This window comes from Ensifer sp. ENS08 (genome assembly GCF_014852195.1).
GTDB lineage: Bacteria > Pseudomonadota > Alphaproteobacteria > Rhizobiales > Rhizobiaceae > Ensifer > Ensifer adhaerens.
Map to the genome: position 1 here is coordinate 1020264 of NZ_JACVBF010000001.1, position 111859 is coordinate 1132122.

The 111859-nt window shown below is 63.3% G+C and carries 111 protein-coding genes, 1 tRNA gene, 1 other RNA gene and 1 pseudogene (1 of these 114 running past the window's edge); 56 read left to right on the top strand and 58 right to left on the bottom strand.

Annotation, left to right across the window (positions count from 1 at the left end; translation table 11 throughout):
* The first annotated feature begins 39 nt into the window (after nt 1-39).
* Entirely contained in the window at nt 40-1674 is a 1635-nt protein-coding gene (locus tag IB272_RS04885; RefSeq protein ID WP_060580568.1) for an MFS transporter, read from the top strand.
* Nucleotides 1675-1783: 109 nt separating this feature from the next.
* Here IB272_RS04885 and IB272_RS04890 read toward each other — a convergent pair whose 3' ends face one another.
* The 5 genes from IB272_RS04890 to ffs form a co-directional block, all read right to left on the bottom strand.
* Complete coding sequence (locus IB272_RS04890; protein WP_029742359.1) at nt 1784-3022, bottom strand: lytic murein transglycosylase; 1239 nt, start codon at nt 3020-3022, stop codon at nt 1784-1786.
* Nucleotides 3023-3064: 42 nt separating this feature from the next.
* Nucleotides 3065-3670, bottom strand: coding sequence for a recombination mediator RecR (gene recR / locus IB272_RS04895; RefSeq protein ID WP_029742358.1), 606 nt, complete (start codon nt 3668-3670; stop codon nt 3065-3067).
* A 162-nt stretch (nt 3671-3832) separates the two neighbouring features.
* Nucleotides 3833-4156 carry a YbaB/EbfC family nucleoid-associated protein gene (locus IB272_RS04900; protein WP_029742357.1) on the bottom strand — a complete coding sequence of 108 codons (324 nt, stop codon included), beginning with the start codon at nt 4154-4156 and terminating at the stop codon, nt 3833-3835.
* A 39-nt stretch (nt 4157-4195) separates the two neighbouring features.
* Nucleotides 4196-6064: a DNA polymerase III subunit gamma/tau gene (locus tag IB272_RS04905; RefSeq protein ID WP_060580567.1), complete on the bottom strand. Its 1869-nt coding sequence runs from the start codon at nt 6062-6064 to the stop codon at nt 4196-4198.
* Between the two features lie 45 nt (nt 6065-6109).
* Nucleotides 6110-6207, bottom strand: an RNA gene (gene ffs / locus IB272_RS04910) — signal recognition particle sRNA small type.
* Nucleotides 6208-6271: 64 nt separating this feature from the next.
* On the opposite strand from ffs, the gene IB272_RS04915 reads away from it, so the two are divergent.
* From IB272_RS04915 to IB272_RS04930, 4 genes are all read left to right on the top strand, one after another.
* Nucleotides 6272-6724, top strand: a complete 453-nt coding sequence (locus IB272_RS04915) for an HIT family protein (protein WP_060580566.1) — start codon at nt 6272-6274, stop codon at nt 6722-6724.
* A 2-nt stretch (nt 6725-6726) separates the two neighbouring features.
* The gene (gene nudC / locus IB272_RS04920; protein ID WP_060580565.1) at nt 6727-7707 is read left to right on the top strand and encodes an NAD(+) diphosphatase; all 981 of its coding nucleotides are present in this window, start codon (nt 6727-6729) and stop codon (nt 7705-7707) included.
* 25 nt (nt 7708-7732) lie between these two features.
* Nucleotides 7733-8440, top strand: a complete 708-nt coding sequence (locus IB272_RS04925; RefSeq protein ID WP_060519507.1) for a YafY family protein — start codon at nt 7733-7735, stop codon at nt 8438-8440.
* Nucleotides 8441-8520: 80 nt separating this feature from the next.
* Nucleotides 8521-8889, top strand: a complete 369-nt coding sequence (locus IB272_RS04930; RefSeq protein ID WP_060580564.1) for a VOC family protein — start codon at nt 8521-8523, stop codon at nt 8887-8889.
* Between the two features lie 64 nt (nt 8890-8953).
* Here the strand turns inward: IB272_RS04930 and IB272_RS04935 are convergent, their stop codons facing one another.
* The 3 genes from IB272_RS04935 to IB272_RS04945 all read right to left on the bottom strand — a co-directional run bounded on the left by IB272_RS04935 (nt 8954) and on the right by IB272_RS04945 (nt 11151).
* Nucleotides 8954-9091: a DUF1127 domain-containing protein gene (locus tag IB272_RS04935; RefSeq protein WP_064817013.1), complete on the bottom strand. Its 138-nt coding sequence runs from the start codon at nt 9089-9091 to the stop codon at nt 8954-8956.
* 423 nt (nt 9092-9514) lie between these two features.
* Nucleotides 9515-10369 carry a prephenate dehydratase gene (locus tag IB272_RS04940; RefSeq protein ID WP_029742350.1) on the bottom strand — a complete coding sequence of 285 codons (855 nt, stop codon included), beginning with the start codon at nt 10367-10369 and terminating at the stop codon, nt 9515-9517.
* A gap of 26 nt (nt 10370-10395) precedes the next feature.
* Complete coding sequence (locus IB272_RS04945) at nt 10396-11151, bottom strand: 3-deoxy-manno-octulosonate cytidylyltransferase (protein WP_060580563.1); 756 nt, start codon at nt 11149-11151, stop codon at nt 10396-10398.
* A gap of 156 nt (nt 11152-11307) precedes the next feature.
* On the opposite strand from IB272_RS04945, the gene IB272_RS04950 reads away from it, so the two are divergent.
* Nucleotides 11308-11970 (top strand): cytochrome c family protein, encoded by a 663-nt coding sequence (locus IB272_RS04950; RefSeq protein ID WP_060580562.1) that lies wholly within the window; start codon nt 11308-11310, stop codon nt 11968-11970.
* A 146-nt stretch (nt 11971-12116) separates the two neighbouring features.
* On the opposite strand, the gene IB272_RS04955 is transcribed toward IB272_RS04950, so the two are convergent.
* A complete protein-coding gene (locus IB272_RS04955; protein WP_060580678.1) occupies nt 12117-13061 on the bottom strand; it encodes an AEC family transporter in 945 nt (314 codons plus the stop codon).
* Between the two features lie 241 nt (nt 13062-13302).
* On the opposite strand from IB272_RS04955, the gene IB272_RS04960 reads away from it, so the two are divergent.
* The 4 genes and pseudogenes from IB272_RS04960 (at nt 13303) to IB272_RS04975 (ending at nt 16899) form a co-directional block, all read left to right on the top strand.
* Entirely contained in the window at nt 13303-13584 is a 282-nt protein-coding gene (locus tag IB272_RS04960; RefSeq protein WP_060580561.1) for a BON domain-containing protein, read from the top strand.
* Nucleotides 13585-13826: 242 nt separating this feature from the next.
* Nucleotides 13827-15023, top strand: coding sequence for a CmlA/FloR family chloramphenicol efflux MFS transporter (gene cml, locus IB272_RS04965; RefSeq protein ID WP_060580560.1), 1197 nt, complete (start codon nt 13827-13829; stop codon nt 15021-15023).
* A gap of 104 nt (nt 15024-15127) precedes the next feature.
* Nucleotides 15128-15934, top strand: a complete 807-nt coding sequence (locus IB272_RS04970; RefSeq protein WP_060580559.1) for a MerR family transcriptional regulator — start codon at nt 15128-15130, stop codon at nt 15932-15934.
* 39 nt (nt 15935-15973) lie between these two features.
* Nucleotides 15974-16899: pseudogene (locus IB272_RS04975) on the top strand (hypothetical protein).
* A 59-nt stretch (nt 16900-16958) separates the two neighbouring features.
* On the opposite strand, the gene IB272_RS04980 reads toward IB272_RS04975, so the two are convergent.
* The 3 genes from IB272_RS04980 to IB272_RS04990 are packed head-to-tail and all read right to left on the bottom strand — an operon-like array spanning nt 16959 to nt 18403.
* On the bottom strand, nt 16959-17579 hold the full coding sequence (locus IB272_RS04980) for a dihydrofolate reductase family protein (RefSeq protein WP_060580558.1): 621 nt from the start codon (nt 17577-17579) through the stop codon (nt 16959-16961).
* Nucleotides 17580-17591: 12 nt separating this feature from the next.
* Nucleotides 17592-18068, bottom strand: a complete 477-nt coding sequence (locus IB272_RS04985) for an SRPBCC family protein (protein ID WP_060519493.1) — start codon at nt 18066-18068, stop codon at nt 17592-17594.
* A gap of 2 nt (nt 18069-18070) precedes the next feature.
* Entirely contained in the window at nt 18071-18403 is a 333-nt protein-coding gene (locus tag IB272_RS04990; RefSeq protein WP_060580557.1) for a metalloregulator ArsR/SmtB family transcription factor, read from the bottom strand.
* 351 nt (nt 18404-18754) lie between these two features.
* Here IB272_RS04990 and IB272_RS04995 point away from each other — a divergent pair, with 351 nt between their 5' ends.
* A complete protein-coding gene (locus tag IB272_RS04995; protein WP_060580555.1) occupies nt 18755-19153 on the top strand; it encodes a DoxX family protein in 399 nt (132 codons plus the stop codon).
* Between the two features lie 102 nt (nt 19154-19255).
* Here the strand turns inward: IB272_RS04995 and IB272_RS05000 are convergent, their stop codons facing one another.
* From IB272_RS05000 to IB272_RS05010, 3 genes are all read right to left on the bottom strand, one after another.
* Nucleotides 19256-19894 (bottom strand): class I SAM-dependent methyltransferase, encoded by a 639-nt coding sequence (locus IB272_RS05000; protein ID WP_060580554.1) that lies wholly within the window; start codon nt 19892-19894, stop codon nt 19256-19258.
* 182 nt (nt 19895-20076) lie between these two features.
* Nucleotides 20077-20949: a sigma-70 family RNA polymerase sigma factor gene (locus IB272_RS05005; protein ID WP_060580553.1), complete on the bottom strand. Its 873-nt coding sequence runs from the start codon at nt 20947-20949 to the stop codon at nt 20077-20079.
* 103 nt (nt 20950-21052) lie between these two features.
* Complete coding sequence (locus IB272_RS05010) at nt 21053-21358, bottom strand: antibiotic biosynthesis monooxygenase (protein WP_060580552.1); 306 nt, start codon at nt 21356-21358, stop codon at nt 21053-21055.
* A 255-nt stretch (nt 21359-21613) separates the two neighbouring features.
* Between IB272_RS05010 and IB272_RS05015 the strand changes: the two genes are divergently transcribed.
* Nucleotides 21614-22264, top strand: a complete 651-nt coding sequence (locus tag IB272_RS05015) for a hypothetical protein (RefSeq protein WP_060580551.1) — start codon at nt 21614-21616, stop codon at nt 22262-22264.
* 202 nt (nt 22265-22466) lie between these two features.
* On the opposite strand, the gene IB272_RS05020 is transcribed toward IB272_RS05015, so the two are convergent.
* From IB272_RS05020 to IB272_RS05035, 4 genes are all read right to left on the bottom strand, one after another.
* Nucleotides 22467-23099: an ATP-dependent Clp protease proteolytic subunit gene (locus tag IB272_RS05020; RefSeq protein ID WP_060580550.1), complete on the bottom strand. Its 633-nt coding sequence runs from the start codon at nt 23097-23099 to the stop codon at nt 22467-22469.
* 44 nt (nt 23100-23143) lie between these two features.
* Nucleotides 23144-23500: an SRPBCC domain-containing protein gene (locus tag IB272_RS05025; RefSeq protein WP_060580549.1), complete on the bottom strand. Its 357-nt coding sequence runs from the start codon at nt 23498-23500 to the stop codon at nt 23144-23146.
* Entirely contained in the window at nt 23497-23811 is a 315-nt protein-coding gene (locus IB272_RS05030) for a metalloregulator ArsR/SmtB family transcription factor (protein WP_034804822.1), read from the bottom strand. Before IB272_RS05030 ends, IB272_RS05025 begins: the two co-directional genes overlap by 4 nt.
* A 185-nt stretch (nt 23812-23996) precedes the next feature.
* Nucleotides 23997-24086 (bottom strand) — tRNA-Ser (locus tag IB272_RS05035).
* 382 nt (nt 24087-24468) lie between these two features.
* On the opposite strand from IB272_RS05035, the gene IB272_RS05040 reads away from it, so the two are divergent.
* The 3 genes from IB272_RS05040 to IB272_RS05050 all read left to right on the top strand — a co-directional run bounded on the left by IB272_RS05040 (nt 24469) and on the right by IB272_RS05050 (nt 26777).
* Nucleotides 24469-24786 carry a membrane protein gene (locus tag IB272_RS05040; RefSeq protein ID WP_034804825.1) on the top strand — a complete coding sequence of 106 codons (318 nt, stop codon included), beginning with the start codon at nt 24469-24471 and terminating at the stop codon, nt 24784-24786.
* A 39-nt stretch (nt 24787-24825) separates the two neighbouring features.
* Nucleotides 24826-25479 carry a peptide-methionine (S)-S-oxide reductase MsrA gene (msrA, locus tag IB272_RS05045; RefSeq protein ID WP_060580677.1) on the top strand — a complete coding sequence of 218 codons (654 nt, stop codon included), beginning with the start codon at nt 24826-24828 and terminating at the stop codon, nt 25477-25479.
* Nucleotides 25480-25784: 305 nt separating this feature from the next.
* On the top strand, nt 25785-26777 hold the full coding sequence (locus IB272_RS05050) for a BMP family ABC transporter substrate-binding protein (RefSeq protein ID WP_034804831.1): 993 nt from the start codon (nt 25785-25787) through the stop codon (nt 26775-26777).
* Between the two features lie 83 nt (nt 26778-26860).
* Here IB272_RS05050 and IB272_RS05055 read toward each other — a convergent pair whose 3' ends face one another.
* Complete coding sequence (locus tag IB272_RS05055; protein ID WP_034804834.1) at nt 26861-27070, bottom strand: SlyX family protein; 210 nt, start codon at nt 27068-27070, stop codon at nt 26861-26863.
* Between the two features lie 75 nt (nt 27071-27145).
* Nucleotides 27146-27877, bottom strand: coding sequence for a sulfate transporter family protein (locus IB272_RS05060; protein WP_060580676.1), 732 nt, complete (start codon nt 27875-27877; stop codon nt 27146-27148).
* Between the two features lie 194 nt (nt 27878-28071).
* On the opposite strand from IB272_RS05060, the gene IB272_RS05065 reads away from it, so the two are divergent.
* The 3 genes from IB272_RS05065 to IB272_RS05075 are packed head-to-tail and all read left to right on the top strand — an operon-like array spanning nt 28072 to nt 31072.
* Complete coding sequence (locus IB272_RS05065; RefSeq protein WP_192444224.1) at nt 28072-29433, top strand: amidase; 1362 nt, start codon at nt 28072-28074, stop codon at nt 29431-29433.
* Entirely contained in the window at nt 29430-30341 is a 912-nt protein-coding gene (locus IB272_RS05070; RefSeq protein ID WP_060580548.1) for an ROK family protein, read from the top strand. The genes IB272_RS05065 and IB272_RS05070 overlap by 4 nt, the downstream gene beginning before the upstream one ends.
* Nucleotides 30338-31072: a copper homeostasis protein CutC gene (locus IB272_RS05075; protein WP_060580547.1), complete on the top strand. Its 735-nt coding sequence runs from the start codon at nt 30338-30340 to the stop codon at nt 31070-31072. Before IB272_RS05070 ends, IB272_RS05075 begins: the two co-directional genes overlap by 4 nt.
* Nucleotides 31073-31158: 86 nt before the next feature.
* On the opposite strand, the gene nagA is transcribed toward IB272_RS05075, so the two are convergent.
* Genes nagA through IB272_RS05095 form a run of 4 tightly spaced genes read right to left on the bottom strand, consistent with a single transcriptional unit; the run spans nt 31159 to nt 35017 of the window.
* Entirely contained in the window at nt 31159-32319 is a 1161-nt protein-coding gene (gene nagA, locus IB272_RS05080) for an N-acetylglucosamine-6-phosphate deacetylase (protein WP_060519466.1), read from the bottom strand.
* On the bottom strand, nt 32316-33338 hold the full coding sequence (locus tag IB272_RS05085) for an SIS domain-containing protein (protein ID WP_043626593.1): 1023 nt from the start codon (nt 33336-33338) through the stop codon (nt 32316-32318). Before IB272_RS05085 ends, nagA begins: the two co-directional genes overlap by 4 nt.
* A 33-nt stretch (nt 33339-33371) precedes the next feature.
* Complete coding sequence (locus IB272_RS05090) at nt 33372-34136, bottom strand: GntR family transcriptional regulator (RefSeq protein ID WP_034804855.1); 765 nt, start codon at nt 34134-34136, stop codon at nt 33372-33374.
* A complete protein-coding gene (locus IB272_RS05095; protein WP_060580546.1) occupies nt 34133-35017 on the bottom strand; it encodes an N-acetylglucosamine kinase in 885 nt (294 codons plus the stop codon). Before IB272_RS05095 ends, IB272_RS05090 begins: the two co-directional genes overlap by 4 nt.
* Nucleotides 35018-35215: 198 nt before the next feature.
* Between IB272_RS05095 and IB272_RS05100 the strand changes: the two genes are divergently transcribed.
* The 9 genes from IB272_RS05100 to IB272_RS05140 all read left to right on the top strand — a co-directional run bounded on the left by IB272_RS05100 (nt 35216) and on the right by IB272_RS05140 (nt 46974).
* Complete coding sequence (locus IB272_RS05100; protein ID WP_060580545.1) at nt 35216-36112, top strand: N-acetylmuramic acid 6-phosphate etherase; 897 nt, start codon at nt 35216-35218, stop codon at nt 36110-36112.
* 57 nt (nt 36113-36169) lie between these two features.
* Nucleotides 36170-37429, top strand: coding sequence for an ABC transporter substrate-binding protein (locus IB272_RS05105; protein WP_060580544.1), 1260 nt, complete (start codon nt 36170-36172; stop codon nt 37427-37429).
* Between the two features lie 341 nt (nt 37430-37770).
* The gene (locus IB272_RS05110) at nt 37771-38721 is read left to right on the top strand and encodes a sugar ABC transporter permease (RefSeq protein ID WP_034804869.1); all 951 of its coding nucleotides are present in this window, start codon (nt 37771-37773) and stop codon (nt 38719-38721) included.
* Nucleotides 38722-38732: 11 nt separating this feature from the next.
* Complete coding sequence (locus IB272_RS05115; RefSeq protein ID WP_060580543.1) at nt 38733-39572, top strand: carbohydrate ABC transporter permease; 840 nt, start codon at nt 38733-38735, stop codon at nt 39570-39572.
* Nucleotides 39569-40633, top strand: a complete 1065-nt coding sequence (locus tag IB272_RS05120) for a Gfo/Idh/MocA family oxidoreductase (protein ID WP_060519458.1) — start codon at nt 39569-39571, stop codon at nt 40631-40633. Before IB272_RS05115 ends, IB272_RS05120 begins: the two co-directional genes overlap by 4 nt.
* A 13-nt stretch (nt 40634-40646) precedes the next feature.
* Nucleotides 40647-41648, top strand: a complete 1002-nt coding sequence (locus IB272_RS05125; protein WP_034804877.1) for an ATP-binding cassette domain-containing protein — start codon at nt 40647-40649, stop codon at nt 41646-41648.
* A gap of 256 nt (nt 41649-41904) precedes the next feature.
* Nucleotides 41905-43128 carry an efflux RND transporter periplasmic adaptor subunit gene (locus tag IB272_RS05130; RefSeq protein WP_034804880.1) on the top strand — a complete coding sequence of 408 codons (1224 nt, stop codon included), beginning with the start codon at nt 41905-41907 and terminating at the stop codon, nt 43126-43128.
* A gap of 9 nt (nt 43129-43137) precedes the next feature.
* Nucleotides 43138-46278 carry an efflux RND transporter permease subunit gene (locus tag IB272_RS05135; protein ID WP_034804897.1) on the top strand — a complete coding sequence of 1047 codons (3141 nt, stop codon included), beginning with the start codon at nt 43138-43140 and terminating at the stop codon, nt 46276-46278.
* 51 nt (nt 46279-46329) lie between these two features.
* Nucleotides 46330-46974, top strand: a complete 645-nt coding sequence (locus IB272_RS05140; RefSeq protein WP_192444225.1) for a TetR family transcriptional regulator — start codon at nt 46330-46332, stop codon at nt 46972-46974.
* A 57-nt stretch (nt 46975-47031) separates the two neighbouring features.
* Here IB272_RS05140 and purU read toward each other — a convergent pair whose 3' ends face one another.
* Nucleotides 47032-47886, bottom strand: a complete 855-nt coding sequence (gene purU, locus IB272_RS05145; RefSeq protein WP_051659688.1) for a formyltetrahydrofolate deformylase — start codon at nt 47884-47886, stop codon at nt 47032-47034.
* A 236-nt stretch (nt 47887-48122) separates the two neighbouring features.
* On the bottom strand, nt 48123-51131 hold the full coding sequence (polA, locus tag IB272_RS05150) for a DNA polymerase I (protein WP_060580675.1): 3009 nt from the start codon (nt 51129-51131) through the stop codon (nt 48123-48125).
* Nucleotides 51132-51642: 511 nt separating this feature from the next.
* Between polA and IB272_RS05155 the strand changes: the two genes are divergently transcribed.
* From IB272_RS05155 to IB272_RS05165, 3 genes are all read left to right on the top strand, one after another.
* Nucleotides 51643-52086, top strand: a complete 444-nt coding sequence (locus IB272_RS05155; RefSeq protein WP_060580542.1) for a MarR family transcriptional regulator — start codon at nt 51643-51645, stop codon at nt 52084-52086.
* Between the two features lie 230 nt (nt 52087-52316).
* Entirely contained in the window at nt 52317-53708 is a 1392-nt protein-coding gene (locus tag IB272_RS05160) for a M20/M25/M40 family metallo-hydrolase (protein ID WP_089043078.1), read from the top strand.
* Between the two features lie 475 nt (nt 53709-54183).
* Complete coding sequence (locus tag IB272_RS05165; protein WP_060580541.1) at nt 54184-55143, top strand: YbhN family protein; 960 nt, start codon at nt 54184-54186, stop codon at nt 55141-55143.
* Nucleotides 55144-55168: 25 nt separating this feature from the next.
* On the opposite strand, the gene IB272_RS05170 is transcribed toward IB272_RS05165, so the two are convergent.
* On the bottom strand, nt 55169-55657 hold the full coding sequence (locus IB272_RS05170; protein ID WP_060580540.1) for a hypothetical protein: 489 nt from the start codon (nt 55655-55657) through the stop codon (nt 55169-55171).
* A gap of 569 nt (nt 55658-56226) precedes the next feature.
* On the opposite strand from IB272_RS05170, the gene IB272_RS05175 reads away from it, so the two are divergent.
* The 4 genes from IB272_RS05175 to dnaJ all read left to right on the top strand — a co-directional run bounded on the left by IB272_RS05175 (nt 56227) and on the right by dnaJ (nt 62650).
* Nucleotides 56227-56577 carry a hypothetical protein gene (locus IB272_RS05175; protein WP_060519451.1) on the top strand — a complete coding sequence of 117 codons (351 nt, stop codon included), beginning with the start codon at nt 56227-56229 and terminating at the stop codon, nt 56575-56577.
* Between the two features lie 236 nt (nt 56578-56813).
* Nucleotides 56814-59084, top strand: a complete 2271-nt coding sequence (locus IB272_RS05180; protein WP_192444226.1) for a transglycosylase domain-containing protein — start codon at nt 56814-56816, stop codon at nt 59082-59084.
* Between the two features lie 261 nt (nt 59085-59345).
* A complete protein-coding gene (gene dnaK, locus IB272_RS05185) occupies nt 59346-61268 on the top strand; it encodes a molecular chaperone DnaK (protein ID WP_034804922.1) in 1923 nt (640 codons plus the stop codon).
* Between the two features lie 251 nt (nt 61269-61519).
* On the top strand, nt 61520-62650 hold the full coding sequence (dnaJ, locus tag IB272_RS05190; protein ID WP_034804924.1) for a molecular chaperone DnaJ: 1131 nt from the start codon (nt 61520-61522) through the stop codon (nt 62648-62650).
* Nucleotides 62651-62713: 63 nt separating this feature from the next.
* Here dnaJ and IB272_RS05195 read toward each other — a convergent pair whose 3' ends face one another.
* From IB272_RS05195 to IB272_RS05205, 3 genes are all read right to left on the bottom strand, one after another.
* On the bottom strand, nt 62714-63607 hold the full coding sequence (locus IB272_RS05195; RefSeq protein WP_113135378.1) for a DUF2182 domain-containing protein: 894 nt from the start codon (nt 63605-63607) through the stop codon (nt 62714-62716).
* 5 nt (nt 63608-63612) lie between these two features.
* The gene (locus IB272_RS05200; RefSeq protein ID WP_034804927.1) at nt 63613-64248 is read right to left on the bottom strand and encodes a DUF1326 domain-containing protein; all 636 of its coding nucleotides are present in this window, start codon (nt 64246-64248) and stop codon (nt 63613-63615) included.
* A 204-nt stretch (nt 64249-64452) separates the two neighbouring features.
* On the bottom strand, nt 64453-65202 hold the full coding sequence (locus tag IB272_RS05205) for an SDR family oxidoreductase (RefSeq protein WP_060580673.1): 750 nt from the start codon (nt 65200-65202) through the stop codon (nt 64453-64455).
* A 133-nt stretch (nt 65203-65335) separates the two neighbouring features.
* Here IB272_RS05205 and IB272_RS05210 point away from each other — a divergent pair, with 133 nt between their 5' ends.
* Nucleotides 65336-66235, top strand: coding sequence for a LysR family transcriptional regulator (locus IB272_RS05210; RefSeq protein WP_060580538.1), 900 nt, complete (start codon nt 65336-65338; stop codon nt 66233-66235).
* A 140-nt stretch (nt 66236-66375) separates the two neighbouring features.
* Nucleotides 66376-67764, top strand: coding sequence for a serine hydrolase (locus tag IB272_RS05215; RefSeq protein WP_060580537.1), 1389 nt, complete (start codon nt 66376-66378; stop codon nt 67762-67764).
* A gap of 49 nt (nt 67765-67813) precedes the next feature.
* Here IB272_RS05215 and IB272_RS05220 read toward each other — a convergent pair whose 3' ends face one another.
* Together IB272_RS05220 and IB272_RS05225 are read right to left on the bottom strand one after the other, a co-directional pair.
* Nucleotides 67814-68818, bottom strand: coding sequence for an inorganic phosphate transporter (locus IB272_RS05220; protein WP_034804933.1), 1005 nt, complete (start codon nt 68816-68818; stop codon nt 67814-67816).
* Nucleotides 68818-69462, bottom strand: a complete 645-nt coding sequence (locus IB272_RS05225; RefSeq protein WP_060580672.1) for a DUF47 domain-containing protein — start codon at nt 69460-69462, stop codon at nt 68818-68820. Before IB272_RS05225 ends, IB272_RS05220 begins: the two co-directional genes overlap by 1 nt.
* Before the next feature lie 203 nt (nt 69463-69665).
* Between IB272_RS05225 and recF the strand changes: the two genes are divergently transcribed.
* From recF to IB272_RS05240, 3 genes are read left to right on the top strand one after another with little or no spacing between them, the layout of a single operon-like run.
* On the top strand, nt 69666-70790 hold the full coding sequence (gene recF / locus IB272_RS05230; RefSeq protein WP_060580671.1) for a DNA replication/repair protein RecF: 1125 nt from the start codon (nt 69666-69668) through the stop codon (nt 70788-70790).
* A 27-nt stretch (nt 70791-70817) separates the two neighbouring features.
* Entirely contained in the window at nt 70818-71579 is a 762-nt protein-coding gene (locus IB272_RS05235; protein ID WP_034804936.1) for a molybdopterin-synthase adenylyltransferase MoeB, read from the top strand.
* A 10-nt stretch (nt 71580-71589) separates the two neighbouring features.
* Nucleotides 71590-72057, top strand: coding sequence for a GNAT family N-acetyltransferase (locus IB272_RS05240; protein ID WP_060580536.1), 468 nt, complete (start codon nt 71590-71592; stop codon nt 72055-72057).
* Between the two features lie 47 nt (nt 72058-72104).
* Here the strand turns inward: IB272_RS05240 and IB272_RS05245 are convergent, their stop codons facing one another.
* Nucleotides 72105-73109 (bottom strand): D-glycerate dehydrogenase, encoded by a 1005-nt coding sequence (locus IB272_RS05245; protein WP_060580535.1) that lies wholly within the window; start codon nt 73107-73109, stop codon nt 72105-72107.
* Between the two features lie 182 nt (nt 73110-73291).
* Here IB272_RS05245 and IB272_RS05250 point away from each other — a divergent pair, with 182 nt between their 5' ends.
* Entirely contained in the window at nt 73292-73843 is a 552-nt protein-coding gene (locus tag IB272_RS05250) for an SH3 domain-containing protein (RefSeq protein ID WP_034804952.1), read from the top strand.
* Between the two features lie 39 nt (nt 73844-73882).
* Here the strand turns inward: IB272_RS05250 and IB272_RS05255 are convergent, their stop codons facing one another.
* The gene (locus IB272_RS05255) at nt 73883-74875 is read right to left on the bottom strand and encodes an adenosine kinase (RefSeq protein ID WP_060580534.1); all 993 of its coding nucleotides are present in this window, start codon (nt 74873-74875) and stop codon (nt 73883-73885) included.
* Nucleotides 74876-74962: 87 nt separating this feature from the next.
* Entirely contained in the window at nt 74963-75391 is a 429-nt protein-coding gene (locus IB272_RS05260) for a VOC family protein (RefSeq protein ID WP_034804958.1), read from the bottom strand.
* A 68-nt stretch (nt 75392-75459) separates the two neighbouring features.
* Between IB272_RS05260 and IB272_RS05265 the strand changes: the two genes are divergently transcribed.
* Nucleotides 75460-76053: a TetR/AcrR family transcriptional regulator gene (locus IB272_RS05265; RefSeq protein ID WP_060580533.1), complete on the top strand. Its 594-nt coding sequence runs from the start codon at nt 75460-75462 to the stop codon at nt 76051-76053.
* 22 nt (nt 76054-76075) lie between these two features.
* Here the strand turns inward: IB272_RS05265 and nth are convergent, their stop codons facing one another.
* A complete protein-coding gene (nth, locus tag IB272_RS05270) occupies nt 76076-76846 on the bottom strand; it encodes an endonuclease III (protein WP_060580670.1) in 771 nt (256 codons plus the stop codon).
* Nucleotides 76847-76868: 22 nt separating this feature from the next.
* Here nth and IB272_RS05275 point away from each other — a divergent pair, with 22 nt between their 5' ends.
* Both IB272_RS05275 and IB272_RS05280 read left to right on the top strand, forming a co-directional pair.
* Entirely contained in the window at nt 76869-77366 is a 498-nt protein-coding gene (locus IB272_RS05275) for a DUF2244 domain-containing protein (RefSeq protein ID WP_060580532.1), read from the top strand.
* A gap of 105 nt (nt 77367-77471) precedes the next feature.
* Nucleotides 77472-78359, top strand: a complete 888-nt coding sequence (locus IB272_RS05280; protein ID WP_034804968.1) for a bifunctional helix-turn-helix domain-containing protein/methylated-DNA--[protein]-cysteine S-methyltransferase — start codon at nt 77472-77474, stop codon at nt 78357-78359.
* 78 nt (nt 78360-78437) lie between these two features.
* Here IB272_RS05280 and IB272_RS05285 read toward each other — a convergent pair whose 3' ends face one another.
* The 6 genes from IB272_RS05285 to mepA all read right to left on the bottom strand — a co-directional run bounded on the left by IB272_RS05285 (nt 78438) and on the right by mepA (nt 84567).
* The gene (locus tag IB272_RS05285; RefSeq protein WP_060580531.1) at nt 78438-79073 is read right to left on the bottom strand and encodes a 2,3-bisphosphoglycerate-dependent phosphoglycerate mutase; all 636 of its coding nucleotides are present in this window, start codon (nt 79071-79073) and stop codon (nt 78438-78440) included.
* A 34-nt stretch (nt 79074-79107) separates the two neighbouring features.
* Nucleotides 79108-79926: a 4-hydroxy-tetrahydrodipicolinate reductase gene (gene dapB / locus IB272_RS05290; protein ID WP_060580530.1), complete on the bottom strand. Its 819-nt coding sequence runs from the start codon at nt 79924-79926 to the stop codon at nt 79108-79110.
* A gap of 21 nt (nt 79927-79947) precedes the next feature.
* Nucleotides 79948-81783, bottom strand: coding sequence for an ABC transporter ATP-binding protein (locus tag IB272_RS05295; RefSeq protein ID WP_060580529.1), 1836 nt, complete (start codon nt 81781-81783; stop codon nt 79948-79950).
* A gap of 112 nt (nt 81784-81895) precedes the next feature.
* Nucleotides 81896-82915 carry a glucokinase gene (locus IB272_RS05300; protein WP_034804985.1) on the bottom strand — a complete coding sequence of 340 codons (1020 nt, stop codon included), beginning with the start codon at nt 82913-82915 and terminating at the stop codon, nt 81896-81898.
* Nucleotides 82916-83028: 113 nt separating this feature from the next.
* Complete coding sequence (locus IB272_RS05305; RefSeq protein ID WP_034805003.1) at nt 83029-83409, bottom strand: methylglyoxal synthase; 381 nt, start codon at nt 83407-83409, stop codon at nt 83029-83031.
* 105 nt (nt 83410-83514) lie between these two features.
* Nucleotides 83515-84567, bottom strand: a complete 1053-nt coding sequence (mepA, locus tag IB272_RS05310; RefSeq protein ID WP_034805006.1) for a penicillin-insensitive murein endopeptidase — start codon at nt 84565-84567, stop codon at nt 83515-83517.
* A gap of 231 nt (nt 84568-84798) precedes the next feature.
* On the opposite strand from mepA, the gene IB272_RS05315 reads away from it, so the two are divergent.
* The 5 genes from IB272_RS05315 (at nt 84799) to IB272_RS05335 (ending at nt 91659) form a co-directional block, all read left to right on the top strand.
* Nucleotides 84799-86658 (top strand): extracellular solute-binding protein, encoded by a 1860-nt coding sequence (locus tag IB272_RS05315; protein WP_060580528.1) that lies wholly within the window; start codon nt 84799-84801, stop codon nt 86656-86658.
* Between the two features lie 177 nt (nt 86659-86835).
* A complete protein-coding gene (locus IB272_RS05320) occupies nt 86836-87918 on the top strand; it encodes a microcin C ABC transporter permease YejB (RefSeq protein ID WP_034805012.1) in 1083 nt (360 codons plus the stop codon).
* On the top strand, nt 87918-89054 hold the full coding sequence (locus IB272_RS05325) for an ABC transporter permease (protein ID WP_060580527.1): 1137 nt from the start codon (nt 87918-87920) through the stop codon (nt 89052-89054). Before IB272_RS05320 ends, IB272_RS05325 begins: the two co-directional genes overlap by 1 nt.
* Nucleotides 89055-89062: 8 nt before the next feature.
* Nucleotides 89063-90691, top strand: coding sequence for an ABC transporter ATP-binding protein (locus tag IB272_RS05330; protein WP_034805312.1), 1629 nt, complete (start codon nt 89063-89065; stop codon nt 90689-90691).
* An 8-nt stretch (nt 90692-90699) separates the two neighbouring features.
* Nucleotides 90700-91659, top strand: a complete 960-nt coding sequence (locus tag IB272_RS05335) for a glyoxylate/hydroxypyruvate reductase A (RefSeq protein ID WP_060580526.1) — start codon at nt 90700-90702, stop codon at nt 91657-91659.
* A gap of 145 nt (nt 91660-91804) precedes the next feature.
* Here the strand turns inward: IB272_RS05335 and IB272_RS05340 are convergent, their stop codons facing one another.
* From IB272_RS05340 to IB272_RS05350, 3 genes are all read right to left on the bottom strand, one after another.
* Entirely contained in the window at nt 91805-92659 is an 855-nt protein-coding gene (locus IB272_RS05340) for an NlpC/P60 family protein (protein ID WP_034805036.1), read from the bottom strand.
* Nucleotides 92660-92665: 6 nt separating this feature from the next.
* Nucleotides 92666-93016, bottom strand: a complete 351-nt coding sequence (locus IB272_RS05345) for a MarR family winged helix-turn-helix transcriptional regulator (protein WP_034805040.1) — start codon at nt 93014-93016, stop codon at nt 92666-92668.
* A gap of 87 nt (nt 93017-93103) precedes the next feature.
* Nucleotides 93104-94495 (bottom strand): M17 family metallopeptidase, encoded by a 1392-nt coding sequence (locus IB272_RS05350; protein WP_060580525.1) that lies wholly within the window; start codon nt 94493-94495, stop codon nt 93104-93106.
* A 131-nt stretch (nt 94496-94626) separates the two neighbouring features.
* Here IB272_RS05350 and IB272_RS05355 point away from each other — a divergent pair, with 131 nt between their 5' ends.
* Complete coding sequence (locus IB272_RS05355) at nt 94627-95451, top strand: tetratricopeptide repeat protein (RefSeq protein ID WP_060580524.1); 825 nt, start codon at nt 94627-94629, stop codon at nt 95449-95451.
* Between the two features lie 168 nt (nt 95452-95619).
* Here the strand turns inward: IB272_RS05355 and IB272_RS05360 are convergent, their stop codons facing one another.
* From IB272_RS05360 to IB272_RS05405, 10 genes are all read right to left on the bottom strand, one after another.
* Nucleotides 95620-96606, bottom strand: coding sequence for a type II secretion system F family protein (locus IB272_RS05360; RefSeq protein ID WP_034805049.1), 987 nt, complete (start codon nt 96604-96606; stop codon nt 95620-95622).
* Between the two features lie 9 nt (nt 96607-96615).
* A complete protein-coding gene (locus IB272_RS05365) occupies nt 96616-97626 on the bottom strand; it encodes a type II secretion system F family protein (RefSeq protein ID WP_060580523.1) in 1011 nt (336 codons plus the stop codon).
* Between the two features lie 8 nt (nt 97627-97634).
* Nucleotides 97635-99101, bottom strand: a complete 1467-nt coding sequence (locus IB272_RS05370; RefSeq protein WP_060580522.1) for a CpaF family protein — start codon at nt 99099-99101, stop codon at nt 97635-97637.
* A gap of 17 nt (nt 99102-99118) precedes the next feature.
* A complete protein-coding gene (locus tag IB272_RS05375; RefSeq protein WP_060580521.1) occupies nt 99119-100405 on the bottom strand; it encodes a CpaE family protein in 1287 nt (428 codons plus the stop codon).
* 18 nt (nt 100406-100423) lie between these two features.
* The gene (locus IB272_RS05380; protein WP_113135473.1) at nt 100424-101119 is read right to left on the bottom strand and encodes a CpaD family pilus assembly protein; all 696 of its coding nucleotides are present in this window, start codon (nt 101117-101119) and stop codon (nt 100424-100426) included.
* A 56-nt stretch (nt 101120-101175) separates the two neighbouring features.
* A complete protein-coding gene (locus IB272_RS05385) occupies nt 101176-102753 on the bottom strand; it encodes a type II and III secretion system protein family protein (RefSeq protein ID WP_060580520.1) in 1578 nt (525 codons plus the stop codon).
* Entirely contained in the window at nt 102750-103559 is an 810-nt protein-coding gene (cpaB, locus tag IB272_RS05390) for a Flp pilus assembly protein CpaB (RefSeq protein WP_034805067.1), read from the bottom strand. The genes IB272_RS05385 and cpaB overlap by 4 nt, the downstream gene beginning before the upstream one ends.
* Nucleotides 103560-103680: 121 nt before the next feature.
* On the bottom strand, nt 103681-104193 hold the full coding sequence (locus IB272_RS05395; RefSeq protein ID WP_060580519.1) for a prepilin peptidase: 513 nt from the start codon (nt 104191-104193) through the stop codon (nt 103681-103683).
* A 123-nt stretch (nt 104194-104316) separates the two neighbouring features.
* Nucleotides 104317-104502: a Flp family type IVb pilin gene (locus tag IB272_RS05400; RefSeq protein ID WP_060580518.1), complete on the bottom strand. Its 186-nt coding sequence runs from the start codon at nt 104500-104502 to the stop codon at nt 104317-104319.
* Between the two features lie 33 nt (nt 104503-104535).
* On the bottom strand, nt 104536-104721 hold the full coding sequence (locus tag IB272_RS05405) for a Flp family type IVb pilin (RefSeq protein ID WP_060580517.1): 186 nt from the start codon (nt 104719-104721) through the stop codon (nt 104536-104538).
* Nucleotides 104722-104978: 257 nt separating this feature from the next.
* Here IB272_RS05405 and IB272_RS05410 point away from each other — a divergent pair, with 257 nt between their 5' ends.
* The 7 genes from IB272_RS05410 to IB272_RS05440 all read left to right on the top strand — a co-directional run bounded on the left by IB272_RS05410 (nt 104979) and on the right by IB272_RS05440 (nt 110461).
* Nucleotides 104979-105392, top strand: coding sequence for a pilus assembly protein N-terminal domain-containing protein (locus IB272_RS05410; protein WP_034805079.1), 414 nt, complete (start codon nt 104979-104981; stop codon nt 105390-105392).
* Between the two features lie 116 nt (nt 105393-105508).
* Nucleotides 105509-106132: a TadE/TadG family type IV pilus assembly protein gene (locus tag IB272_RS05415; RefSeq protein WP_060580516.1), complete on the top strand. Its 624-nt coding sequence runs from the start codon at nt 105509-105511 to the stop codon at nt 106130-106132.
* 11 nt (nt 106133-106143) lie between these two features.
* Nucleotides 106144-106731 (top strand): TadE/TadG family type IV pilus assembly protein, encoded by a 588-nt coding sequence (locus tag IB272_RS05420; RefSeq protein WP_060580515.1) that lies wholly within the window; start codon nt 106144-106146, stop codon nt 106729-106731.
* A gap of 141 nt (nt 106732-106872) precedes the next feature.
* On the top strand, nt 106873-108093 hold the full coding sequence (locus tag IB272_RS05425) for a phosphopentomutase (RefSeq protein WP_060580514.1): 1221 nt from the start codon (nt 106873-106875) through the stop codon (nt 108091-108093).
* The gene (locus IB272_RS05430) at nt 108090-109058 is read left to right on the top strand and encodes an adenosine deaminase (RefSeq protein WP_060580513.1); all 969 of its coding nucleotides are present in this window, start codon (nt 108090-108092) and stop codon (nt 109056-109058) included. Before IB272_RS05425 ends, IB272_RS05430 begins: the two co-directional genes overlap by 4 nt.
* Nucleotides 109059-109175: 117 nt before the next feature.
* The gene (upp, locus tag IB272_RS05435; protein WP_034805105.1) at nt 109176-109805 is read left to right on the top strand and encodes a uracil phosphoribosyltransferase; all 630 of its coding nucleotides are present in this window, start codon (nt 109176-109178) and stop codon (nt 109803-109805) included.
* A 128-nt stretch (nt 109806-109933) separates the two neighbouring features.
* Nucleotides 109934-110461 (top strand): TIGR02281 family clan AA aspartic protease, encoded by a 528-nt coding sequence (locus IB272_RS05440; RefSeq protein ID WP_089043333.1) that lies wholly within the window; start codon nt 109934-109936, stop codon nt 110459-110461.
* On the opposite strand, the gene deoA is transcribed toward IB272_RS05440, so the two are convergent.
* A complete protein-coding gene (gene deoA, locus IB272_RS05445; RefSeq protein ID WP_060580512.1) occupies nt 110454-111764 on the bottom strand; it encodes a thymidine phosphorylase in 1311 nt (436 codons plus the stop codon). The genes IB272_RS05440 and deoA overlap by 8 nt on opposite strands.
* 2 nt (nt 111765-111766) lie before the next feature.
* Nucleotides 111767-111859, bottom strand: partial view of a purine-nucleoside phosphorylase gene (locus IB272_RS05450; RefSeq protein ID WP_060580511.1) — the final stretch only. It continues 714 nt past the right edge of the window; the window shows 93 of its 807 coding nt (coding positions 715-807); the start codon falls outside the window, past its right edge; it ends in the stop codon at nt 111767-111769.

Here is a 111859-nt window from a genome sequence, read left to right on the forward strand (position 1 = left end):
CTTCGAGACGACAATCAAGAAACGAAGAGAGAAGACGAGGTGCCAACCCGTATTTCGCCGCTTGCCCCCTTCAAGCACGATATCTTCCGCACGATATGGATCGCGAGCCTCGCCTCCAATTTCGGCGGCCTCATTCAATCGGTCGGGGCCGCCTGGCTGATGACCTCCATTTCCTCGTCGGCGAACATGGTGGCGCTGGTGCAGGCTTCGACCTCGCTGCCGATCATGCTTTTCTCGCTTGTCTCTGGCGCGCTTGCCGACAATTTCGACCGGCGGCGGATCATGCTGGTGGCGCAGTGTTTCATGCTCTTCGTCTCGGCGCTCTTGACGATCTGTGCCTATGTCGGGCTGATCACGCCCTGGCTGCTCCTGCTCTTCACCTTCCTCATCGGCTGCGGCACGGCGCTCAACAACCCGTCCTGGCAGGCGTCGGTCGGCGACATGGTTCCGCGCGAAGACCTGCCGGCAGCGGTCGCGCTCAACAGCATGGGCTTCAACATCACCCGAAGCGTCGGCCCGGCGATCGGCGGCGCCATCGTCGCGGCGCTCGGTGCGGCGGCTGCCTTCTTCGCCAATACGCTCAGCTATTTCGCCATCCTTTTTGCGCTGGTGCGCTGGCGTCGCGAGGTGCCGACGAGCACGTTGCCGCGCGAGACGCTGGGGCGCGCCATTTCGGCTGGCCTGCGCTACGTCGCGATGTCGCCGAACATCGGCAAGGTTCTCTTGCGCGGCTTCCTCTTCGGCCTTTCGGCAAGCGCCATCCTTGCTCTTCTGCCGCTCGTCGCCCGCGACCTCGTTCAGGGCGGGCCGCTCACCTACGGTCTGATGCTCGGCGCCTTCGGCCTTGGCGCGATCGGCGGGGCGCTGCTCTCCGCCCGCCTGCGCGAGAAGCTTTCGAGCGAGGCGATCGTGCGCATCGCCTTCACCGGCTTTGCCGCCAGCGCCGCGATCACGGCCTGGAGCACCTATGCCTGGCTGAGCTGTCTCGTGCTGCTCATCTCCGGCGCCTGTTGGGTGCTGGCGCTGTCGCTGTTCAACACCACGGTGCAGCTTTCGACGCCGCGCTGGGTGGTTGGCCGGGCCCTTTCGCTCTACCAGACCATGACCTTCGGCGGCATTGCCGGCGGCAGCTGGCTCTGGGGTACGGCCGCCGAGCAATATGGCGCGGCCAACGCGTTGATGGGCTCCTGTCTGCTGATGTTCGCCGGCGTCGTGGTCGGCTTTCGCCTGCCCTTGCCGGAATTCACCTCGCTCAACCTCGATCCGCTGAACCGCTTCAACGAGCCGCCGCTCGAACTGGACCTGAAACCGCGCAGCGGCCCGATCGTCATCAGGATCGACTACGAAATCGCCGACGACGACATCCCGGAGTTCCTGACAACCATGGCGGAACGGCGGCGTATCCGCATCCGTGACGGCGCCGGACACTGGGCCCTGATGCGCGACCTTGAAAACCCGACCACCTGGACGGAGACCTACCACGTGCCGACCTGGGTCGAATATGTGCGTCACAACCAGCGGCGCACCCAGGCGGACGCGGCCGTCGGCGACAGGCTGACGGCGCTGCATAGCGGCAAAGCACCACCGCGCGTGCACCGGATGATCGAGCGCCAGACGATCGTGCCGACCCATTACGAGCGCTACAAGCGCCAGGTGAATGTGGACATGCACTAGCTTGTGCCGGCCCTCGCGCCGATCTCGACCATGCAACGAAAAAGGCCCCGGTGACGGGGCCTTTTCTTTTCGGCAGTCGGCGCACCAGCGCCTCCGGCTGCGATTGGCTCTATCGCAGCTTCGCCTTCAGCGAAGCATCGGGGAAGCAGGTGGCGGCAAGGCCGCTCTTTGCCTGCCAGTCGCCGAGCGAACGGCGCGTCTTGTAGCCGGGGAGACCATCGACCTTGCCGACGTCGTAGCCCTTGGCAACCAGCGCCTTCTGCATCTTCAGAACGTCCGAGCGCAGCATGTTGCCGACGTCGCCCCACGTGCCGCGGAACGCGCCGCCGCCCGTCGCAATGCGGTCGGCGAGGTTGCCGATGAAGAGCGCGTAGAGGTCGGAGTTGTTGTATTCCTTGAGCACGTAGAAATTCGGCGTGACGATAAACTCCGGCCCATGGCGACCAGCGGGCACCAGCATCATCGAAGATGCGGACAATTCGTGCGACGGAAAGGCCTTGCCGGAAATCCTGACGATCCCCTTGTTCGCCCAACTCGACAGGGGCTGGGCGAGGTCCGGCCCTTCCTGCGCACAGGAGACGGCTTCGGGAATCGATACTTCGAAGCCCCAGTCACGCTCGCGCTGCCAGCCCTTCTTGACCAGATAGTTGGCGATCGACGCCAGGCTGTCTGGCACCGAATTCCAGATGTCGCGGCGGCCGTCGCCATCGAAATCGACGGCATATTGCAGGAAGCTCGACGGCATGAACTGCGGCTGACCCATCGCGCCGGCCCAAGAGCCGCGCATCGCCGCCTCGTCGACATCGCCGCTGTCGAGGATGTGCAGTGCCGCGATCAGCTCGCGGCGAAACAGGTCTGGCCGCGTCGACATAAACGCCTTGGTCGCGAGCACATCGACCACCGGATAAGGGATCTTGGCGCGGCCGAAGCCGGATTCGCGGCCCCAGATGGCAACGATCACCGAGCCCGGCACGCCATAGGTGCGCTCGATCTTCTTCAAGGTCGACGCATGGGTGGAAGCCAGGCTGCGGCCGGTGGCGGCGAGCCCCTGCAGACGCTTTTCCGAGAAGTAGTTTCCGGGCGAGGAAAACTCCGCCTGGCTCTGCTTCTGTTCCTTCGGCTTCGGGAAGCCGGGCGGCGCCAGATCCGGCAGGTCCCAGTTGAGCTTCACGTCGGAAAAGGCCGCCTTGAAGGATCCGGCGGAAATGCCGGCCTTCTTCGCCTCCGGCCACAGATCATTCTGCAGCCAGGTACGAAACTGCGCCTCGACGTCGGCTTTGGTCGCGGCTTGCGCGAGCCCCAGCCAGCCACAGAGCAGCAAGGTCGTCAGTGAAAGAAGTCTCAGCATAAGGCTTCCCCATCGGTTGGATTGCAGCGTCCGAAATGACGCTCAGATCGACGTGCGGGCGCGAAGGGCAGCCGCCAAGGTGCCTTCGTCGAGATAGTCGAGCTCGCCGCCGACCGGCACGCCGTGGGCAAGCCGGGTGATCTTCACCTCCATGCCTTCGAGCTGGTCGGTGATGTAGTGCGCCGTCGTCTGGCCCTCGACGGTGGCATTGACGGCGATGATCAGCTCGCGGACGCCGCCATTGGCGACGCGCTGGACGAGACCCTTGATGTTGAGATCGTCGGGGCCGACGCCGTCGAGCGGCGAGAGCGTGCCGCCGAGCACATGATAGGCGGCGTTCATAGCGCCGGCGCGTTCCAGTGCCCAGAGATCGGACACGTCCTCGACAACGATGAGCACGGAGTGGTCGCGACGCTCGTCCGAACAAACGGTGCAGGGATCGATCGTATCGACATTGCCGCAGCAGGAACAGATGCGGACCTTGCGGTGCGCTTCGCCCATCGCGTCGGCGAGCGGACCCAGCAACTGGTCCTTCTTCTTGACGAGATGCAGGGCGGCGCGGCGCGCCGAACGCGGTCCGAGCCCCGGCACTTTCGCCAGGAGCTGGATGAGTTTTTCGATTTCGGGGCCGGTGACTCGTTTTGCCATGCGGCGCTTTTAGCCCATATCGCGCCGAAACGGAATCGTCTTCGAAACGCCGGCACGCGAAGCGGCGGGTATCGACGCGGTACCCGGCGGCTACCACCACCGGCGCGCAAATGCTGCGGGCGGCAGACCGCCCTGCTTCCCGAACCTACTGCCTGGAGACGATCAGAAGGGCAGTTTCATGCCGGGCGGAATCGGCAGGCCGGCGGTCAGTTCGCGGGTCTTTTCCGCCTGCACGGCTTCGGCCTTGTCCTTGGCGTCCTTGTGGGCGGCGACGATCAGGTCTTCGAGGATCTCGACGTCGTCTTCCTTGAACAGCGAGGGATCGATCTTCAGGCTCTTGAGGGTGCCCTTGCCGTCGAGGCGAACGGTGACGAGGCCACCGCCGGAGGTGCCGTCGACTTCGAGCGCGGCGATTTCCGCCTGCATCTTTTCCATCTTGGCCTGCATTTCCTTGACCTTGCCCATCATCCCCATGATGTCGCGCATCGTCGTCTCCTGTCTTTCTGTTTCTGCTCGCAGACGGGACTATTCGATGTCGTCGCCAGGGACGATATCGCCGTCGGCGGATTCGGCTGTGGCCGGAGCCTGGCTCTCGACCTCTTCTTCAACGGCGCGAATGCGCACGTCGGTGATCTTGGCGCCCGGGAACCGGGCGAGAATGGCGGCGACATCGGGGTCCTGGCGCGCGTCGTTGACGCGCTGCTCCTGCGCCCGCTGTTCCGCCTCGATCAGCGTCGGCTCACCGGCCTCGCGGCTGTAGCTGACGATCCAGTGGATGCCGGTCCATTCCTTTAGCTTGACGGCCACTTCGCCAAGCAGCGTCTTCGGCGCGTCGTCCGAGACGTTGACGTCGAGACGTCCGGGCTCGATCCGCACGAGCCGCAGAAAGCCGCGCACCAGCGTCTTCAGCTTGATGTCGCGGTTCTTGGCGCAGAGATCGGCGATGTCGGCGATCGAATTGACCGGCACCGACGGCTGCGGCTTGGCCGCAGGCGCCGCCACCGGGCGTTCTTCGATGCGGCCAACGGCAACCGCCTGGGGCGCCACGTCCGGGACGGCGCGCAGCATGGTCGCACCATTGCTCGTCGGGCGCTGCACCGGCATCGGCTGCGATGCCTGCGCCGACACGGACACGGAAGCCTGGGCCTGTGCGCCGCCGCCGTTACCACCTGAAGGGCCAGGGCGAGCGCCGCCGCCTTCATTGCCGGAAAGTTCCAGCAAGCGCCGCGCGGCCTCTTCAGGCGCCGGCAGATGTGCCGCATGCGCCAGGCGGATCAGCACCATTTCGGCGGCACCCGCCGGGCGCGACGAGCTTTCGGCTTCCGGAATGCCCTTCAAGAGCATCTGCCAGATGCGCGAGAGCGCCGTAACCGCCACGCTCTCGGCAAAGACGGCGCCGCGGGTGCGCTCGATCTCGCTCAAGGACTGGTCGTTGACCGCCTCCGGCACGTATTTCATCCGGGTGACGAGATGGGTGAAATCGGCAAGGTCGGTCAATACGACCGTCGGATTGGCGCCGGCCTCGTATTGTGCGGTGAATTCCTTGAGGGCCGCGGCGACATCGCCTTTGACGACGTGCTCGAAGAGGTCGACGATGCGGGCGCGGTCGGCAAGGCCGAGCATCGAACGCACGGTTTCGACTTCCACAGCGCCGCCGCCATGGGCAATCGCCTGGTCGAGCAGCGACAGACCGTCGCGCGCCGAGCCTTCGGCAGCGCGGGCCACCATCGCAAGCGCTTCCGGATCGAAGGATACGCCTTCCTTGCCGAGGATCGTCGAAAACAGGCCGACGAGATCGGACGCGCTGATGCGGCGCAGGTCGAAGCGCTGGCAGCGCGACAGAACCGTGATCGGCACTTTGCGGATTTCGGTGGTCGCGAAGATGAATTTCACATGCTCTGGCGGCTCTTCGAGCGTCTTCAGCAGGCCGTTGAAGGCCTGGGTCGAGAGCATGTGCACTTCGTCGATGATGTAGACTTTGTAGCGGGCCGAAACCGGGCGGTAGCGCACCTGCTCGATGATCTCGCGGATATCGTCGATGCCGGTGTGTGACGCCGCGTCCATTTCGATGACGTCGACGTGACGCCCATCCATGATCGCCTGGCAATGTTCGCCGGGAACGCGCAGGTCGATGGTCGGCCGATCGATATCCGGTGTCTTATAGTTCAGCGCGCGGGCGAGAATGCGGGCGGTGGTGGTCTTGCCGACCCCGCGCACCCCGGTCAGCATGTAGGCTTGGGCGATGCGGCCGGTTTCGAACGCGTTGGTGAGCGTGCGCACCATCGGTTCCTGGCCGACCATCAGGTCGGAGAAATCCTTGGGGCGATACTTGCGCGCCAGAACACGGTAGGCGGCTGGTTTCTCAACGGATGAAATGGACGTATCGTCGCTCATCGACCCTGCCGCTGTTCGAACTCTTGTCCCGACAGGACGGAGAAGGTGGGAGGCTGGCACGATGACCCGTGCCGGAGCTCGTTGGGGCTGCTTCCTTCCGGACCTGACCCGGTTGGCGAGTGGCTCGTCCACCACCAACCTCCCGGCTTCCATATCGGCAATATCGAAAGCAAATGCAAGCCAAGCCGTCAAAAAACTGATATCGATATGCAAAACAAGGCGAATCCGCCATTCTCAATAGCCGAGGAGACCCAGTTGACGACCTTCACCCTCGACGAGCGGCTCGAGCGCGACGGCATTCCGATCGCCTCGATCGGGCTTTGCCAGATGCGGCTGATGAACGACCGCCGCTGGCCCTGGCTCGTGCTCATTCCTCAGCGTGAAGGCATTTCTGAGATCTTCGACCTCACCCCGCTCGACCAGACGATGCTGACCTTCGAGACGACCATGGCAGCGACGGCGCTGAAGAAGGTCACGGGCGCCCAGAAGATCAATATCGGCGCATTGGGTAACATCGTCCGGCAGCTTCACGTGCATATCATCGCCCGCAGCGACGGCGACCCGAACTGGCCGGGGCCGGTCTGGGGCTTCGGCAAGGCGGAGCCGTGGGACGAAAAAGAACATCAGGCCTTAGCAGCCCGCATTCTGGAAAACCTCTGAACATGACGAAATCGATCTTTGACCTTCGCAGCCCGCATCCAGAGCCAAGCACCCTCGTCGCCTTCTCGGAGAATCATCTGGATCGCCAGTCGGAGCACCGGGCCGACGATTGCGTCCAGGTGGCACTGAAGCACCCGGGTGCGCATTTCCTGGCCTTCTCCGGACCGAAGCTGATCGTCAAGCATGACGAGAAGATCATCGACCCACTGTTTGCGCCTTATGAGCTCGAAGGTCTCGAACCCGTTCTCGACGAGACGATCCTGCTCGGCTACCTCGCCAACGGCGAGCCCCGGCTGGCCGTGCCGACGGGCCTGACGGACGAGACGATCACCGAGCCCTTCAAGATCGCCGACGGCCGCACCCTCTATCGCCAGCAGATGCTGCCGGAGGAACTGCTCGGCCAGTTCGCGCAAGGCTCGAGCTTGATTACCTGGAATGCCAACAACCGCTTCTGCGGTCGCTGCGCCGGCCCGATGGAAGGCAAGGCCGGCGGCTATCGCCGGGTCTGCACCGCCTGCGGCCATATGGTCTTCCCGCGCACCGACCCTGTCGTCATCATGATGACGATCGACCTTGAGCGCGATCTTTGCCTGCTCGGCCGCAGCCCGCATTTCGCGCCGGGCATGTATTCCTGCCTTGCCGGCTTCGTCGAGCCGGGCGAGACGATCGAAAACGCCGTTCGGCGGGAAACGCTCGAGGAGTCCGGCATCCATATCGGCCGGGTGCGCTACCATGCCTCGCAGCCCTGGCCGATGCCGCACACGCTGATGATCGGCTGCTATGCGGAGGCGAAATCAACCGTCATCAAGCGCGACGAGCACGAGCTGGAAGACGTGCGCTGGTTCACGCGCGATGAAACGATCGCGATGCTCGAAAGGTCGACCGGGGTCGCCAACACCGGCGACGCGCATATTCCGCCGCCGAAGGGCGCGATCGCGCACCAGCTGATGCGTGACTGGCTCGCCTGGGGCGAGCGGACATAAGGCGACGGATACAGGGAGATCGACCGTGTCCCGCTCCGAACGGCTGCTCGACCTTCTGCAGGTGCTCCGGCGCTACCGCCAGCCGGTGAGCGGCCAGCGACTGGCGGAAGAAACCGGCGTCAGCCTCAGAACGCTCTACCGCGATATCGCCAGCCTCCAGGCGCAGGGCGCTGATATCGAGGGCGAACCGGGGCTCGGCTATGTGCTCAAGCCCGGCTTCATGCTGCCACCGATGATGTTTTCCGCCGAGGAGATCGAAGCCTTGGTGCTCGGCTCGCGCTGGGTCTCCAAGCGCACCGACGACGATCTCGCCGGCGCTGCCGCCAATGCGCTCGCCAAGATTGCCGCGGTGCTGCCGGCCGAACTTCGCGAGGAGCTCGACAGTTCGACCCTGCTCGTCGGGCCGAGCCCGCCGGCCACCAACGGCATCGACATCGCCGCGCTTAGGCGCGCAATCCGCAACGAGCGCAAGGTGGAACTCGACTACGTCGACAATGACGGCAGCGCGACGCAGCGCACCGTCTGGCCCTTTGCCCTCGGCTTCTTTGAGAACGTGCGCATGGTCATGGCCTGGTGCGAGCTGCGCCTGGACTTCCGGCACTTTCGCGCCGACCGCATGCAGAAGATGACGGTGACCGAGGCGCGCTATCCCCGCCGCCGGCAGGTGCTGATGAAGGATTGGCGCGCGAGCCAGAACATGGCGGCGTCGAAGCGAGAGACGGTCGGCTCCTGACGGGTGTTGGTGCGCCGATGCTGACAGAAACTGGCAGCGGCCAGCCCTAGCCTGCACCTCCCGCAACAAGGAGGAAGAGCATGGCCAAGGCAAATCTCATCGTTCTCTACGTCAAGGACCCGCTCGCAAGCGTGACCTTCTACCGCGCGCTTCTCGCGCAGGAACCAAGCGTCACCTACCAGACCTTCTCGTCCTTCGAGCTGCCGGGTGGCTTCACGCTCGGGCTCTGGGCCGAACATACGGTCGCGCCGGAGCCGGCGGCATCGGGCAGCCGGTCGGAACTGGCGTTCATGGTGGAGGACGAGGGCGCGGTGCGCGCACATTACGAGGATTGGAAGGGGAAAGGCCTGTCGATTGCGCAGGAATTGACCGAAATGGACTTCGGTCCGACTTTCGTCGCGCTCGATCCGGATGGTCACCGGCTGCGCGTCTGCCTCTACGATACGTGAGCCAGAGGGTATGCAGCGCGCATCCCACCAGCCTGAAGCGGCGGGATGCGCGAATGGTACGGAATTAGCGGCCGTAAACGGCGGCCTGGATCTGCGAACGGGACAGACCGATGTCGCTCAGTGCGTGATCGTCGAGAGCATTCAGCTCGCGGATCGCACGGCGGGTCTTCGCATATTCCATGATCTTCTGACGGATCTTCATCTTTAACACTCCTTACTTGACGAGCGTCAAATAGGCATTTGCCTAAAATTTGTGTAGCGCCACGATTGCAAACTAGGCATGCGCCAGACGCGTAGCCGGTTAACGAATTTTTGCCACTTTCACCCCCGTAGGGCGTGGCGAAACCAATGATTCTCTCGGAAAATCACCGCGAACGGTACGCTCAGGACTTAAACGTGATGCTCTGAAAACCTTAGCCAGATGGCAGGATCAGATATGTGCGGCGCGAGAAGACCACAACCGCAGGCTTCATTTTGGTCAGAAATCAGGCGCATTCGCGGCCTTCAGGCGGAGCTGAGGGGCCAAGCAGCGTGCTAGCGATAGCGACCGCCTCACCGCTTTGGGAGGCGGTCGAGGCCTGCCTACGCAGGCCTTTCTCAACAACTTGGCGCCGGAGCGGCCTGTTCAGAGAACGCCGCGCATCGGGTGCGCGTTATAGGTTCCGAGGATGCGGACCTTTTCGGAGAAGAAGCGAAGCTCGTCCATGGCATGGCGCACGCCGACGTCATCCGGGTGGCCTTCGATATCCGCATAGAACTGCGTCGCCACGAACCGGCCACCAAGCTGGTAGCTCTCGAGCTTGGTCATGTTGATGCCGTTGGTGGCGAAACCGCCCATGGCCTTGTAGAGCGCTGCCGGGATGTTGCGGACATTGAAGACGAAGGTGGTGATGATCAGCTCTTCGTCGCTGGTGCGGGCGATGCGCTGCTCTTCCCTGGACAGCACGACGAAGCGGGTGACGTTGCTCTCGGTATCCTCGACGTTCTCGGCGATGATTTCGAGGCCATAGAGATCGGCGGCAAGCCGCGGCGCGAGCGCTGCCATCGAGCGATCGCCCTTTTCGGAGACGAGCTTTGCCGCGCCCGCCGTGTCGCCGGCGACGACCGGCTTCCAGCCGTTGGAGCGCACGATCTTGCGGCACTGGCCGAGCGCATGGATGTGGCTGTGCACGGTGCGGATCTCGTCACGCGTGACACCCGGAAGCACCATCAGCTGAAAACGGATCGGCATGAAATATTCGCCGACGATGTGCAGCCGCGATTCCGGCAGGAGGTGATGGATGTCGGCGACCCGGCCGGCGATCGTGTTCTCGATCGGGATCATCGCCAGATCGGCGTCGCCGTTCTCGACCGCGACGAAGGCATCCTCGAAGGTCTGGCAGGGCAGCGGCTCCATCGACGGGAACATGTCGCGGCAGGCCATGTCGGAATTGGCGCCATAGTCGCCCTGGAAGGAAATCCTGTTGGTCTTGGCGGTCACGGTAGCGTCCTTCTCAGGTTCTGATATCAGTGGGTACGGGCAGACAGGATGCGGCGGGCCTTTTCCAGCTCCACCGGCGTGTCCACACCAAGCGGGACCGAATCGACGATCTCGACATCAATGCGCATGCCGGCTTCGAGCGCACGCAGCTGCTCCAGCGATTCGCGGCGTTCGAGCACGGAGGGCTGAAGCGAGACGAAGCGTTCCAGCGCCTGCCGTCGATAGGCATAGAGCCCGATGTGATGATAGAGCGGGCCTTCGCCATGAGGCGCGGTCGCGCGGGTAAAATAGAGCGCACGCAGGCGCGTGTCGGAAAGCGGCGAACCGACGACCTTGACGATGTTCGGGTTGGTCTTCTCGCTCTCCTCGGTGATCGCCACCGTCAGCGTGGCGATATCGGTGGCAGCATTTTCGAGCGGGTTCAGCGCCGCGCGGATCGATGCCGGCTCGACCGTCGGAAGGTCACCCTGGACGTTGATGACGATCTCGGCTTCGCCGTTCGGATCGGCCTTCCGCAGCGCTTCGTAGATCCGGTCCGAGCCGGACTGGTGGTCGATGCGGGTCATTATCGCTTCGAAGCCGGCCTCGCGCACGACGTCGAAGACCTGCTGGTCGTCAACGGCAACGACGACGCGGCCGACGTCCGCTTCCTGCGCTCGGGTCGCGACCTGGACGATCATCGGCAGGCCGCAAATATCGGCGAGCGGCTTTCCGGGTAGGCGTGTCGAGGCCATGCGCGCCGGAATGAGCACGATGACTTTACCTGAATTTTCGCGATTCATGATCTGGCCTTCAAAAACCCCGCCGAAAGTGTCAATAAGTCTCAGTTAGGGGCCGATAATCACTGTTGCAACGCAGAGCCAAAAGACATAGGTTCCGCGCGATTTCAAGATAGGCCGGGTTTTTGTTTGCGCCGGTGGCAAAGGGAGCGTTTGCAGATGAATTCATATGTGAACATGGGCGTGGGCGCCTTTCTGGGAACGGTCTTCGTTCTGATGTCCGTGTCCATTGCATCGGAAGGCATTTTCCATTCCGAAGCTCCCGAGAAGGAAGGCTTTACGATCGTTGCGGAAGAAGGCACGTCTGAAGCAGGTGCCGGTGGTGCCGCGGAAGTCGAAGTCGACATCAAGCCGCTGCTGCTCAAGGCCGACGCTTCTGCCGGTGAAGCCGTGTTCAAGAAATGCGCAAGCTGTCACACCGCCGACAAGGGCGGCGCAAACAAAGTCGGTCCGAACCTCTGGGGCCTCGTCAACCGTCCGATCGCTTCGCATGAGGGCTTCAGCTACTCGGCCGGCATGAAGACGTTTGCCGAAGGCGGCAAGGTCGTCTGGGACTACGACCACCTCAGCTACTTCATCGAAGCACCGAAGAAGCACGTTCCGGGCACCGCCATGGGCTTTGCCGGCGTCAAGAAGCCCGACGAGCGCGCCAACCTGATCGCCTGGCTGCGCGAGCAGTCCGACGCTCCGGCAGCACTGCCGGACGCATCTGCCGGTTCTGCCGAAGCCGCACCGGCTGCTGGCGCCGAAGGTGCAAAGCCGGCCGAAGCGCCGGCAACCGAAGCCAAGCCTGCCGAAGGCCAGCCGGCACCGGCTCAATAAGTTCAGCGGTCGGAAACGATCCCATGCAAAAGGCCCGGCTCGCGCCGGGCCTTTTCGTATTCGGGGATAGGCAGAGATGTTGCGCACGGAACGTTCAGGCGGATCCAAGCCTCTGCGGCGAAACAGTTTGCCGGAGAGAGCGGTAATCACATCAGCAGATAGGCCCAGACCGAAACGCTGATGACGCCGAGCGCGGTCGTCAGCGTGATCGTCGAGGACGCCAGCCCATGGCCGACATTGAAATGGTTGGCGATCAGCCAGGCATTAACACCCGTCGGCACGGCCGACGTCAGCACCAGCGCCGTCGTCCAGTTGTCGTTGAGGCCGAGCAGGTGGCAGCTCGCATAGACGACCGCCGGCATGACGGCGAGCTTCAAGACGCTCGTCACCGAAGCGAGCCCGAGATTGCCGGCAAGACCGTATTTATCCAGCGCCATGCCGATCGAGATCAGCGCCGCGGGTGCTGCCATCGACCCCAGTTGATCGACGACGGTCTTGACCGGACCGCCAAGCGGCTGGCCGATAAGGTGGAAGGCGGCGCCGCAGGCAAGGCCGATCACCAGCGGGTTGCGCACCAGATTGCGGGCGACACCGGCCAAGAGCTGCAGCGGGCTTTGCCCCGGCTTGCCGCCGGCGCGCCGCTCTGCACGCTCCATCAAGAGCGTGCCCGCTATCATCATGACGGGCAGATGCACCGAAAGCAGGATCGAGATCGCAACGATGCCCTCCTCGCCGACGATTCGCGACACCAGCGGCAGGCCGATGAAGACCGTGTTGGCGAAGGCGGAGGAGACGCCAGCGAGAACGCCCATGCGCGCATCCCGCCCGAAGACGAGCGTCGCCGCCACGTGTCCCAACGTCCAGGTCACCGCGACGCCCGAGAAATAGGCGACCCAGAGCGGCCAGGGCGAACCGTCCTTGAAATCCGCTTCCGCAATCGTGCGAAACAGCAGGATGGGCACGGCGACGCGAAAGACAAAATCGCCCAAGGCTTCGCCGACGGCCGGTTTCAGGTAACCCAGGCGCACCAGCAACCAGCCGGCAAGGATCAGGATGAAGATGGGCAGGACGTTCTGGAAGATGTCGGACATGCGCGGGCCCTGGATCACGATGACCTTGGAGCGGATCGATCCAAGATCTTCGGGGTCTGTTCTCATGAGGTAGAGCGGGAGACGGACGGAAGACCGCAGATGCTTTCCTCTTTCCGCTCCTGGAATGGTCCTGCCAGCAATAACGTTGTTCGCACCCGCGCCGCAAGCGCGCGAGCAGCGGGCACAGGGAGGGGAACATTCCCCGGCCGCAGGCGTTCCGAAACAGCATGAGGAACGAGCCATGCCGACAGAGAAGCCCATTTACGCGCACAAAGACGACGATCCGCATCTCATCGACGATGCGCTCGCCGACAAGGTGCTACGCTACATCCAGTATGCGGCGATGATCGATACGCGCGAGATCTCGGTGATGGCGCTCGGTGGGATCGTGGTGCTTTCCGGTCATGTGGCGCAGGCATCCGACATCGCCTGCGCCGGCGATGCCGCAGCATCGGTGATCGGCGTCACCAGCGTCGAGAACCGGCTGGCGGTGATGCCGGGCGCGGCCGAGGCTGATAGCTGAGCCAGGAGTTGCCGTCCGGAAATCCCGATGATAGGACATGCCGGCATGAGATTTCGGCTGGCTTGGCGTTATCGCTGGAGAGCCGCCATAGGAGCCGCAGATGAGGACCGACCCGTCAGCAACCAGGTAAGCCGCAACAACGGTTGAATAAGTTGTTGCGGCGTCTGTCGGCTCACATTCAGAAGATTTGATGAAGTGGCAGATCGCCGCCGAATGTTTTTCATTTGCGCGGATGTTTCATCATGCCCGATCGTAATTCCCTCACCTGGTCCTATTCGCTGCCGGCAGCCCTTTTGCTGATGGCGCCCTTCGATATCCTGGCGTCGCTCGCCATGGACATTTATCTGCCCGTCGTGCCCGACATGCCGGCGATCCTCGGCACGTCGCCCGCAGTCGTCCAGCTCACGCTCAGCCTCTACATGCTGCTTTTGGGGCTGGGTCAGCTGCTGTTCGGCCCGCTGTCCGACCGCTTCGGCCGCCGTCCCGTTCTTCTCGGTGGCGCGACGCTGTTTGCGCTGGCCTCGCTGGGACTGGCCGCAACCAACTCGGCACCGGTCTTCGTCGCCTTGCGGCTTGTCCAGGCGGCCGGCGCATCGGCCGCACTGGTCGCGACCTTCGCGACCGTGCGCGACGTTTATGGCGCACGTCCGGAGGGTGTGACCATCTATGGCCTCTTCAGCGCCATGCTCTCCTTCGTGCCGGCGCTCGGGCCGATCGCCGGCGCGCTGATATCAGGCGCTTTCGGATGGCGGGCGATCTTCCTGACGCTTGCCATGCTTGGCCTTGCAGCACTCGGCCAGGCCTTGCCGCGGTGGTCGGAAACCCGGCCTGACGCCGCGGCACCGATGAGGCCGAGCTTCAGGCCCATGCTCGCAAGTGGCGCCTTCTGGACCTATACGCTTGGCTTCAGCACGGCGATGGGCGCGTTTTTCGTGTTCTTCTCCACGGCGCCACGCCTGCTTATCGATCGCGCCGGCTATTCGCAGCTGGGCTTTAGCCTGGCATTCGCCACCGCCGCCGTCGTGATGATCATCGCCACGCGCTTCGCCAGGGGCTTCGTCACCCGCTACGGGACCTCCGGTTGCCTGACCCGCGGCATGGCCTTGATCATCCTCGGCGGGCTGCTGCTTGGCGCGGGCGAAGCCTCGGCTGTGCCGTCGTTCCAGAGCTTCGTGCTGCCAATGTGGGTGATCGCCTTCGGCATCGTCATGAGCGCCTCGGTCACCGCCAACGGAGCGCTCAAGGCCTTCGATGCCATCGCCGGGACGGCGGTCGCGCTCTACTTCTCGATCCAGAGCCTGATCGTCAGCCTCATTGGCACCGGCGCCGTTCTCCTGCTTGGCGGTGATACGGCCTGGCCGCTCGTCGGCTATTGCCTCGGCATGGCGACGATCACGCTGCTGGCGCTGGCGTCTCTCAACCGGCTCGAAAATCGATAGCCTTGCCCCTCCCGGAGCGGTCGCCTGCTCCGGGAGGTCTTCAACAGGAAAGCCGGCAACATGCCCCTTGACCTCGCCCCTGGGGCTGGCCCCAGACTACCTTCATGACCGATTCCTACTTCCTCGCAGGCCGCTTCGGCGCCGCCACACGATTGTCGCCGAAAGCACTCAGGCTCTATGCCGAGCAGGGCCTGCTGGTGCCTGCCCATGTCGATCCCGCGACCGGTTACCGCTATTACGCCGCCACGCAGGCAAGCCGCGCCAGGCTGATTGCCCGGCTACGGCAGCTAGGCCTGCCGATCGCCCGGATCGCACGGCTGATCGATCTTCAGCCCGACGTTCGCCTCACGGAGCTGCGCGCCTGGCTGGAGGTGCAGAGCAATCGACTCGAGGATCAGCGCGAGCTGGTGGAGGCAATCATCCGGCAATCGAGCGGCGGCGACGATCCGCTGGTCAGGGCCGTTGCCGTGCGCGACGTCGCGCCTTCGAAAATCGTCTATCGCCAGCACCATGTGACGGTGGATGCGCTCGAGGCCTTCACCGAAAGCGCCGAAGCGGAGATCCGCGGCTATCTTGCGCAATCGGGCAAGAGCGACGACGGACCGATGACGCTGCATTTCCACGAGCCGGTCAATCACGACGGCAAGGGTCTCGTCGAGGTGGCGATTGGCTATGACGGCAGCCTCGAACCCACTGGTGATCTGCGCATCCGCCTTCAGCCGGCGGGACGCGAAGCGTTCCTGGCCGTGGCCGAACCGTTCGAAACCTTTCCGGCCGTGCTCCGCGTCTATGACGCGATCGAAGCCTGGTTCGAGCAAAGCGACGATCTCAGCTGCTTCGGCAGCCCTTACGAAATCTATCCCGGCAGCGGCGGTACCCGCTTCGATGTCGCCTACCCCATCGTGCGTTAACCCAATCCCCGCACGCTCCAATCACTCAAGGACCAACCGATGCAGCACTTTTCCTATGTGGGCTCCGGCCCCTATTGCTACGCCAACTCATTTGCAATGATGTTCGGCGAAGCCGCGCCCTCGACCTCGACCATTGAGCTTGCCACCGGTAGCCCCTTCGGCATGCAGATCGTCGGCGGTACCCTGCCGTTCTTCGACCCCTACGGCTGGGATCCGGAGGCCGGGTTCGACGGCGCGCTGAAGGCGCTCGGCTGGACGTCGCAGGTCAGCAGCGGCGGCGAGCCCGAGGACGCGCTTTCCCGCCTGCGCTCGGCGCTGAAGGATGGTCCCGTCTGGGTCGGCCCGGTGGAGATGGGGCATCTGAGGCACCAGCCCGGCATGACGGGACCGATCGAGGCCGATCACTACGTCGTGGTCCTCGCGATCGACGAGACGCGCGTGCTGATGCACGACCCGCAAGGATATCCCTACGCCTCCCTGCCGCTCCACGATTTCATGACGGCCTGGGGCGCCGAGACGCTGAGCTACGGCGACCCCTACACCATGCGATGGGGATTCTCTCGTGTCGCCGACGTGAGCGAGGTCGAGGCAATCCGCGCCTCGGTGCCGGCCGCGATCCACTGGCTCTCGATGACCACGGACCGGCTGGTGCCGACGGGCAGCCTTGTGCCGACGCAGCCGAAGCGCTCGCCGCTCTGATCGAAGACCATTGCGACAAGAACCTGCGGGCTCACCTCGTGCACTTCGCCGTTCGTGTCGGTGCCCGCCGCGCCGGCGATGCGGCGTCCTGCCTGGCGCGGGCAGGCCTTGCCAAATCCGCCGCCATCGCCGGCGAACAGGCACGGCTGATCGGCGCGCTGCAGTATCCGCTGGTCCTGCGCAGGGATGCCGAGGCGGCCGCAAGCCTACGCCTTCTGGCGCCGACCTACGACCGGCTGTTCACCACCCTGCAAGCCGGGGAGTGATCCCAAAAGCCGCGCAATTCCGGACGGAAAACCGCTTCGCACTTTTCCTGGAATTGCTCTTAGGCAATGAGCTCCGAGAAGCTTTTCGGTCGCGCCGACTTTGCGTCGCGTACCGTCGCGTAGTGGAGCCCAACGACGCCGTTGTCGTAGTGCTCGCTGCCGATCAGCTGCAGCTCGTTCTTGTCGCGAAGCCGGGCGAACCATGGTTCGCCCGGCGATACGACCGGGTAGACGAAGAAGTGGTAGCGATCGACGAGGCCGAGGCCGATCACCGTCTGCGCCAGGCTCGCGCCGCCGGACAGATGGATATCCCGGCCGGGCTCAGCCTTCAGGTCGGTCAGGTAGCGCGAGAGCGCATCATCAGGAACCACCGCCCGCTCGGCATTGTGCCAGCGGCTGATCGCCTGCTCTTCGGTGCGGGAGAACACGATCTTGCGATAGTCGTGCATACGCCCTGCCATCACCCGATTGGTCTCGCCGCCCGCCTCGTCCTTCAGCGCGCCCGGCCAGTAGCCGACCATCTCCTCATAGGTGGTGCGGCCGACCAGAACCGTGTCGTAGCCGGCGTAGAGACGGTCGATCGCCCGGTATTGTTCGTCGACCACCGTCCCCATCCAGGCAAGCGGATCGTCGAGGCGGCCATTCAGTGTCGTCATCATCTGCAGCACGATATTGCGCATGGGATCGTCTCCTCAGTGAGTTTGCTCGACGAACCGGGCCAGTTGCCCGGCAACCGTTCCCCAGCCGTCGTGAAAACCCATCTCCTCGTGCATCTTCCGGTCCGCGCCGCTCCGATGCATTACATGGGCAGCGTATTCGGTGCCGGCTGGATGATCGCTGAGGGTGATGATCGCCGTCATGAAGGCGTTTTCCGCCGGCCGCCAACCGGCAACGAGCGTGTCGGTGAAGACGATGCGCGAGAGTTCGTCGACCGCGAGAAAACAGGCGTCGATATGCGGCACGAATGCGCCGCCGCCTTCGCTGATCCGCGTCACGAAACTGCCGCCGGGCCTGAGATCCATGTCGATCACCTTGCATCTTGCCGGCTCAGGAACCCACCATTGCTCAAGCCGAGTGGGATCGCTCCAGGCGCGCCAGACCGTCGCGCGCGGCGCCTTGATGATGCGCGCCATCGTCAGGTCGAGTTCAGGATCGGGAGAGCGGATCATGGTCATTCCTCCTCGTGTTCAGTGACGAATTTTTCCAGCCGGTCGGCGCGGCCTTCCCAGAGCGCGCGCTGCGCCGAAAGCCAGCTCTCTACCGCGGCGAACTGCGCCTTCTCGATGGCGCAGGTGCGCACCCTGCCCTCCTTGTGCGTGCGGATGAGCCCGCTGCCTTCAAGGTAGTGGATGTGCTTTATGAAGGACGGCAGGGCCATGTCGAAGGGTCTGGCGAGATCGCTGATGCTCGCCGGACCGCCGCCGAGCCGCGCAAGCACCGCACGGCGGGTGGGATCGGCGAGCGCCTGAAAGATCACGTCCAATCGGTCTGAATACTGTTCCATAAGGCTAAGTATCACGCGTCAATACTTAGCGCAATAGCTAACTATTAGTCGACCGACCGCCGCCAGCGCCAGCCAATTTGTCACATGGCCGTTTTCTTGACCTCAAGCCTGGTTGAGCTTCTACAAACCCCGTCGGTTCAATCGGAAATGGGGGCCGACGTGGCATTGGAAAGCCAGATAAGGACTGACAATCCCGGGACTGGAACGGCATCTGCGGGCATCGCCGAGCCCGGCGGCGCCGGAGCATCGAGCGCCGCCTGCTGGCTCGCTGGCCTGGTCGCCATCGCACAGACACCGGCGATCGCGAGCGCGCGCAGGGTCGCCTTTCTCACAGCAAGGCGGGGATGATCCATGTCAGGCCCTATCGCAAGCATTCTCGATTCGCGCGTCTTCGGCATTCTCGCCCGCGTGCTGCTAACGCTCGTCTTCTGGTCGAGCGGCCCTGTCAAGCTCTTCGACTTCAACGCCAACGTCGCGATCATGGAAGGCTTCGGCCTGACGCCGGGATGGCTGTTCAATTCGATGACGTTGATCCTGCAGATCGGCGCCTCTCTGCTGATCATCCTCAACCGTTGGGTCTGGCTTGCCGCCGGGGCGCTCGCCGTCTTCACGGTGCTGACGATCCCGATCGCCCATCCTTTCTGGCTGAAGGAAGGCGAAGAGGCCTTCCGCGACATGACCGTGGCGCTGGAGCACGTCTCGGTGATCGGCGGCCTGGCGCTGGTATCGATCCTGTCGCGCAGGCGTTGAACGTCGACAACCGGCGGCTCGGCAGGACCACTCAGCCCTCGCGGCAGCGCGTGTCTGGAACGCGTCGAGACCAGGGCAGCGCGGCTGCTCTGGTCTAACACCTCAGCGCTTCCGGGCGACGATGTAGGGGCGGTTGTCGTTGCTCGCCGATGCGTGATTTTCCGCCGACAGAAGCTCGAAGCCGGCGGCGACGATGTGCCGGCTGAGTTCTGCTGCGCTGAAAGTTCCCGCATAGGGCGCCAGTCCGACGGCCCGCATCGCCGGCAACAGCAGGAGCCGGACGAGCGGGTTCATGTCGCCGACGCAGGGCGTCTTGGAGATGAACACTCCCCTGGAGGCAAGCAGGGTATGGATGTTGTCGAGCGTGGCGGGCAGATCGCGCACGAGATGCAGGTAGTTGAAGCCCAGCACCGCATCGAACTGCCCACGTTCGGCCGCAAGCGTTTCGGCCGTCGCGCTGCGAAAGGCGAGGTTCGGAACCAGGTCGACGGCGTACCTCTCCCGGGCAATGGCGATCATCTCGGTCGAAAAATCGGTTGCAAGGTAATCGCGCACATCGCCCGCCAGCCGAAACGCCGTCGTTCCCGTGCCGCAACCGAGTTCGAGCACGCGGTCATCGGGCAGAAGCAAGGCGCGGGTGCGGTCGAGCGTGTGTTCATAGGCGGCCGGGTCCGCGATCGTTCCCTTGGCGTATCGCCGCGACGTCCGGTCCCAGAAGCGCGCGTCGCTCGCCAAACTCATGCTGCCTCTCCCCAGAACGCAACCGGTCCCCCGCGATGCTCGGAGCCGGTGCCACACCGGCCAAGGAAACCTGCCGAAACCCAACGGCTGCCGATACCAGCGAAAGTCCAAGAATAGCGCGGAACCGTCAACATTTGACGGAGAACGGACCCTCAATTGGCAAAGAGCCGCTCTCTCGCAGTTCAAGCCAGGCGAACCCAATCAACGGTTTCAAGCACATAGGGGGCGAAGAGAAAATCGCGGATCGCGGCGATCTCGTCTCCACGCCAATCGAGAACGACGAAATGCGCCGGTTTTTTCATGGGGCCGGCACTGTCGAAAACCAGCATGGCCGGCCGCCCTTCGATTGCGCCGAGCGCGAAACGCCACTTTGTCTCCTGCGCATAGCGGGTGAAATAGCGGCTGATGCCCTCGCGACCCTCCAGCTTCAGCCTGTTGACCAGCTCAAGTTTTACATCGTCGGCCAGCATGGCGCGGATGGCATCGAAGTCGCCGCCCTGAAAGAAGCGCACGAAACTTGCCAGTTTGTGCCGGTTCGCGTCGGACATCAGCGGCAGCCGCATATCCTCCGGGCGTTCGGTCAGGTGCCTGAGCGCCACCCTGGCGCGCTGCAGCGCCGATTTGGCCGCCGCCGGCGTACACTCGGCGATAGCGGCGATTTCCTCGATCGAATGACCAAGCACATCCTTCAGGATCACCGCACAGCGCTGAAGTTCCGGCAGTTGCAGGAAGGTTTGAAAGCCGATCGCGACGATGTCCGCCTCGGGCAGCGGGGCGTCTTCCATGTCATCGAGCAGCGGGACGATCTTGTGCCTGGACCGCCGGCGCACAAAATCCAGACTGGTGTTGTGGGCGATGCGCAGCAGCCAGCCTTCGAGATTGTTCACCACCACGCCATCCGCCCGCGCCTGCACGGCCTTGATCAGCGTGTCCTGCAGCACGTCCTCACCATCCACGGCCGAGCCGGTCATGCGCGCGCAATAGCGGTGCAGCCGCGGCCGGAGATCCCTCAAGCGATCCTCGAAGTCTTCCGTATTCATGATATCGAGTTCCATCGGGATATCTCCAGGGGCCGGTTCGGACGATAGCGTGGACTGAAGAAAATGTCCGCTGCCTGACCGATCGAAACCGGCTCCGGCAACGCACAGCCGTTCGACATCAGCTGTGATCGCTGAGGACCACCTCACCGATGACCGATTCGAGGCTCGCCAATTCGAGGATCTGTGGGAAATAGGCCTTCATCCTGACATCGGCGCGCATCGCCTCGACGGCCGCGGGCGTCTCCCATTCCGAATAGATGATGACGCTGGTGCCATCCCTGGCAGCAATCAGCCGGCTCGTCCGCCAGCCGCCGAGCGTGCGGATGACGGTGTCGATATTGCGCTTCAACAGCGCGATCAACTGCTCCTGCTTGCCGGGTTCGACCTTCAGAACGTTGACGAGAGTGACGGGTGCAGTGGTCATGGTGCTTCTCCTTCGTTGCGGATGCACGAAAGACGAAGCGGAGAGGCGAAACGGATCGCGCGGGCGACGATTTATTTCGCCCGGCTACGCCGCAACCATCTTGGCGAAGGCAATGTCTGCGGACTCAACTCAGTTGCGGGATCCGGTGCAAGAAGACGCCCGATGCATCAAATTTCCCCATACCACTTTTAGGCGAATTCCGACCAAAGTCGCATTGCGCTAGGGTCAACTTTTGAGCGAACGGGAGGCTGATGCATGTTCCTGAGCGAGAATACCTTCCGGGAAGATGCGCTTGAGATCATCCAAATCGAGGGCGAAGGGGAATACCTATACAACCGTGATCTGTTGATTACCCAGGATGACGGCTACGTCGTTATCCTGATCGAGAAGCTGCGCGGCGTCGTGTATACACGCGACAATCCCGGAAATCTGGCGGGAGACCAGCTTAAAGACAGGGTGGAGCTTTATATTCTCCAGCCAGGTTCCGCGATCGATAGCTTCAAACTGTCGATCAAGTCTCACGCCGGAGCAGCATTTCGAGCCACGGTCGGCTTCTTCAAGAGAACAATGCAGAAGGCCTATGAAGAGCTCCCCTGCAAACTTTGCAAAGCCTTGTGCAAGCTGGTAGTTTCGGCACTCCTGGCCCAGCTGGGCATTCCATACTTTGATCCGGCGAGCGCCACTGCCGCTATCGATATCACCCAGCATCACGACGTGATCGCAACGGTCCTGGCAGACCCCAGCCAAGCACGCCATGAGCTCCTGGCGGAAGTACTAGGGCGGATCGACTGGTCGCTTTTGAACGCCGTGCGGGTGGCACTCGACGGAGCCAATTGGTTGCTTGACGCGACGGATAGGCTCTATGGGCGCGCCTGCGCCATGGTTGGATGCTGCCCGACGGAATAGCAGACGCTATCTGGAGCAGATCCCGCTCTCGGCTGAGAGATGCTCGTCCGTGTTTTGAATGAGCGATGCTATTCGTATCTCCGAGCCGACAAGGCACGCTCCTCGGCGCAGACATCGCTCCCGTAGCAGAGTGAACGCCTTCGGTAGATGGTGCAGCGGAACGTGCTCATTGGCGGATAGCCGTCTATCGGGAACCTCGCTGTCAGAGAGCAAAGCCACCGGCAGCCGCCGGCTCGCCGTCGTCGCGAACCTTCAGGATGGTGTCGATCAGGCCCCATTCCAATGCTTCTTCTGCGGTCATGAAACGGTCCCGGTCCATGGCGCGTTCGAACTCCTCGTAGGTCCGTCCGCAATGTTCCGCATAGAGGCGCGTCATGCGCTGCTTGGTGCGAAGGATCTCCTCGGCATGGATCTGCATGTCGGACGCCTGGCCCTGAAAACCGCCCGATGGCTGGTGCACGAGGATGCTGGCATTGGGCAAGGCGGCCCGTTGGCCCGGCGTGCCGGCCATCAGCAGAAACGAACCCATCGACCGTGCGGTCCCCATGCACAGTGTATGCACCGGTGCCCGGATGTAGCGCATAGTGTCGTACATGGCGAAACCGCTGGTCACCACGCCGCCCGGCGAATTGATATAGAGATGGATGGGCTTCTTCGGGTTTTCCGCTTCGAGAAGAAGCATCTGGGCGCAGACCAGCGCAGAGACCGTGTCGTTCACCTCACCGTTGAGAAAGATGATTCGCTCGCGCAGCAGGCGGGAATAGATGTCGAACGACCGCTCTCCACCGTTCGACTGCTCGACGACCATAGGGACGAGTTGCATCGCTTCGCGCATCGGCGAACTCCATTTATCCAGAGATTGAGGGGAAGCTCGCCGGTCTAGGCGGCGAGCATGAGAGAATCGTTGCTGTTCGCGGCCGTCCTGGTCACGCGACCGCCGCGAACATTCGGCAGTTCGTGGACGATCCGCAGCCGGGTGCCGCCCGAACCAATCGGGGCGATCCGGAATGTGACCGTACTTTCGAGAAACGGAGCTTCGGTTTCGCGCAGCCTGTAGCGGACCTCTTCTCCAGGCACGACGACGGCGCCATCGGGGTCGGCCAATGCCTCTTTCGGTAGCCAGTTTTCGCGAAACGCCGGGATGCTGATTGCGCGCCAGACCTTCTGCGGCGCCTCGTCGAGTTCGTATTCCAGCTCAAGGCTGTTATCGTCCGGGGCGCTGATTTCGCGGTTCATTGGTCCATATCCTTCAGCAAGATCTTCAGAGCTTCGATGCGTGCCGGCCAGTAGGCACGGTATTTCGCGAGCCACTGCGCAATTTGCGCCAGCCCGTCCGGGTCGACTTCGTAGTTTACGAACCGACCTTGCCGCTGCTCCTTCACCAACCCGGCACTCCGCAACACGGAAATGTGCTGGGACATGGCCGGCTGGCTTATGTCCATACCTTCCCGCAAAGCGCTGGCATTCATGCTTCCGTCAGCAAGCTTCTCGAAGATGGCGCGGCGCGTGGGGTCAGCCAGGGCTCGGAATATCTCGTTCTCGATCATGCCAAACACATAAGCACGGACTTATCTCAATAACAAGTGCGCTGTTCAGCAGGAGGAGAAAAGAAAGGACGCGACTTTGCGCACCAAACGACGTTGTCACGGCGCCTCAGATCAATACCCGCCAGTAGATGGGACAAGGGTAGCGCTTAATGCGCATTGGCAATGGAAGCAGAACAAGGGGGAAATGGCGGACAGAGAGGGATTCGAACCCTCGATACGCTTTCACGTATACACGCGTTCCAGGCGTGCGCCTTCAACCACTCGGCCACCTGTCCATCCGTCAGCAGCCGATGGTCAATCCGGCTGGATGGGAAGGGCGGGGCCCTTCGGCGTCAGCCGGCTGAGAACCGGCGGACGCGCGTCTATATACCGATGATTTGCCCGGGATCAACTGCTTTCTGACAGATTATTGACATCTTGTGACGCTGGCGGGTTCCCGGTTCCCATTGTGCACTCCGGGCAAGGGGCTTATCTCTTGCGTCAGGGCGTGTCCGATGCGTCCGGCCCGTCTCGGCCACATCCTCCGGCATGCCAGATTGCCGCATATTTTCATTGTCGGGCCTTGTCCGAGGCACGGGCGATCGGAGAAGATGCGGCAGGGCGACGCGCCGAGCCGATGACCGGCGCCAGCCAGCGAATTGAAGGGAATGCAGTCCGATGCGATTTCTATTGAGGCTGGCGAGCGCCGTCGTGTTGTTTGCCGCCGTGCTTGCCGGTGCCGTCGACGCGATCCAGTCGGTCGCAGCATCGGAACTGGTCATGACATCGCTCGGCGACGACCTGGAGGCGCTTGGCGCCGACACGGCAAGCTGGGTCCAGTTTGCGCAACGTTCCGATACCGCACCGACGATCTGGCACGGGATGCTGCATTGGCTGCTGCAACAGCCGGCCTTTGCGGTGCTGGCGCTGATCGCCCTCGTGCTATGGATGGTCGGATACAAGAAGCGGCCGGCGGCCGGACGATTCGCCGCCTGACGCATTGCAGGCGGCCTTCGCATCGAAAGGAGTGTGCTGATGTTCCTGATCGACATGTTCAACAAGAAAACGATCATGCCGGACGCGCAGACGGCGCTGCCGGGCCGTGACGCCGCGATCCCGACGGCCGAGACACATTTCGTTTCCGGCCGGCCGTTGAAAGGCCCCTACCCCGACGGCACCAAGAGCATCCTTCTGGGCATGGGCTGCTTCTGGGGCGCCGAACGATTGCTGTGGAACATCCCCGGCGTCTACGTGACGGCGGTCGGCTATGCCGGCGGGCTGACGCCGAACCCAACCTACCAGGAAACGACGACAGGGCTTACCGGCCATGCCGAAGTGGTCCTGGTCGTCTATGATACGGAAAAGGTGAAGCTCGCGAGCCTGCTCAGGACCTTCTTCGAGGGACACGACCCGACGCAGGGCATGCGCCAGGGCAACGATATCGGCACCACCTACCGCTCGGCGATCTATGCCTATGACGACGAGCAGTTGGCGCACGCCAAGGCCGCGCGCACCACTTTCCAGACGGCGCTGAAGCACGCCAATCACGGCGGCAGGGTGACGACCGAGATCGGCATGGCGGGACCGTTCTATTTCGCCGAGGACTACCACCAGCAATATCTGGCGAAGAACCCCAGCGGCTATTGCGGCCTGCGCGGCACCGGCGTCAGCTGCCCGATCGGCCACTAGACGCATACCCCGCGGATGGCATCCCGCGCGCGGTCGCGATACCCACAACCCTGAGGCCGCGCCGGACCGACCGGGACACCTTGTCATGATCTCAAAAAATGCAACAGAACCGGTGCCTTACGGGTGTCGATATTCGTGGCTTCAATTTTTACCATCTGAAAAATTTTGAGTGTTTTTTTGCCGTGACCGTGCAAGGATGCGCCACCCTAGCCCCAAGGAGAAGGGGGTGGGTTCCGCAGACAGGCTTCCGTCAGGGAGCCGGCGGGAGGACCCAATAAGATCAATAGCGACAACAGGGCTGCACGATGAAAAAAACAATTCTCGGTCTTTTTGCCTTTTCGATGATGTCCGCCACGGCACTGGCCGCCGACATCAAGCCGGCGATCATCTACGATCTCGGCGGCAAGTTCGACAAATCCTTCAACGAGGCTGCCTTTAACGGCGCCGAGAAGTTCAAGACGGAATCGGGCGTCGAATACCGCGAGTTCGAAATCGCCAACGATGCCCAGCGCGAACAGGCGCTGCGCCGCTTCGCCAGCGACGGCAACAGCCCGATCGTCATGGCCGGCTTCAACTGGGCGGCTTCGCTCGAGAAGATCGCGCCGGAATATCCGGATATCAAGTTCGCGATCATCGACATGGTCGTCGAGAAGCCGAACGTCAAGTCGGTCGTCTTCAAGGAACAGGAAGGCTCCTACCTCGTCGGCGTTCTCGCCGGTCTCGCTTCCAAGTCGAAGACCGTCAGCTTCGTCGGCGGCATGGACGTTCCGCTGATCCACAAGTTCGCCTGTGGCTACGTTGGCGGCGCCAAGTCGACCGGCGCTGACGTCAAGGTTCTGGAAGCCTACACCGGCACGACGCCGGACGCCTGGAACGACCCGGTCAAGGGCGGCGAAATCGCCAAGTCCCAGATCGACCAGGGCTCGGATGTCGTCTACCACGCAGCCGGTGGCACCGGTGTCGGCGTTCTGCAGGCAGCCGCAGATGCGGGCAAGCTCGGCATCGGCGTCGATAGCAACCAGAACGCCCTGCAGCCGGGCAAGGTCCTGACCTCGATGCTGAAGCGCGTCGACGTCGCCGTCTACGAAGCCTTCACGGCAGCCAAGAACGACAAGTTCGAATTCGGCATTTCCAACCTCGGCCTCAAGGAAGACGGCGTCGGCTACGCGCTCGACGACAACAACAAGGCGCTGATCACGCCCGAGATGCTCGACGCGGTGGAAAAGGTGAAAGCCGAAATCATTGCCGGCAAGGTCCAGGTCCACGACTACATGAGCGACGAGTCCTGCCCTTACTAAGAGCAGCGCTTGCGTCATGAAAAAGGCCGCCGGTTCATTGGACCGGCGGCCATTTTTTGCTTGTCCTGACGTGAGCGCGGCGATCAGTAATGCGGCGGCTTCGTGATTGCCGGCGCGTCGAGAGACTGCTCTTCGAGCGTCAGGAACCTTTCTGTCAGCCGGTCGAGCTTGGCGCGCGCCTGCTCGACCACCTTCCATTGCTCGGCAAGCTGATCGGAAAGCTCCTCGATGGTCTTGGCCTGATGGGCCACGGTCTCCTCGAGGCGGGTGATCCGTTCGTCGGTGTTGCTCATTCTTGCAAACTCCATGGGCGCGCGGCGCCGTTTGCCGGCAGATTGGCCACAGCCGGCCTTATGTCAAGCAAGGCCTTATGCCTTCGCCGCCACACGCAGCGAGAACCCGGGATCCCTAGCCGAAAGACGCTTGTGCAGGTGCACCATCAGGCCGGCGGCAAAGAGCGGCGTCAAAAGGTTGACGAAGGGCACAGCCAGGAAGCCCGAGAGCAGCAGACCGGCGAGAAAGACGGTCGAGCGGTGCTTTTCCCGGAAGAGCCGCGCTTCCGCCGGCGCGCGATAGCGCATCGCCGCAAACTCGAAGAATTCGCGGCCGAGCAGATAACCGTTGACCAGGAAGAAGGCGACGAGATTGACGCCCGGAACGAGCAGCAGCACCAGCGCCAGGAGGTTGCCGAGGATCACGACGCCCAGGAACTTCAGCGAGCCGGCAACCGCCTCGCCGAGCGGTAGCGGCCGTCCCGGGGGCTCGTTCGGATAGTCACGCTTCTCGATGACGTCGGCGACGTCGTCGAGGAAGAAGCCGGCGATCAGTGCGGTGACGGGCGCAAGAAGCAGGGCGAGCGCCAGGGCCAAGCCAAGGCTTGCGAAGATGCCGAGCACGAAGGTCAGCCAGCCGGCCCAGACGGGCGTGCCCGGCATCAGCGTGTCGAACCAGGGCAAGGCGAGCCAGATGAACACCTCGCGCACCGCAAACCACAGGGCGACAAGCGCAAGAATCGTCAGCCCCAGCACCTTCCAGAAGACCGATCGGGTCTCGGGTGCAAACAGATTGGCAAGCGACAGTCGCGCCGCGTCCAGGATCATCATCGCTCTCCAGCATGGGCCAAGGTTCGATGGTGCATGTAGGCAGAGGCGCTACCGGCGACAAGATAGTCCCGGCAGGCACCCGTCTTTATGCAAGATTCATGCGCCTCGTCTAAGGGAAGCATGGAAAACGCCGGGAGCGGCGATATTGTAGACATACGGGATGCCGGCAGCAGCGCTCCGCGGAGGATGACATGACAGAACAAAAGACACTCGCCAGCCTTTCGGTGCTGGTGCAGAGCGGCAAGCTGGATCCGGTGGAGCTCGCCAAGGAAACCTATGCGGCGATCGACGCACACGGCGATTACGCCATCTTTGTCGAGCTGACGCCGGAGCGCGCGACGCGGGATGCGGAGGCTGCCTCGAAGCGTCTCAGGGCCGGTCGGTCGCTCGGTCTGCTCGACGGCCTGCCGGTCGCCTGGAAGGACCTGTTCGACACCGCCGGCAACGTTACGACCGCCGGCTCGGCCGTGCTTCGGACGAACGCGCCGGCAACGAGCGACGCGCCTGTGGTCGCCGCCGTTTCCGCCGCCGGCATGGTCAGTGTCGGTCGCACCAACCTTAGTGAATTCGCCTTCTCCGGACTTGGCCTCAACCCGCACTACGGCACGCCGCGCAACCCCGCGGCCACCGACGTCGAGCGCATTCCCGGCGGCTCGTCGTCGGGCTCGGCGGTCGCGGTTGCGGCCGGACTGGTGCCGGCGGCCATCGGTACCGACACCGGTGGATCTGTCCGCATTCCCGCAGCCTTCACCGGCATCGTCGGCTACAAGGCGACGCGCGGCCGCTATGCGATGAAGGGCATCTTTCCGCTGGCTGAAAGCCTCGATTCGCTCGGGCCACTCTGCCACACGGTACAGGATGCCGTCTGGGTGGACGCCGCCATGCACGGGCTGACGGCGCCGACCGTGCGCCGCGCCGACCTCTCGAGCATCGCGCTGGTGATCCCGGAAACAGTGGTGTTCGACGATGCGGAGCCGGAAGTCGTCGAGGCCTTCGAGGACGCGATCAAGCGGCTCGAGAAGGCGGGCGTTGCCGTCAGCCGCCGCGCTTTTCCATCCTTCTCGGCCGTGTTCGGGCTGATGGCCCGCCACGGCGCCCTGGTGACGGCGGAGGCCTATGCGCTGCACCGCGAGCGTCTGGCCGGGCCGGAGGCCAACGCGATGGATCCACGCGTCGTCGCCCGCACGCGGCTCGGCGAGAAGATCTCCATGCCCGACTACATCGCTCTCCTCGACGCGCGCGACCAGCTGATCCACGAGACGGTCGAAAGTCTGAAGCCGAACGAACTCATCGCCCACCCGACGCTGCCCCATGTCGCCCCGCCGATCGCGCCGCTTCTCGAAGACGACGAACTGTTCTTCAAGATCAACGGCAAGACGCTGCGCAACACCTCGATCGGCAACTTCCTGGATTTCTGCGGCATCTCCATTCCTTGCGGGCTCGGGGCGGCGGAAATGCCGGTCGGCTTCCAGCTTGCGGCCCCGCATCACCAGGACGACCGGCTGCTTTCGGTGGCGCTTTCGGTCGAGGCGATCATCCGGGGTGAGGCATGATCGTCTGTTTCGATATCGGCGGCTCTGCAATCAAAGGCGCGATCGTGCATTCGCGCGACCGGATCTTTCCGCTGCCGCGCCGAACCACGCCGCTTACCAATTTCCGCCAGTTCGTGCAGGCGCTCGAATCGGTTCTGGACGAAGCGGGCGGACACCCGGACTGCGTGGCGATCTCGATCACCGGCGTGATCGATCCCGAGACGCGGCGCATCAAATGCGCCAACATTCCCTGCATCGACGGGCTCGAACTGGTTGCTGAACTCGAGGCGGCGTTGCATCTGCCGGTGAAGATCGCCAATGACGCCGACTGTTTTGCGCTGGCCGAGGCCGGAGCGGGTGCAGGGCGCGGTCATCGCATCGTCTTTGGTGCCATCCTCGGCACCGGGGTCGGCGGCGGCCTTGTCATCGACGGCCGGCTGATCAATGCCGATGGCGGATTCGCCGGCGAATGGGGCCATGGCCCGGCAATCGCGTCGGAGGCCGGGGATCCACCAATGGCGATTCCCGCCTACGCCTGCGGCTGCGGCCAGAAGCGCTGCGTCGATACCGTCGGCGGCGCCCGCGGGCTGGAACGGCTGCACCAGACCGCTCACGGCAAGACGCTTTCGAGCCAAGAGATCATCGAGGCCTGGAAGGTTGGCGACACCGAGGCGAAACGCACGGTCGACCTGCTCGTCGATCTCGTCAGCTCGCCGCTAGCGCTCGTCATCAATATCACGGGTGCGACGATCGTGCCCGTCGGCGGCGGCCTTTCCAATGCCGAGGAACTGCTCGCCGAGATCGACAAGGCGGTGCGTAGCCGGATTCTGCGGCGGTTCGACCGGCCGTTGGTTGTGCGCGGCGAATGCCGGATCGAGCCCGGCCTCATCGGCGCGGCGCTGCTCGGGCTTTCAGGAGACAAGGCATGAGCGACATCAAACTCGAAGTCTGCGTCGACGATGCCGACGGGCTTTACGCGGCCATCGAAGGCGGCGCCGACCGGATCGAGCTTTGCGCCGCCCTTTCCGTCGGTGGCCTCACGCCCAATCCCGGCCTTATGGCGCTGGCTGGCCCGCCACGAGTGCCCGTCTACGCGATGATCCGACCGCGGCCCGGCGACTTCATTTTCTCAACCGCTGACCTCGACGCGATGCGCCGCGATATCGACGCGGTGCGGGATGCCGGTCTGGCCGGCGTCGTGCTCGGCGCATCGCTTGCCGATGGCCGGCTCGACACGTCGATGCTCACCAAGCTCAGCGGCCATGCGGCCGGACTCGGCATGACGCTGCACCGGGCCTTCGACCTCGTCCCGGATTTCGCCGAGGCGATGGAAATCGCAGTCGACCTTGGCTTCGAGCGCATTCTCACCTCAGGCGGGGCCAGGAGCGCGCCGCAGGCGATCGACCGCCTTAGCGAAATCATCGGCCTTGCCAAGGCCAGGCTGTCGATCATGCCGGGATCCGGCGTCACGCTGAAGACGGTCGACGCTCTGCTCGATCACCTCACGGTCAACGAGGTGCACTCCTCCTGCTCGATTAGTGAGCCGGCTCAGGATCCACGCTTGGTCGATATGGGGTTCGTTTCTTCCGATCGGCGCCGCACCGATCCGGAGACGGTGCGGGCGATGAAGGTGAAGCTTGCGGCCCGCAGCCCGCGCTGATCGGCGCCTTTCCTTCCCTCATAGGAAAGACCCGGAGAGCGGAGCGCTTTCCGGGTCTTCTTGTCAAATCTTCTCGTAAGCGGCAATCAGGCTGCGTAGACCTGGTCGCCGCCAATCCAGGTGGAGCCCATGCCGAGTTCAGGCGTGAGCAACACGAAATCGGCGTCCGCTCCGGGCTTCAGCCGTCCCTTGTGAGTGGCAAGCCCCATGGCATCGGCCGGATAGGCGGACGCCATGCGAAGGGCTTCCTCGACCGGGAGGCCAAGCTTCTCGTGCACGAAGCGCACCGAAGACAGCATGTCGATGTCGGCGCCGGCAAGCGTGCCGTCGGCAAGCGTCAAGCGGCCACCTTCGCGCAGGATTTCGCGGCCATTGAGCTGGAAGCTCTTCATGTCGGTGCCGATCGGCGACATCGCGTCCGTGACGAGAAAGATCTGGCCCGGCCCCACCTTGGCGCGCAGCGCCACGCCCATCGACGCCGGCTCGACGTGATAGCCGTCGGCAATCAGGCCCGCATGCAGCGTGCCGGTGGCAAGCGCAGCACCGACCACGCCCGGCTCGCGATGGCCGAGACCGCTCATGGCATTGAAGAGGTGAGTGACGGTACGTGCACCCGCCTTGGCGTAGGCGACCGCAGTTTCATAGCCGACATCCGTGTGGCCGAGGCTGACGACGGCACCGGCATCGGCGAGCGCCTTTACCTGCTCCCTGGTGGCGTTTTCCGGCGCCACAGTCACCATCAGGACACCGAGCGCCTTGGCGCAATCGAGCATTTCGGCGAGATCGGCATCGTCCATCGACCGGATCAGTTTCGGATCATGAGCACCCTTGCGCGCGACCGAAAGATGCGGGCCTTCGAGATGCAGCCCGAGGAAACCGGGCACACCGGCCGCCTTTGCCTCAAGGCCGGCCTTGATGGTGGCGCTTCGGATTTCGCGCGTATCGGTGATCAGCGTCGGCAGAAGCGCCGTGGTGCCGAACTTGGCATGGGCCGAGCAGATCTGCCGGATGCCTTCGACGGTCGGCTCCTCGTTCAGAAGCGCACCACCGCCGCCGTTGACCTGCAGGTCGATGAAACCCGGCACCAGCAGCATGCCGTGGGCATCGATCCGTTCGGCGCCGGCGGGAATGTCGGCCGACGCCACGATCGCCTTGACGCGACCAGCTTCGATGACGAGGGCGCAGCCGTCGTGCCATTCGACGCCGTCGAACAGGCGGGCGCCGGTGATTGCCTTCCTCTCGCTCATCTCGTCTCCGTTACCTTCTTGAGGCTTGCCGGCGCATCGGGATTGAGACCGCGCGAACGCGACCAGGCCTCGACGAAACCGTAGAACGGCAGGATCAGCGTCAGCGCGTCGGTGATCGGGTGACCGGTCTCGACGAACGGCAGGCGCTTGGCCTTGGCGGCGAGGTTCGAGGTAGCATGAACCACCGCGCCCTTTTCCGCCATACCGTCGGCAATGCCGGCAACCGACGTCTCGGCCGCATCACGGGCTGCAAGCGTCAGCACCGGGAACTTGGCGCCGACGAGCGCCACCGGTCCGTGCAGCACTTCGGCCGCCGAATAGGCTTCCGCATGCATGCCGGAGGTTTCCTTGAACTTCAGCGCCGCTTCGCTGGCGATGGCGAGCGCCGGGCCGCGGCCAAGCACATAGAGCGATTCGGCTTCGCCGAGATCGTCGGCAAAGGCCTGCCAGTCGAGCTTCACGGCCTTGGCAAACTGGTTCGGCAGGTCGGCGACCGCGCGCTGAAGTGCAGCGTCGCCGGTCCATTCGCCGAGCACGGCAAGGCCGGCGACGATCGAATTGACGTATGACTTCGTGGCGGCAACGGCGATTTCCGGACCGGCCAAGATGTCGAGCGGGTTGGTGCAGGCCTCTGAAATCGGCGACGGCAGCGTGTTGGTGAGCGCGATCGAGACCGCGCCGGCATCGGTCGCAGCCTTTGCCATGGCGACGATATCCGGGCTCTTGCCCGACTGCGAAATCGCGATCGCCGCGGCACCGCCGAGCTTCAGCTTGGCACCGTAGATCGAGGCGAGCGACGGGCCGAGCGAAGCGACGGGCACGCCGGCTTGCAGCTCGATCGCATATTTGAGGAACAGCGCCGCATGGTCGGAGGAGCCGCGGGCGATAGTGACGAGGAAGGCCGGATCCTTGGCGCGCAGTGCGGCGCCGGCAGCCTTCAGCTGGTCGGCGGAGCGTTCCAGCAGACGCTGGGCGGCTTCGGGGATCTCGTCGATTTCTCGGCGCATATTGGTCTGCATGGTCAATTCCCTTTCTTGGCGGAGCCGTCGCTTTTAGGATTCCGACAGCGTCAGTTCCGCGACAAAGTCATAGGCATCGCCCCGGTAGAGCGAGCGGGTGAATTCGACGACGCGTCCCGATGCGAGATAGGAGACACGTTCGATGGAAAGGCCGGCCGAACCGACGGCGACGCCGAGCATCGAGGCATCCGGATCCTTGATGTTGCAGGCGGAGATGCGCTGCACGGCGCGAACCGGTCGCGAGCGGGTCTTGTCGAGCGCAGTATAGAGAGACGAGGTGACGGCCTGCGGGTCCGGCAGGAACTCCGCCGAAATGCTGGCGCGCTCGATGGCAAGCGGCATGTCGTCGGCGATGCGCAGGCGCCCGAGCCGGGCAACCAGCGCGTCGGCCGGAAGGCCGAGCGCCATCATCTCATCCGGAGAGGGGTGAAACAGGCCGCGCTCAAGCCAGCGGGCATGGGTGTTCAGGCCGCGGCGCGCCATGTCTTCCGTGAACGAGGTCAGCCGCGAGAGCGACTGCTGCACCTTGGAGACCGGCTTGACGACGAAGGTGCCGGAGCCGTGGCGGCGAACCAGCAGGCCGTCGCGCACGAGATCGTCCACCGCCTTGCGCACGGTGACGCGGCTGATGTTGGCGTAGTCGGCAAGATCACGCTCGGGCGGCAGAGCGTCGCCGTGGTTCAACTTGCCCGACTGGATCGCGTCTTCGAGCGATTGCCGAAGCTTGAGATAGAGCGGCCCCGACCCTCCGGACTGCAGACCCTCGAGCGGCAGAATGGAAGCGAGCTGGTGCGTCATGCGCCTGCCCTCGCCTGGGTGCCGAAACGCTGGGCGGCAACGGCGACCGATCCGGTCAGCGCGTCGGCTTCCGCCTCGACGAGCAGGGCCTGATGCCGATCGGCAAGCCAGGGGCGATAGAGCGGCGCCAATCCGCCGAGAAGGCACAATCTTTCGCAGCCTCTTACGACGACGACGTCAAGCGCCTCGTCCACTGTGAGGGCAGCGGCTTTCAGGATGCGCTCGGCAACCGGGTCGCCGGATGCGGCGCCTTCGAAAACACGCGGCGCATAGCGGCCGAATTCCCCGGGCTTGGCGAGGCGGGCGAAATCGACGACGTCGCGCGCCTCGTTGTTGAATTCGGCAAGGACGCTGTCGGTGACCGCCGAGGCTTCATGAATATTGTCGAAGGCAAGCAGGCTTTCCTGCAGAAGCGCATGGCCGATGCGTGCACCGCTGCCATGGTCGCCGATGGTGAAGCCCCAGCCGCCGACATAGCTGACGGTTTCGCCCTGGCGAAGGATATAGATGCTACCGGTACCGAGAATGGCGACCGCACCGTCACGATTGCCGAGCGCGCCCTGAAGGGCAATCAAGCCATCGGATTCGATATCGGCTGCGGCGAACGGCAGGCGGCGCTTAACATAATGCACGGCGTCGCCGACATTGTGCCCGGCGACACCGACGATCGCCTTGGCAGCGGTTATGCCCTGGGGATCAAGGCCCGCTTCTATAAAGGCGGCGCGTGCGGCCTCACCGATATTGGCAAGCGCGGTTTCCGGGTCTGTCAGGATATTGGCCGCACCCGCCTTGCCGCGCCCGAGAATGCGCCCGTCCGCCGATGCCACGGCAGCCCGGCAGCTCGTTCCGCCGCCATCGATTCCGATCAGGTAATTTGTCATGAGTACCTCCGCCCACTGAGGATACCAAAAAAATACCAATAACCAAGCCTGAATCCGTCTGCAGTTTCGTTTTCGTTGCAATACGTTGAAATTCAAGGGCTAATTTAGCTGTTTAGTTTTTTAAGACGTCAAAACTTAAATTCTGCTGGACAATTGGTATTTTTTTGGCATTAATTTGACCAAGAGGAGATACAACCCATGCCGTCAGCCAAGACCGAAGAGCGCCACGACAACGCCAAGGGCCTGGATCTTATGCATCCGGCGCTGGCGCTCCGGCTGCTCGCGTCCGGCCAGCAGGCGGCCGCCAAGGCCGTCGACGCGGCGATCGAGTCGATTGCGGCTGCCGCATCGCTCGCGGCCGAATCCCTCGCATCCGGCCGGCGTCTCGCCTATGCGGGCGCTGGCAGTTCCGGCCTGATGGCCATGGCCGATGCGCTCGAACTGCCCGGCACCTACGGCATTCCCCAGGACCAGATCGTCGTTCTGCTTGCCGGCGGTACCGCCAGCCTGAGCGACCTTGCGGGCGGCTATGAAGACGACATGGACCTTGCCCGCAATGACGTCCGCAAAGCCGGTATCGGCGCGGGCGACTGCCTTGTTTCCGTTTCCGCCAGCGGCTCCACCCCTTACGCGCTCGCCGCGGCCGACGAGGCCCGCAAGCTCGGCGCCAAGGTGATCGCTGTCGCCAACAATCCTGGTGCGGCGCTGTTCAAGGACGCCGACGTTTCGATCGTTCTGCAGACGCCGCCGGAAGTGGTTTCCGGTTCGACGCGCATGGGCGCCGGTACCGCGCAGAAGATCGCCTTCAACATGTTCTCGACGCTGGTCGGCATTCAACTCGGGCACGTCCTCGACGGCCACATGGTCAACCTGCGCGCCGACAATATCAAGCTGCACGGCCGCGCAATCCGCATCGTTACCGACATTACCGGCATCGGCGCTGGCGAGGCCGGCCGGCTGATCAACATGGCCTCCGGCTCGGTCAAGGTCGCAATCCTTCTCGCCTCTGGCGCGAAGGACGTTGCGGTCGCGGAGGCGGCACTGAAAGAGGCCAGACAGAACCTGCGCCGGGCGATCGATATCGTCACGGCCTGACATAAGCCTGGAATTCAAACCGCGCCAAAACGGCGCAACATAAGAGGGAGAAGCTGAATGACCCGTACGACTATCAAGGGCCTGCTGCTTGCGTCGAGCATTCTCGGCACGGCCGGGCTGGTGCACGCCGAGGACGTGACGCTGACCATCGAAAGCTGGCGCAACGACGACCTGGCGATCTGGCAGGAAAAGCTGATCCCGGCCTTCGAAGCCAAGAACCCGGGCATCAAGGTCAAGTTCGCCCCGATGGCGCCGACCGAATACAATGCCGCGCTCAACGCCAAGCTCGACGCCGGCTCCGCAGGCGACCTCGTCACCTGCCGTCCGTTCGACGTCTCGCTCGAACTTTACAACAAGAAGCACCTCGCCGACCTGACGAGCCTGCCGGGCATGGAAAACTTCTCGCCGGTCGCCAAGTCCGCCTGGACCACCGACGACGGCAAGGCCACCTTCTGCGTGCCTATGGCATCGGTCATCCACGGCTTCATCTACAACAAGGACGCCTTCGACCAGCTCGGCATCCAGATCCCGACGACGGAAGCGGAATTCTTCGCTGCCCTCGACAAGATCAAGGCCGACGGCAACTACATCCCGATGGCGATGGGCACCAAGGATCTCTGGGAAGCCGCAACCATGGGTTACCAGAACATCGGCCCGAACTACTGGAAGGGTGAGGAAGGCCGCGCCGCGCTGATCAAGGGCGAGCAGAAGCTGACCGATGAGCCGTGGGTCGAGCCCTACCGCGTTCTTGCCAAGTGGAAGGATTATCTCGGCGACGGCTTCGAAGCCCAGACCTACCCGGACAGCCAGAACCTCTTCACGCTCGGCCGCGCCGCGATCTATCCGGCCGGCTCGTGGGAGATCGGCCTGTTCAACACCCAGGCTCAGTTCAAGATGGGCGCCTTCCCGCCGCCGGTCAAAAACGCTGGCGACACCTGCTACATTTCGGACCACAACGACATCGGTATCGGCCTCAATGCCAAGAGCGCACATGCCGAGCAGGCCAAGACCTTCCTGACCTGGGTTGCTTCGCCTGAGTTCGCCGACATCTACGCCAACGCACTGCCGGGCTTCTTCAGCCTCAACTCGACCCCGGTGAAGATGACCGATCCGCTCGCCCAGGAATTCGTCTCCTGGCGCGAAAAGTGCAAGCCGACGATCCGCTCGACCTACCAGATCCTGGCACGCGGCACCCCGAGCCTGGAAAATGAGACCTGGGTCGAATCGGCCAACGTGATCAACGGCACGGATACGCCTGAGGTTGCCGCCGAGAAGCTGCAGAAGGGCCTCGACGCCTGGTACAAGCCGGCGAAGTAAGACGTAAGCGCAACAGGTTCCCTCCCCTTTTTGGGGAGGGTCGGCCCTACAGCGCCGCACGTTCTGGACGTGCATAGGCACCTTTAGCCGGATGGATTTAAGGATGCCGTAGGGACCGGGCGGGGCGACATGCCGAATGACGGCACTCCCCCAGCCGAAGCGTCACCGGCCTCCCACAGTGGGAGGCCACCGACGCAGTCGTTTGCAAAAGAACGCGATAGACTTAACCTTCGTCATGAGCCCTCGATAAAGGGGCAGACGGCATGCGGCGCGACCGGCCGCGTGGCGCGGGTGCGCATCATGATTGTCTGGGGACCGGTCTTCTAGAAACGGATGGATCCATGAGTGACGCTCTTTCAGTGCAAGAGGGACAGCCGACCGCAAGGCGGCCGAAACGCTGGCACATCCTCGTCTTCCTGCTGCCGGCCTTCCTGGTCTATTCGGCGGTGATGATCCTGCCGTTGATCGAGACGCTCAGGCTTTCGCTGTTCAACACGGTCGACGGCCAGTCGACCTTTGTCGGCCTTGCGAATTTCCAGACGCTGTTTGGCGAAGAGCGCTGGGCGCACGACTTCTGGAATGCGCTGAAGAACAACGTCATCTTCTTCATCATCCACATGTGCGTGCAGAACCCGATCGGCGTTGCGCTCGCCGCCATGTTGTCGATCCCGAAGCTGCGCTTCGTCACCTTTTACCGCACGGCGATCTTCCTGCCGACGCTGCTCTCCTTCGTGATCGTCGGCTTCATCTGGAAGCTGATCCTGTCGCCGATCTGGGGCGTGGCACCCGGCATGCTCGACCTCGTCGGCCTGAAGTCGCTGTTTGCCCCCTGGCTCGGCAAGCCGGGCTCGGCGCTCATCACCGTGTCGCTGATCTCGGTCTGGCAATATGTCGGCATCCCGATGATGCTGATCTATGCCGCCCTGCTCAACATTCCGGATGAGGTGATCGAGGCTGCCGAATGCGACGGCGTCACCGGCTGGAGCCAGTTCTGGAAGATCAAGCTGCCGCTGATCCTGCCGGCCATCGGCATCATCTCGATCCTGACCTTCGTCGGCAACTTCAACGCCTTCGACCTGGTCTACACGGTGCAGGGCGCGCTTGCCGGTCCCGACGGCTCGACCGACATTCTCGGTACGCTGCTCTACCGCACCTTCTTCGGTTTCCAGCTGCAGCTCGGCGACCGCTCGATGGGCGCGACGATCGCCACGGTGATGTTCCTCATCATCCTCGCCGGCGTCTCGCTCTACCTCTTCGTCATTCAGCGCCGCATGCGCCGCTACCAGTTCTGAGGAGACCGGAGATGTCGAAAGCACGCGATTCATTTCTCCGCACCGGCTTCGTGCATGCAGCGCTCATCGCCTACGCGCTCATCTCGCTATTTCCGGTGTTCCTGACGATCATCAACTCATTCAAGGATCGCAACGCGATCTTTCGGGCGCCGCTGACGATCCCGACGCCGCAGACCTTCAGCCTGATCGGCTATCAGACCGTCCTCGGCCAGGGCGACTTCGCCACCTATTTCCAGAACAGCTTCATCGTCACAATCGTCTCGATCGCGCTGGTTCTGCTCTTCGGGGCGATGGCCGCCTTCGCGCTGTCAGAATACCGCTTCCGTGGCAACACGCTGATGGGCCTTTATCTCGCGATCGGCATCATGATCCCGATCCGTCTCGGCACCGTCGCTATTCTGCAGGGCATGGTCGCTGCCAACCTCGTCAACACGCTGACGGCACTGATCCTCGTCTATACGGCCCAAGGCCTGCCGCTCGCGATCTTCATTCTCTCGGAGTTCATGCGCACGGTCTCCGATGACTTGAAGAACGCCGGGCGCATCGACGGGCTGTCGGAGTATTCAATCTTCTTCCGCCTGGTTCTGCCGCTCGTCCGTCCAGCCATGGCAACCGTCGCGGTCTTCACGATGATCCCGATCTGGAACGATCTCTGGTTCCCGCTGATCCTCGCGCCGGCCGAAGCCACCAAGACCGTGACGCTCGGCTCGCAGATCTTCATCGGCCAGTTCGTCACCAACTGGAACGCGGTTCTGGCGGCACTGTCGCTCGCCATCCTTCCGGTTCTCGTCCTCTACGTCATCTTCTCGCGGCAACTGATCCGCGGCATCACGGCAGGAGCAGTCAAGTGAGTGCAAGCAGCAAACCGGTCCGGGTCCTCGTCGCGGGGCTCGGCAACATGGGGCGCAGCCATGCGCTCGCCTATCACAACAATCCCGGCTTCGAGATCGTCGGCCTCGTCAACCGCTCGAAGGTGCCGCTGCCGGAGGAACTGAGCGGCTACACGATCCATCCGGACTTCAAGACGGCCCTGGCCGAATTGAAGCCCGAGCTCTGCTCGATCTGCACCTATTCGGACAGCCATGCGGACTTTGCGGTCATGGCGTTCGAGGCCGGCGCCGACGTCTTCGTCGAAAAGCCGCTCGCAACCACCGTCGCCGACGCCGAGCGCGTCGTCGCGGCTGCGAAGAAGCACGGCCGCAAGCTGGTGATCGGCTACATCCTGCGCCATCACCCCTCGTGGATCCGGCTGATCGCCGAAGCGCGCAAGCTCGGCGGTCCCTATGTCTTCCGCATGAACCTGAACCAGCAGTCCAGCGGCCCGACCTGGGAGACGCACAAGTCGCTGATGAAGACGACGTCGCCGATCGTCGATTGCGGCGTGCACTATGTCGACGTCATGTGCCAGATCACCGACGCCAAGCCGGTGGAAGTGCGCGGCATGGGGCTCCGTCTCTCCGACGAGATCGCGCCCGACATGTACAATTACGGCCACCTGCAGGTGATCTTCGAGGATGGTTCGGCCGGCTGGTACGAAGCCGGCTGGGGGCCGATGATCTCGGAAACCGCCTTCTTCGTGAAGGACGTGATGTCGCCGAAGGGATCGGTGTCGATCGTCATGGACCAGAATGCCAAGTCCGACGACATCGACATGCACACCAAAACCGCGGTGATCCGGCTGCACAATGCCGAAACCGGTCCCGATGGCCGTTTCCTGAAAGCCGACGAGGACCTGAAGATGGACGGCGAGCCCGGCCACCAGGAACTCTGCGACCGCGAGCAGGCCTATGTGCTGAAGGCCATTCGCGAAAACATCGACCTCGACCGTCACATGAACGACGCCGTGCAGTCGCTACGCATCTGCCTCGCCGCAGACGAAAGCGTGCGCACCGGCAGACCAGTCAAACTTTAAAGGGGGCAACCAGGTGGGATCGCTTCAACTCAAATCCATCCGCAAGGCCTACGGTAGCCATGAGGTGCTGAAGGGCATCGACCTCGAGGTGAAGGACGGCGAGTTCGTCATCTTCGTCGGCCCGTCGGGCTGCGGCAAGTCGACCTTGCTGCGCACCATCGCCGGTCTCGAGGACGCGACCTCCGGCAGCGTGCAGATCGACGGCACGGAAGTCGGCCACGTGGCGCCCGCCAAGCGCGGCATCGCCATGGTGTTCCAGTCCTACGCGCTCTATCCGCACCTGTCGGTGAAGGACAATATGGGCCTTGGCCTGAAACAGGCCGGCGCTCCGAAGGCGGAGATCGAGGACAAGGTCGGCAAGGCTGCGAACATGCTGTCGCTCGATCCCTACCTGGCCCGTCGCCCGGCCGAGCTTTCGGGCGGCCAGCGTCAGCGCGTGGCGATCGGCCGCGCGATCGTGCGCGAACCGAAGCTCTTCCTGTTCGACGAGCCGCTTTCGAACCTCGACGCGGCGCTGCGCGTCAACACCCGGCTTGAGATTGCCCGGCTGCATCGAAGCCTGAAGGCAACGATGATCTACGTGACCCACGACCAGGTGGAGGCGATGACGCTCGCCGACAAGATCGTCGTCCTCAACGCCGGCCAGATCGAGCAGATCGGCTCGCCGATGGATCTCTACAACCGCCCGGCCAACGTCTTCGTCGCTGGCTTCATCGGCTCGCCACAGATGAACTTCATCGAGGGCGCCCGGCTCGGCGATGTCAAAGCCAAGACGATCGGCATCCGCCCGGAGCACATGGCGCTTTCACGCGAGAGCGGCGACTGGAAGGGCAAGGTGGTGCATGTCGAGCACCTCGGCGCCGACACGATCGTCTATATCGATTCCGAGCAGGTCGGCACCATCACCGTCCGCCTCTTCGGCGAACATCGCTACGCGCCTGACGACATCGTCTATGCGACGCCGACGGTCGGTGCCATGCACCGTTTCGGCGACGACGACCGCGTCCTCGCCTGATGCGTTTTGAGGCTAAGGCCTCATCACAGCTGCGTGAAAACCAGCCGCCACGGGACTAACCCCTTGTGGCGGCTTATTTATTTTTTGAATAGCCGTGCTGAATGACTCTGTTGCGCTGCAAAGCGATTTAACATACATTTGTGTTTGTATATTAGCTTTCCGGTATTTTCCCCAAGCAATACCGGTTCCGCTCCCCTTCACTTCCGGACCGCACGGGCACCTTGCGAGATGCACCTGTCGCCTGCGGTCACCGAATATGGACATCGCTATGCGCATGAACCGACCGACACTGGCCGCCGCCTTGGCAACTGTGATTCTTCTTTCCGGCTGCCAGAAAGAGGAAGCACAACAGGGCGCCGCCGCATTCCCACCGTCCGCCGTCGCGGTCTTCACGACCAAGACCGAAACCCTGCCGATCACCAACGAGCTTCCGGGCCGCATCGCCGCGACCCGTGTCGCCGAGGTCCGTCCGCGCGTTTCCGGCATTGTCGTCGAACGCGTCTTCCAGCAGGGCTCCAAGGTCAATGCCGGTGACGTGCTCTACCGCATCGATCCCGCGCCCTTCCGCGTCCAGGTCGAAAAGGCAGAGGCAACGCTTCGGCGCGCCCAATCCATTCGCCAGCAGGCCCAGCAGAAGGCCGATCGCCAGGAGCAGCTGAAGAAGGCGAACGTCGTCGCCGCGCAGCAGCTGGAAGATGCGGCTGCGCTGCTTGCGACCGCCGACGCCGATGTCGCGATCGCCGAAGCCGGCCTCGCTGCGGCCAAGCTCGACCTGCAATATGCCGACGTGACGGCACCGATCAGCGGCCGCATCGGCCGTGCGCTGATCACCGAAGGCGCGCTCGTCAGCACCAACAGCTCGGAAAATCTCGCGACGATCCAGCAGCTCGACCCGCTCTACGCCGACTTCACCCAGTCGGCGACCGACCTCATCCGCCTGCGCAAGGCGCTCGAGGACGGCCAGATGATGAACGGCGACGGCGAGGAAGCCGAAGTCCAGCTCGTGCTCGACGACGGCACCACCTATGAGCACAAGGGCAAGCTCCTGTTCTCGGAAGCCGCCGTCGACGCGACGACCGGCCAGGTGACCCTGCGCGGCGAATTCCCGAACCCCGACAACGACCTGCTTCCCGGCATGTATGTTCGCGTGCTTGTGCAGCAGGGCGTCGAGAAGGACGCGATCACCGTTCCGCAGCAGGCCGTCCAGCGCAACAACGCCGGCCAGTCGCAGGTTTATGTCGTCGGCGCCGACAACAAGGTCGAGTTCCGCAACGTGACCCTCGGCCGCACGATCGGCACCCGCTGGCAAGTGACCTCCGGCATCAAGGCCGGCGAAAAGGTCATCGTCGAAGGCTTCCAGAAGATCGGCCCCGGTGCCCCCGTCGAGCCGACGGACTGGAACCCGGACGCCAAGCCGACTGCCGAAGCAGCGCAGACGACGGCGGCTGCCGACGAAAAGCCTGCCGAAGCTACAAAGTGAGTTTGATTGATGCCTAGTTTTTTCATCGACAGGCCTATTTTTGCCTGGGTGGTGGCGATCTTCATCATGGTCGCCGGCGTCATTGCGATTCCGCTTCTGCCGGTATCACAGTATCCTGACGTCGCGCCGCCGCAGATCTCCATCAACACGAGCTACCCCGGCGCCTCGTCGCAAGACACCTATCAGAGCGTCACGCGACTGATCGAAGACGAACTGAACGGCGTCGAAGGCCTGCTCTATTTCGAGTCGACCTCCAGCGCCTCCGGCTCGGTCGAAATCAGCGCCACCTTTGCACCGGGCACCGATCCAGGACAGGCGGCCGTCGACATCCAGAACCGCGTTCGCCGCGTCGAACCGCGCCTGCCCGATTCGGTCAAGCGCCAGGGCGTCCAGGTCGATGAAGCCGGCTCCGGCTTCCTGATGATCGTGGCCCTCACCTCGACCGACGGCTCGATGGACGCCATCGGTCTCGGCGACTATCTAAGCCGCAACGTGCTTAGCGAAATCCAGCGCGTGCCCGGCGTCGGCCGTGCGCAGCTGTTTGCCACGGAACGCTCGATGCGCGTCTGGCTCGATCCGGACAAGATGCTGGGTCTGAACCTGACGGCTGCGGACGTGACCAATGCGATCACGGCGCAGAACGCCCAGATCGCTTCGGGCTCGATCGGCGCACAGCCGAACCCGATCACCCAGCAGATCAGCGCGCCCGTCGTCGTCAAGGGCCAGCTCGAAAGCGCCGAAGAGTTCGGTGCGATCGTGCTTCGCGCCAATCCGGACGGCTCCTCCGTCCGCCTGCGCGACGTTGCCCGCATCGAGATCGGCGGCGAAAGCTACGCCTTCTCGACGCGCCTGAACGGCAAGCCGTCGGCGGCTATCGCCGTCCAGCTTTCGCCGAGCGGCAACGCCATGTCGACCTCGGCCGCGATCAAGGAACGCATGGACGAACTGGCGAAGTTCTTCCCGCAGGGCCTCGAATATTCGGTTCCCTACGACACCTCGCCCTTCGTCGCCGTTTCCATCGAGAAGGTGCTTTCGACGCTGGTCGAAGCGGTCGCGCTCGTGTTCATCGTGATGTTCCTGTTCCTGCAGAACATCCGCTACACCATCATCCCGACGCTCGTCGTGCCGGTGGCGCTCCTCGGCACCTGCGCGGTCATGCTGGCGATGGGCTTCTCGATCAACGTTCTGACCATGTTCGGCATGGTGCTGGCGATCGGCATTCTCGTCGACGATGCGATCATCGTCGTCGAAAACGTCGAACGCATCATGTCCGAGGAAGGGGCAACGCCGAAAGAAGCCACCCGCAAGGCGATGAAGCAGATCACCGGCGCCGTCATCGGCATCACGCTGGTTCTCGCCTCGGTGTTCATTCCGATGGCCTTCTTCCCGGGCGCGGTCGGTGTGATCTATCGCCAGTTCTCGCTGACGATGGTCGTCTCGATCCTGTTCTCCGCACTTCTCGCTTTGTCGCTGACACCGGCGCTCTGCGCGAGCTTCCTGAAGCAGGTTCCGAAGGGTCATCATCACGCCAAGCGTGGCTTCTTCGGTTGGTTCAACCGCTCGTTCGACAAGACGTCGCACGGCTATAGCGGCATCGTGAAGCGCCTGGTCCACCGGACCGGCCGCTACATGATCGTCTATGTCGCGGTGCTCGCCGGTCTCGGCTGGCTGTTCATGAAGCTGCCGTCGTCGTTCCTTCCGGACGAAGACCAGGGCTTCGTGATCGTCATGATGCAGTTGCCGTCGGAAGCAACGGGCAACCGCACGACCGAGGTGGTGGAGCAGGCCGAGAAGATCTTCGGCCAGGAAACGGCAGTCGAACGCATCATCGCGATCAACGGCTTCTCCTTCTTCGGTACCGGCCAGAACGCAGCGCTCGCCTTCGTGACGCTGAAGGACTGGAAGGAACGTGACGCCGACAACGCCGCACAGTCGATCGCCATGCGGGCGACGATGGCGATGAGCCAGATCAAGGATGCGATCAGCTTCGCGCTGTCGCCGCCGGCGATCCAGGGCCTCGGCACCACCGGTGGCTTCTCGTTCCGCCTGCAGGACCGTGGCGGTCTCGGCCAGGCGGCGCTGTCGCAGGCCCGCGACCAGCTGCTCGGCATGGCCGCCGAGAGCAAGGTGCTGTCCGGCGTCCGCTTCGAGGGCATGCCCGATGCGGCTCAGGTCAGCGTCACGATCGATCGCGAGAAGGCCAACACCTTCGGTGTGACCTTCGCCGATATCAACTCGACGATTTCGACCAACCTCGGCTCGTCCTACGTCAACGACTTCCCCAATGCCGGACGCATGCAGCGCGTGACGGTGCAGGCGGACGAAGGTCAGCGCATGCAGACCGCCGACCTCCTGAACCTCAACGTCCGCAACGCCAATGGCGGCATGGTGCCCCTGTCGGCCTTCGCGACGGTGGAGTGGGTCAAGGCGTCGACCCAGACGATCGGCTACAACGGCTACCCGTCGGTCCGTATCAGCGGCGAAGCCGCCCACGGCTACTCCTCGGGTGACGCGATCGCCGAGATGCAACGGCTGGCGGGCCAGTTGCCTGCAGGCTTCGGTTACGAATGGACCGGCCAGTCGCTGCAGGAAATCCAGTCCGGCACCCAGGCGCCTCTCCTGATCGCGCTGTCGTGCCTTCTGGTGTTCCTGTGCCTTGCAGCCCTCTATGAGAGCTGGTCGATCCCGGTGGCGGTGATCATGGTCGTTCCGCTCGGCGTCATCGGTTCGGTGCTCGCCGTGATGATGCGCGACATGCCGAACGACGTCTACTTCAAGGTTGGCCTGATCGCGATCATCGGTCTCTCGGCGAAAAACGCGATCCTGATCATCGAGTTCGCCAAGGAACTGCGTGAGCAGGGCAAGTCGCTGATCGACGCGACGCTGGAGGCGGCGCATCTTCGCTTCCGGCCGATCCTGATGACGTCGCTGGCCTTCACGCTCGGCGTTCTGCCGCTGGCAATCGCCACGGGTGCCAGCTCCGGCAGCCAGCGCGCCATCGGCACGGGCGTCATGGGCGGGATGATCTCGGCAACGGTGCTCGCCATCTTCTTCGTTCCTGTCTTCTTCGTGTTCGTCACGAAGCTCTTCAGCCGAAAGAAGGTGGAGAACACACCGACAGCCGCAGAAAACCCGACACCCGCCGAATAAAACAAGACTGGACGGCCCGCCTCTGGCGGGCCGTCGCATGAGGAGGAATGAATGCGCCGAACAAAGGCCGATGCAGAAGCAACAAGACAGAAGATCCTGAGCGCCGCCGAGCGCGTCTTCTACGAAAAGGGCGTCTCGAACACGACGCTCGAAGAAATAGCCAAGGCCGCCGGCGTGACCCGTGGCGCCATCTACTGGCACTTTGCCAACAAGACCGACCTGTTCCTCGCGCTGCACGACGCTGTGCCCTTGCCGCAGGAAGACATGGTCGCCCGCGAGATCGAAGCGGAAGCTGCCGATACACTCTCCATCCTCGAAGGTGCCATGGGCGACTGGCTGGATGTTCTCGCCGCCGACGAGCAGCGCCAGCGCATTCTGACGATCATGCTGCGCACCAATTACGACGGCGACCTGGGCGAGGTCCTCGCCCGCCAGAAGGAACTCGACGAGCACCACAATGTCGTGCTCGAACTCGCTTTTTCCCGCGCGCTTGCCAAGGGGCAGATGCACGAGACCTGGACCCCCGCCTCCGCGACACGGACCCTGCATTGGATGATGCTCGGGCTCTGTACGGAATGGCTGCTGTTCGGCCGCACCTTCGATCTGACGGCCGAGGGACGCGAGGGTCTGAGCCGGCTCTTTGCCAGCTTCCGCGCGCCGGCCGTTACCGCGACCGCCGTCGTATCCCGCCTGTAACAGCTGTAGCCGGCACCCCTGTGAGTACCGGCTACATGAAGCGCCTTCCGGAACCCTCTAGCTGAACACGACCGTCTTGTGACCGTTGAGCATGACGCGCCGCTCCAGGTGCAGCTTGACGGCGCGCGCCAGCACCCGGCTTTCGATATCGCGGCCGGTGGCGACGAAATCTTCCGCCGTCAAGGCATGGCTGACGCGTTCGGTTTCCTGTTCGATGATCGGGCCTTCGTCGAGGTCCGGCGTGACGTAGTGCGCCGTCGCCCCGATCAGCTTCACGCCACGCTCATGCGCCTGATGATAGGGCTTGGCGCCCTTGAAGCTCGGCAGGAACGAATGGTGGATGTTGATCGCCTTGCCGTAGAGGCGCTTCGACAGATTGTCGGAAAACACCTGCATGTAGCGGGCAAGGATGACGAGATCCGCGCCGGTCTCCTGGACCAGTCGCAGAAGCCTTTCCTCCTGCTCGGCCTTGTTGTCCTTCGATACCGACCAACAGTGATAGGCGAGCCCTTCGGCTTCAGCCGTACGCCGGCTGTCTTCGTGGTTGGAGACGATGGCGACGACCTCCGCGTTCAACCAGCCGACACGGATCTGGTAAAGCAGGTGCAGGAGCGCATGGTCGAACTTGGAGACGAGGACCAGGATCTTCGGCTTGACCGCAGCATCCGTGAGCGTGGTCCGCATCTGGAAACGCTCGACGGCCGGGCGAAGCGCCCGCTCGACATCACCAGCCTGGACGCTCGCTGCAACCTGGAAGGCGATGCGCATGAAGAAGCTGTTGGTCTTGGTATCCCAGAACTGGTTGCTCTCGGCGATGTTTGCGCCAAGGGCGGCAAGCTCCGTGGTGACGGCGGCGACAATGCCGGGTTTGTCGTCGCAGGACAGGACAAGAATGAAGGTCTTCGGCGCCATGATCTTCTCCGATTGCAGCCGTTTCGGATGAGGCTCGAGCCCCTTCCCAAAGGCTGCCTATGAGGAGTTGAACGCGCCGGCAATCGTTCCGGCTGCGACGGCTGGCGCTTTCTATCATCCTGATGGAAAGGCGCCCGGGAGCATGGAATGCCCCCGGGCGCTGCAAGATTCGTCGCATCCGGCTTTTGAGGTTTTCTGAGAGGTTTCCATCAAAAACCCGGTGTGCACCGACTAGATCAGTGCGCCTCGTCCCAGTTGGTCGCCGCGCGCGCATCGACCTTCAGCGGCACCTTCATGTCGAGCGCCGGCATGGCGGCGTTCTCCATCACCGAGACGACGACCGGAATGGTGTTTTCGACCTCGGCGTCCTCGACCTCGAAGATCAGTTCGTCGTGCACCTGCAGCAGCATGCGGGCCGAAAGCTTCGCCTCGGCCAGCGCCGGCTCCATCTTCACCATGGCGCGGCGGATGATGTCGGCGGCCGAGCCCTGGATCGGCGCGTTGATCGCGGCGCGCTCGTTGAAAGCACGGTGCGACGGGATCGATGAGCGGATGTCCGGGTAGTGGGCGCGGCGGCCGAAGATCGTCTCGACGTAGCCGTGCTCGCGGGCAAACACCTTGGTGCCTTCCATGTAGTCGCGGATGCCGGGGAAACGCTCGAAATAGCGCTTGATGTAGTCGCTGGCTTCGGAGCGCTCGATCGACAGCTGGTTGGCAAGGCCGAAGGCGGAGATGCCGTAGATGATACCGAAGTTAATCGCCTTGGCGCGCCGGCGGATTTCGCTCGGCATGCCCTCGACCGGAACGCCGAACATTTCCGATGCGGTCATCGCATGAATGTCGACGCCATCGGCAAAGGCCTGGCGAAGCTGCGGAATGTCCGCAACATGGGCAAGCACGCGCAGTTCGATCTGGCTGTAGTCGGCCGAGACGAGCTTGTGGCCGGGCGTTGCGATGAAGGCGGTGCGGATCTTGCGGCCTTCGGCGGTGCGCACCGGAATGTTCTGCAGGTTCGGATCGGACGACGACAGGCGGCCGGTGGTCGTGGCTGCGAGCGCGTAGGACGTATGCACGCGCTTCGTCTCCGGATGGACGAAGCCCGGAAGCGCATCGGTATAGGTGGACTTGAGCTTGGTCAGCTGTCGCCAGTCGACGATCTTGCGCGGCAGTTCGTGGCCTTCGGCTGCCAGGTCTTCCAGAACCTGTGCCGAGGTCGACCATTGCCCGGTCTTGGTCTTCGAGCCGCCGGCAAAGCCCATCTTGCCGAAGAGGATATCGCCGAGCTGCTTCGGCGAACCGATGGTGAAGGTTTCGCCAGCGAGCTTATAGATCTCGTCCTCGAGCCCGGCTGCGCCCTGGGCGAGCTCGCCCGAAAGCCGCGAGAGGATCTGGCGGTCGACGGTGATGCCGCGGTCTTCCATGCGTGCCAGAACGGCAACCAGGGGCCGCTCCAGCCGCTCATAGACGCGCATCAGCCCCTTGGCGGCCAATCGGGCCTTCAGGATATGCCAGAGCCTGAGCGTGACGTCCGCATCCTCAGCCGCGTAGGCGGTTGCCCGGTCGATATCGACGAAGTCGAAGGTCACCGAGGATTTGCCGGTTCCGGTGATGTCCTTGTAGGCGATCGGCTTGTGGTTCAGCCAGCGCTCAGACAGCGAGTCCATGCCATGGGTGCCGTTGCCGGCATCGACGACGTAGGACATCAGCATCGTGTCGTCGAAGCTTTCGACGGTGATGCCGTGCCGCTTCATCACGAGGTAATCGTATTTCAGGTTCTGGGCGACCTTGAGGACCGAAGGGTCCTCCAGCAGGCGCTTCAGCCGGCTCAAGGCTTCTGCGACCGGGATCTGGTTTTCGGCGAGCCCGCCGCCGAGCAAGTCGCCGACGCCGGTCTTGTGGATCAGCGGCACATAGGCCGCCCGGATCGAGGCGCCGGTCGGGTCGGCCTTGTGGTCGGCGATCGCCAGCGAGAAGCCGACGAGGTCGGCCTGCATTGCATCGAGCGAGGTCGTTTCCGTGTCGAAGCCGACGACACCGGCTTCGCGCGCGTCCGATATCCACCGGTCGAGAGTGGCGATGTCGCGGATCGTCACATAGGCGCTCTGATCCATCGGCGCCTTGGCGAAGATTTCAGCGCGTGCCGCAGCGAGCGCCTCGGGCGTCGCGTCCGCGCCATTCGCTTCGCCGGCACGCGACAGGACGGCGGCGGCTTGCGCGGCCTCGCCACGGGCGGCAGCCGCGGTGGAGGAGCCCTCGCTGACCTTTTCCGCCCCATCTCCCTTGTCGAGATCAGGGCCGCGCGCCTCGGCGCCCCATTCTACCGGCACCAAGGCTGCTTCAACGGCATCGGCGTCCGTACCGGTCGCGGCGGCGACGCGACGCGTCAGCGTTGTGAATTCCATCGCCTTCAGGAAGGCGATCAGCTTCGGACCGTTCTGCGGCTCGAGGCTCAGCTCTTCGAGCGGAACGTCGAGCGGCGTGTCGGTCTTGAGTTCGACGAGCTGGCGCGACAGACGAGCGAGATCGGCATTGGCGATGATGTTCTCGCGGCGCTTGGCCTGCTTGATCTCGCCGGCGCGGGCCAGCAGCGTTTCGAGATCGCCGTACTCATCGAGCAGCTGTGCCGCCGTCTTCGGGCCAATGCCGGGAATGCCCGGGACATTGTCGGTGGAGTCACCGGTCATCGCCTGCAGGTCGATCATCTTTTCCGGCGGCACGCCCCATTTCTCGATCACTTCCGGGATCGAGATCTGCTTGTCCTTCATGCTGTCGTACATCGACACGTTCGAGGTCACGAGCTGCATCAGGTCCTTGTCGGACGAGACGATGGTGACGCCGGCGCCGGCGGCTTCTGCAAGCCGGGCGTAGGTGGCGATCAGGTCGTCGGCCTCATAGCCTTCCTTCTCGATGCAGGGCAGGTTGAAGGCGCGGGTCGCGTGACGGATCAGCCCGAACTGCGGGATCAGATCTTCCGGCGGCGCCGTGCGGTTCGCCTTGTACTGATCGTAGAGCGCGTTGCGGAAGGTCTTCGACGAATAGTCGAAGATGACCGCGAAATGGGTCGGCGTGACGCCGACCGAGGTGTCGCGCGCATCGGTGAGCAGCTTCCACAACATGTTGCAGAAACCCGATACCGCGTTGACCGGAAGGCCATCGGATTTGCGGTTGAGCGGCGGGATGGCGTGGAACGCCCGGAAGATGAATCCGGAGCCGTCGACGAGGAAGAGATGATCACCGTTTTTCATGGGCAAATGGATAGCGCGGGGCAAGCCAAAGGTCCATTGCGGTTTTCCCGCCAGACACTACATTCTCCACCGGTCGCGGTGGCCGCGATCGCCACCGCGGATTGCGAAAACGGGGGCTGATTTCGCCTTGAGATCGAGCGCCAAAAGGCTTCGCAAGCGCCCGTTCGGCTTCACGCAAACGTTACATATTTGTAATGTCCGATTCAGCCCCGGTATCCTTGAAAAGCCACATTTGAATCCTCAAATCTTACTCAACGGCACCGAGTGATGCCGTCTTCTGGTGATTGGCCTGTCCCCCGCCCGCACCAGATGAGGACAAAGGCCTTATCCCCCTCTCCGGGCCTTTGTCCCGTTTTCAAAAGACCGTCACGGCGCCGCCTCCGCACCGTGACGGTTTTTTGTTTCTGCCGTCCGATCACCTCCGCTCAAATCCCGGTGAGACCCGACGGTCTCAAGGTCCATCGCCTGCATTGTAACTTGTCTTCATGGCGGTTCGGGCGTACCGATAGGCATGGCCTTCAATCGTATGGAATCTGCGACCTACCTGGCCAGCCTGCTGGCTAAGAGCTTTTCGCGCGCGCTTCACGAGCGCGGCCAGAAGCTTGGTTTCGCGCCCGGTCAGTTTCCCATCCTGCTCGAGCTTTGGGCCGAGGAAGGCCTGACGCAGAAACAACTGCTCGATCGCCTCGACATCGAACAGGCGACGATGGCAAACACGCTCTCGCGCATGGAGCGCGACGGGCTCATCCTCCGCCGCAAGCATCCGCAGGACAAGCGCTCGCAGCAGATCTACCTCACCGAAAAGGCAAAGGAGATGGAGGCGGCCGCCAAGGAGGCAGCGCTTGCCGCCGACCAGTCGCTGCTTGCCGGCCTCAGGCATTTCGAACGCGAACTGATGCTCGAATATATGCGCATGGCGCTCGCGAGCGTGGCACGCAGCGACAGTCGCGCCTGACGCACCACCCCCTTATGATCATTCCATCAAAAAATTTGGCTTAAAGCGGGCGTTCGCCCGTTCTAAAGCAGGGGCAGACGCGTCGATCCGGGCGCCCCGGCGCTCACCTTGCCGACGCGCCAGGCTCTCCGTTCACCGTCACCTGAGACCTCTGCCCAAAATCGCTCAAATCGATTTCGCTTTGGCGGCGCATGCAGTAGGTTCCGGCGAAACTTGAAGCAAGGATATGCATGATGGCTGACATCACCCCCGTTCTCGAACGCGCAGACGCCAACCTGCCAAGGAGCCTCGACCGGCTGTTCGACCTCGTTCGGATCAAGTCGATCTCGACCGACCCGGCCTTCAAGGCGGAGTGCCGCAAGGCGGCCGAATGGCTGGTGGCCGAACTCAACAGCCTCGGCTTCACCGCATCGGTGCGCGACACCCCCGGCCATCCGATGGTCGTCGCCCACCATGACGGCGCCAAGCCCGATGCGCCGCATGTGCTGTTCTATGGCCACTATGACGTTCAGCCGGTCGATCCGCTGAACCTCTGGGACACGGATCCGTTCGAGCCCGGCATCAAGGAAATCGAACCCGGCCGCAAGGTGATCACCGGCCGTGGCACGGCTGACGACAAGGGCCAGCTCCTGACCTTCGTCGAGGCGGTGCGCGCCTACAAGGACGTGCATGGCGCCCTGCCCTGCCGCGTCACCATCCTGTTCGAAGGCGAAGAGGAATCCGGCTCGCCGTCGCTGAAGCCCTTCCTCGAAGCCAATGCCGCCGAACTCAAGGCCGACTATGCGCTGGTCTGCGACACCAGCATGTGGGACCGCGATACGCCGGCGATCTCCGCTGGCCTGCGCGGCCTCGTCGGCGAAGAAGTCATCGTCCGGGCTGCCGACCGCGACCTGCATTCCGGTTATTTCGGTGGTGCTGCCGCCAACCCGATCCGCATCCTCACCACCATTCTCGCCGGCCTTCATGACGAAAACAGCCGCGTGACGCTGCCAGGCTTCTACGACGGTGTCGAAGAGACCCCGGCCCAGATCAAGGCGGCCTGGGAAACGCTCGGCCAGACGGCAGAGAAGTTCCTCGGCGAAATCGGCCTTTCGATCCCGTCGGGTGAAAAGAACCGCTCGGTGCTGGAACTGACCTGGGCGCGGCCGACCGCGGAAGTCAACGGCATCACCGGCGGCTATACCGGCGAAGGCTTCAAGACGGTGATCGCGGCCGAGGCTTCGGCAAAGGTTTCCTTCCGCCTGGTCGGCAACCAGAACCCGGAAAAGATCCGCGAAGCCTTCCGCGCTTATGTGCGCTCCAAGGTTCCGGCCGACTGCTCGGTCGAGTTCCATGCCCATGGCGGTTCGCCAGCGATCCATCTTCCATACGAATCGCCGCTGCTCAACACGGCGAAGGTCGCCCTGTCCGACGAGTGGCCGAAGCCGGCCGTCATCATCGGCATGGGCGGCTCGATCCCGATCGTCGGCGACTTCCAGAAGATGCTCGGCATGGAATCGCTGCTCGTCGGCTTCGGTCTTTCCGATGACCGCATCCATTCGCCGAACGAGAAGTACGAGCTGCAGTCCTATCACAAGGGCATCCGCTCCTGGATCCGTATCCTCGACGCGCTCGCCGCCTGATGATCGGTGCGGGACGGGGCGCGATTTTCTGCGCGCATCCCGCCCGAGCCACTTGACCCCGGAAGCCGTGGCGGAGCTCTCCGCCACGGCTTCTCCGCTTTGATTGCGTGGCTGGAGATGATGCAACCCTCGCACGCAAGCGCTCCATCGACGCGCATGCATCGCTGCCCGATCGGCGGGATGTCCACGCTTTACCGTTTCCCCTTCACTGTTTCCCGGCGGTTTCTCCGTTGTCGGCGGGCCGACAATCCTTGACCTCCGGGGTCTCAGGTGCTTCCTTTTTGTGAAACAAATCACGAAGGGAAATCGGATCGTTGGCAAGGGTAAGGACCGAAGCGTCGCGCTGCGGGCGTGACGTTATGACAAAGCGGCTCAGAAAACTGAACGTCTCCGCTCGGAGAAACCCTCCGGCCGCTGCAACGGAAGTGTCCTTGAAACAACCCCGCCACGCCCTCGCATCCATCGCGGCACCGGCATGAAGCGGCTGCAGACCTATTTCTGGCCCGTTGTCGGCCTTCTCGCGATCCTGTTTTCGGTGAACGCGCTCTATCATGAGCTGCGCGGCCTGTCGTTCGACGAGTTTCTCGCAAGCTTCAATGCGATTTCGCTGAGGAGTTGGCTTCTGGCGATCGGCTCGACGCTCCTCGCCTATGCGGCTCTGGCGGCCTACGACCGACTTGCGCTCGACCACCTCGGCCACCGCATTTCGCTCTGGTTCATCACGCTCTGCTCGTTCACGACCTACGCGCTGTCGCACAATCTCGGCGCCTCGGTGTTCTCCGGCGCGGTCGTGCGCTACCGCGCCTACCGCTCCAAGGGGCTTTCCCCGGGCGAAGTCGGCGTTCTCGTCGCCTTCTGCTCCTTCACCTTCACGCTCGGGACCTTGGTTCTATCGGCCGTCGTGCTTCTGGTACGGCCCGACATCATCGAGCGTTTTGCCGAGTTCCTGCCGGTCGAAATGTCGCTCACGACCGGCGTGCTCATCCTCGTCGTCATCGGGCTCTATGTCATCGGCAGTCTCGTCGGGCTGCCGTCGTTCCGCACGCGCTGGTTCCAGCTGCACTACCCGAAGCCGAAGATCGTTTTCCGGCAGCTGGTGATCGCTCCGGTGGAGCTGATCGGCGCCGCCGGGATCATCTATTTCGCCCTGCCGGAAGCGGGAAATCCGGGCTATATCGTCATTCTCGGGATCTTCCTTGCGTCCTTTTCGGCAGCCCTTCTGTCGCATGCGCCCGGCGGGCTTGGCGTACTCGAGCTGATTTTCATCGCCGCCTTGCCGGAAATGGACCCGGCTGCCGTGCTTGCGGCGCTTGCGATCTTCCGGTTGCTTTACCTCGTCATCCCGTTCGTGCTTGCGCTGATCGTGATCCTGGTGTTCGAGCGGGCGCGTTTCGTGGCGGAGCGCCAGCCGCCGAAGGGAAGCGACCTCCCCTAGGCGAAGGGCACGTCCATCACGGATATCAGGGCGCGTTGCAGACAGTGGGCAGCGCCTGTTCGAGCGGCCCCTTCACCTCGTGCAGGCGCGCCGCTTCGATCTGGTAGGGTGTAAACGGCGGCACCTGCAGCGACGGATTGATGATGCGGGCGACATAGCAGCCGGCGAAGAACCGCACCCGCCCCCGCTTCTCGATCGATTTCACCGCGACGGGAACGGCGGAATAGATGCTGCCCGCCCCGGCCTCCGTCTTCACCTTGCCTACCTTGATCTCGACAGACACCGTGCGCTCATAGCCGCGGGTGAACGCCTTGAAGCCGACGACGGGTTTCGATTCGCCGAAATAACCATAGGCGCGGGCATATTCCTTGCGGTTGACGGCGTTGTAGAGCGAGCGGACGAGCGCGGCCCCATCGGACCGGTCATCGACATAGGCGACGCTGTCCTGCGCCAGAGCTTCGCCATTCAGGGCTGCAAATGCGCCGAGGGCAAAGACGGTGGATCGAAGCTTCATGGCAGTCCTCCTTTGTCGCGCGGGCAGCCGAACACAACAATGAGGCGAAGCCATAGCAGGATTCGCGAGCGGATCGATAACGACATAGGCCAGCCACCGTCCGGCGCGGCACCGGCGATCCGTTTGACTCAGTAAATTTGGGAGGCGGTGGGCGGCGTCACGCCGATGAGCAGAAAGCCGCGGGCGTAAGCGCAAAATGAAAAGAGCCCCGTGTGGGAGGAGGTACACGGGGCTCTCGAACTTGATCGGCAGCTGGGAGGAGGAGTGCCGCCGATCCGCATCGGGCGCCGCGGGAGGAGGTGCAGCGCTTCGATAAGTCGTATAATAGTTATGCGCCGCAACAATTTCAAGGCATCATTTTGCACTGCACAAAATCGTGAAGGAAAGGCAGGGCCAAAGGCATCGTCCCTGACGTCGGATCGCGGATGGTGCATCCGGAGGACCGCCGCGACCGATAACCTCATAGAAACCACAACTACTGATGGCAGGTTCCTTTTGTTCAGCTTTTTCTACATACATCTACGTGTAAGCCAAGAATGAATTTTCACTCAGTAATTGCAGGCGCTCAAATGAAATTGCTGCTCCAGATTCCGACCGCCCTCATCGTTGTCCTGATCCTTGCGACCTGGCTTGCCAGCCTCCGTCTCGTGGTGCTGCCGCCCGGCTCCCTCAAACTCAAAGCGATGACGGCCCTCGTTTATCAGGGACATGGCTTCCGTCTGATCGACAGCCCGCTCGGCATGTGCGGCCGTCGGGCCTACCCGGCCGCCGACTGCGAGGAGGTGGCCATGAACCATCTGGGCAAGCGGGTGCTGCTGCGGATGCCTTTCAGCCAATGGCTCTACGATTTCACCGATCCCTATCCGGCAAGCCCCACGGCATCGGTCGAAGAGACTCCGCTTCGAAACGCCATCCAGTGAGAACCGGCGAGCACGGGCTCGGACCTGGAGGCGCCTGCGCGCCTCAGCGTCAAGGTTTTGAACCATCAGGCTTTTTCACAACGACTTTCTTAACCACCCCTTAAATTGCCGCATTTAAAGTTCACCCGGTCGCCGTGGCGGATGGGCGTGGGACGCCGTTACCGCCGTCGAAATCGATTGGCCGCAACGATAGCGCCAAGGGCCACCGCTGGGCGGTGAGGGATAGATCAAACGGCATGGCAGCAAGCGGCAGGTCAGGACAGCGGATCGAGCCCTCGTTCGGCGGAAACGAGGACGATGACGACGACGATTTTCGCGTCGAGGCCAGCGACCGCGTGACCACGAGCCGCAAGGCGCCACGCGGCAAATCTTCCGGCCAGACCAACAGGAGCAGCGGCAAGAAGAAGCCAGCCGGCAAGCGCGGCGGCGGCCGTCGCGGCTCCGGTGGCGGTGGCTTGGTCGGCCTTGTCCGCACCCTGTTCTACTGGTGCATCGTACTCGGCATCTGGGGCGCGATGGGCGTCGGCGGCCTGGTGCTCTACTACGGCGCGCGCATGCCGAGCGCCGAAAGCTGGTCGATCCCCGATCGCCCGCCGAACGTGAAGATCCTTGCCGTCAGCGGCGACATCATCGCCAACCGCGGCACCACGGGCGGCGAAGCGCTTTCGCTCGAAAACATGTCGCCCTATATCCCGCAGGCAGTCATCGCCATCGAGGACCGGCGCTTCTATTCCCATTTCGGCATCGACCCCTTAGGTCTGGCCCGCGCCATGCTGACGAACGTCACTACGGGCCGCATGGTCCAGGGCGGCTCGACGCTGACGCAGCAGCTCGCCAAGAACCTGTTCCTGTCGCCGGAGCGCACGCTGGAGCGCAAGGTGCAGGAAGTCTTGCTCGCCTTCTGGCTCGAGCAGAAATATTCCAAGGACCAGATCCTAGCGATGTATCTCAACCGGGTGTTCTTCGGCTCCAACGCCTATGGCGTCGAAGCGGCCTCGCGGCGCTACTTCAACAAGTCGGCACGCGACGTGAACCTCGGCGAGGCGGCCCTGCTCGCGGGCTTGCTCAAGGCCCCTTCGCGGCTCTCGCCGGCGCGTGATCCGAAGGCGGCGGAAGAGCGCGCCCAGATCGTGCTGGGCGCGATGCGCGAGGAAGGCTTCGTCACCGACAGCGAGATCAAGACGGCGATGTCGCAGACGCCAACCAAGGCCAAGAGCTACTGGTCGGGCGCCGAGCATTATGTCGCCGACATGGTAATGGACCAGCTTCCGGGCATGATCGGCGAGATCAAGGAAGACCTGGTCATCGACACGACGATCGACCTCAATCTCGAGAAGAAGGCCGAGGAAATGATTGCCGCGACGCTGGACGCCGACGGCAAGAAGCTCGACGCCTCGCAGGCCGCCCTCGTCTCGGTCGACGGCACCGGCGCCATCCGGGCGCTCGTCGGCGGCAAGGACTATGCCGAGAGCCAGTTCGACCGCGCCTCCAAGGCCAAGCGCCAGCCGGGCTCGGCCTTCAAGCCCTTCGTTTATGCCGCGGCCATGGAGATCGGCCGCACGCCGATGTCGATCCGCAATGACGGTCCGGTCCGGATCGGCAACTGGACGCCGGAGAATTACGACCAGAAATATCGCGGCGAGGTGACGCTTGCCGATGCGCTCGCCAACTCGCTGAACACGATCGCAGCCCAGCTGGTCATGGAGGTCGGTCCTTCCAACGTCGTCAAGGTCGCGCACCGCCTCGGTATCGATTCCGAGATGCAGGCAAACGCCTCGATCGCGCTCGGGACGTCGGAAGTGAGCCTCGTCGAACTGACGTCGGCCTATGCCCCCTTCATGAATGGCGGCTTCAAGGCGACGCCGCACGTGATCCGCCGCATTTCCAAGGCGGACGGAACGGTGCTCTACGAAAACACCTACGACAACCCGCCGCGCGTGCTCGATCCGGCGATCGTCAGCGAGATGAACCAGATGCTGCTGCGGGTGCTGACCAAGGGCACCGGCAAGAAGGCGCAGCTGAAAGGCTGGGAAGCGGCCGGCAAGACCGGCACGACGCAGTCCTTCCGCGACGCGCTGTTCGTCGGCTACACCTCCAACCTCACGACCGGCGTCTGGTTCGGCAACGACGACGGCAAGTCGATGAAGAAGGTCACCGGCGGCGGCCTGCCGGCCAAGGCCTGGCACGATTTCATGATGGCGGCCCACGAAGGGCTTTCGCCCTCGCCGCTGTTCGGGACGACCGGCGTGCAGCCGGTCTTCGACGACGGCACCGCGCCGCCCCCCGGCGACCTGATGTCAGGCGACCCGGAAGCCTTCCCGGAAGCACCCGTCGGCGTCGATGGCGGCGTCGCGGTGGGGCAGCGTCCGGTTGACCAGGGCGGCGCCCCGTGGGGCGGCCAGACGGCGGACCAGGGCAACGGCGGCATGGTACCGCCGGCCGATGTCGGCCAGACGACCGGGGCCACGCGCCGCACCACGCTTTTCGATATTCTGACCGGCGGCTGAGCCGCCCGTGAACCTCGATTTGACAGGGGATCCGGCCTGTAGGCAGGCTGCGGCCGATGGCCCATTTCGGGCTAGACAAATCCCGGGCTTGCTTTTGCCCCCAAACGCCCCGCAGAATGCCTTGCAGTCCGAAACGCCGGTCCTTATATACGCCGCATCGGCGCAGTCTAAGCTGCGAAGAAATCCAAAGACCATCCCGTTAGGGGCTGTCTCACGAATGCCTGACCGGGTTCCGACAGTCCGCTGCAAGGAGAGAACGACATGGCTAAAGTTATTGGTATTGACCTGGGAACGACCAACTCCTGCGTCGCCGTCATGGACGGTAAAGACGCGAAGGTGATCGAAAATGCCGAGGGTGCGCGCACGACCCCCTCGATGGTGGCATTCAGCGAAGACGGCGAGCGTCTCGTTGGCCAGCCGGCCAAGCGCCAGGCTGTCACCAATCCGGAAAACACGCTTTTTGCGATCAAGCGCCTGATCGGCCGGACCTTCCAGGACCCGACCACGCAAAAAGACAAGGACATGGTTCCTTACAAGATTACCAAGGCCGACAATGGCGACGCCTGGGTCGAAGCGCACGGCACGGATTACTCCCCGTCGCAGATCTCCGCCATGATCCTTCAGAAGATGAAGGAAACGGCCGAATCCTACCTCGGTGAAAAGGTCGAGAAGGCCGTCATCACCGTACCGGCCTACTTCAACGACGCCCAGCGCCAGGCAACCAAGGATGCCGGCAAGATCGCCGGTCTCGAAGTTCTGCGCATCATCAACGAGCCGACCGCGGCAGCGCTCGCCTACGGCCTCGACAAGAAGGACGGCAAGACGATCGCCGTTTACGACTTGGGTGGTGGTACCTTCGATATCTCGGTTCTCGAAATCGGCGACGGCGTCTTCGAAGTGAAGTCGACCAACGGCGACACCTTCCTCGGCGGTGAAGACTTCGACATGCGTCTCGTCCAGTACCTCGCCGGCGAGTTCAAGAAGGAACAGGGCATCGACCTGAAGAACGACAAGCTCGCTCTTCAGCGCCTGAAGGAAGCCGCTGAAAAGGCCAAGATCGAGCTGTCTTCGTCGCAGCAGACCGAAATCAACCTGCCGTTCATCACGGCTGACGCTTCCGGTCCGAAGCACCTGACGATGAAGCTGACCCGCGCCAAGTTCGAAGCGCTTGTCGACGACCTGATCCAGCGCACCGTCGCGCCGTGCAAGGCAGCCCTCAAGGATGCCGGCGTCTCGGCTGCCGAGATCGACGAAGTCGTTCTCGTCGGTGGCATGAGCCGCATGCCGAAGGTGCAGGAAACCGTCAAGCAGCTGTTCGGCAAGGAGCCGCACAAGGGCGTGAACCCGGATGAAGTGGTCGCCATGGGCGCCGCCATCCAGGCCGGCGTTCTGCAGGGCGACGTCAAGGACGTTCTCCTGCTCGACGTCACCCCGCTGTCGCTCGGCATCGAAACGCTCGGTGGCGTCTTCACCCGCCTGATCGAACGCAACACGACGATCCCGACCAAGAAGTCGCAGACCTTCTCGACCGCCGACGACAACCAGTCGGCTGTGACGATCCGCGTCTCCCAGGGCGAGCGTGAAATGGCTGCAGACAACAAGCTGCTCGGCCAGTTCGACCTCGTCGGCATTCCGCCGGCACCGCGCGGCATGCCGCAGATCGAAGTGACCTTCGACATCGATGCCAACGGCATCGTGCAGGTTTCGGCCAAGGACAAAGGCACCGGCAAGGAACACCAGATCCGCATCCAGGCATCTGGCGGCCTCTCCGACGCCGACATCGAAAAGATGGTCAAGGACGCCGAAGCCAACGCTGAAGTCGACAAGAAGCGTCGCGAAGGCGTGGAAGCCAAGAACCAGGCCGAAAGCCTGATCCACTCCAGCGAGAAGTCGCTGAAGGATTACGGCGACAAGGTTTCGGAAACGGACCGCAAGGCGATCTCCGACGCGATTGCCGCGCTGAAGACCGCCGTCGAAGCCTCCGAGCCGGACGCCGAAGACATCAAGGCCAAGACCAACACGCTCATGGAAGTTTCCATGAAACTCGGCCAGGCGATCTACGAAGCGCAGCAGACGGAAGCCGCTCATGCGGATGCCGCCGCCGACGCTGCCCGTGACGGCGATGTCGTCGATGCCGACTACGAAGAAGTCAACGACGAAGACGATCGCAAGCGTTCGGCCTAAGTCGCCCTTCAAACAGACGGAAAAGCCCGGGTTCGCCCGGGCTTTTTTGTTGCCGGTCTCGCCCGTCAGGGCCTGCAATATCGGCGATCGGCACTGTGACTTGCCGCAAACGTACCTTTTCCGACAAAAAACCGTATCTACCGCCGTTCGGGCTATGGTATCGCGCTTCAAGGTTTACTAAATCGGTGGCAAGGTAAACGGGCAGCCGCCGAGCCATCGCGCTGGCTTGCCAACAGGATAATCTTCTACGAATGAAACGTGATCTCTACGAAACGCTTGGTGTTGCCAAGAACGCCGACGAAAAGGAGCTGAAGAGCGCCTTCCGCAAGCTCGCGATGAAGTATCATCCGGACAAGAACCCCGGCGACGCGGCAGCGGAGAAGACCTTCAAGGAAATCAACGAAGCCTACGAGATGCTCAAGGACCCGCAGAAGCGGGCGGCCTATGACCGCTACGGTCATGCGGCTTTCGAGCAGGGCGGCATGGGCAACGGCTTCGGCGGCGGTGGTGCCGGCGGTTTCTCCGACATCTTCGAAGACATCTTCGGCGAGATGATGGGCGGCGGGCGCCAGCGGCGCTCATCGGGCGGCCGCGAGCGCGGCGCCGATCTTCGCTACAACATGGAGATCTCGCTCGAGGAAGCCTTCGGCGGCAAAACGGCGCAGATCCGCGTTCCGACCTCGATCACCTGCGACGTCTGCACCGGCTCCGGCGCCAAGCCGGGCACCAGCCCCAAGACCTGCGGCACCTGCCACGGCTCCGGCCGCGTGCGCGCCGCTCAAGGCTTCTTCTCGATCGAACGCACCTGCCCCACCTGCGGCGGGCGCGGTCAGACGATCACCGACCCCTGCGGCAAGTGCCACGGCCAGGGCCGGGTCACCGAAGAGCGCACCCTCTCGGTCAACATTCCGGCCGGCATCGAGGACGGTACGCGCATCCGCCTTTCGGGCGAAGGCGAAGCCGGCCTTCGCGGCGGACCGTCGGGCGACCTCTACATCTTCCTTTCGGTCAGGCCGCATGAGTTCTACCAGCGCGACGGCGCCGATCTCTATTGCAGCGTGCCGATCTCGATGACGACGGCTGCCCTTGGCGGCAAGTTCGACGTGACGACACTCGACGGCACCAAGTCGCGCGTCACGGTTCCCGAGGGCACCCAGGCCGGCAAGCAGTTCCGCTTGAAGGGCAAGGGCATGCCGGTGCTGCGCTCGGCGCAATCGGGCGACCTCTACATCCAGATCCAGATCGAAACGCCGCAGAAGCTGACCAAGCGCCAGCGCGAACTGCTGCAGGAATTCGAGGAGATCTCCTCCAAGGACAACAATCCGGAATCGACCGGCTTCTTTGCCCGGATGAAGGATTTCTTCGATACGCTGAGCGACTAAGGCTTCAAGCCCGACGACTTCTACAGCGCCGCGCGCCGGAAACGGTTGCGCGGCGCTTCTACTTCAGAGCAGGGCCATGAGCTGCCACAGCCCGGCCAAAACGAGCGCTACCCCGGCGATGCGGGACAGGATCCTGCCGCCGGGCACGACCTTCTCCGCCAGAACGAAGATAGCGATCGCGGCGATCCACAGCACGTTCATCACCCCGCCGACGAACAGCAGCGCCATCAGCGCCCAGCAGCAGCCGACGCAATAGAGCCCGTGCCGTACACCGAGGCCGAAGGCGCCGCCCGCTTCCCGACGAAAGCCGCCGTGGGACTGGATGAAAAGCAGCGGCGCCTGGCATTGGCTGAGACAGCGATCCTTGAGCGGCGTGAACTGGAACAGGCCGACAGCAGTCAGCACGATGCCGCTGAGGACCGCACTGGCGCTTGCAAGCGCCGGCGTGAGCAACAGGACGCGATCGAGCAGCCATTGCCCGAGAACGGCGACGAGCGCGAACAGGATCCACGCCGACAGATAGCCGGCGGCAAAGAAACCGGTGGCGGCAAAGGGCTTGCCCTGTTGGGCGGCCTTGCGGCCGACACGGGCATAGAGCAGGATCATCGGCGTCGCCGACGGCACCATCATGCCGACCATCATTACGGCCCACATGACGAGGGCATAGGCGAAGGTCGTGGCGGACCAGGGAGCGGCAACCGCGCCCGCCATCGATGCCATGGCGCCCTGCTGTGCCCCCATGGTCATGGGCTTGTCCGCCGGCATGTCCATGGGCATATCCATGTCCATGCCGGAGCCCATATCCATGCTGGCTGAAGGAGCCGGGGGACCAGCCATGTCCATGGCCGACGCCAGCCACAGGATGTAGAGCCAGCTGATCGCCGTCAGGGTGACCAGCGCCGCCACGACGATGACGCGGTCACGTCTAAGCAGGGTTTCGAGCGCCGTGTCTCCCATCGGCGTCAGTGGATCACGCCGCTTTCGGTCAAATGCATCCGGGCGAAATGGGCATGCGAATCCGCAAGCGCCAAAGTCAGCGGCCCTTTCGTATCGGCCCATCCGCGCCCGACTTCGCAAATGTCGTATTCGAAGCCATGGGGGAGATTGATGCGCGCCTGATGGGCGGCGCCGGTCACGGGATTGAGGATCGGCTCGCCGCGTGCGGCGATCCAGCCCGGTACGTTCAGCCGCGCCGTTCGGGCGCCAACATCAACCTCGAAATCGATCTCGGCAAAGACCGGATCGTGCATGGTTTCGAAGGTGGTTGCGAAGACCTGGAAGAAGGTCGCGCCGGGTTCCGTATCCTCGCCACTCATAATGCGCAGCAGCGCGCCGCGCTGTTCGTCCGATGCGCGGCTGTCGACGATCGGCACCACCTGCCCCCTGCCCTCATGGATCGCGCCCGGCCAGGCGGCGATCAGGCCGCCGCGAAGCCCATCGAGCCGCGTGTCGCCGTGATAGCCTTCCTCGATCTCGAAGGCGCCGACAGCGCTGCAATGGCCTTGGGTCGGCAGAGCGTTGAACTGGCAGGGGCAGCCATAGGCGCAATTGCAATGAATGAACTCACGCCCCTTCATCATCCATCTGACACTCGTCATCGTCTCCTCCTGAGATCTGATCGGTGTTCGTCTCGCGGTTCCCCGCAAACGGATGCCTTTTATTAGAGTAGAAAAATATACTCTTCTCCGCCGCCGATGCCAACGGCAGGAGATGGGCAAAGGCGGGAACACGACAGCGCCGTGGGTCGGTCGGACCCGCGGCGCTTGGATGATCAGGTTTCGAGCTCTTTATCGGTGTCTGTCCTAGAGCGTCGCCATGCCGCCATCGACGATCAGTTCGGCACCGACGGTAAAGGTGGCTTCGTCCGAAGCGAGGAAGACCACGGCCTTGGCGATCTCGCTCGCATCGCCGAAACGGCCAAGCGGGATCTGCGCGGCGATCGCATCGACCACTTGCTTGTTTTGTTCGGGCGTCGGGGCGTGGCCGTCATGGAGCGGCGTTCGGATTGGGCCGGGGCTGACGGCATTGACCCGGATGCCGCGGCCGATGAGTTCGCCGGAGAGCGTGCGGGCCAGCGACAGCAGGCCCGCCTTGGTCAACGCATAGACGCTGGAGGTCGGCATGCCGATATGGGCGTTGATCGAGGTGTTGAGCACGACCGAGGCGCGCTTCGAGAACACGGGCAGCAGTGCCTGGATCAGGAAGTAAGGGCCCTTGACGTTGATGGCGATCGACCGGTCGAAGCTTGCCTCGTCCCACTCTTCGATCGGCTGCAGCTTGGCGATGCCGGCATTGACGAACAGGATGTCGAGCGTGCCGAAGGCGGCACGGATCTTTTCGGCAACGGCCGCCTGGCCGGCGACATTGCCGGCATCGGCCTCGATGATGAGCGCGGCCTCGCCAAGAACGGATCGGGCTTCGGCGATGTTCTTCGGATTGGTGCCGGTGACGGCAACGCGTGCGCCTTCGGCAATGAACTGGCGGGCGGTTTCGAGACCGATGCCGCTGGTGCCGCCGGTGATGAGTGCCGTCTTGTTCTCCAAACGTGACATGATGAAATCCTCTTGCTGGGTTGAGAAGGAAGCCGGTTCGATTGGCCGTCCTTCGATGCCCACAGATATGGCGGAAAACTGTCGTTCGGATTAGTCTCCCAATCGTGGAACTCGAATTCGGAAAAGCCGAACGATGATGAAGATCGAAGGAATAGCTGCCTTTGTCGCCGTGGCCGAAGCCGGCTCGATCAGCGAGGCGGCACGTCGCCTACGGCTGTCGAAATCCGTCGTCAGCGAAAGAGTGGCAGAACTGGAGCGCGGGCTCAACGCCACGCTTCTCCACCGCACCACACGCAAGCTGACGCTCACCGAGGATGGCATCGCGTTTCGCGAGCGCGCCATCCGGATTGTCAGCGAGGTGCAGGCGGCCGCCAGCGATCTTGCCGAACGCCGCGGGCTGCTGACGGGACCGCTTCGGATCGCGGCCCCCGTCAGCTTCGGCCGAAGGCATCTCGGCCCGGCGCTCTATCCGTTCCTGGCCCAACACCCGGAGATCGAGCTGACGCTTGACCTCGACGACCGACGGGTCGATGCCGCCTCCGAAGGCTACGACGCGATCGTGCGCCATGGCGCGATCGCCGACTCGCGGCTGGTCGTGTGGAAACTTGCGAGAAGCCGGCGCCTGCTGGTCGCCGCGCCCGACTATCTCGACCGGCACGGCACGCCCGCGTCGCTCGCCGAACTCGAGGGCCATCGCGGCATCTTCTACACCAACCGGGGTGCTGCCGACTGGCGCTTCGAAGGACCTGGCGGTGCGACAGTCGTACGGGCGCGCCTGGCGCTTGGCATGAACAATGGCGACATGTTGCACGATGCCGCCGTCGCCGGGCTCGGCATCGCGCTGTTGCCCGCCTTCATCGCCGGTCCGGCCGTGCGCGAGGGGCAACTGAACGAGATCGACGTCGGGCTCAGCCCGGAGCGGGAGTTCATCTACATGGCGCATCCAGAGGGCCGGCGCGCCTCCACCAAGCTCAGAGCCATCGCCCAGCACCTGAAGGAAGCCTTCGGCGATCCGCCCTATTGGGATCCGTGACGGCTCCGCAATCCCGGCACAATCGTTGCGGGCGACGGTATCGCGCCGATCGCCGATCAAGTCTTGACCAAGGCTTGACCGAAACCGGCTGGCATCATCAGCGCATCCCCTGACAACCGAAAATTGGATTCCTATCCTTCATGCGGAACCGCTTTCTGAACTGGATCGTCCTCATGGCGCTTGGCACCAACGCTCACGCAAGTCCGCTTCCCGCTCCCACCGACGCAGAAATTCGGGAGATCCTGGCCGACCGGATCGACAAGCAACAGCAGTCGATCGGCATCGTCGTCGGTATCATCGATGCCAATGGCCGGCGCATCATCGCCCACGGCCATCCGGCCAAAGGCGACCCGCGCCCCGTCGACGGGCAGACCGTGTTCGAGATCGGCTCGGTCACCAAGGTCTTTACCGCGCTGCTGCTGGCCGACGCGATGGAGAAAGGCGCACTCAGCCTTGGCACACCCGTCGCCACGCTTCTTCCCGAGAGCGTGATCATGCCCGAGGACAAGCAGACGCCGATCACGCTCGGCGACCTCGCAACGCACATGTCCGGCCTGCCGCGATTGCCCAGCAATCTGGTGCCGGCCGACATGAGCAATCCCTATGCCGGCTACGACGCGGCGAAGCTCTATGCTTTCCTCTCCAGTCACAAGCCGCAGCGCCGCCCCGGCGTCGGGCATGAATACTCCAATCTCGGCGCCGGGCTTCTCGGCCACGCGATCGCCTTGAAGGCCGGGGTCTCCTATGAAGACCTCGTCGTCAGCCGTATCGCCGTTCCCCTCGGCATGAAGGACACGGCGATCACGCAGCAGCCCGACTGGGCCGAACGCCGGGCAACGGGCCACGATGCGGCCATGGAGCCGGTGAGCGATTGGGATCTCGACGCGCTGCAGGGTGCAGGCGCCCTGCGCTCGACCGTCGACGATCTCCTGCTTTTCCTTGAGGCGGCCATGGGAAAGACAGCATCGCCGCTCGCTCCCGCCTTCAGCACGCTGCTGTCGACCCGACAACCGCTCGGCAACGGCGATCGCGACCAGCAGGCGCTCGGCTGGGTCGTCTCCGGCAAGGGCGACGAGCAGTTCATCTGGCACAATGGCGGAACCGGCGGCTATAGATCCTTCGTCGGCTACCGTCCGTCGACGGGTGTCGGCGTCGTCGCTCTCTCCAACGCGTCGACCGAGGTCGGCGTCGACGACATCGGCCGCCATCTGCTCAATCGCAACGCGCCGCTTGCGCCGCCGATCGTCAAGCGTACGGCCATAGTGATCGACCCGGCGCGCTATGATGCCTATGTCGGCACCTACAGGCTGGCGCCCGACTTCGAACTCACGATCTTTCGGGATGGCGATAGTCTGTTTGCCCAGGCGACCGGGCAGGACCGGCTCGAAATCCTTCCGGAGGCCGAGCACCGCTTCTTTACGAAGCTCATCGATGCCCAGATCAGCTTCACGCTCAAAGGCGACCGTGCCGAAAGCCTGACCTTGCACCAGGGTGGGCAGAGCAGCCCTGCGCCTCGGGTCTCGAAATGACGGGCGCCTCCCGCCTGCTTATGAGGGCGGGAGACGATTTCCAGATCGATCAGAACAGCAGATCGATGGTGAAGTAGGCGAGCGCCGAAATCGCCGCTGCGGCGGGCATGGTGATGAACCAGGCAATGACGATATTGCCGGCAAGCCCCCAGCGCACGGCCGAAACGCGACGCGCAGCACCAACGCCGATGATCGCTCCGGTGATGGTGTGCGTCGTCGAGACCGGGATGCCGAGCCAGGTGGCGGCAAAGAGCGTGATCGCTCCGCCGGTCTCGGCGCAGAAGCCCTGCATCGGATTGAGCCTGGTAATCTTCGAGCCCATGGTGTGGACGATGCGCCAACCGCCGAACAGCGTGCCGAGCGCGATCGCCGCCTGGCAGGTGATCACCACCCAGAACGGCACGTAGAACTCCGAGCCGAGATAGCCTTGCGAGTAGAGCAGCACCGCGATGATGCCCATGGTCTTCTGCGCGTCGTTGCCGCCATGGCCGAGCGAATAGAGCGAGGCCGAGACGAACTGCATGACGCGGAAGGTGCGGTCGACGGCAAAGGGCGTCTGGCGCACGAAGATCCACGAAACGATCAGCACCAGCATGAGCGCCAGGAAAAAGCCGATCGCCGGCGACATGAAGATGGCGCCCACGGTCTTCAAAAGGCCGGTCCAGACGATGGAACTGAAACCGGTGCTCGCAAGACCGGCGCCGACGAGGCCGCCGATCAGCGCGTGCGACGAACTCGACGGGATGCCGAAGAGCCAGGTGACGATGTTCCAGACGATCGCGCCGATCAGCGCCGAGAAGATCACCAGCGGCGTGACGATGCCGGGATCGATGATGCCCTTGCCCAGCGTCTCGGCCACGTGCAGGCCGAAGAACAGGAAGGCGATGAAGTTGAAGAAGGCCGCCCACATGACCGCATATTGCGGCCGGAGCACCCGTGTCGAGACGATCGTCGCGATCGAGTTGGCGGCGTCGTGCAGACCGTTCAGAAAGTCGAAGAACAGCGCGATGCCGATCAGCCCGACGAGCAACGGAAAGGCGAGCGTCGCATCCATCAGACGTTCTCGATCACGATGCCGCTGATTTCATTGGCGACGTCCTCGAAGCGGTCGACGACCTTTTCGAGCTCGCCATAGATCTCGCTGCCGATGATGTAGGCCATCGGGTTGCTGGCGCCGTGGCGGCGGAACAGGTCCTTGAGGCCCTGTTCGTGCAGTTCGTCGGAGCGGCCCTCGATGCGGGTGACCTCTTCGGCGATCGCGATCAGGCGGTCGTGATTGGCGCCGATCCTATCGAGCAGCGGAATGGCCTCGGCGATCAGGTGCGCGGCCTTGACGACCGTGGTGCCCATTTCGCGCATGCCGGGATCGAAGCTCTTCTGTTCGTAAAGGCGGATCGTCTTGACGGTCTTGTGCATCATGTCGATGGCATCATCCATCGACTGGATCAGATCCTTGATGTCGCCGCGGTCGAAGGGCGTGATAAAGGACCGGCGCACGGCCAGCAGCACCTCGGCGGTGATGTGGTCCGCCTCATCCTCGAGCGCGACGATCCGGTCGCAGTGTCTTTCCAGATCGTCGCCGCCAGCGAGAACCTTGTCGAGCGCATCGGCAGCACCGACGACGGTGCGCGAATGTTTTGCGAAGAGGTCGAAGAAGCGATCCTCGCGGGGAAGAAGTTTGCGGAACCAGGCCAGCATCACACGTATATCCATCTGTGGATTGTCATGCGGCTGTCATATTTCACTAGGTCCTTTATGAAAAGCACCGAATCAAAGGGGTTTGTCGCCTTTCCCCTGTCGATATCGGCCTATCTTGCACGATATGGCGACGCGCCCCATTTCGCCTTGCCTTGGCAGGCGCTTTCGTCCTAGCTGCGCCCAACGTCGAATCCGGACTGCCGATGCCAAACAAGGTCTTTCTCAACCGCCTGAAGCTTACGGAGTTCCGCAACTATGCGGCCCTCTCGCTTGAGCTCGATCAGCGCCATGTGGTGCTGACGGGGGAGAACGGCGCCGGCAAGACCAACCTCATGGAAGCCGTCTCTTTCCTTTCGCCCGGCCGCGGCCTCAGGCGCGCAGCCTATGCGGACGTGACCCGGGTCGGTGCCGGCGACGGGTTCTCGGTCTTTGCGGAAGTCGAGGGCATGGAGGGAACCGTCGAGATCGGCACCGGGACTGCCGGCGTCACGGAAGGGCAATCCCGGCGGCTGCGGCTGAATGGAACACCGGCAGCGACCGTCGACGAACTGACCGATCACCTGCGCGTCCTCTGGCTGACGCCATCGATGGATGGGCTCTTTACCGGGCCTTCGGCCGACCGGCGGCGTTTCCTCGATCGTCTTGTGCTGTCGCTCGATCCGGAGCACGGCCGTCGCGCCAGCGAATTCGACCGGGCGATGCGCAGCCGCAACCGGCTGCTCGGTGAATTCCGCCCGGACCCTTCCTGGCTGACGGCGATCGAAAAGGAAATGGCCGGTCTCGGCGTCTCCATGGCGCTGGCGCGGCAGGAAATGCTCGGTCTGTTGACGGCGCTGGTCGAGCGCACTGTCGATGAAAGCGTCTTTCCCTCGGCGCGCCTGGCGTTGTCGGGCTTTCTCGACGACGAGGGCCATCGTCCGGCCTATGATCTGGAAGAACAATATCTGACGATGCTGCGTGATGGGCGTCCGCGCGACGCCGCGGCGGGGCGCACGCTCGACGGGCCGCACCGGAGCGACCTGCTCGTGCGTCACCGCGAGAAGGACATGGAGGCAGCACGCTGCTCGACCGGGGAGCAGAAGGCGCTGCTCGTCGGCCTGGTGCTGGCGCATGCGCGCCTCGTCGGCGACATGACCGGCCACGCGCCGATCCTGCTGCTCGACGAGATCGCCGCCCATCTCGACGTCAACCGGCGCGCCGCTCTGTTCGATCTCGTCGACGGCCTTGGCGGCCAGGCCTTCATGACCGGGACGGACCAAGCGATGTTCGAGGCGCTGGGCGAACGCGGCCGCTTTCTGACGGTTTCGCACGGCAGTGTTACGGGATAAGCAGAGGTCACCGAGGAGGATTTTGCCATGACCGGTGAGAACAAGCTCGACCAATCGGAGATCACCCGCTACGCCCGCCATATCGTGCTGCCGGAGATCGGGGGTGCCGGGCAACAAAGGCTGAAGGCGGCCCGTGTGCTGGTGATCGGGGCCGGCGGGCTCGGCGCTCCAGTGCTCGTCTATCTTGCCGCCGCCGGCATCGGCCGGATCGGCATCGTCGACGACGATGCAGTCGCGCTTTCCAACCTGCAGCGGCAGATCATCCACCGCACTGAAGACATCGACCGCGCCAAGGTCGAGCGGGCCGCCGAGGCGATCACCGCCCTCAACCCGCATGTCGGCGTCGACGAACACAGGCTCAGGCTCAACCCCGACAATGCCGAGGCGCTTTTCCGGCAATATGACCTGGTGATCGACGGCTCGGACAATTTCGATACGCGCTATCTCGCCGCCGATACGGCGGCAGCGGTCGGCATTCCGCTGGTGACCGGCGCCGTCGGCCGCTTCGACGGATCGCTGACGGTGCTGATGCCCTACAGCGCCGGCGCCGATGGACGGCCGAACCCATCCTATCGCGATCTCTTTCCCGAGCCGCCGCCGGCCGGTGTCGTGCCCTCCTGCGCGGAGGCCGGCATCGTCGGCGCGCTGACTGGCGTCATCGGCACCTTGCAGGCGATGGAGGCAATCAAGGTGATCGCCGGCTTCGGCGAACCGCTGGTCGGACGGCTGCTGATGTATGACGCGCTGACGGCACAGTTCAACACTATCCGCTATCGCCGCAGAGCATAGGCCGACCAAGGTGCAGATCTTTCGCATCGACGAAGCATTCGACCGCTACGAGGAACTGCTGGCGCTGATCCTTGGCGCCTTCTCCTACATGGACGAGCGGATCGACCCGCCGTCGTCGGCGCATGCATTGAACATCGAGTTGCTCCGGCAGAAGATCGCTGACGAGATCGCCTTCGGCGTCCGCGACGGCGAAAGGCTCGTCGGCTGCATCTTCTGCAAACCGGAGGACGATTGCCTCTATATCGGCAAGCTTGCCGTCGCGCCTGAGACGCAAGGAAAGGGTATCGGTCGGCTGCTGCTCGCCGAAGCGGAGGCGACGGCGCGTGCGCTGAAGCTGCCGGCGCTGAGGCTTCTCACCCGCATCGAACTCATCGACAATCACCGAGCCTTTGCCGCCTGGGGTTTCGTCCAGAGCGGCACGATGTGCCATCCCGGTTTTACCCGGCCGACGGCGATCGAGATGCGCAAGACACTTTAGCTTCCGGGCTTGGCGAACCGGATGGACGGTCGCACGGCGTTTCGCGTTCAGTCGCGGCCGGGAAGCACGCGGTCCGGTGGTCGGTGGCCATCGAAGAAGGTGCGGATGTTGATCACCACCTTCTCGCCCATGTCGATGCGGCCCTCAAGCGTCGCCGAGCTCATATGCGGCAGGAGCACGACCTTGCCCTCACCGGCAAGCTTGATCAGCTTCGGATTGACGACCGGCTCGTTCTCGAAGACGTCGAGGCCGGCGCCAGCGATCTTGCCTTCGCGCAGCGACTTGATCAGCGCCGTCTCGTCGATGATGCCGCCGCGGGCGGTGTTGACGATGTAGCTGTCCGGTCGCATCAGCGCCAATCGCCGTGCCGAGAGCAGGTGGTAGGTCGCCGGCGTCGACGGGCAGTTGACCGAGACGATATCGACGCGGGCAAGCATCTGGTCGAGGCTGTCCCAATAGGTCGCCTCCAGCATCTCTTCGGTTTCCGCCTTCACCCGGTGGCGGTTGTGGTAGTGGATCGAAAGGCCGAAGGCCTTGGCGCGGCGGGCGACAGCGGTGCCGATCCGGCCCATGCCGACGATGCCGATGCGCTTGCCGGCAATGCGCCGGCCGAGCATCCAGGTCGGCGACCAGCCAGCCCATTCGCCTTTGCGATCGGTCAGGATCTGCGCACCTTCGGCAAGCCGGCGCGGCACGGCGAGGATCAGCGCCATCGCCATGTCCGCGGTGTCTTCGGTCAACACGTTCGGCGTGTTGGTCACCGTGATACCCTTGCGGGCCGCAGCATCGACATCGATGTTGTCGACGCCGTTGGAAAAGCTTGCGATCAGCTTCAGCTGCGGGCCGGCCTGCTCGATCAGCGCCGCATCGATGCGATCGGTCACCGTCGGCACCAGCACGTCGGCGCGTTTCACCGCGGCAACGAGTTCCGGCTGGCTGCGCGGCGTGTCGTCGATGTTCAGCTCCGCATCGAAGAGCTCGCGCATGCGCGTCTCGACGATGTCAGGCAATTTGCGGGTGATGTAGACCGTGGGCTTCTTCTTGCTTGTCATTGCTGCGACGGGCCTTGTTGACGGGTCCTTAACCAAGTTGGGCGATACTTTCTCCCTGTAGCCGCAATTTCTACCAGACCCCACCGGGAAGACAAACAAAACTCGCGTCGTCGTCCCCGCGATTTCCGCCCGACCCACGGGCCTCAAGTGAACTGCGCCTGCAAAAGCTAGTGCCACGGAAAATGGGCTTCGTCATGCGTCACGTCATTTCCAGATTCTCGCTCTCGTTGATCGCCGCCTGCCTTGGCGCCGCGATCATGACGTCAGCGGCTTACGCTCAGGCCGCCAAGGGCGCCAGCGGGCTGCCGCTGCCGCGCTTCGTCAGCCTGAAGTCCAAGAGCGTCAATCTGCGGATCGGCCCGAGCGTCGATTACGCAGTCGCCTTCCGCTACATGAAGCCGGGCGTGCCGGTCGAGATCATTCAGGAATACGACAACTGGCGCCGCATCCGCGACGCCGACGGCACCGAAGGCTGGGTGAACCAGGCGCTGCTTTCCGGCGACCGCACAGCCGTTGCAGCCCCCTGGATGCGCGGCAAGGGCGAAGGCGTCTTCGTCAACATGCGCCGCGACGCGCAGGGCAATTCCCCGATCGTCGCCCGCATGGAGCCCGGTGTCATCGTGAAAGTCGGCGAGTGCAATGGCGACTGGTGCCATGCCGAAGCGCAAGGCGTCGAAGGCTGGATCGCCCAAGGCGAAATCTGGGGCGCCTATCCGGGCGAGGCCTTCAAGTAAGGCCGCGCCCGTCTTTAACCAAAAATCGATTCGGTCGGATCAGGCGAGACCAGCCTGTTTGGCGGCCGTTTCCAGCGAGACCATCGGCCGCGGCCCGATCTGGCCGATGACGATGCCGGCCGCGAGATTGCCGAGCTTGCTGCAGTCTTCGAGCGAGCGCCCGGTCGTGTAGCCGTGAAGGAAGCCGGCGGCATAGAGGTCGCCGGCGCCGGTCGTATCGACAACCTGGGCGATCGGCGTTGCGGTGACCCGAACGCGTTCGTCGCCGCGCACGACAACCGAACCCTCTTCGCTGAGCGTTACCGCCGCAAGCTTGCAATCCTTCGAGAGCTTCTCCAGCGCCAGATCGAAATCCTCGGTCTCGTAGAGCGCCAGCGCCTCCTGCTTGTTGGCAAAGACGATGTCGACCGTGCCGGAGCGCATGAGTTCCAGGAACTCGTCGCGATAGCGGTGAACGCAGAAGCTGTCCGACAGCGTGATCGCGGTCTCGCGGCCATTCGCGTGGGCGATCCGTGCGGTTTCGCGGATAGCATCCTTGGCGCGCGGCGGATCCCAGAGATAACCTTCGAAATAGGTGACCTTGGCCTCAGCGACGACGTCGGCTTCGACGTCCTCGGGGCCAAGCTCGACGCAGGCGCCGAGATAGGTATTCATCGACCGTTCGCCATCCTCGGTGACGAAGATCATCGAGCGCGCCGTCGGCGGCACGGTTTCGAGCGGCTTCGTCTGGAAATAGACGCCCTGGGCACGGATGTCGTGGGCGAAGATCTCGCCGAGCTGGTCGCTTGCGGTCTTGCCGAAATAGGCAGCGCGGCCGCCGAGGCTGGCAACGCCCGCAGCCGTATTGCCGGCGCTGCCGCCGGAGGCTTCGACCGCCGGGCCCATGCGCGAGTACAGCAACTCGGCTCGCTCGGCATCGATGAGGTTCATGGCGCCCTTTATGATGCCGTTTTCATTGAGAAAAGCATCGTCGCAGCGCGCGATGATATCAACGATGGCGTTGCCGATCGTCAGCACGTCGTATTTTGTCATGAACCTCGTCCGGTCTCCGTGATGGCCGGTGTTCGTTAATACCGGTTTTCCGGCCATTTGGAAGACAAAAGACGCGTGCAGGCGGCTTCACGCCGTAGGAAGCGCGCTTTCCTCATAGGCGGCGGCGAATTCGGCGCTCGGCGGAATGGGCTTGATGATATCGATCAGCACGCCATTCGGGTCGGCAGTGATGAAATGGCGCTGGCCGAAATCCTCGTCGCGCAAGGTTTTGAGGATCGGCAGGCCGGCAGCAAGCGCCTGCGCATAGATCGCATCCGGATTATCGACCTCGAAGTTCAAAAGCAGACCGCGCGTCGGCGCACGCGCCTCCTCGGGGATCGTCTCGTGGCGGTAGTCGAGCACGGCCAACGTCACATGCTCGTCCTCGACCGATTGAAGATGCACATACCAGTCGCTGGTGAAGAGCGCCTGGAAACGGAAGTGATCGACATAGAATGCGGCGGTGGCGGCAACGTCGGCCGTCATGATGACCGGGTAATAGCTCGTCGATTTCATGGCTTTTCCTCGCTCCGGCAATATCATACAATCTGTATGTTTCTTTAATTAACATACAGGCTGCATGTATGCAACAGGAAATCTCCCGACGCTCCAATCGCGAGCGCTCCGACACGACGCGCGCCGCGATCCTCGATGCCGCCCGCGGCCTCTTCGTCACCAGGGGCTACGCCGACACGTCGACGCCGGACATCGTCGCGGCCGCCGGCCTGACCCGCGGCGCGCTCTATCACCACTTCGAAGACAAGAAGGCGTTGTTTCGCGCGGTGGCGGAACGGGAAGCAATTGCTGTGGCGACGTCGATCGAGCAGGCGACGTCAGGCGACCTTTCGGCCCGCCAGGCACTGAAGGTCGGCGCCCATGCCTATTTCGACGCCATGCGCGAGCCGGGGCGTATCCGCCTGCTCTTGCTCGATGGGCCTGCCGTCCTCGGCAAGCGGGAGATGATGGCGATCGACGTGGCCAACGCGCAGAGAACGCTCGAGGAAGGGATTGCCGAGGCAATGGCTCCGGCCACCGTTTCTGCCGAAAGGCTGTCGGCCATGGCTTCGCTGCTTTCAGCTGCCTTCGATCGCGCGGCGCTCGACATTGCCGATGGCGCGTCGAGCGAGGTCTATGCGGAAACGATCGGCACGCTTATCGACCGGATGGTGTCGACGTAAGGATCAGCGTTTACGGCAGGCGTCAGCTTGCGGCGGAGATCATCTGCGGCGGCAGTTCGACGAGCGACGCCGGGATGTCGCAGGTCTTTTCCGGCGACTTGCAGATATCGGCGATGACACAGCGCTCGCATTCAGGCTTGCGCGCCTTGCAGCAGTAGCGCCCGTGCAAGATCAGCCAGTGATGGGCGTGGTAGAGATACTCGTCGGGGATGATCTTTATCAGCTTGTCTTCCACCTCGTCCGGGGTCTTGCCCGGCGCCAGACAGATCCTGTTGGCGATGCGCAGGATGTGGGTGTCGACGGCGATCGTCGACTGGCCGAAGGCCATGGAGAGCACGACATTGGCGGTCTTGCGCCCGACGCCCGGCAGAGTCACCAGCTCTTCGCGTATGCGCGGCACCTCGCCGCCGAAGTCGCGGATCAGCTTTTCGCTCAGCGCGATGACGTTCTTCGCCTTGTTGCGATAGAGGCCGATGGTCTTGATGTGGTCCCGGACTTTTTCTTCGCCGAGCGCCAGCATCTTTTCCGGCGTATCGGCGATGGCAAAGAGCGCACGCGTCGCCTTGTTGACGCCGGCATCGGTCGCCTGCGCCGAGAGCGCCACGGCGACGACCAGCGTGAAGGGATTGACGTGCTCGAGCTCGCCCTTCGGCTCCGGCCGCTGGATCGAGAAGCGACGGAAGATCTCCTTGAGCTCGTCCTGGCTATAGAGGCTCTTCACCCGCGGCGTGGCGCGGCGGCTCGCCTTCGGTTTTGCAACACCCACGGGCAATTTTGGCTTCACGTTTTTCATGATGCATCTATAGTCAAAGGTCATGATCCATGGCAACGCCACCATCCCATCTGAGGACGCTCCGGTCTTCACCGCCGAGCTCACGCCCTATCGCTCGCTCGGGCGCCGCGGCTTCAAAATGTTTTTCCTGATCGCCGGGCTCCTGAGCCTCGTTCACGGCCTCGTCTTCCTCATCATCGGCGCCTGGCCGGTGGTGTTCTTTTTCGGGCTCGACTACCTGCTGCTGTTCGGCGCGTTCTGGCTGAACAATCGCTCGGGGCTCAGCCGCGAAGAGGTCCGCGTTAGCAGGACGGACGTTTCGGTGCGCAAGTTCACACCCTCGGGCCAGATCAGCGAACATCGTTTCAATCCGTTCTGGGCGCGCTTGAATGTCGCCCGGCATCAGGAGATCGGCATCGTCTCGATGACGATCAGCGGCGGTGGCCGCCGAACCGATATCGGCTCGTTCCTCAACCGCGACGACCGCGAGACCTTTGCGCTGGCGCTCTCGGGGGCGCTTGCGACCGTTCGCCGCCGCTGACGCCTGGCGCTGGTAATTGCGGCACCCGGCGATCGCGTGTTTTCAAGTTTCGGGTGGTTGACGGGGCCAGCAAATGGTTACCTGTGGCAAGACAGGAGAAGAGCCATGAACATTGCGACATCCGTACCCACCGACATCACGCCGAAAGGCACCGACTATGATACGGTCAGCCGCGTGATCGAAATGCTCACCGAGGACTATCGCGACCAGCCGTCGCTCGAATCCGTGGCACAGCGCCTGAAGCAGTCGCCGACGCAGCTCCAGAAGGTCTTCACCCGCTGGGCCGGGCTTTCGCCGAAGGCCTTCCTGCAGGCCGTCACGCTCGACCACGCCAAGCGCCTGCTGCGCCAGGAAGACATGCCGCTGCTGGAAACCAGCATCGAAGTGGGCCTGTCAGGACCGAGCCGGCTGCACGACCTGTTCGTCACCCACGAGGCGATGTCGCCGGGTGAATGGAAGGCGCGCGGCGAAGGGCTGACAATCCGCTTCGGCTATCACCCCTCGCCCTTCGGCACGGCGCTGGTGATGATCACCGAGCGCGGCCTCGCCGGCCTTGCCTTCAACGATGCCGGCGGCGAGCAGGCCAGCTTCGAGGACATGGCGCAACGCTGGCCGAACGCCCGCTACATCGAGGACAGCGCGGCGACGTCACAATACGCCGCGCGCATCTTCGATCCTTCGCGCTGGCGGCAGGACGAGCCGCTGCGCATCTTCCTCATCGGCTCCGACTTCCAGATCCGGGTCTGGCAGGCGCTGCTCAAGATCCCGCTCGGCTGCGCCACCACCTATTCGAACATCGCCGGTAACATCGGCCAGCCGACGGCATCGCGCGCCGTGGGTGCTGCGGTCGGGCGCAACCCGATCTCGTTCGTGGTTCCGTGCCACCGCGCGCTTGGCAAGAGCGGCGATCTCACCGGCTATCACTGGGGCCTGACGCGCAAACGCGCCATCCTCGGCTGGGAAGCCGGCAAGGCGGCCGACGGCACCATCTGATTACAGGCTTCCCAGCATCATCACAGACGCAAAAAGGGGCGCCCAGCGCCCCTTTTTTCATTCTCCGTCTGTCAGCGTTCAGTGGGCGCCGGACATGTCGCCGAGCACTTCCTTGGAAGCGACGGTCGAATTGGCGTTGAGCTTGTAGACCATCGGCACGCCGGTCGCGAGGTTGAGCTTCAGGATCTGTTCCTTGCTCAGGCGATCGAGCACCATGACCAGCGAGCGCAGCGAGTTGCCGTGTGCAGCGACCAGGACCTTCTGGCCCGACAGCACGCGCGGCAGGATCTCGGTCAGGTAATAGGGCCAGACGCGTGCGCCGGTGTCGCGCAGGCTCTCGCCGCCCGGAGGCGGAATGTCGTAGGAGCGGCGCCAGATATGCACCTGCTCTTCGCCCCACTTCTCGCGGGCGTCATCCTTGTTAAGGCCCGACAGGTCGCCGTAGTCGCGTTCGTTCAGCGCCTGGTCGCGGATCGTTTCGAGCGAGGACTGGTCGACGGCGTCGAGCACGAACTGGCACGTGCGCTGGGCGCGGATGAGATCCGAAGTGAACGCGATGTCGAACTTGATGCCGTAGTCGGCAAGCGCCTTGCCGCCGGCCTTGGCTTCCTCGACGCCGAGTTCCGTCAGGTCCGGATCACGCCAGCCGGTGAACAGGTTCTTCAGGTTCCAGTCGCTCTGGCCATGCCGGACGAGGACGAGAGTACCGCTCATGTCGAATTCCCCTTGAGACTTGAGAGTGGAAAGGTCAGTTGAGCCCGAGAACGTCGAGCATCGAATAGAAGCCGGGTTTCTGGCCGCGGGCCCAGAGTGCAGCGGTGACGGCGCCGCGCGCGAAGATCGAACGGTCCGTGGCGCTGTGCGAGAGCGTCACCTGCTCGCCTTCGCCGGCAAGAATGACCGAGTGGTCGCCGATGACCGAGCCGCCGCGCAGCGTCGCAAAACCGATCGTGCCAGCCGGACGCGGACCCGTATGACCGTCACGCACGCGCACGGAGTGGTCGGCAAGGGCGATATCGCGCCCCTTCGCCGCCGCCGCGCCGAGAAGCAGGGCCGTGCCCGAGGGCGCATCTACCTTGTGCTTGTGGTGCATTTCGAGGATTTCGATGTCCCAGTCGGCCGAACCCAGCGCCCGCGCCGCCTTCTCCGTCAACACACCGAGCAGGTTGACGCCGAGGCTCATATTGCCCGACTTGACGATACGGGCGTGGCGGGCGGCAGCGCGGATCTTCGCCTCGTCGTCGGACGAGCAGCCGGTGGTGCCGATCACATGGACGATGCGGGCCTGGGCGGCGAGCCCGGCAAACTCGACGGTGCCAGCCGGCGCCGTGAAATCAAGGACGCCTTCTGCTTCGACGAAGGCTTCGAGCGGCTGGTCGGTCACCGGCACGCCGATCGGGCCGAGGCCGGAGAGCTCGCCCGCATCGCGGCCAATGAAGGGGGAACCCGGGCGCTCGATGGCCGCATGCAGGCGAACGCCATCCATCGCGTGAACCGTCCTGATCAGCGTCTGACCCATACGGCCGGCCGCACCCACCACCACGAGCTTCATATCGTTTGCGCCCATCGGTGATTTCCTTCTTGTCCGCTAGTGAATTTCGGCGTCGGCCGGCGCTTCGGGCGCCTCGCCTTCAGGCGACTGCTCTTCCGAAGACTGGCCCTGGAGATTGTGGAGGCGAGCGTAGAGACCGTCCGGCCGCCGTGCAAGATCGACATGGGTGCCTTCCTCGACGACGGAGCCATCCTTCATGACGATGATCTTGTCGGCGTTGACGACGGTCGAAAGTCGATGTGCGATCACGATCACCGTGCGGCCATCCATCGCGTGGTCGAGCGCCTTCTGCACGGCGGCTTCCGATTCGGTATCCAGCGCGGAGGTAGCCTCGTCGAGCAGAAGGATCGGGGCGTTGCGCACAAGCGCACGTGCGATCGACAGACGTTGGCGCTGGCCGCCCGACAGCGTCATGCCGTTCTCGCCGACCGGCGTATCGTAGCCCTGCGGCTGCGCCAGGATGAACTCATGGGCGTAGGCAAGCCGTGCGGCGTCCTCCACCTCGGCATCCGTCGCGTCGATGCGGCCGTAGCGGATGTTGTCGCGGATCGAGCCTTCGAAGAGATAGGGCTGCTGCGACACATAGGCGATGCCCTGGCGCAGCGACTGCTTGGTGACGTCGGCGATGTCCTGCCCGTCGATAAGGATCTGGCCGGATGCCGGATCGTAGAACCGTGGAATGAGGCTGATGACCGTCGACTTGCCGGCACCCGAGGGGCCGACGAGCGCGGTCGTCTTGCCGCCCTCGGCCACGAAGCTGACGCCCTTCAGCACCTCGTCGCCATTGGGATAGCGGAAGCGCACGTCACGCAGTTCGACAGCGGCATTCGTAAACGCCAGTTCCTTGGCATCGGCCTTGTCGCGCTGGTGCGGCACGGTGTCGAGGATCTCGTAGACCATGCGGGCGTTGACGGCGGCGCGTTCGAGCGAGACCTGAAGGCGCGCCAGGCGGCGGGCCGGATCATAGGCCATGAGCAGGGCGACGACGAAGGCGAAGAAGGCACCGGGCGGCACGTCGGCGTAGATGGCGCGGAAAGCCGAATAGGCAAGCACGGCCGAAATCGCCAGACCCGCGAAGGTTTCGGTCATCGGCGCGGTACGCTCGCTCAGCCGCGCAATGCGGTTGGCGCGGTTTTCGGCCCGGTCGATGATCGTCTCGACTTTGCCACGCAGCTCGCCTTCCATGGTGAAGGCCTTGACGATGGTGATGCCCTGAATGGTCTCCTGCATCGCGCCGAGAACACGGCTGTTGACCTCGATCGCCTCGCGCGTGGCCGAGCGCAAGCGCTTGGACACATAGCGCAGGCCCAGGAGCAGAGGAGGCGCTGCGACAAAGACGATGATCGACAGCAGCCAGTCCTTGGCGAACATGACGCCGACCAGGCCGATCAGCGTCAGCAGGTCGCGCGCGATCGAGGTAACGGTCAGATTGAGCACGTCGCGAATGCCGCTGACATTCTGGCTGATCTGGGCTGCGAGCTGCGCCGAGCGGGTCTCATTGAAATAGCCGACGCTGAGCGCCATCAGATGGGCATAAAGGCGGCGCTGGTAGCGCGCGACGATGTTGTTGCCAATCTTCGAAAGCGCGACGGCCTGGCCGTAAGTGGCAAAGCCGCGCAACACGAAGGCGGCAAGGATCGCGCCGCAGACGAGCAGAACGATGTCCGCCCGCTTGTTGGCGAAGGCCTCGTTGATCACGGTTTCCATGATCGAGGCGGTAAAGCCGGTCGTCGCGGCGACTACAGCCAGGCAGGCGATGGCGAAAACATAGCCGCCAATATGGTCACGGCCGTTTTCGGCTATGACCCGCTTCAGGATTCCGCTGATCGTATCCGAGTCGACCGCGTGCTGTTTTTTCTTGCTGGCGCTCAAAAAGCCCGTCTTCCCTGGAACCAATCTGGAGAGCCGGCATTCGGCCCAATCTTTCCCGGCGCTCTATAGTGGTTTGATATCGCTTTGGCGAGTCTTTGCGCGCGCAGCGGGCTCAGCTTCTCCAGCGGCGTCCTTCCGTTGCCACACCGAAATCCCTCGGTGTGCGGGCAAAGGCCGCCAATCCCGAGAGTGCCGCCATCGGGTGAATGACGGCAAAGGTGGGGATCGTCCGCATCAGCGCCGAGTGCGGCGCCTTGTCCTCGAAGGCAGCACGGAAGGGCGACTTCAAGAGCGCCGGCAGGATCTTCTGCGAGATGCCGCCCGCCAGGAAAACGCCGCCACGGGCCATGAAGATCAGCGCCATGTCGCCGGCGACCCGCCCGAGATAGGTCGAAAACAGCGAGATGGTCTCGATCGCCGCCCTGTCGCTCTCAGCCAGCGCGTGCGTCGTTACTTCCGCGGGGTCCGTCAGAACCGGGTCAACGCCATCGGCGGCGCAGACGGCGCGGTAAAGGTTCATGATGCCGCGGCCGCAGAGGATCTGCTCGCCGGCCATGCGGCCTTCGATCGGCTCGAGAAAGGGCCAGATCTGGAAGTCGCGCTCAGTGCGCGGACCGATATCGACATGTCCGCCTTCGCCCGGCACCGGGAACCAGGTGTGCTGGGCAAAGACCAGACCGCCGACGCCAAGGCCAGTTCCCGGACCCAGCACGACGCGGGAGGTCATCGGCCGAATGCTGCCGCCGCCGATCTGCACCAGATCCTCATCCGCCGGAGCGGCGACGGCAAGCGCCTGCGCCTCGAAGTCGTTGATGATGAGCACGTCTTCGAGGCCGAGGCTCGAAAGCATGTCCTTCGGCCGGATCACCCAGCCGGCGTTGGTCAACGGAATTTCGTCGCCCCGAATCGGACCAGCGACCGCCAGGATCGCCGAGCGCGGCTGCACGGAGGTCTTGTCGAGAATGCTCTTCTGCAGCGCCTCCTCGATCGTCTCGAAATCACCGGTCTTGATCGGCGGCAGCTGCTTCGGGTCGGCAAAAGCGTCGATGAGCAGGGCGAAGCGCGCATTGGTGCCGCCGATGTCGCCGATCAGGATCGGAAAGGGAAAGCTGTGTTCACTGGTACCGGACATCGCAAAGATCCATCCTGATCGTCATCTTGGGTTGCTGAACTGTCTATCAGACAGAACGGGATGAGGAAAAGTGCGGGAGGATTTCAATAGAATCCGCCCGCCGGGAGCCCGCATCATCTGGGGTTGAGGTCGATCAACTGCTCGGCCGTTGCACGATTGAGCGCCATCGGAATGTCGTAGACGATGGCGAGGCGCATCAGCGCCTTGACGTCGACATCGTGCGGCATAGCGGTCAGCGGATCGACGAAGAAGATCAACAGTTGCACTTCGCCGGTGGCGATCATCGCGCCGATCTGCTGGTCACCGCCGAGGGGGCCGCTTTTCAGCCGGGTGATATCGAGGCTTGGGCAGACGTCGAGGACGCGACCGCCGGTCGTGCCGGTGGCGACGATCCGCCAGTCAGCCAGAACCGTCTCGTGCGCCTTGGCAAAGTCCGCAAGATCGTCCTTCTTCTGATCATGCGCGATCAGCGCAACACATTTCCGATCCGCCATGCCGGGCCTCGCATCAATATTTAAATCGATTTGATTGCCCTATACATGAGCGCCACGGGAATGGGAAGGCAGATGCCTCCCCGCCCCGCCCGTGTGTCCTTAATCCTACTGCAGCGTCGGACGCGCCATTGGTACGGGGATATCGGCCGGCGGGACATCACCGGACGCACCGATCACCTGCTCGATGCTATCGTTCGCTGCAGCCGGCGCGGCAGCCCGGTAGGCCGTGCCAAAAGTGGCGGCCGCTTCCGAGGCCGGCGCCGGGCCGTTCAGGACCAGAGCGCAGGCCTTCGGCAAGTCGGCAAGTGTCGTCACCTTCGGCTTGACGGGCTTTGCGTCCGGCTTCTTGGTCGGCTTCGCCCATGGCTCGTCGGTGAACCACCAGGCCAGCGACTTGTCGCAGCCGTCGCCCGCCGGCACTTCCGCCTGATCCTTGCAGGTCGAAGCGCCGGCGGGGCACTTGATGCGGATGTGGAAGTGATAATCGTGGCCGTAGATCGGCCGGACCTTGCCAAGATTCGTGCGGTCGCCCGTCCAGGTATCACAGAGCTTCTTCTTGATCGCCGGATTGACGAAGACGCGCTCCACCTGCGGGTAGCTCGCCGCCAACATGATCAGCTGCGCGTGCTTCGGCGTCCAGATCGAACGATCGACCGTCAGGAATTTGTTCTTCTGCAGCATCGAGGTGGCGGAGATGTCCTCGCGCTCGCGATAGGTAAGCGTGCGTTGCGGCATCGGCGTCAGCCAGATATCGGCATCGAGCCCGATCTGGTGCGAGGCGTGGCCCGACAGCATCGGCCCGCCGCGCGGCTGCGAGATATCGCCGAGCAACAGGCCCGGCCAGCCGACCTTGTCGGCGGCGTCGTGGGAAAACTGCTCGATCAGCGCGATCATCTGCGGATGGCCCCAGCGGCGGTTGCGCGACAGCCGCATTGCCTGCCAGGTCGGCCCGTCGGTCGGGATGGCGACACCGCCGGCTAGGCATCCCTTCGCATAGAAGCCGTAGGAATTTGCCGCCATCTCGGCAGGCAGGGCCTTGGCGCCGAAAAGCGCCTTGGCCGGCGTTTCGTCCGCCGCGGCGTTGTCGGCGATCAGGAGGCTTGTTCCGAGCAACAGCGCAAGAAACGCCGAGCCGCAACGTCGAAATGGAGCAATCATTGAATTTCGTCCCGTTTGTCTCGCGGCGAGCGGCGCCGTTGTGCGGCATGCCTCTCCGGCGAACCCCGATCCTAAGGCCCCGTCTTTGCCTCAGCCTTACGCGTTACATGCTTGTGAATCACCGGGATGTGACTCAAAAATTTGGCCTGATTTGCGGCAGTGCCTGTCATTTGCCCTGATTTCGCCTATGCTCTCGCAAAAGAAGATTGAAATATAAGGGGTACCGGCTGGATGCCAAACTTCTGCAGGACCGTGAAACCTGGCCTCGCTGCCTCGCTACTGACAGCGGCGTTTCTTCTCCTCCCTCCTGCAGGCAATGCCCAAGAACAGCCCGTCTGGCACTACGGAACATCGTCAATCGGTGAACTGAAATACAAGCCCGATTTTGCGCGCTTCGACTACGTCAATCCTGACGCTCCCAAGGGTGGAGAGCTGCGCCTGTCGGAGAGCGGTACATTCGATACCTTCAATCCGATTCTCTCCAAGGGCGAGGCGGCGAGCGGCGTCACCTCGCTCGTCTTCGATACGTTGATGAAATCGGCCGAGGACGAGATCACAACCGCCTATGGGCTGCTGGCCGAGGGCGTTTCCTATCCCGACGATATTTCCTCCGCGACGTTTCGCCTGCGCGCCGAGGCCAAGTGGGCTGACGGCAAGCCTGTGACGCCGGAGGACGTGGTCTTTTCGTTCGAAAAAGTGAAGGAACACAATCCGCTTCTGTCCAACTACTACCGCCACGTGGTTTCGGCGGAAAAGACTGGCGACCGCGACGTCACCTTCCGCTTCGACGAGAAGAACAACCACGAAATGCCGAACATCCTCGGCCAGTTCCCCATCGTGCCGAAACACTGGTGGGAAGGCGAGGACGAGAAGGGCAACAAGCGCGACATCAGCCGCACGACGCTGGAGCCGGTGATGGGCTCAGGCCCCTACAAGATCGCGTCGTTCCAGGCCGGCGGCTCGATCCGCTTCGAACGCAGGGACGACTATTGGGGCAAGAGCCTCAACGTCAATGTCGGGCAATATAATTTCGGCGTGATCAGCTATGCCTTCTTCAGCGACAGGAACGTGCAGTTCGAAGCCTTCCGCGCCGGCAACGTCGATTTCTACCAGGACAACAGCGCCAGTCACTGGGCGACCGCCTATGACTTTCCGGCGATGAAGGATGGCCGTGTGGTCCGCGAGGAGATCGAGAATCCGCTGCGCGCAGCCGGCATCATGCAAGCCTTCGTGCCGAACATGCGCCGCGACAAATTCAAGGATCAGCGCGTGCGCGAGGCGCTGAACTACGCCTTCGACTTCGAGGATCTGAACCGCAACCTCGCCTACAACGCCTTCCAGCGTGTCGACAGCTACTTCTGGGGCACCGAGCTTGCCTCCAAGGCTTTGCCGGAAGGACGCGAGAAGGCCATTCTGGAGGAACTGAAGGACAAGGTTCCTCCAGAAGTCTTCACCGCGCCCTACGCGAACCCGGTCAACGGCGACCCGCAGAAGGTGCGCGACAACCTGCGCAAGGCGCTGGCGCTGTTCAAGGAGGCGGGCTACGAACTCAAGGGCAACCGCCTGGTCAACGTAAAGAGCGGCGAGCCCTTCAGCTTCGAATTGCTCTTGGCCAACCCCTCGTTCGAGCGCACCGTCACGCCGTTCATCAACAGCGTGAAGAAGATCGGCATCGATGCGCGCATCCGGACCGTCGACGATTCGCAATACACCAACCGCGTCCGAAGCTTCGACTATGACATGATCTACGGCATCTGGGCGCAAACACTGGTACCCGGCAACGAGCAGATCGACTACTGGGGTTCGGCTTCGGTCAATCAGCAGGGATCGAGAAACTATGCCGGCATTTCCGATCCGGCGATCGACGAACTCATCCGCAGGATCATCTTCGCGCCCAACCGCGACGAACTGGTGGCAACAACACGGGCCCTCGATCGCGTTCTTCTCGCCCATCACTTCGTGGTTCCGCTGTTCTACTCGCGCTCGGTTCGCGTGGCTTACTGGAACCAGCTCGCCCGTCCGCAGGAACTGCCCTACTACGGAATAGGCTTTCCGGACGCGTGGTGGTCGAAAAACGCCTCCCCCAAATGAAGTCCTTGCACTCGAATGGCGTCTCGATTCCAAATGCAAAAAAACGAATCACTGAAACAAGCCCCGATCCGGGCCTGACAGCCGCAAGGAGACACAGGGATTGAGACACCATAGACGGCTTGCCGACGCTTCGCCGGTCCGGGCCACCGCCCACACGTCGATCGAAAGGCCCGCCTGATGGGTGCCTACATCCTGCGCCGCCTGCTTTTGATGATCCCGACGATCTTCGGGATCATGGCGATCTCCTTCATCGTGGTGCAATTCGCGCCCGGCGGCCCGGTCGAGCAGGTGATCTCGGACCTGACCAATGCCGGCGGCTCCGATCGCCTGTCGGGCAGCAGCGGCGACCTGATGCAGGCCGGCGGCGACGAAGGCGGGCGCTATCGCGGCGCTCAAGGGCTTGACCCGGAGTTCATCGCCAAGCTCGAAAAGCAATTCGGCTTCGACAAGCCGCCGCTCGAACGCTTCGCTACCATGATGTGGAACTATCTCCGCTTCGATTTCGGCGAGAGCTTCTTCCGCAACACCTCGGTGATCGATCTGATCAAGGAGAAGATGCCGGTCTCGATCTCGCTCGGGCTGTGGATCCTTCTATTCTCCTACGCGATCTCCATCCCGCTCGGCATCAAGAAGGCCGTATCCGACGGTTCTGCCTTCGACGTCTGGACCTCGGGCATCATCGTCATCGGCTACGCCGTGCCGAGCTTCCTCTTCGGCATCCTGCTGATCGTCGTCTTTGCCGGCGGCTCGTTCTTCGACTGGTTCCCGCTGCGTGGCATCGTCTCCGACAATTTCTGGGATTTGCCCTGGTGGCAGAAGATCCTCGACTACATCTGGCACATGACGCTGCCGCTGATCACGCTGCTGCTCTCGGCCTTTGCGACGACGACGCTGCTCACCAAGAATTCCTTCATCGACGAAATCAAGAAGCAGTATGTAACGACGGCACGGGCCAAGGGCCTGACCGACGGCCAGGTGCTCTATGGCCACGTCTTCCGCAACGCCATGCTGATCATCATCGCCGGCTTCCCCGGCGCCTTCATCTCGGCCTTCTTCACCGGCTCGCTTTTGATCGAATACATCTTCTCGCTCGATGGCCTCGGCCGGCTCGGCTATGATTCGGTCGTCAAGCGCGACTATCCGATCGTCTTTGCCACGCTCTTCATCTTTTCGCTGATGGGCCTGCTCGTCAGCCTGCTGTCGGACCTCATCTACACCTGGGTCGATCCGCGCATCGATTTCGAGCGGAGGGACGTCTGATGGCAAGCGTCGCAACGTCGCCGACCGCTGTGGCGCCGCGTGGCTGGTTGTCACCGGTCAACCAGCGCCGCTGGCAGAATTTCAAGGCGAACCGACGCGGCTACTGGTCGCTTTGGCTGTTCCTGGCGCTGTTCGGGCTCAGCCTGGTCGGTGAACTGATCGCCAACGACAAGCCGATCATCGCCTCCTACAAGGGCGAGCTTTTGTTCCCTGTCGTCATCGACTATCCGGAGGAAAAGTTCGGCGGCTTCCTGGCCGAGACCGACTATCGCTCCGACTTCATCCGCGACGAGATCGAGGCCAATGGCTGGATGATCTGGCCGCCGGTGCGCTATTCCTACCAGACGGTCAATTCCAACATCCCGCATTCGGCGCCGACCAAGCCGTTCTGGCTGATGGACAAGGAAGAGCGCTGCTCCGCCTACCCTGACAAGACCAACGACCGGAACTGCATCGTCGGAAACCTCAATTGGCTCGGCACCGATGACCAGGCCCGCGACGTCTTTGCGCGCATGATCTATGGCTTCCGCATCTCGGTGCTCTTCGGCCTGACGCTCACCATCGCCTCGGCGGTGATCGGTGTCACCGCCGGCGCCATCCAGGGTTATTTCGGCGGCTGGACCGACCTCCTGATGCAGCGTTTCATCGAGATCTGGTCGTCGATGCCGGTGCTCTACATTCTCCTGATCATCGCCGCGATCCTGCCGCCAGGCTTCTTCATCCTGCTTGGTATCATGCTCTTGTTCTCCTGGGTCGGTTTCGTCGGTGTCGTGCGCGCCGAGTTCCTGCGGGCTCGCAATTTCGAATACGTCAACGCGGCACGCGCGCTCGGCGTCGGCAATGGCACGATCATGTATCGCCACCTCCTGCCGAACGCGATGGTGGCGACGCTGACCTTCCTGCCCTTCATCCTCTCTGGCTCGATCACGACGCTGACTTCGCTCGACTTCCTCGGCTTCGGCATGCCGCCGGGATCGCCCTCGCTCGGCGAGATGATCGCCCAGGGCAAGTCCAACCTGCAGGCGCCCTGGCTGGGGCTGACGGCCTTCTGCGTCATGTCGCTGATGCTGTCGCTGCTGATCTTCGTGGGCGAAGCGACGCGCGATGCCTTCGATCCGAGAAAGACGTTCCGGTGAGCGCGACGATGACAGATCCAATCCTCTCCGTCCGTGACCTTTCCGTCGCCTTTCACCAGGGTGGCAACACCTCCGTTGCCGTCGACCATATCTCCTTCGACATCAGGCGCGGCGAGACCGTGGCGCTTGTCGGCGAATCCGGTTCGGGCAAATCGGTCTCGGCCAACTCGATCCTGAAGCTCTTGCCCTACCCGTCCGCCAGCCACCCGAGCGGCGAAATCGTCTTCAACGGCAAGGACCTGCTGAAAGCCAGCGATGCGGAGCTGCGCCACGCCCGCGGCAACGACATCACCATGATCTTCCAGGAGCCGATGACCTCGCTCAACCCGCTGCATTCGATCGAGCGGCAGATCGGCGAGATCCTCGAACTGCACCAGGGGCTGGAGGGTGCAGCGCGGCGCACGCGCATTCTCGAGCTGCTCAACCAGGTCGGCATCCGCGAGCCGGAGAAGCGGCTGAGCGCCTATCCGCACGAGCTCTCGGGTGGCCAGCGCCAGCGTGTGATGATCGCGATGGCGCTCGCCAACCGACCGGAACTCTTGATCGCCGACGAGCCGACGACCGCACTCGACGTCACCGTGCAGGCACAGATCCTCGAGCTGTTGAAGACGCTCAAGGATGAGCACGGCATGTCGATGCTGTTCATCACCCATGACCTCGGCATCGTGCGCAAGATCGCCGATCGGGTCTGCGTCATGACCAAGGGCAAGATCGTCGAAACGGGACCGACCGCCGAGATCTTTGCCAATCCGCAGCATGCCTACACCCGCCATCTGCTCGCCTCCGAGCCGAAGGGCAATCCGCCGCCGTCTGACGCGTCGAAGCCGATCGTGATGGAAGCCTCTGAGATGAAGGTGTGGTTCCCAATCAAGGCGGGATTCCTGCGCAAGGTGGTCGATCATGTGAAGGCCGTCGACGGCATCGATCTGAAGCTGCGTGCAGGCCAGACACTCGGCGTCGTCGGCGAATCCGGCTCCGGCAAGACGACGCTCGGGCTTGCGTTGACGCGGCTGATCTCGTCGAAGGGTCGCATCGCCTTCATCGGCAAGGACATCGACCGCTACAGCTTCAACGAGATGCGGCCGCTTCGAAACCGGATGCAGATCGTCTTCCAGGATCCCTACGGCTCACTCAGCCCGCGCATGTCGGTGGCCGATATCATCGCCGAAGGCCTGAAAATCCACGAGCGCTCCCTATCCGACAACGAGCGCGACGCCCGCGTCGCGGCGGCGCTCGAAGAAGTGGGCCTCGATCCCGCGACCCGCTGGCGCTATCCGCACGAGTTCTCCGGCGGCCAGCGGCAGCGCATCGCCATTGCCCGCGCCATGGTGCTTAAGCCGCAATTCGTGATGCTCGACGAGCCGACCTCGGCGCTCGACATGAGCGTGCAGGCGCAGGTGGTCGACCTCCTGCGGGACCTGCAGAGCAAACACGACCTCGCCTATCTGTTCATCAGCCACGACCTCAAGGTCGTGCGCGCCCTTGCCAACGAGATGATCGTGATGCGCATGGGCAAGGTGGTGGAGCAGGGCCCGGCCGAACGCATTTTCAATGCCCCGAGCCAGGACTACACGAAGGCGCTGATGGCTGCCGCCTTCAACCTCGAAGCCGTCAACTTGACCGCGATCCGCCAATAGGTGCCCGAATGTCCGCAAAAAGCCCCGTCATCGTCGATCTGAAGTTCATTCCGGAGGAGGTCGAGGCGGCGCTTCGCGGGGCCTTCCCGGATCGCGAGGTGATCAACCGCGCCGATGCCGTGCACCACAACCGCGACCTCTCGGGCATCGACTATGCAGTCGTCTGGAAATCGGCACCGGACCTCTTCGAAAGGGCGCCGGATCTCAAGGTGGTGTTCTCCGGCGGCGCCGGCGTCGACCACGTCCTGACCTTGCCGGGCCTTCCCGAAGTGCCGCTCGTGCGCTTCGTCGACCAGACGCTGACGACGCGCATGAGCGAATGGGTGGTCATGCAGTGCCTCATGCACCTGCGCCAGCACCGCACCTACGAGGCGCAGGCGGCGAAACGCGAATGGCGCGACCTGACCCAGCCAGAAGCCGCCGACATCACCGTCGGCATCATGGGCATGGGCGTGCTTGGCCAGGACGCCGCCCGCAAGCTCTCGGCCATGGGCTTCAAGGTCATCGGCTGGTCGCGCAGCAAGCGCGACGTCGCCGGCATCGAGACCTTTGGCGGCAACGAACTCGACAGCTTCCTGGCACGCAGCGACTTCCTTGTCGGCCTGCTGCCGCTGACGCCGGACACCCGCGGCATTTTCAACCTGCGCCTGTTTGCAAGGCTCAGCCGTAACGGCCCGTTCGGCGCGCCTGTCTTCATCAATGCCGGCCGCGGCGGTAGCCAGGTCGAAGCGGACATCCTGAAGGCGCTCGACAGCGGCGTGCTCGCTGGTGCCTCGCTCGACGTTTTCGAGCAGGAGCCGCTTGCCCAGGACAGCCGCTTCTGGACCCTGCCCAACGTCTACGTCACACCGCACGTGGCGGCATCCTCCGACGTCAAGGCCCTCTTCCGCCATGTGGAGCAGCAGATCGCCCGCTTCGAAGGCGGACAGGCGCTCGAACACGTCGTCGACAAAGTAGCCGGCTACTGATCCAGCGAAAGCGAGGTGCGACGCTTGCCACGCCGAGCCTCCTGGCAGAGACGCAGCGTCGCATTCTGCGACGTGAACGGGTGTTTTGCCTTCATCGGCTACGATTGCGGAGGCTCGCGCCCCCCTACGCTCCGTTTGCGGGCGCTCAGGGACGGCGGTAGCCCGTCGGCTGCTCATAGAGCCAGCCAATCCGCTCGATCGAGGCCTCCAAGCCCTCTCGCGCAACCGTCATCGTGTGACCGTTGGCGTGGATCAGGGTTTCGTCGTCCTCCATCAGCGCGACGTGCCCTTTCCAGAAGACGAGGTCGCCGCGTGTGAGCTCTTCGCGCCCAATCGGCGTTCCCAACCCCGTCGCCTGCATGTCGGAATCGCGCGGCGCCTGCCTGCCGACCATCATCATCGACAATTGCACAAGGCCGGAGCAATCGATGCCGAAGCCGGAACGCCCGCCCCAGAGATAGGGTGTTTCGACGAAGCGGGCAGCGACCGAGACATAGTCTCCCGGCACGACGCTGCCGACCTCGATGCAGTGATTGGCGATGACCGCCTGGCCGCCGTCGAGCAGAAAGTAGCGCGTGCCCCTCGTTTCGCGTTCATCGACAACCGTCAACCGGCTGCCCATCGACAGCGGATAGACCGTCGGGAAACGCAGATCATGGCCGGTATAGACGAAGGTGCGCGGCGCCGTCACGATATGAGTCGGGCTCTTGACCACCGGCGCAAGGCAATACTCCGGAAGATAGCCGACATAGCCGTCGAGATCGGCCTTCACCCAGCACCAGCTTTCGTTGGTGTCGAGTACCCGAACGGATTCGCCGAGCAGCAGCTCGGTGTCGGTGCCGCAGGCGAGATCGGGCTTGGCCCGCAGGGGCGCAACCGGAACTGAGATGCGCGCAACGCTTCCCTCGACGTAGCGTTCGGCTTGCACGACACCGCGTAGCCGGCTCTCTGCGAGGTCGGGGCGATAGGCGTTCAGGCGGCGATCGGGCGGTGTCGACATGTCTACTCACTTCAGCTGCTTGCGGCCCTGATCAATGATCAGGTCACCGAATTTTTCAAGATAGAGAGCACCCTCGACTGTCCTTTTGATGACGACGTTGCGGCGATCACGCTCGTCGCGGGTGCGATCGACAAGTCCAAGCGCTCCCATGGTGTCGAGAGCGCGGGTGATGACCGGCTTGGTGACCCCAAGCGTCGCCGCCAATCCACGCACGGTGTGCGGCGGCGGCACGAGGTAGATGTGCAGCAGGATCGCCAGCTGCCGCAAGGTCAGGTCGCGGCTGTCGACGCGAACCTGGGCGAGCGACACCGAATGCCAAAGCCCGAGGGCCTGGGAGGGCGTTAGCTCGATCGGCAATGGCGGCTCCTACGCGTGATACTGATCCGCCACGATAGCGGCGGATCGTTACGCAAGCGTTTCTTTGCCGGTTACGCCTGGTTGCGGTTACCTCGTCATCTTCTGAACGTGCTGGTAAAGCGCACGGATTGCCTGCGCCTCCCCGCCAACCGTCGAATGCGGGCGCTCGGACGGAGCCCAGCCGAAGATATCGAAATGGACCCAGCTCTTGGCGTTGGTGACGAAGCGCCGGAGGAAGAGTGCCGCAGTGATCGATCCGGCCATGCCGCCCGCAGGCGCGTTGGTGAGGTCGGCGATGCGGGCCGAGACATCCTTGTCATACCCGTTATAGAGCGGCATGCGCCACATCGGATCGTCGACCTCGAGGCTTGCTTCCGTCAGATCATGGGCGAGATCGGCATCGTCGGTGAAGAACGGCGGCAGATCCGGACCGAGCGCGACGCGCGCGGCACCGGTCAGCGTCGCCATGTCGACGAGCAGATCCGTCTTCTCTTCGTCGGCATAGGCGAGCGCGTCGGCAAGGATCAGCCGGCCTTCGGCATCGGTATTGTCAATCTGCACCGTCAGGCCCTTGCGACTGCGATAGATGTCGCCGGGCCGGAAGGCATTGGCGGAAATAGAGTTTTCGACCACCGGCACGATGACCCGCAAGTCCACCTTGAGCTTGGCGTCCATGATCATCAGCGCCAGGCCAAGGACGTTGGCGGCACCGCCCATGTCCTTCTTCATCAGCAGCATGGAGGCCGACGGCTTGATGTCGAGACCGCCGGTATCGAAGCACACGCCCTTGCCGACGAGCGTTACCTTCTTGTGGCCCTTCTTGCCCCAGCGTAGCTCCAGCAGGCGCGGAGCCTCGGCGCTGGCGCGGCCGACGGTGTGAACCAGCGGGAAGTTCTGCGTCAGCAACGCTTCGCCGGTTATGACCGAAACATCGGCCTTGTAGTGGGCGGCAAGCGCGCGGAACGCGCCTTCGAGCGCTTCCGGTCCCATGTCGTTGGTCGGCGTGTTGATGAGGTCACGGGCGAGGAACACGCCAGCGAGCTGGCGCTTGATGTCGGTCGCGTCCGCATCGGCGGGGATGAGCAGCGTCGGCGGTTCGCCCTTGGCGGACTTGTAGCGCTCGAAGCGATAGGAGCCGAGGCCGTAGCCGAGCGCCAGCCGGTTGGCCGTCAGCGGTGCCGTTTCGATATGCCATTTGCCGGCCGGCAGCGCCCGCGCCAGCTTGCCTGCGAGGAACGGCGCTTCCGACGGGTTGCTGCCGAGGCCGAAGAGCGCGCCGCCAAGATGGCCGTCGGCGGACGGGATCAACAACACCGCGCCGGACTCGGCCGTAAAGCCTGCCTTGCGCGCCCAGTCCAAAGCGATCGGGTCGATCGTCCCCGTCTCGATATGCGCCGGCGTGACGGCGAAGATCGGCAGGGTCTTGCCGGCGCTGGTGTTGAACGGCGACGGCCGCTCGATGAACTGATAGGGAGCCATGAAAGTCCTCGGCTGACAGAGATGGAATCGCGCCATTAACGCTCTGTTAGGGTTAACAGATTATTGCTGGAGTGAAAGTTGCGCCGGTGTTGTCTGAAGTTCAGGTGCGCGAATGCATGCTGGGGACACACATGGCCAAATATACGACCTCATCCTCGAGACACGCCCGTTTCTTGCGGGGCGCGGCAATCGCGCTGGTGGCGCTTTCGCTTGCCGGCTGCGCCAACCAGCCGAAGAAGGAACTGACGACGGGGTCGATCTCCAGAACGTCAAAACCGGTGCAGTCGATGACCGCGCCTGAGCTTTCGGCCGCTGCCGAAAGCATCGGCCAGGCCTATGAAAAGAACCCCAAGGATCGCGAAGCGGGCCTCAACTATGCCAATCTCCTGCGCATGACCGGCCGCAATGAACAGGCGCTTGCGGTGATGCAGCAGGTCGCGATCAACCATCCGTCGGACCGCGAAGTGCTCGGCGCCTACGGCAAGGCACAGGCCGCCGCCGGTCAGCTCGAGCAGGCGCTTGCGACAATCGGCCGGGCGCAGACACCCGACCGTCCGGACTGGAAGCTGAAATCGGCCGAGGGCGCAATCCTCGACCAGCTGGGCCGCGCCCAGGAGGCGCGACTGCGCTACCGCGAGGCTCTCGACCTCAAGCCGAACGAGCCGTCAGTACTCTCCAATCTCGGCATGTCCTATCTTCTGACCAAGGACCTTCGTACCGCCGAAACCTATCTCAAGTCGGCGGCAAGCCAGCCCGGCGCCGACAGCAGCGTGCGCCAGAACCTCGCGCTCGCCGTCGGCCTTCAGGGCCGCTTCCAGGAAGCCGAGACGATCGCCCGCCAGGAGCTTTCCAGCGAGCAGGCGGAAGCGAACGTCGCCTATCTGCGCTCAATGCTGTCGCAGCAGGGCGCATGGAAAGAGCTCGCCAAGGCCGACGACAAGAAGCTCGCCAACTAAGGCGCGCCGCGTTCTTCAGAGACGCTCTTGGTCCCTCTAGCGCTTCCCATCTACCGCTACCGTCGTCCGCAAGGCAGCCGCGCACATTTGCGCGGCATGCCTTTGTCCGCCACCGCGCAAGCGGTTTTCGAACCCATGTTTGTAGAGCGCCGACAGCGGCGCCGCTGCCTAGAATTTGTCGGCGACCTGGATGCCCGCGGGTCCAAGGATGACGGCGACCAGCACCGGCAGGAAGAACAGGATCATCGGTACAGTCAGCTTCGGCGGCAGGGCAGCCGCCTTCTTCTCGGCTGCCGTCATGCGCTGGTCGCGACTTTCCTGCGCTAGCACGCGCAGGGCCTGAGCGATCGGCGTGCCGTAGCGGTCCGCCTGGATCAGTGCCTGGACCACGGATTTCACCTCATCGAGGCCGGTGCGCTGTCCGAGATTTTCAAGTGCAACCCGGCGCTCGGGCAGAAACGACAGTTCCGCCGTCGTCAGCACCAGCTCTTCCGCCAGTTGCTGCGATTGCGATGCCACCTCGTCGGCGACGCGACGCATGCCGAGCTCCATCGACACGCCCGATTCGACGCAGATCAGCAGGAGATCCAGCGCATCCGGCCAGGCCCGGCGTATCGACGCCTGGCGCTTGGTGATGGCGTTGGCCACGACGATGTTCGGCGCATAAAAGCCAAGATAGGCAAAGCCGATCGCAAAGAAGAGCCGCACCATCAGCGGCTTGTCGGCAAAATTGCCGAGTACGAAGATATAGACGAGCGCGACGAGCAGAAACAGGAAGGGCAGGCAGAAGCGCGCGAACAGGAAGGTGTTGAGCGCGTTCTGCGAACGGAAGCCGGCCATTTTCAACCGGTTGACGGTATTATCGTCGACGAGCGCCGAGCGCAGGTTGAGCCGTTCGACGACCTGGCGGATGGAGGCGTTGTTCTGCCCGCGCAGGCTTGCCCGGCCGTTTTGAACCTCGGCGGCAAGCCGCGCGCGTTCGCGCGCCCGGATCTGCTCGCGCTCGGTCGCAACGGACTTCATCCGCTTGCCGAGATCGCCGCGATCGAACAGCGGCACGATCAGCGAATAGAAGGTTGCGAGCACGGCGAGCGAAACCAGAATGGCGACGACGACGTTGGGATCGGTCAGGGTCTTGATCAGGTCAGTGCTCATCGACGCCCCTCAGATGTCGAAGTTGATCATGTTGCGCATCACCCAAATGCCGATGCTCATCCAGAACAGGCCGGCACCGATGATCAGATGACCGCGGGGGTCGGTGAAAAGCACCATCATGTAGGCGGGCGATGTCAGGTAGACCAAAAGCGCGACGATGAACGGCAGGGCGCCGATGATGCAGGCCGAGGCCTTGGCTTCCATCGACATGGCACTGACCTTCGCTCTCATCTTCCTGCGCTCGCGCAGGACCTTCGACAGGTTGCCTAGGGCTTCCGAGAGATTGCCGCCCGCCTGCGCCTGGATGGCGATCACGATGGCGAAGAAATTCACCTCCGGCAGGGGAATGCTGTTGACCATACGGGCGCAGGCTTCGGTCACGCTCAGGCCCACCTGCTGGGATTCCACCACGCGGCGAAACTCGGTCTTGACCGGCTCCTGGCCGTCGGCGGCGATGAGACGTAGCGCGTCGTTCAAGGGAAGGCCCGACTTGATCGAGCGGACCATGACCTCAAGCGCGTTCGGGAATTCCTCGAGGAACTTCTTGCAGCGCCGATTGACCAGGTAGCCGATGAACCAGCGCGGCAGGCCGAGCCCGGCGACCAGGCCGAAGCCGACGGCAATGGGGAGCCCGGCGCCCAGTATCAGCACGACCAGAAAGGCGAAAAAGCCGAAGAGCGCGCTGAACAGATAAAAGCGCCCGATGGAGATCGACAGGTCCGCCTGGGTGAGACGCACCTTCATCGAGGGCGCTGTCTTTGCCGAGCGTTCCTGCTGCTTCTTTTCCAATTCTTTCAGCGAATCCTGGACGGATTTTCGCCGTTTCGACAGTTCGCTCACGCGGTCGCGCGCGGCCTTCATCTTGGCGCGGTCGGTTTCCGCCGCGCTGATCTTGCGCACGCGGCCTTCCGCCTTCTTTTCGCTTTCGATGCGCGAGAACAGCAGGCCGTAGGCAAGCGCCGCCGCCGATATGGCGACGAGGGCCGCTAGCGCCAGAACGGTGATGTCTATCCCGAACATCGCAGCTCCTAGCCCTTGTCCATCGCGTCGAGGGTCGCGGCCAGTCGCTTGTCCTCGTTGAAGTAGCGCGCGCGATCCCAGAAGTGCGGCCGGCCGATGCCGGTCGACATGTGGCGGCCGATGATCCGCCCGCCGGCGTCTTCGCCATCGATCTCGTAGCGCATCAGGTCCTGGGTGATGATCACGTCGCCTTCCATGCCCACCACCTCGGTGATGTGGGTGATGCGGCGGGAACCATCGCGAAGGCGGGACGCCTGGATGATCACGTCCACCGATCCGGCGATGATCTCGCGCACGGTCTTTGCCGGCAGCGTATAACCGCCAAGCGCGATCATAGATTCCATGCGGCTCAGGCATTCGCGCGGCGTGTTGGCGTGGATGGTTCCCATCGAGCCGTCATGGCCGGTGTTCATCGCCTGCAACAGGTCGAAGACTTCCGGGCCGCGCACTTCGCCGACGATGATGCGTTCGGGGCGCATGCGCAGGCAGTTCTTGATGAGATCGCGCATGGTGATCTCGCCTTCGCCTTCGATGTTCGGTGGGCGGGTTTCGAGGCGCACGACATGCGGCTGCTGCAATTGGAGTTCGGCCGTGTCTTCGCAGGTGATCACGCGCTCATCCGTGTCGATATAGCGTGTCAGGCAATTGAGAAGCGTCGTCTTGCCCGAGCCCGTGCCGCCCGAAATGACGATGTTGCAGCGGACGCGACCGATAATCTGCAGGAGAACGGCGCCCTCTGGCGTGATCGAGCCGAAGCGGACCAGCTGCTCGAGCGTCAGCTTGTCCTTCTTGAACTTGCGGATGGTCAGCGCCGTGCCGTCGATGGCGAGCGGTGGGGCAATGACGTTGACGCGGGACCCGTCCGGCAGGCGGGCGTCGCAGATCGGGCTCGATTCGTCGACGCGGCGGCCGACCTGGCCGACGATGCGCTGGCAGATCGAAAGAAGCTGCGCGTTGTCGCGGAACCGGATTTCCGATTCCTGCACTTTACCGGCGACTTCGATGAAGGTCTGGCCGGCACCGTTGACCATGATGTCGGCGATGTCGTCGCGGGCAAGCAACGGTTCGAGCGGACCGTAACCCAGAACGTCGTTGCAGATATCGTCGAGCAGTTCCTCCTGCTCGGAGATCGACATCGCGAAGTTCTTGATCGTGATGATGTCGTTGACGATATCGCGGATTTCCTCGCGCGCGCTCTCGGTATCGAGCTTGGCGAGCTGCGACAGGTCGATCGTGTCGATCAGCGCGGAGAAGACCTGCGATTTCGTGTCGTAGTAGTCTTCCGTCCGCGCCTGCCGCCGTCTTGCCGGCGGGGCGGGCGTCGGCACTCTGGCGCTGGCGGAGGGCGTATCGGCGAGTACCGGCACGGCGCGCTCGACCACCGGCGCTTGCACCGCAGCCACGATCGGCGGAGGGGCGGAAACCGGGGTGCCGCCGCCTTTGCCGAAGCCTTCGTTTCCGCGCTTGCCAAACATCTGCGTAATCCTACTTCCTATTTCCTGCCGAGCGCTGCAAGCATCTTGCCGAGGCCGCCGCGCCGGGCCTTCTTCATCGTCACGCGGCCGGTCAGAAGATGTGCGAGCTGCGAGAAGGTTTCAGCGGCCGGCGCTTTCTTGTCGATTTCGGCGATCATCCGCCCGCTGTTCGAAGCGTTACCGAACAGAGCCGCGTCGAAGGGAATGATGGCCGCGGCTTCGATTTCCAGCGAATCGCAGAACTCGTTGGCGGCAATCTCCGGCCGCTTCGGCATGCCGACCTGGTTCAGCACCAGGTGGGGCGCCTTGTCGTTGGGGCGCAGCCTCTTCAGGGCGTCGAGCAGGTTCTTGGTGTTGCGCAGGCTGGCAAGATCGGGGATCGCCGTGATCACCACCTCGTCGGCTTCGCCGAGCACGGACCGTGTCCAGTCCGTCCACAGGTGCGGAATGTCGAGAACGGAAACGGGGGCGCTGCGCTGCAGGATCTCGAGGATCGGGTGGAAAGCCCCGGTCTCGAAGTCATAGGCGCGGTCGAGCATCGAAGGTGCCGCCAGCAGCGACAGGTGCTCGGAGCACTTGGTCAGCAGACGGTCGAGAAACACCTCGTCCAGGCGCTCCGGCGCAAAGACCGCCTCGGCAATGCCCTGCGGCGGATCCTGGTCGAAATCGATGTTGGCGGTGCCATAGGGCAAGTCGAGATCGGCGAGAATCGTTTCGGTCGAGAACAGGCTGGAGATGCCCCAGGCACAATTGTGCGCGATCACGGACGATCCGCAGCCGCCCTTCGCACCGATGAAGGCGATGCTTCGCCCCAAGGGTTCGGCATCCGGGTCGACGAAGATCGCCGAAACGGCAGTGAGAATGTCCGGCATCGAAACCGGCGCGACCATGTATTCGGAAATGCCGTTGCGGATGAGTTCGCGGTAGAGCCCGATATCGTTGTGCTTGCCGACGAGGATCACCTTGGTGCTGGGATCGCAGACTTCCGCCAGCGGTGCCAGTTCGGTCAGCAGCGAACGCGGTTCCGTCGCCGTCTCGAGAATGATCAGGTTGGGCGTCGATACGGTCGCGAACATGTTGGCGGCGGCATCGATGCTGCCGCTGTTGATGCGCAGGCTCACCTTCGCCATGCGCCGATCCTGGCCGCACCGCTCCATCAGCCGCAACATCGCGTTGCTTTCGCAAAACGCGTGGATCGAAATCCGCGGCAACGGACGAACCTGCTCCAGATCGCTCATACGCGCATCGAAGGACGGGTCGTCCCCCTCGGTCCCAGTCTCGATCCTGTAATCGATGGTACTCATCTTTTCATCCAGCCGATATCAGTTGAAGGTGATGACCGTGCCGTCCTTCTTCTCGGTTCCACGCCAATCCGTGATCACCTGGCCGCGCTGCTCGGCGTCGATCGGCGACATCTGACGCGGACCGAGGAGGTCCGTCGGGTTGGCAAGCTGGGCCGCCAGGTTCGATTGCGAGGCGCAACCGAAGTTGTAGTAGTTCTTGTTTTCCATGGTGTTGAGGTTCATGTCTTCCGGCCAGGTGCCGCAAGGTCCCGTCTGCGCCGTGATCGCCACATAGCTCAGACGGATAGGGGCCGCGTCGCCATAGGGTCCGGCGTCGTAGCTCGTCTCCAGCAACCTCTTGGCCGATACGCCGGCATTCACCAGCACGCCGCGGATTTCCCGGCGCATCGCCTGGGCGGCGTGGCTGTTGGCAGCGCCCCGCGGCATCATGATCTGCACGACGCCGCTTGCCGAGTTGCGATAGTCGGCCGCAAAACCGGCGATGACATCGCGCGTGCCCTGAGTAAGGCGGCGATCGCCCGAGGCGATCGGGATATCGATGACGCGTTCCCCTTCGGCGAGCACAATCGGATGCCGGGTGCGGTAGTCGTCGGGGATGGAGCCGGTCGCCAGATTGTCCCTCGTGCCGCAACCGGCAAGCAGGGCACCGGCCAGCACCAGGACGGCTGCCCGGCTCGTGCGACGGATGAATGTTCCGGACGGACCTGAGGACATGGCGTTCGGCCTTTCGGAATTCACGTGGAAATCGGTTCGAAGCGTCATGACCCAGCCTATTTGTAGATGAAGCCAACGTTGCCGTGGTAACGGCCTGCCGGAGCGGTCGCTTCCGGCCGTCCGTAAATGCGGTTCACGCGGCCGAGGAAGTAACTGTCGAGATCGTTGGCCGGATTGAAGTTGTCGTCAGGCCGGGAGATCGCGCTTCTGGCAACCGGACGGACCAGATAGGGCGTGGCGATGATGACCAGTTCGGTCTCGTTGCGCACGAAGTCCTTGCTGCGGAACAGCGTGCCGAGGACCGGGATCTTCGAAGCGCCCGGCAGGCCAGACATCGCCTGGCGAATGTTGTCCTGAACCAGGCCGGCGATCACGATCGAACCACCGGACGGCAGTTCGACGCTGGTCGATGCCTCACGCTTGCGGATGCCGAGGAAGGTGTTGCCGGGGATCGCGTTCTTGCCGTTGCCGGTGACGACGGATCCCTCGTAGGTAGGCTCGGAGACATTCGTCTCGATCTTCAGGCTGATGCGCCCGGGGCCGAGGACGACCGGCTTGAAGTTCAGGCGGATACCGTATTCGACATCGTTGACTTCGCGTGTAACCTTTTCCTCGCCGGTCTTGTCATCAGTCGTGACTTCCTGGGTTCCGGGCAGGCGAAACTCGCCGCCGACGTAGAATTTGGCTTCTTGGCCCGAAATCGCCGTCAGGCTTGGCTCAGCCAGCGTCCGCATGACGCCGGCCTGCTCCATCGCGTTGATGTAGCTGGAGATCACCGTGCCGCCGACCGTCTTGTTGATGATCGCGTTCACGCCGACGCCGACCGCATCGCCGAGGTTGGCCGGGTTTCGGAAAGCAATCCCGCTTTCGCCGTCGCCAACACGGCCGTTGAAGCCGAGCTGTTTCAGCACCTGGCGGCTGACCTCGGCCACGGTGACCTTGAGATTGACCTGGTCGTCGCCATCGATGGTCAGGAGATTGACGATCTGCGACACCTGCCGGTCTTCGGCGAAAATATCGGCGTCACCATTGTTGCCCTGGGCCGTGATGTTGCGCGTGGTCGCCTCACCGCCCTGAAGGAAGGCCTTGGCAAGGTCGACGGCACGGGTGGAATCGAGCGGTGTGCGCACGGTGCCGGTCAGCACGATGTTGTCCGAGACGATCTCGACATTGATATCGGCGTCCGGAATGAAGCGGCGCAGGTTGGACTGAAGGCTGGAGACATCGCGTTCGACCTCGATGTCGAGGGAGACGATCTCCTCGCCATTGGGACCGAAGACGAAGATGTTGGTCTGGCCGACCGACTTGCCGAAGAGGTAGATGCGCCGCGACGTACGGGTCACGGCGTCGGCGAGAGACGGGTCGGCAACGAGGATATCATGCGCGTCTGCAGGCAAATCGACGACTACGGCCTTGTTCAAACCGAGGCTGACCTTCTTCTTCACGCCGGGGCCGCTTTCGACTATGCGGACGACCGAGGACGCGCCGGCAAAAGCTTCCGTCGGCGCCGGCAGATACATGCCGGTAGCCGCCAGGCAGAATGATAGGCCGGCTGCGACAGACGCCCGAAATTTGTTTCCGCTCCGTTTCACCTTATGCCCCGTTCTCACCTGGTTCCTGCTCGTGTCTGTCATTGCTGCGTCTGGCCGACCGTTCCATCGCCCTTGACGATGGAGCCGGACTTGATGACCTGAATGTTCGGTTGGCCGTCACCGCTCAGCAGATAGTCCGCGGCGTCCGTGTCAGACTCCTGCGCATCGGCGACGCTTCGGAGCGCCAGCGAAATACGTTCCGCCATCTGCTGCGCAACCGTCATCACCTTCGACTGGTCGGGCGTAAGTTCCAGCGTGGCCGTGGTTCCAACCACCGCCTTGGTGCCGTCATCCTTTTCCTCGACCTGCTGGTCGATCGCGAGCACACGCACATTGCTGAGCACGGTTTCGGTCAGGTAGAGTTCGCCGTCACCCTTGCGCACCATGATCACGTCGACGCGGTCGTTCGGCAGGATGAAGCCACCGGCACCGGTTGCGACCGTGATTTCGGTCGCAACGGCGCGCTTGCCCGCCGGCAGCAGCGACGACATGATGCGGCTGGACGAATCTGCCACCTTTTCGTGGCGCACGGGTTCGCCGTTGAAGATCGGCAGACGCACGACCGCGCCGCTCAGATCATCGATCGCGGTCGGCTGATTTTCTTCGGTAATGATGCCATCGACCACACCGTCCTTCGGCCAAGCCATCCATTGGATGCTGTCGCCGCCCAGTCGCGATCCGACGGGCAGGCTCTTGCTGGCGACAAGCACGTTGACGGTGGGGGCACGCTCGACGACCGGTTCAGCCATCTGCGGCGCAGGCGCGCCCGTCAGCCTCATCGCCAAAAGACCGGCCATCGCAGCCGAGAGAACGGCCACTGCCAGTATGATGATGCGAACCGGTTTCATGATTGTTTCCGAGCCCCGAAAAAATGCCAGGCTCAGATTGATCAGGAATTGGTGTAATTATGGTTAACGGATTACTTATGAGCGCAGTTAACGAAAGCTGACCAGTCGGCCCAAAGGTCTCTCAAGTCAGCCGCGCGAAGGCCGCCTCCATAAGCGGCGACGAGGGATAGGCGGCAAAGCCCCCAAGCGCGATCGCGATCCCGTAAGGAATTTTCTTGGCCGTGAGCAAAAGCTGCGGGAAAGGAATGCCGCTCGCAAGGAGCGTATCCTCCTGCTGGCGCAACAAAAGCACCGCGAGCGTCAGCACGCCGCCGAAGATCGAGACATAGAGCAGGAAGGCCGTCAACGACGACGTCAGGCCGAACCAGATGGCGCAGGCCGTCAGGAGCTTCGCGTCCCCGCCGCCCATCACGTTCGTCGCAAACAGGGCAAAACATGCGGCAAAGACTGCGGCGGCCGCGAGCACATGCAGGCCGATCTCGGCGAACCCCAAGCCGGACATTGGCGCCACCAGGAAAAAGGCACCAAGCAGGATCACCGAAACACGGTTCGGGATCGTCATCGTCAGCAGGTCGGAAAACGCCGCAAATCCCAGGCAAAAGGGAAAGACTACGAAAATGGCGGCTTCAGTCATATTCACGGCCTCCCGAAATCAGATGCACGCGATCTGAGATCCGATCGCAGGATCCATAGATACCGATGGAGCCGCCCTTTTCGGGGGCGGCTCCATCGTCGATCCGCTACGAAAGCTGGATCATCACAGTTTTCCGGCCGTGCTCGTCGAAACCGTTGTTTCGACCCCGCTGAACGTGGCGTTAATCGCATTGCCGAGCGAACTTGCACCGACAATGAGCGCCACCGAGACGAGGGCGGCAATCATGCCGTATTCGATCGCGGTCGCTCCGGACTCATCCCGCAGCAAGCGGCAGAAAATCGACTTCATCGAAATCCCCTCCGTTCGAGGCGGTCAGCCCGATTACTTTGCTGCGGTCGCGGCAGTCGTCATCTTGGTGCCGAGGCTGCTGAATACGGAATTCAGCTGGTCGCCGAGGGTCGTTGCGCCTGCGATCAGGGCAACGGAGATGAGCGCGGCAATGAGGCCATACTCGATGGCGGTCGCGCCGGACTCGTCCTTCATCAGACGGGCAAAAATCTTCTTCATGATGATTCTCCTACTTCACGTTTGTTGTTCAGCACTTCCGCCAACTGTTGCCGTTGATCGGATGAACCCCAAACTAGTCCTGGCGCATTGCCATCAACTTAAAGAAGGCGGTTACCTGAAGGTTAACGAAGCATCCCTGATTATTGGGTAAACGAACAGAAAACGGCGAAGCCTCCGCAAAGCCTCAATAGGACCGACTTAACGGTTCGTTCACCAAGACCGGTGAGTATGGCATGAACACCACCTAGGGACCCGCCATGACCACGCCATTCGCGACCGGCCGAGCCGCCATATTCGCATTCGCGATCGCCGCCCTCGCCCCATCGGTTGCCGCCGCGGCCGAAAGCGACATGATGCGCGTGTATATGGATCATGCGCGCGTATTGAAGCTCGATCGCCCGGTCAGCAAGGTCATCATCGGCAATGCCGAGGTGGCGGACGCGACGGTTGCGGACGCCCGTACGATCGTCATTACCGGCCGCAACTTCGGAACCACCAACCTGGTCATCCTCGATCAGGACGGAAACGCCATCGTCGACGAGCGGATCCTGGTGTCGATCGACGAAGGTAACACCGTGCGCGTCTATAAACAAACGTCCCGCACCGTGCTCTCCTGCACACCAAATTGCGAGCGTCACGCGGAACGCAAAACCACAGGTAGCACCAATTGATTTTTATGGGTTCGAAGCGCGTGGTTCGTTAAAATGCGCACCATCCCTGAGAACGAAATATCAATGGTTGCTCCATAATCTGCCGCCCGTCTGGCGTAACATGATGGGACGGCGCAATGAACATCGAGCAGGCAACATGGCGGCCGAGCGGGGCCGAAAAAAGGCGAAAAGGCATTTTCAGCCGCTTCCTTCGCAACCGCAAAGGCACGACAAGCATCGAGTTCGCCATTCTCGCGCTTCCCTTCTTCGTGGTGATCTTCGCCTCGCTCGAAACCTTCGCCGCCTTCTACGGCGACCAGCTCCTGGCGAATGCGACGGAGACGATGGCGCGCAAGGTCCGCACCGGTCAGATCACCTTCCAGCAGGGAAAACAGACCGACATGAGCGAGGCTCAGTTCCGCCAGGCGTTCTGCGACGAGATCTCGGTCCTGATGAAGTGCTCGGCCACTGAAGCCGGCCTACCCTCGCAATTCTATCTGGACGTCAGAGCGGTCAGTGATCTCAGCAAGTTTCCCGTGCTGATCCCGCGGAAGGCCGATTCCACCGACATCGACACGACCGGCTTCAAGTTTGCCCCTGGCGGCCCCGGCTCCTTCAACGTGGTTCGCGCCTATTATCGCTGGAGCGTCTTCACGGACCTCGTCAGGCCGTTCATCACCAACCTGCGGCCCGCCGGCTCAAGCATGCCGAAGGACTATCTCATGGTGGCGACCGCCACCTTCCGAAACGAGAGCGAGTGAGGCGCCCCGCGATGCCGTATTCCGCGTTTGAAATCCTGCGCCTCAAGCCGATCAACAAGACACTTGGCGCGCTGCGGCGCGACAGAAGCGGCGTCGGTGCGGTCGAATTCGCGATCGTCGCCCCGCTGCTGGTGATGGCCTATCTCGGCGCCTTCGAACTCTCGGTCGGTTTTACCGTTGCCGGCAAGACCGCGCGCGCCGCAAGCGCTACGGCCGACGTCGTCGCGCAGCAGACGGAGGTCAACAAGGCCTTCCTCGCCAACGTGCCGAACATCGCAAAGAGCATCCTGGCGCCCTACGGAAACGCCAACTACACGCTGAAGATCAGCGGCATCGCGGTCACGAACACCAATGAGGGCACGATCCTGTGGTCGCGCGATCAGGCAGGCGGCACGCCCTATGCCGTCAATACCAAGGTCTCCCTGCCCGCCCAGTTCACAGCGACCAACTCCTTCGTCATTCGCACGGAACTGACCGTGCCGCACGAACTCCTGCTCTATGCGCCCAACCTTCAGGCGACGGCAAAGACCATCGATCTCTCCAAGACGGCCTACTTCCACGCACGCCTCTCCCAGCCGATAAAATGCTCGGATTGCTGATCGGACAGACATGCGGCGCAATTGCATTGAGCAACGAGCGGCGCTATCCCTTCGAGATTGCGCGGGTGCCCTAGCGGGCGTGCCTGCGCTTTTCCGGAGGTCTCGGGCCGCGATCGCCGCGCGCCCGCTGTCAGGTGCATCATGGCGCGTGCCTTTCTATTCGTTCTCGATTCCTTTGGCATAGGCGGAGCGCCGGACGCCGAAGCCTTCGGCGATCTCGGTGCCAACACGCTTGGCCATATCGCCGAGTTCTGCGCTATCGGCGCTGCCGACCGGCCCGGATTGCGCGAGGGCCCGCTCAGCCTGCCGAACATGTCCGCGCTTGGCCTGATCCACGCGGCAAAGCTTGCGACCGGCACCATTCCCCAGGGCATGCCGGTGCCCAATCGTGTCTATGGCGCCTATGGCGCGGCGAGCGAAGTATCGCGCGGCAAGGACACGCCCTCCGGTCATTGGGAAATCGCCGGGACACCCGTCATGTTCGACTGGGGCTACTTCTCCGCCGAAGGCGACGCCTTTCCGCCGGAGCTTGTCGAAGCGATCTGCCGCGAGGCCAACATTCCCGGCATTCTCGGCAACTGCCACGCCTCCGGCACCGATATCATCGTCCGCCACGGCGAGGAGCACATGCGCAGTGGCAAGCCGATCTGCTACACTTCGTCGGACTCGGTCTTCCAGATCGCAGCGCACGAGCAGAGTTTTGGCCTCGACCGCCTGCTCGAGCTTTGCCAGATCGTTCGCCGCCTACTCGACCACTACAATATCGGCCGCGTCATCGCCCGCCCCTTCGTCGGCGCGAGCCCGCAGACTTTTGTGCGCACCGGCAACCGGCGCGACTTTTCGGTGCTGCCGCCGGAGCCGACGATCCTCGACCGGCTGGTGGAGGCCGAGCGCACGGTTCACGCCATCGGCAAGATCGGCGACATCTTCGCGCATCAGGGCGTGACCAAGCAGACCAAGGCCGATGGCAACATGGCGCTCTTCGATGCCAGCATTGCAGCCATCGACGAGGCCGAGGACGGAAGCCTGGTCTTCACCAATTTCGTCGATTTCGACATGCTCTACGGCCATCGTCGCGACGTTGCCGGCTATGCGGCTGCCCTCGAGGCCTTCGACGCGCGCCTGCCCGATCTCGACCGGCGCCTGCAGCCGGGCGACATCGTCATCTTGACGGCCGACCATGGCTGCGACCCGACCTGGCGCGGTACCGACCATACGCGCGAGCGCGTGCCGGTGCTAATGTTCGGGCCGTCCCTGCGCAGCCGCTCGCTTGGCATTGCCAATACCTTCACGCATATCGGCGAAACCGTCGCCAAGCATCTCGGCATCGCGCCGGGGCACCATGGGAGAAGCCTCATTTGACCGCACATCTGAAGAAGGCGGAACTGCATTGCCACATCGAGGGTGCGACGCCGCCCGAACTGGCTTTGGCCCAGGCCGAGAAATATGGCGTCGACACCAGCGCAATCATCCGCGACAAGGCCTATGTCTGGGAAGACTTCACCAGCTTCGTGAAATGCTACGACGCCATCGCCTCACTGTTTAAGACCGAGGAAGACTACGCGCTGCTCGCGGAAGCCTATCTGACCGAACTTGCCGAAGCCGGAACGATCTACAGCGAAATCATCGTTTCGCCCGACCACGGCAACACGATCGGCCTGGGTGCCCACGCCTATCTCGAAGGTCTTGCCACCGGCATGGAAGCGGCCCGGCAGAAGACCGGCATCGAATCGCGCATGCTGATCACGGGCATCCGCCATCTCGGCCCGGAATCGGTGATCAGGACAGCCGAATTCGCCGCCAGGCGCGAACACAAGTTCGTCACCGGCTTCAACCTTGCCGGTGAAGAGCGCATGCACAAGGTCGCCGACTTCGCGCGCGCCTTCGATATCGTACGCGACGCCGGCCTCGGGCTGACGATCCATGCGGGCGAGCTCTCGGGCGCCTTCAGCGTTCGCGACGCGCTCGACCACGTGCGCCCGTCGCGCATCAGCCACGGTGTGCGGGCGATCGAAGACGCGGATCTGGTGCGGCGCCTCGCCGATGAGGGTGTGGTGCTCGAGGTCTGCCCCGGTTCCAACATCTCGCTTCAGGTCTTCCCCGATTTCGCGTCGCATCCGCTGCGGGCCCTGCACGAGGCCGGCGTGCGCGTCACGCTCAATTCCGACGACCCACCGTTCTTCCACACTTCGCTCGCCCAGGAATACGACATCGCCTCCGCGGTGATGGGCTTCAGCAACGATGAGATCAACGGCATGACCAGGACCGCGATCGAAGCCGCCTTTGTCGACGAGGCGACGCGCCAGCGGTTGCTGACGCGGATCTAGGGGTACAGGTCGCGATTTGCCGGCTGGGGATGACGGTCTCCGGTCGGCCAATACCCTTGCGGCGACGGCGCATTCCATGGAAAAAGGACGGATACAAAAAATCCGGAAAGGTGAGCCATGAACGGCGTTACAGTGATCGATCATCCGCTTGTGCAGCACAAGCTGACCATCATGCGCAAGAAGGAGACCTCGACTGCGGGTTTCCGCCGGCTTCTCCGTGAGATCTCGACGCTGCTCTGCTACGAGGTGACGCGCGATCTCGAGCTGACGATGGAGCGCATCGAAACGCCGCTGCAGGAAATCGACTCGCCGGTCCTCGAAGGCAAGAAGCTTGTCTTCGCCTCGATCCTTCGCGCCGGCAACGGGCTGCTGGAAGGCATGCTCGAACTGGTGCCTTCGGCCCGCGTCTCCCATATCGGCGTCTATCGCGACCATGAGACGCTGGAGGCGGTGGAATACTACTTCAAGGCACCGGAGAGCCTGTCAGAGCGCCTGATCATCGTCGTCGATCCGATGCTTGCCACCGGCAATTCCTCGATCGCGGCGATCGACAAGCTGAAGGAGCGCGGCGCCAAGAACATGCGCTTCCTCTGCCTGCTCGCCGCTCCTGAAGGCATCCGCAATTTCCAGAGCGCGCACCCGGACGTGCCGATCTTCACCGCCTCGATCGACAGCCACCTGAACGAACTCGGCTACATCATGCCCGGTCTGGGTGACGCCGGCGACCGCATGTACGGCACCAAGTGATTTTCAGATCCTTAACCAGGATCTGAAATCGATGAGAAAACCGCCGGATCCCGGCGGTTTTTTTATGTCGTCTTAGGCATCATCGGCTCTACTTGCACGAGCATAAGTTCGATTGAGAGGTGATGTCCATGCTCGTCCGTTTGCTGACATTGGCCGGCGCTGCGGCAGTCGCGGCCATCTTGGTCCCAAACCTTGCGACCAGGTTTCTGTCCCACGCAGACAACGGGAAGACCACACAGGAAGCTGCAGCCCCGCCGACGACCACCGCGAAATACGCGATGGGGCGCAGCGTCGTGCTCGACGCCGACGACAGAGGCCATTTCATTGGCACCTTCCGCATCAATGGGCGAACGGAACGCGGACTGGTCGATACCGGCGCCAGTGCGATCATTATCAACTTTTCAACCGCAAGGCGGCTCGGGATTTCGGCGAGCACGCTCGACTTCGCCGCGGCACGTGTCAACACGGCCAATGGCATCGTCGGGGCAGCGCCGGCGGTCCTCAGCCGAATCGAGATCGGCGGCATATCGGTGCGCGACGTTCAGGCGCTGGTGCTTCCGGACAAGGCGCTCTCGGGGACTCTGATCGGCATGACCTTCCTGAACCGGCTGTCCTCTTTCCGTGTCGAGGACGGCGACCTGCATCTCGTCAGGTGATTTTCGCGACGATCGGGGACCTCGTCTCCGGCTCGGCCTCATCGATCGTGTAGAGTGCCAAAAGGCGTCGCCGGGCCGCTTCCGCCGCCTCTTGGTCTGCCGCGTGAACGAAGGCGATGAGATCGCCCTTCTCGACCCGCGTTCCAAGCGGCTTCAGCGCATCGAAACCGACGCGGTGATCGATCCTGTCGTCTGGATGCGAACGCCCGCCGCCGAGCGCGATGACGGCCATGCCCAGTTCCCGCGTCTCGCAGGCGGCGAGATAGCCGGACTGCTCGGCTTCGACCGGCAGAATGACCGGCGCACGTCCGAGATAGGCGACCGAGCGCTCGATGAAGTCCGCCGGTCCACCCAGCGCATGTACCATCTTCCCGAACCGTTCCAGTGCCGCTCCGCTGCCAAGCACTTTGCGCGCCTGGGCTTCACCCTGTTCGGCATCGCCGGCAGCGCCGCCGGCCACCAACATTTCGGCGGCAAAGGCGAGCACGACCGTTTCAAGCCGCGTTCCCTTCTTCTCGCCTCGAAGGAAAGCCAGGCAATTGTCGATCTCCAGTGCATTGCCGGCCGCGTCTGCCAGGGGCTCGTTCATGTCGGTCAGGAGTGCGGAGGTGCGAACGCCGGCGCCATTGGCAACGTCGACCAACGAGCGCGCCAGGATCTCGGCCTCACGCGCATCGCTCATGAAGGAGCCGTTGCCGAGCTTGACGTCCAGCACCAGCGACTGAAGGCCGGCCGCGAGCTTCTTCGACAGAATCGAGGCCGTGATCAGCGGTACCGAATCGACGGTCGCAGTGACATCGCGGATCGCATAGAGGCGCTTGTCGGCAGGCGCGAGATTAGCGGTCTGGCCGATGATCGCGCAACCGATCTCGTCGACCGTCCTGCGGAACACACTCGCCGACGGCTGGATATCATAGCCAGGTATCGATTCGAGCTTGTCGAGTGTGCCGCCGGTGTGCCCGAGGCCGCGCCCTGATATCATCGGCACGGCGAGCCCGCAGGCGGCAACGATCGGCGCCAGCATCAGCGAGACGTTGTCGCCGACACCGCCGGTCGAATGTTTGTCGGCTATGGGTCGTCTGATGGTGCTCCAGTCGAGTGTTTCGCCGCTATCGCGCATCGCCAATGTCAGCGCGACGGTCTCCTCGCGGCTCATGCCGGAGAACCAGATCGCCATGGCGAAGGCGGCGACCTGCCCTTCGGAGATCGAATCATCCGACAGGCCGCGAACGAAATCCGCGATCTCGGCCGAGGCGAGGTGCTCGCCGTTGCGTTTGCGCCTGATGGTTTCCTGCGGAAGCATCGTTACCCGCACACCGCGTCGGCCGCGATCATGTCGGCGAGGATCGCGGCAAGCCGCTTGCCGCCGATCGGCGCCATGTCCTTCGTCTCGTGATG

Coding starts and splice junctions, on each gene's coding strand:
- nth (WP_060580670.1), bottom strand. CDS start 76,846: ATGAAAAACGTGAAGCCAAAATTGCCCGTGGGTGTTGCAAAACCGAAG.
- IB272_RS05425 (WP_060580514.1), top strand. CDS start 106,873: ATGGCGCGTGCCTTTCTATTCGTTCTCGATTCCTTTGGCATAGGCGGA.
- IB272_RS05175 (WP_060519451.1), top strand. CDS start 56,227: ATGAAATTGCTGCTCCAGATTCCGACCGCCCTCATCGTTGTCCTGATC.
- nagA (WP_060519466.1), bottom strand. CDS start 32,319: ATGAGCGAGAGGAAGGCAATCACCGGCGCCCGCCTGTTCGACGGCGTC.
- IB272_RS05320 (WP_034805012.1), top strand. CDS start 86,836: ATGGGTGCCTACATCCTGCGCCGCCTGCTTTTGATGATCCCGACGATC.
- recF (WP_060580671.1), top strand. CDS start 69,666: ATGCCAAACAAGGTCTTTCTCAACCGCCTGAAGCTTACGGAGTTCCGC.
- IB272_RS05070 (WP_060580548.1), top strand. CDS start 29,430: ATGATCGTCTGTTTCGATATCGGCGGCTCTGCAATCAAAGGCGCGATC.
- IB272_RS05210 (WP_060580538.1), top strand. CDS start 65,336: ATGATGAAGATCGAAGGAATAGCTGCCTTTGTCGCCGTGGCCGAAGCC.
- IB272_RS05115 (WP_060580543.1), top strand. CDS start 38,733: ATGTCGAAAGCACGCGATTCATTTCTCCGCACCGGCTTCGTGCATGCA.
- IB272_RS05195 (WP_113135378.1), bottom strand. CDS start 63,607: ATGGGAGACACGGCGCTCGAAACCCTGCTTAGACGTGACCGCGTCATC.
- IB272_RS05305 (WP_034805003.1), bottom strand. CDS start 83,409: ATGGCGGATCGGAAATGTGTTGCGCTGATCGCGCATGATCAGAAGAAG.
- IB272_RS05000 (WP_060580554.1), bottom strand. CDS start 19,894: ATGAGTTTGGCGAGCGACGCGCGCTTCTGGGACCGGACGTCGCGGCGA.
- IB272_RS05410 (WP_034805079.1), top strand. CDS start 104,979: ATGACCACGCCATTCGCGACCGGCCGAGCCGCCATATTCGCATTCGCG.
- IB272_RS05040 (WP_034804825.1), top strand. CDS start 24,469: ATGCGATTTCTATTGAGGCTGGCGAGCGCCGTCGTGTTGTTTGCCGCC.
- IB272_RS04995 (WP_060580555.1), top strand. CDS start 18,755: ATGTCAGGCCCTATCGCAAGCATTCTCGATTCGCGCGTCTTCGGCATT.
- IB272_RS05105 (WP_060580544.1), top strand. CDS start 36,170: ATGACCCGTACGACTATCAAGGGCCTGCTGCTTGCGTCGAGCATTCTC.
- IB272_RS05170 (WP_060580540.1), bottom strand. CDS start 55,657: ATGAAGCTTCGATCCACCGTCTTTGCCCTCGGCGCATTTGCAGCCCTG.
- IB272_RS05025 (WP_060580549.1), bottom strand. CDS start 23,500: ATGAACCGCGAAATCAGCGCCCCGGACGATAACAGCCTTGAGCTGGAA.
- IB272_RS05265 (WP_060580533.1), top strand. CDS start 75,460: ATGCAACAGGAAATCTCCCGACGCTCCAATCGCGAGCGCTCCGACACG.
- IB272_RS05340 (WP_034805036.1), bottom strand. CDS start 92,659: ATGTCGACACCGCCCGATCGCCGCCTGAACGCCTATCGCCCCGACCTC.
- IB272_RS04945 (WP_060580563.1), bottom strand. CDS start 11,151: ATGAATCGCGAAAATTCAGGTAAAGTCATCGTGCTCATTCCGGCGCGC.
- IB272_RS05090 (WP_034804855.1), bottom strand. CDS start 34,136: ATGACGCACCAGCTCGCTTCCATTCTGCCGCTCGAGGGTCTGCAGTCC.
- IB272_RS05355 (WP_060580524.1), top strand. CDS start 94,627: ATGGCCAAATATACGACCTCATCCTCGAGACACGCCCGTTTCTTGCGG.
- IB272_RS05200 (WP_034804927.1), bottom strand. CDS start 64,248: ATGACGAGTGTCAGATGGATGATGAAGGGGCGTGAGTTCATTCATTGC.
- upp (WP_034805105.1), top strand. CDS start 109,176: ATGAACGGCGTTACAGTGATCGATCATCCGCTTGTGCAGCACAAGCTG.
- IB272_RS05055 (WP_034804834.1), bottom strand. CDS start 27,070: ATGAGCAACACCGACGAACGGATCACCCGCCTCGAGGAGACCGTGGCC.
- polA (WP_060580675.1), bottom strand. CDS start 51,131: ATGAAAAACGGTGATCATCTCTTCCTCGTCGACGGCTCCGGATTCATC.
- IB272_RS05335 (WP_060580526.1), top strand. CDS start 90,700: ATGTCCGCAAAAAGCCCCGTCATCGTCGATCTGAAGTTCATTCCGGAG.
- IB272_RS05395 (WP_060580519.1), bottom strand. CDS start 104,193: ATGACTGAAGCCGCCATTTTCGTAGTCTTTCCCTTTTGCCTGGGATTT.
- IB272_RS05400 (WP_060580518.1), bottom strand. CDS start 104,502: ATGAAGTCGATTTTCTGCCGCTTGCTGCGGGATGAGTCCGGAGCGACC.
- nudC (WP_060580565.1), top strand. CDS start 6,727: ATGACGAAATCGATCTTTGACCTTCGCAGCCCGCATCCAGAGCCAAGC.
- IB272_RS04935 (WP_064817013.1), bottom strand. CDS start 9,091: ATGAAGATCCGTCAGAAGATCATGGAATATGCGAAGACCCGCCGTGCG.
- IB272_RS05325 (WP_060580527.1), top strand. CDS start 87,918: ATGGCAAGCGTCGCAACGTCGCCGACCGCTGTGGCGCCGCGTGGCTGG.
- IB272_RS05135 (WP_034804897.1), top strand. CDS start 43,138: ATGCCTAGTTTTTTCATCGACAGGCCTATTTTTGCCTGGGTGGTGGCG.
- IB272_RS05370 (WP_060580522.1), bottom strand. CDS start 99,101: ATGTTTGGCAAGCGCGGAAACGAAGGCTTCGGCAAAGGCGGCGGCACC.
- recR (WP_029742358.1), bottom strand. CDS start 3,670: ATGGCAAAACGAGTCACCGGCCCCGAAATCGAAAAACTCATCCAGCTC.
- IB272_RS04900 (WP_029742357.1), bottom strand. CDS start 4,156: ATGCGCGACATCATGGGGATGATGGGCAAGGTCAAGGAAATGCAGGCC.
- IB272_RS05030 (WP_034804822.1), bottom strand. CDS start 23,811: ATGATCGAGAACGAGATATTCCGAGCCCTGGCTGACCCCACGCGCCGC.
- IB272_RS05235 (WP_034804936.1), top strand. CDS start 70,818: ATGACCGGTGAGAACAAGCTCGACCAATCGGAGATCACCCGCTACGCC.
- IB272_RS05005 (WP_060580553.1), bottom strand. CDS start 20,949: ATGGAACTCGATATCATGAATACGGAAGACTTCGAGGATCGCTTGAGG.
- IB272_RS05100 (WP_060580545.1), top strand. CDS start 35,216: ATGCCGTCAGCCAAGACCGAAGAGCGCCACGACAACGCCAAGGGCCTG.
- IB272_RS05225 (WP_060580672.1), bottom strand. CDS start 69,462: ATGCTGGCCTGGTTCCGCAAACTTCTTCCCCGCGAGGATCGCTTCTTC.
- purU (WP_051659688.1), bottom strand. CDS start 47,886: ATGGCGCCGAAGACCTTCATTCTTGTCCTGTCCTGCGACGACAAACCC.
- IB272_RS04950 (WP_060580562.1), top strand. CDS start 11,308: ATGAATTCATATGTGAACATGGGCGTGGGCGCCTTTCTGGGAACGGTC.
- IB272_RS05250 (WP_034804952.1), top strand. CDS start 73,292: ATGGGCTTCGTCATGCGTCACGTCATTTCCAGATTCTCGCTCTCGTTG.
- IB272_RS05075 (WP_060580547.1), top strand. CDS start 30,338: ATGAGCGACATCAAACTCGAAGTCTGCGTCGACGATGCCGACGGGCTT.
- dnaJ (WP_034804924.1), top strand. CDS start 61,520: ATGAAACGTGATCTCTACGAAACGCTTGGTGTTGCCAAGAACGCCGAC.
- cpaB (WP_034805067.1), bottom strand. CDS start 103,559: ATGAAACCGGTTCGCATCATCATACTGGCAGTGGCCGTTCTCTCGGCT.
- IB272_RS05165 (WP_060580541.1), top strand. CDS start 54,184: ATGAAGCGGCTGCAGACCTATTTCTGGCCCGTTGTCGGCCTTCTCGCG.
- IB272_RS05275 (WP_060580532.1), top strand. CDS start 76,869: ATGATCCATGGCAACGCCACCATCCCATCTGAGGACGCTCCGGTCTTC.
- IB272_RS05050 (WP_034804831.1), top strand. CDS start 25,785: ATGAAAAAAACAATTCTCGGTCTTTTTGCCTTTTCGATGATGTCCGCC.
- IB272_RS05415 (WP_060580516.1), top strand. CDS start 105,509: ATGAACATCGAGCAGGCAACATGGCGGCCGAGCGGGGCCGAAAAAAGG.
- IB272_RS05215 (WP_060580537.1), top strand. CDS start 66,376: ATGCGGAACCGCTTTCTGAACTGGATCGTCCTCATGGCGCTTGGCACC.
- IB272_RS05350 (WP_060580525.1), bottom strand. CDS start 94,495: ATGGCTCCCTATCAGTTCATCGAGCGGCCGTCGCCGTTCAACACCAGC.
- IB272_RS05375 (WP_060580521.1), bottom strand. CDS start 100,405: ATGAGTACCATCGATTACAGGATCGAGACTGGGACCGAGGGGGACGAC.
- cml (WP_060580560.1), top strand. CDS start 13,827: ATGCCCGATCGTAATTCCCTCACCTGGTCCTATTCGCTGCCGGCAGCC.
- IB272_RS04960 (WP_060580561.1), top strand. CDS start 13,303: ATGCCGACAGAGAAGCCCATTTACGCGCACAAAGACGACGATCCGCAT.
- IB272_RS05300 (WP_034804985.1), bottom strand. CDS start 82,915: ATGTCCGGTACCAGTGAACACAGCTTTCCCTTTCCGATCCTGATCGGC.
- IB272_RS04985 (WP_060519493.1), bottom strand. CDS start 18,068: ATGATCCGCTCTCCCGATCCTGAACTCGACCTGACGATGGCGCGCATC.
- IB272_RS05180 (WP_192444226.1), top strand. CDS start 56,814: ATGGCAGCAAGCGGCAGGTCAGGACAGCGGATCGAGCCCTCGTTCGGC.
- IB272_RS05015 (WP_060580551.1), top strand. CDS start 21,614: ATGTTCCTGAGCGAGAATACCTTCCGGGAAGATGCGCTTGAGATCATC.
- IB272_RS04890 (WP_029742359.1), bottom strand. CDS start 3,022: ATGCTGAGACTTCTTTCACTGACGACCTTGCTGCTCTGTGGCTGGCTG.
- IB272_RS05280 (WP_034804968.1), top strand. CDS start 77,472: ATGAACATTGCGACATCCGTACCCACCGACATCACGCCGAAAGGCACC.
- IB272_RS05245 (WP_060580535.1), bottom strand. CDS start 73,109: ATGACAAGCAAGAAGAAGCCCACGGTCTACATCACCCGCAAATTGCCT.
- IB272_RS05020 (WP_060580550.1), bottom strand. CDS start 23,099: ATGCGCGAAGCGATGCAACTCGTCCCTATGGTCGTCGAGCAGTCGAAC.
- IB272_RS04970 (WP_060580559.1), top strand. CDS start 15,128: ATGACCGATTCCTACTTCCTCGCAGGCCGCTTCGGCGCCGCCACACGA.
- IB272_RS05255 (WP_060580534.1), bottom strand. CDS start 74,875: ATGACAAAATACGACGTGCTGACGATCGGCAACGCCATCGTTGATATC.
- IB272_RS05060 (WP_060580676.1), bottom strand. CDS start 27,877: ATGATCCTGGACGCGGCGCGACTGTCGCTTGCCAATCTGTTTGCACCC.
- IB272_RS04990 (WP_060580557.1), bottom strand. CDS start 18,403: ATGGAACAGTATTCAGACCGATTGGACGTGATCTTTCAGGCGCTCGCC.
- mepA (WP_034805006.1), bottom strand. CDS start 84,567: ATGATTGCTCCATTTCGACGTTGCGGCTCGGCGTTTCTTGCGCTGTTG.
- IB272_RS05380 (WP_113135473.1), bottom strand. CDS start 101,119: ATGTCCTCAGGTCCGTCCGGAACATTCATCCGTCGCACGAGCCGGGCA.
- IB272_RS05110 (WP_034804869.1), top strand. CDS start 37,771: ATGAGTGACGCTCTTTCAGTGCAAGAGGGACAGCCGACCGCAAGGCGG.
- IB272_RS04955 (WP_060580678.1), bottom strand. CDS start 13,061: ATGTCCGACATCTTCCAGAACGTCCTGCCCATCTTCATCCTGATCCTT.
- IB272_RS05360 (WP_034805049.1), bottom strand. CDS start 96,606: ATGAGCACTGACCTGATCAAGACCCTGACCGATCCCAACGTCGTCGTC.
- IB272_RS05130 (WP_034804880.1), top strand. CDS start 41,905: ATGGACATCGCTATGCGCATGAACCGACCGACACTGGCCGCCGCCTTG.
- IB272_RS05010 (WP_060580552.1), bottom strand. CDS start 21,358: ATGACCACTGCACCCGTCACTCTCGTCAACGTTCTGAAGGTCGAACCC.
- dnaK (WP_034804922.1), top strand. CDS start 59,346: ATGGCTAAAGTTATTGGTATTGACCTGGGAACGACCAACTCCTGCGTC.
- IB272_RS05315 (WP_060580528.1), top strand. CDS start 84,799: ATGCCAAACTTCTGCAGGACCGTGAAACCTGGCCTCGCTGCCTCGCTA.
- IB272_RS05155 (WP_060580542.1), top strand. CDS start 51,643: ATGGCCTTCAATCGTATGGAATCTGCGACCTACCTGGCCAGCCTGCTG.
- IB272_RS05065 (WP_192444224.1), top strand. CDS start 28,072: ATGACAGAACAAAAGACACTCGCCAGCCTTTCGGTGCTGGTGCAGAGC.
- IB272_RS05095 (WP_060580546.1), bottom strand. CDS start 35,017: ATGACAAATTACCTGATCGGAATCGATGGCGGCGGAACGAGCTGCCGG.
- IB272_RS05085 (WP_043626593.1), bottom strand. CDS start 33,338: ATGCAGACCAATATGCGCCGAGAAATCGACGAGATCCCCGAAGCCGCC.
- IB272_RS04930 (WP_060580564.1), top strand. CDS start 8,521: ATGGCCAAGGCAAATCTCATCGTTCTCTACGTCAAGGACCCGCTCGCA.
- IB272_RS05285 (WP_060580531.1), bottom strand. CDS start 79,073: ATGAGCGGTACTCTCGTCCTCGTCCGGCATGGCCAGAGCGACTGGAAC.
- IB272_RS04905 (WP_060580567.1), bottom strand. CDS start 6,064: ATGAGCGACGATACGTCCATTTCATCCGTTGAGAAACCAGCCGCCTAC.
- IB272_RS05220 (WP_034804933.1), bottom strand. CDS start 68,818: ATGGATGCGACGCTCGCCTTTCCGTTGCTCGTCGGGCTGATCGGCATC.
- IB272_RS05385 (WP_060580520.1), bottom strand. CDS start 102,753: ATGACAGACACGAGCAGGAACCAGGTGAGAACGGGGCATAAGGTGAAA.
- IB272_RS05440 (WP_089043333.1), top strand. CDS start 109,934: ATGCTCGTCCGTTTGCTGACATTGGCCGGCGCTGCGGCAGTCGCGGCC.
- IB272_RS04980 (WP_060580558.1), bottom strand. CDS start 17,579: ATGCGCAATATCGTGCTGCAGATGATGACGACACTGAATGGCCGCCTC.
- msrA (WP_060580677.1), top strand. CDS start 24,826: ATGTTCCTGATCGACATGTTCAACAAGAAAACGATCATGCCGGACGCG.
- deoA (WP_060580512.1), bottom strand. CDS start 111,764: ATGCTTCCGCAGGAAACCATCAGGCGCAAACGCAACGGCGAGCACCTC.
- IB272_RS05420 (WP_060580515.1), top strand. CDS start 106,144: ATGCCGTATTCCGCGTTTGAAATCCTGCGCCTCAAGCCGATCAACAAG.
- IB272_RS05160 (WP_089043078.1), top strand. CDS start 52,317: ATGATGGCTGACATCACCCCCGTTCTCGAACGCGCAGACGCCAACCTG.
- IB272_RS04915 (WP_060580566.1), top strand. CDS start 6,272: ATGCAAAACAAGGCGAATCCGCCATTCTCAATAGCCGAGGAGACCCAG.
- IB272_RS05140 (WP_192444225.1), top strand. CDS start 46,330: ATGCGCCGAACAAAGGCCGATGCAGAAGCAACAAGACAGAAGATCCTG.
- IB272_RS05260 (WP_034804958.1), bottom strand. CDS start 75,391: ATGAAATCGACGAGCTATTACCCGGTCATCATGACGGCCGACGTTGCC.
- IB272_RS05365 (WP_060580523.1), bottom strand. CDS start 97,626: ATGTTCGGGATAGACATCACCGTTCTGGCGCTAGCGGCCCTCGTCGCC.
- IB272_RS05330 (WP_034805312.1), top strand. CDS start 89,063: ATGACAGATCCAATCCTCTCCGTCCGTGACCTTTCCGTCGCCTTTCAC.
- dapB (WP_060580530.1), bottom strand. CDS start 79,926: ATGGGCGCAAACGATATGAAGCTCGTGGTGGTGGGTGCGGCCGGCCGT.
- IB272_RS05405 (WP_060580517.1), bottom strand. CDS start 104,721: ATGAAGAAGATTTTTGCCCGTCTGATGAAGGACGAGTCCGGCGCGACC.
- IB272_RS05205 (WP_060580673.1), bottom strand. CDS start 65,202: ATGTCACGTTTGGAGAACAAGACGGCACTCATCACCGGCGGCACCAGC.